Origin of the sequence: Tabrizicola sp. (assembly GCF_030694085.1) — a bacterium.
Classification (GTDB): Bacteria; Pseudomonadota; Alphaproteobacteria; order Rhodobacterales; family Rhodobacteraceae; genus Tabrizicola.
In genome coordinates this window covers 329989-440291 of the sequence record NZ_JAUXZE010000035.1, presented here as the reverse complement: position 1 = coordinate 440291, position 110303 = coordinate 329989, and the positions used below count along the sequence as shown (strand labels likewise).

General features: G+C 66.0%; 108 protein-coding genes and 2 tRNA genes (1 of these 110 running past the window's edge). 51 read left to right on the top strand and 59 right to left on the bottom strand.

What is annotated here, in order from left to right:
* Positions 1-311: the start of a helix-turn-helix domain-containing protein gene (locus Q8M85_RS07125; protein WP_305543002.1), read on the bottom strand. Its footprint begins 547 nt before the window's first position; 311 of the gene's 858 nt are visible here — the first part of the coding sequence; the start codon lies at positions 309-311; the stop codon falls past the left edge of the window.
* Positions 312-421: 110 nt separating this feature from the next.
* Between Q8M85_RS07125 and Q8M85_RS07120 the strand changes: the two genes are divergently transcribed.
* The gene (locus Q8M85_RS07120; protein ID WP_371135210.1) at positions 422-1426 is read left to right on the top strand and encodes a fatty acid desaturase; all 1005 of its coding nucleotides are present in this window, start codon (positions 422-424) and stop codon (positions 1424-1426) included.
* Here the strand turns inward: Q8M85_RS07120 and Q8M85_RS07115 are convergent.
* The gene (locus Q8M85_RS07115) at positions 1346-1957 is read right to left on the bottom strand and encodes an NUDIX hydrolase (RefSeq protein WP_305542155.1); all 612 of its coding nucleotides are present in this window, start codon (positions 1955-1957) and stop codon (positions 1346-1348) included. The two genes, Q8M85_RS07120 and Q8M85_RS07115, sit on opposite strands and share 81 nt — an antisense overlap.
* Complete coding sequence (locus tag Q8M85_RS07110; protein ID WP_305542152.1) at positions 1950-2357, bottom strand: DUF983 domain-containing protein; 408 nt, start codon at positions 2355-2357, stop codon at positions 1950-1952. Before Q8M85_RS07110 ends, Q8M85_RS07115 begins: the two co-directional genes overlap by 8 nt.
* A 194-nt stretch (positions 2358-2551) precedes the next feature.
* On the opposite strand from Q8M85_RS07110, the gene Q8M85_RS07105 reads away from it, so the two are divergent.
* Genes Q8M85_RS07105 through Q8M85_RS07090 form a run of 4 tightly spaced genes read left to right on the top strand, consistent with a single transcriptional unit; the run spans position 2552 to position 4537 of the window.
* Complete coding sequence (locus tag Q8M85_RS07105) at positions 2552-3055, top strand: EF-hand domain-containing protein (RefSeq protein WP_305542149.1); 504 nt, start codon at positions 2552-2554, stop codon at positions 3053-3055.
* 39 nt (positions 3056-3094) lie between these two features.
* Positions 3095-3703: an RNA polymerase sigma factor gene (locus Q8M85_RS07100; protein WP_305542146.1), complete on the top strand. Its 609-nt coding sequence runs from the start codon at positions 3095-3097 to the stop codon at positions 3701-3703.
* Complete coding sequence (locus tag Q8M85_RS07095) at positions 3684-4019, top strand: dihydroorotate dehydrogenase (RefSeq protein WP_305542143.1); 336 nt, start codon at positions 3684-3686, stop codon at positions 4017-4019. Before Q8M85_RS07100 ends, Q8M85_RS07095 begins: the two co-directional genes overlap by 20 nt.
* Positions 4020-4024: 5 nt before the next feature.
* Positions 4025-4537 (top strand): periplasmic heavy metal sensor, encoded by a 513-nt coding sequence (locus Q8M85_RS07090; protein WP_305542140.1) that lies wholly within the window; start codon positions 4025-4027, stop codon positions 4535-4537.
* On the opposite strand, the gene Q8M85_RS07085 is transcribed toward Q8M85_RS07090, so the two are convergent.
* Positions 4534-5907, bottom strand: coding sequence for a diguanylate cyclase (locus Q8M85_RS07085; RefSeq protein ID WP_305542137.1), 1374 nt, complete (start codon positions 5905-5907; stop codon positions 4534-4536). The two genes, Q8M85_RS07090 and Q8M85_RS07085, sit on opposite strands and share 4 nt — an antisense overlap.
* A 132-nt stretch (positions 5908-6039) precedes the next feature.
* On the opposite strand from Q8M85_RS07085, the gene Q8M85_RS07080 reads away from it, so the two are divergent.
* The 3 genes from Q8M85_RS07080 to Q8M85_RS07070 all read left to right on the top strand — a co-directional run bounded on the left by Q8M85_RS07080 (position 6040) and on the right by Q8M85_RS07070 (position 8703).
* Positions 6040-6342: a DUF3572 domain-containing protein gene (locus tag Q8M85_RS07080; RefSeq protein ID WP_305542134.1), complete on the top strand. Its 303-nt coding sequence runs from the start codon at positions 6040-6042 to the stop codon at positions 6340-6342.
* Between the two features lie 8 nt (positions 6343-6350).
* The gene (locus tag Q8M85_RS07075; RefSeq protein WP_305542131.1) at positions 6351-7043 is read left to right on the top strand and encodes an HAD family hydrolase; all 693 of its coding nucleotides are present in this window, start codon (positions 6351-6353) and stop codon (positions 7041-7043) included.
* A 103-nt stretch (positions 7044-7146) separates the two neighbouring features.
* Positions 7147-8703: a trimethylamine methyltransferase family protein gene (locus tag Q8M85_RS07070; RefSeq protein WP_305542129.1), complete on the top strand. Its 1557-nt coding sequence runs from the start codon at positions 7147-7149 to the stop codon at positions 8701-8703.
* A 307-nt stretch (positions 8704-9010) separates the two neighbouring features.
* Here Q8M85_RS07070 and Q8M85_RS07065 read toward each other — a convergent pair whose 3' ends face one another.
* The 4 genes from Q8M85_RS07065 to Q8M85_RS07050 form a co-directional block, all read right to left on the bottom strand.
* The gene (locus tag Q8M85_RS07065) at positions 9011-9430 is read right to left on the bottom strand and encodes a DoxX family protein (RefSeq protein WP_305542126.1); all 420 of its coding nucleotides are present in this window, start codon (positions 9428-9430) and stop codon (positions 9011-9013) included.
* A 93-nt stretch (positions 9431-9523) separates the two neighbouring features.
* On the bottom strand, positions 9524-9973 hold the full coding sequence (locus Q8M85_RS07060) for an SRPBCC domain-containing protein (protein ID WP_305542123.1): 450 nt from the start codon (positions 9971-9973) through the stop codon (positions 9524-9526).
* A gap of 51 nt (positions 9974-10024) precedes the next feature.
* A complete protein-coding gene (locus Q8M85_RS07055; protein WP_305542120.1) occupies positions 10025-10504 on the bottom strand; it encodes an SRPBCC domain-containing protein in 480 nt (159 codons plus the stop codon).
* Positions 10504-10848, bottom strand: a complete 345-nt coding sequence (locus Q8M85_RS07050; RefSeq protein ID WP_305542117.1) for a helix-turn-helix transcriptional regulator — start codon at positions 10846-10848, stop codon at positions 10504-10506. Before Q8M85_RS07050 ends, Q8M85_RS07055 begins: the two co-directional genes overlap by 1 nt.
* Positions 10849-11031: 183 nt before the next feature.
* Between Q8M85_RS07050 and Q8M85_RS07045 the strand changes: the two genes are divergently transcribed.
* Genes Q8M85_RS07045 through Q8M85_RS07035 form a run of 3 tightly spaced genes read left to right on the top strand, consistent with a single transcriptional unit; the run spans position 11032 to position 13448 of the window.
* Entirely contained in the window at positions 11032-12318 is a 1287-nt protein-coding gene (locus Q8M85_RS07045) for a lipoprotein-releasing ABC transporter permease subunit (RefSeq protein ID WP_305542114.1), read from the top strand.
* On the top strand, positions 12311-12985 hold the full coding sequence (locus tag Q8M85_RS07040) for an ABC transporter ATP-binding protein (RefSeq protein WP_305542111.1): 675 nt from the start codon (positions 12311-12313) through the stop codon (positions 12983-12985). The genes Q8M85_RS07045 and Q8M85_RS07040 overlap by 8 nt, the downstream gene beginning before the upstream one ends.
* 52 nt (positions 12986-13037) lie before the next feature.
* Entirely contained in the window at positions 13038-13448 is a 411-nt protein-coding gene (locus Q8M85_RS07035; RefSeq protein ID WP_305542108.1) for a c-type cytochrome, read from the top strand.
* Between the two features lie 328 nt (positions 13449-13776).
* Here Q8M85_RS07035 and Q8M85_RS07030 read toward each other — a convergent pair whose 3' ends face one another.
* Positions 13777-14226 (bottom strand): GNAT family N-acetyltransferase, encoded by a 450-nt coding sequence (locus Q8M85_RS07030; protein ID WP_305542105.1) that lies wholly within the window; start codon positions 14224-14226, stop codon positions 13777-13779.
* 128 nt (positions 14227-14354) lie between these two features.
* On the opposite strand from Q8M85_RS07030, the gene Q8M85_RS07025 reads away from it, so the two are divergent.
* The 3 genes from Q8M85_RS07025 to Q8M85_RS07015 are packed head-to-tail and all read left to right on the top strand — an operon-like array spanning position 14355 to position 17719.
* The gene (locus Q8M85_RS07025) at positions 14355-16076 is read left to right on the top strand and encodes a DUF4153 domain-containing protein (RefSeq protein WP_305542102.1); all 1722 of its coding nucleotides are present in this window, start codon (positions 14355-14357) and stop codon (positions 16074-16076) included.
* 20 nt (positions 16077-16096) lie between these two features.
* Positions 16097-16714: a heme NO-binding domain-containing protein gene (locus Q8M85_RS07020; RefSeq protein WP_305542099.1), complete on the top strand. Its 618-nt coding sequence runs from the start codon at positions 16097-16099 to the stop codon at positions 16712-16714.
* 3 nt (positions 16715-16717) lie between these two features.
* Positions 16718-17719, top strand: coding sequence for a diguanylate cyclase (locus tag Q8M85_RS07015; protein ID WP_305542096.1), 1002 nt, complete (start codon positions 16718-16720; stop codon positions 17717-17719).
* Positions 17720-17757: 38 nt separating this feature from the next.
* On the opposite strand, the gene Q8M85_RS07010 is transcribed toward Q8M85_RS07015, so the two are convergent.
* The 5 genes from Q8M85_RS07010 to torT form a co-directional block, all read right to left on the bottom strand.
* Complete coding sequence (locus Q8M85_RS07010; protein WP_305542093.1) at positions 17758-18828, bottom strand: ABC transporter ATP-binding protein; 1071 nt, start codon at positions 18826-18828, stop codon at positions 17758-17760.
* Positions 18825-19628, bottom strand: coding sequence for an ABC transporter permease (locus Q8M85_RS07005; RefSeq protein WP_305542090.1), 804 nt, complete (start codon positions 19626-19628; stop codon positions 18825-18827). The genes Q8M85_RS07010 and Q8M85_RS07005 overlap by 4 nt, the downstream gene beginning before the upstream one ends.
* Complete coding sequence (locus Q8M85_RS07000) at positions 19618-20481, bottom strand: ABC transporter permease (protein WP_305542088.1); 864 nt, start codon at positions 20479-20481, stop codon at positions 19618-19620. The genes Q8M85_RS07005 and Q8M85_RS07000 overlap by 11 nt, the downstream gene beginning before the upstream one ends.
* 198 nt (positions 20482-20679) lie before the next feature.
* Positions 20680-21894, bottom strand: coding sequence for an ABC transporter substrate-binding protein (locus Q8M85_RS06995; RefSeq protein ID WP_305542085.1), 1215 nt, complete (start codon positions 21892-21894; stop codon positions 20680-20682).
* Positions 21895-21986: 92 nt separating this feature from the next.
* Entirely contained in the window at positions 21987-23108 is a 1122-nt protein-coding gene (gene torT / locus Q8M85_RS06990; protein ID WP_305542080.1) for a TMAO reductase system periplasmic protein TorT, read from the bottom strand.
* A gap of 60 nt (positions 23109-23168) precedes the next feature.
* Between torT and Q8M85_RS06985 the strand changes: the two genes are divergently transcribed.
* A complete protein-coding gene (locus Q8M85_RS06985; protein ID WP_305542077.1) occupies positions 23169-26036 on the top strand; it encodes an ATP-binding protein in 2868 nt (955 codons plus the stop codon).
* On the opposite strand, the gene Q8M85_RS06980 is transcribed toward Q8M85_RS06985, so the two are convergent.
* Positions 26017-26718 carry a response regulator gene (locus tag Q8M85_RS06980; RefSeq protein WP_305542075.1) on the bottom strand — a complete coding sequence of 234 codons (702 nt, stop codon included), beginning with the start codon at positions 26716-26718 and terminating at the stop codon, positions 26017-26019. The genes Q8M85_RS06985 and Q8M85_RS06980 overlap by 20 nt on opposite strands.
* Before the next feature lie 185 nt (positions 26719-26903).
* Here Q8M85_RS06980 and Q8M85_RS06975 point away from each other — a divergent pair, with 185 nt between their 5' ends.
* The 3 genes from Q8M85_RS06975 to Q8M85_RS06965 all read left to right on the top strand — a co-directional run bounded on the left by Q8M85_RS06975 (position 26904) and on the right by Q8M85_RS06965 (position 30896).
* Positions 26904-27845 (top strand): ABC transporter substrate-binding protein, encoded by a 942-nt coding sequence (locus tag Q8M85_RS06975; RefSeq protein ID WP_305542072.1) that lies wholly within the window; start codon positions 26904-26906, stop codon positions 27843-27845.
* 82 nt (positions 27846-27927) lie between these two features.
* Positions 27928-28950: a glycine betaine/L-proline ABC transporter ATP-binding protein gene (locus Q8M85_RS06970; protein WP_305542070.1), complete on the top strand. Its 1023-nt coding sequence runs from the start codon at positions 27928-27930 to the stop codon at positions 28948-28950.
* The gene (locus Q8M85_RS06965) at positions 28950-30896 is read left to right on the top strand and encodes a proline/glycine betaine ABC transporter permease (RefSeq protein WP_305542067.1); all 1947 of its coding nucleotides are present in this window, start codon (positions 28950-28952) and stop codon (positions 30894-30896) included. The genes Q8M85_RS06970 and Q8M85_RS06965 overlap by 1 nt, the downstream gene beginning before the upstream one ends.
* 7 nt (positions 30897-30903) lie before the next feature.
* Here Q8M85_RS06965 and Q8M85_RS06960 read toward each other — a convergent pair.
* The 12 genes from Q8M85_RS06960 to Q8M85_RS06905 form a co-directional block, all read right to left on the bottom strand.
* Positions 30904-30978: transfer RNA gene (locus Q8M85_RS06960), tRNA-Glu, on the bottom strand.
* A 43-nt stretch (positions 30979-31021) separates the two neighbouring features.
* Positions 31022-31825, bottom strand: a complete 804-nt coding sequence (locus tag Q8M85_RS06955; protein WP_305542064.1) for a lytic transglycosylase domain-containing protein — start codon at positions 31823-31825, stop codon at positions 31022-31024.
* A gap of 103 nt (positions 31826-31928) precedes the next feature.
* Positions 31929-32003: transfer RNA gene (locus Q8M85_RS06950), tRNA-Glu, on the bottom strand.
* 62 nt (positions 32004-32065) lie between these two features.
* Positions 32066-33805, bottom strand: coding sequence for a single-stranded-DNA-specific exonuclease RecJ (gene recJ, locus Q8M85_RS06945; RefSeq protein ID WP_305542062.1), 1740 nt, complete (start codon positions 33803-33805; stop codon positions 32066-32068).
* 200 nt (positions 33806-34005) lie between these two features.
* Positions 34006-35199, bottom strand: a complete 1194-nt coding sequence (locus tag Q8M85_RS06940) for an MFS transporter (protein WP_305542059.1) — start codon at positions 35197-35199, stop codon at positions 34006-34008.
* 106 nt (positions 35200-35305) lie between these two features.
* On the bottom strand, positions 35306-36271 hold the full coding sequence (gene glpX / locus Q8M85_RS06935; protein ID WP_305542056.1) for a class II fructose-bisphosphatase: 966 nt from the start codon (positions 36269-36271) through the stop codon (positions 35306-35308).
* A gap of 83 nt (positions 36272-36354) precedes the next feature.
* A complete protein-coding gene (locus Q8M85_RS06930) occupies positions 36355-37455 on the bottom strand; it encodes a hypothetical protein (RefSeq protein ID WP_305542053.1) in 1101 nt (366 codons plus the stop codon).
* Positions 37456-37513: 58 nt separating this feature from the next.
* The gene (locus Q8M85_RS06925; RefSeq protein ID WP_305542051.1) at positions 37514-38803 is read right to left on the bottom strand and encodes a homoserine dehydrogenase; all 1290 of its coding nucleotides are present in this window, start codon (positions 38801-38803) and stop codon (positions 37514-37516) included.
* Positions 38804-38868: 65 nt separating this feature from the next.
* Positions 38869-39105 (bottom strand): hypothetical protein, encoded by a 237-nt coding sequence (locus Q8M85_RS06920; RefSeq protein ID WP_305542049.1) that lies wholly within the window; start codon positions 39103-39105, stop codon positions 38869-38871.
* An 80-nt stretch (positions 39106-39185) separates the two neighbouring features.
* Positions 39186-39815 (bottom strand): TadE/TadG family type IV pilus assembly protein, encoded by a 630-nt coding sequence (locus Q8M85_RS06915; protein ID WP_305542047.1) that lies wholly within the window; start codon positions 39813-39815, stop codon positions 39186-39188.
* 5 nt (positions 39816-39820) lie between these two features.
* Complete coding sequence (locus Q8M85_RS06910; protein ID WP_305542045.1) at positions 39821-40363, bottom strand: TadE/TadG family type IV pilus assembly protein; 543 nt, start codon at positions 40361-40363, stop codon at positions 39821-39823.
* A complete protein-coding gene (locus Q8M85_RS06905) occupies positions 40360-42324 on the bottom strand; it encodes a Tad domain-containing protein (RefSeq protein ID WP_305542043.1) in 1965 nt (654 codons plus the stop codon). Before Q8M85_RS06905 ends, Q8M85_RS06910 begins: the two co-directional genes overlap by 4 nt.
* A gap of 363 nt (positions 42325-42687) precedes the next feature.
* Here Q8M85_RS06905 and Q8M85_RS06900 point away from each other — a divergent pair, with 363 nt between their 5' ends.
* The 8 genes from Q8M85_RS06900 (at position 42688) to Q8M85_RS06865 (ending at position 52745) form a co-directional block, all read left to right on the top strand.
* Positions 42688-44121, top strand: coding sequence for a Glu/Leu/Phe/Val dehydrogenase (locus Q8M85_RS06900; protein WP_305542041.1), 1434 nt, complete (start codon positions 42688-42690; stop codon positions 44119-44121).
* Between the two features lie 335 nt (positions 44122-44456).
* Positions 44457-44885 carry a TadE/TadG family type IV pilus assembly protein gene (locus tag Q8M85_RS06895; protein ID WP_305542038.1) on the top strand — a complete coding sequence of 143 codons (429 nt, stop codon included), beginning with the start codon at positions 44457-44459 and terminating at the stop codon, positions 44883-44885.
* Between the two features lies 1 nt (position 44886).
* Entirely contained in the window at positions 44887-46299 is a 1413-nt protein-coding gene (locus tag Q8M85_RS06890) for a TadE/TadG family type IV pilus assembly protein (protein ID WP_305542035.1), read from the top strand.
* A gap of 111 nt (positions 46300-46410) precedes the next feature.
* Positions 46411-47661 carry a sarcosine oxidase subunit beta family protein gene (locus Q8M85_RS06885; protein WP_305542032.1) on the top strand — a complete coding sequence of 417 codons (1251 nt, stop codon included), beginning with the start codon at positions 46411-46413 and terminating at the stop codon, positions 47659-47661.
* A gap of 94 nt (positions 47662-47755) precedes the next feature.
* Entirely contained in the window at positions 47756-48019 is a 264-nt protein-coding gene (locus Q8M85_RS06880) for a sarcosine oxidase subunit delta (protein WP_305542029.1), read from the top strand.
* Entirely contained in the window at positions 48016-50925 is a 2910-nt protein-coding gene (locus tag Q8M85_RS06875) for a sarcosine oxidase subunit alpha family protein (protein WP_305542026.1), read from the top strand. Before Q8M85_RS06880 ends, Q8M85_RS06875 begins: the two co-directional genes overlap by 4 nt.
* The gene (locus Q8M85_RS06870; protein WP_305542023.1) at positions 50918-51463 is read left to right on the top strand and encodes a sarcosine oxidase subunit gamma; all 546 of its coding nucleotides are present in this window, start codon (positions 50918-50920) and stop codon (positions 51461-51463) included. The genes Q8M85_RS06875 and Q8M85_RS06870 overlap by 8 nt, the downstream gene beginning before the upstream one ends.
* A gap of 94 nt (positions 51464-51557) precedes the next feature.
* The gene (locus Q8M85_RS06865; RefSeq protein ID WP_305542021.1) at positions 51558-52745 is read left to right on the top strand and encodes a DegT/DnrJ/EryC1/StrS aminotransferase family protein; all 1188 of its coding nucleotides are present in this window, start codon (positions 51558-51560) and stop codon (positions 52743-52745) included.
* 235 nt (positions 52746-52980) lie between these two features.
* Here the strand turns inward: Q8M85_RS06865 and Q8M85_RS06860 are convergent, their stop codons facing one another.
* The 5 genes from Q8M85_RS06860 to Q8M85_RS06840 all read right to left on the bottom strand — a co-directional run bounded on the left by Q8M85_RS06860 (position 52981) and on the right by Q8M85_RS06840 (position 57738).
* Positions 52981-53931, bottom strand: coding sequence for a LysR family transcriptional regulator (locus Q8M85_RS06860; protein WP_305542019.1), 951 nt, complete (start codon positions 53929-53931; stop codon positions 52981-52983).
* Between the two features lie 3 nt (positions 53932-53934).
* The gene (gene phaR / locus Q8M85_RS06855; protein WP_305542016.1) at positions 53935-54489 is read right to left on the bottom strand and encodes a polyhydroxyalkanoate synthesis repressor PhaR; all 555 of its coding nucleotides are present in this window, start codon (positions 54487-54489) and stop codon (positions 53935-53937) included.
* An 82-nt stretch (positions 54490-54571) separates the two neighbouring features.
* Positions 54572-55219 carry a glutathione S-transferase family protein gene (locus tag Q8M85_RS06850; protein ID WP_305542014.1) on the bottom strand — a complete coding sequence of 216 codons (648 nt, stop codon included), beginning with the start codon at positions 55217-55219 and terminating at the stop codon, positions 54572-54574.
* 115 nt (positions 55220-55334) lie between these two features.
* Positions 55335-55784, bottom strand: coding sequence for a Phasin (locus Q8M85_RS06845; RefSeq protein WP_305542012.1), 450 nt, complete (start codon positions 55782-55784; stop codon positions 55335-55337).
* A gap of 154 nt (positions 55785-55938) precedes the next feature.
* Positions 55939-57738, bottom strand: a complete 1800-nt coding sequence (locus tag Q8M85_RS06840; protein WP_305542009.1) for an alpha/beta hydrolase — start codon at positions 57736-57738, stop codon at positions 55939-55941.
* 96 nt (positions 57739-57834) lie between these two features.
* Here Q8M85_RS06840 and phaZ point away from each other — a divergent pair, with 96 nt between their 5' ends.
* Complete coding sequence (gene phaZ, locus Q8M85_RS06835) at positions 57835-59103, top strand: polyhydroxyalkanoate depolymerase (protein WP_305542006.1); 1269 nt, start codon at positions 57835-57837, stop codon at positions 59101-59103.
* Between the two features lie 62 nt (positions 59104-59165).
* Here the strand turns inward: phaZ and Q8M85_RS06830 are convergent, their stop codons facing one another.
* Both Q8M85_RS06830 and Q8M85_RS06825 read right to left on the bottom strand, forming a co-directional pair.
* Positions 59166-59915, bottom strand: a complete 750-nt coding sequence (locus Q8M85_RS06830; protein WP_305542004.1) for an alpha/beta fold hydrolase — start codon at positions 59913-59915, stop codon at positions 59166-59168.
* A 125-nt stretch (positions 59916-60040) separates the two neighbouring features.
* Positions 60041-60838, bottom strand: a complete 798-nt coding sequence (locus Q8M85_RS06825; protein WP_305542001.1) for a carboxylesterase — start codon at positions 60836-60838, stop codon at positions 60041-60043.
* Between the two features lie 164 nt (positions 60839-61002).
* Between Q8M85_RS06825 and thrS the strand changes: the two genes are divergently transcribed.
* From thrS to Q8M85_RS06795, 6 genes are all read left to right on the top strand, one after another.
* Positions 61003-62949 carry a threonine--tRNA ligase gene (thrS, locus tag Q8M85_RS06820; protein ID WP_305541998.1) on the top strand — a complete coding sequence of 649 codons (1947 nt, stop codon included), beginning with the start codon at positions 61003-61005 and terminating at the stop codon, positions 62947-62949.
* Between the two features lie 214 nt (positions 62950-63163).
* Positions 63164-63469, top strand: coding sequence for a DUF2282 domain-containing protein (locus tag Q8M85_RS06815; RefSeq protein ID WP_305541995.1), 306 nt, complete (start codon positions 63164-63166; stop codon positions 63467-63469).
* A gap of 57 nt (positions 63470-63526) precedes the next feature.
* On the top strand, positions 63527-64375 hold the full coding sequence (locus Q8M85_RS06810) for a DUF692 domain-containing protein (protein WP_305541992.1): 849 nt from the start codon (positions 63527-63529) through the stop codon (positions 64373-64375).
* Complete coding sequence (locus Q8M85_RS06805) at positions 64372-65103, top strand: DUF2063 domain-containing protein (protein WP_305541989.1); 732 nt, start codon at positions 64372-64374, stop codon at positions 65101-65103. The genes Q8M85_RS06810 and Q8M85_RS06805 overlap by 4 nt, the downstream gene beginning before the upstream one ends.
* Positions 65100-65627, top strand: a complete 528-nt coding sequence (locus tag Q8M85_RS06800; protein WP_305541986.1) for a DoxX family protein — start codon at positions 65100-65102, stop codon at positions 65625-65627. The genes Q8M85_RS06805 and Q8M85_RS06800 overlap by 4 nt, the downstream gene beginning before the upstream one ends.
* Before the next feature lie 135 nt (positions 65628-65762).
* Positions 65763-65969, top strand: coding sequence for a cold-shock protein (locus Q8M85_RS06795; protein WP_128514143.1), 207 nt, complete (start codon positions 65763-65765; stop codon positions 65967-65969).
* Here Q8M85_RS06795 and Q8M85_RS06790 read toward each other — a convergent pair.
* Complete coding sequence (locus tag Q8M85_RS06790) at positions 65966-66292, bottom strand: arsenate reductase family protein (protein WP_305541983.1); 327 nt, start codon at positions 66290-66292, stop codon at positions 65966-65968. The genes Q8M85_RS06795 and Q8M85_RS06790 overlap by 4 nt on opposite strands.
* A 111-nt stretch (positions 66293-66403) precedes the next feature.
* On the bottom strand, positions 66404-66796 hold the full coding sequence (locus tag Q8M85_RS06785; protein ID WP_305541980.1) for a DUF2177 family protein: 393 nt from the start codon (positions 66794-66796) through the stop codon (positions 66404-66406).
* A gap of 133 nt (positions 66797-66929) precedes the next feature.
* Here Q8M85_RS06785 and Q8M85_RS06780 point away from each other — a divergent pair, with 133 nt between their 5' ends.
* Complete coding sequence (locus tag Q8M85_RS06780) at positions 66930-67928, top strand: peptidoglycan-binding protein (RefSeq protein WP_305541977.1); 999 nt, start codon at positions 66930-66932, stop codon at positions 67926-67928.
* Between the two features lie 152 nt (positions 67929-68080).
* Complete coding sequence (locus Q8M85_RS06775; protein ID WP_305541974.1) at positions 68081-68635, top strand: transposase; 555 nt, start codon at positions 68081-68083, stop codon at positions 68633-68635.
* 257 nt (positions 68636-68892) lie between these two features.
* On the opposite strand, the gene Q8M85_RS06770 is transcribed toward Q8M85_RS06775, so the two are convergent.
* Both Q8M85_RS06770 and thyX read right to left on the bottom strand, forming a co-directional pair.
* The gene (locus Q8M85_RS06770; RefSeq protein WP_305541971.1) at positions 68893-69780 is read right to left on the bottom strand and encodes a type II toxin-antitoxin system death-on-curing family toxin; all 888 of its coding nucleotides are present in this window, start codon (positions 69778-69780) and stop codon (positions 68893-68895) included.
* 45 nt (positions 69781-69825) lie between these two features.
* Positions 69826-70731 carry an FAD-dependent thymidylate synthase gene (gene thyX, locus Q8M85_RS06765; protein ID WP_305541968.1) on the bottom strand — a complete coding sequence of 302 codons (906 nt, stop codon included), beginning with the start codon at positions 70729-70731 and terminating at the stop codon, positions 69826-69828.
* Positions 70732-70820: 89 nt separating this feature from the next.
* Here thyX and Q8M85_RS06760 point away from each other — a divergent pair, with 89 nt between their 5' ends.
* On the top strand, positions 70821-71249 hold the full coding sequence (locus tag Q8M85_RS06760) for a VOC family protein (RefSeq protein ID WP_305542998.1): 429 nt from the start codon (positions 70821-70823) through the stop codon (positions 71247-71249).
* Between the two features lie 44 nt (positions 71250-71293).
* Here the strand turns inward: Q8M85_RS06760 and Q8M85_RS06755 are convergent, their stop codons facing one another.
* The 15 genes from Q8M85_RS06755 to bchF all read right to left on the bottom strand — a co-directional run bounded on the left by Q8M85_RS06755 (position 71294) and on the right by bchF (position 87292).
* Complete coding sequence (locus tag Q8M85_RS06755; protein WP_305541965.1) at positions 71294-71779, bottom strand: cytochrome c family protein; 486 nt, start codon at positions 71777-71779, stop codon at positions 71294-71296.
* Between the two features lie 91 nt (positions 71780-71870).
* The gene (hemA, locus tag Q8M85_RS06750) at positions 71871-73085 is read right to left on the bottom strand and encodes a 5-aminolevulinate synthase (protein WP_305541962.1); all 1215 of its coding nucleotides are present in this window, start codon (positions 73083-73085) and stop codon (positions 71871-71873) included.
* 14 nt (positions 73086-73099) lie between these two features.
* Positions 73100-73897, bottom strand: coding sequence for a putative photosynthetic complex assembly protein PuhE (puhE, locus tag Q8M85_RS06745; RefSeq protein ID WP_305541959.1), 798 nt, complete (start codon positions 73895-73897; stop codon positions 73100-73102).
* Between the two features lie 94 nt (positions 73898-73991).
* Positions 73992-75104, bottom strand: coding sequence for a magnesium-protoporphyrin IX monomethyl ester (oxidative) cyclase (acsF, locus tag Q8M85_RS06740; protein WP_305541956.1), 1113 nt, complete (start codon positions 75102-75104; stop codon positions 73992-73994).
* Positions 75101-75397 (bottom strand): hypothetical protein, encoded by a 297-nt coding sequence (locus Q8M85_RS06735; protein WP_305541953.1) that lies wholly within the window; start codon positions 75395-75397, stop codon positions 75101-75103. Before Q8M85_RS06735 ends, acsF begins: the two co-directional genes overlap by 4 nt.
* A 12-nt stretch (positions 75398-75409) precedes the next feature.
* Positions 75410-75874, bottom strand: coding sequence for a photosynthetic complex assembly protein PuhC (gene puhC / locus Q8M85_RS06730; protein WP_305541950.1), 465 nt, complete (start codon positions 75872-75874; stop codon positions 75410-75412).
* A 9-nt stretch (positions 75875-75883) separates the two neighbouring features.
* Positions 75884-76513: a photosynthetic complex putative assembly protein PuhB gene (gene puhB, locus Q8M85_RS06725; RefSeq protein WP_305541947.1), complete on the bottom strand. Its 630-nt coding sequence runs from the start codon at positions 76511-76513 to the stop codon at positions 75884-75886.
* Between the two features lie 63 nt (positions 76514-76576).
* A complete protein-coding gene (gene puhA / locus Q8M85_RS06720) occupies positions 76577-77344 on the bottom strand; it encodes a photosynthetic reaction center subunit H (RefSeq protein WP_305541944.1) in 768 nt (255 codons plus the stop codon).
* Positions 77345-77361: 17 nt separating this feature from the next.
* On the bottom strand, positions 77362-78795 hold the full coding sequence (locus tag Q8M85_RS06715; protein ID WP_305541941.1) for a PucC family protein: 1434 nt from the start codon (positions 78793-78795) through the stop codon (positions 77362-77364).
* The gene (bchM, locus tag Q8M85_RS06710) at positions 78792-79460 is read right to left on the bottom strand and encodes a magnesium protoporphyrin IX methyltransferase (RefSeq protein WP_305541938.1); all 669 of its coding nucleotides are present in this window, start codon (positions 79458-79460) and stop codon (positions 78792-78794) included. Before bchM ends, Q8M85_RS06715 begins: the two co-directional genes overlap by 4 nt.
* Positions 79460-80362, bottom strand: a complete 903-nt coding sequence (bchL, locus tag Q8M85_RS06705) for a ferredoxin:protochlorophyllide reductase (ATP-dependent) iron-sulfur ATP-binding protein (RefSeq protein ID WP_305541935.1) — start codon at positions 80360-80362, stop codon at positions 79460-79462. The genes bchM and bchL overlap by 1 nt, the downstream gene beginning before the upstream one ends.
* 25 nt (positions 80363-80387) lie before the next feature.
* A complete protein-coding gene (locus Q8M85_RS06700) occupies positions 80388-83972 on the bottom strand; it encodes a magnesium chelatase subunit H (protein WP_305541932.1) in 3585 nt (1194 codons plus the stop codon).
* Positions 83962-85518 carry a ferredoxin:protochlorophyllide reductase (ATP-dependent) subunit B gene (bchB, locus tag Q8M85_RS06695; RefSeq protein WP_305541929.1) on the bottom strand — a complete coding sequence of 519 codons (1557 nt, stop codon included), beginning with the start codon at positions 85516-85518 and terminating at the stop codon, positions 83962-83964. Before bchB ends, Q8M85_RS06700 begins: the two co-directional genes overlap by 11 nt.
* The gene (locus tag Q8M85_RS06690; protein WP_305541926.1) at positions 85515-86786 is read right to left on the bottom strand and encodes a ferredoxin:protochlorophyllide reductase (ATP-dependent) subunit N; all 1272 of its coding nucleotides are present in this window, start codon (positions 86784-86786) and stop codon (positions 85515-85517) included. Before Q8M85_RS06690 ends, bchB begins: the two co-directional genes overlap by 4 nt.
* Positions 86783-87292, bottom strand: a complete 510-nt coding sequence (gene bchF / locus Q8M85_RS06685; protein WP_305541923.1) for a 2-vinyl bacteriochlorophyllide hydratase — start codon at positions 87290-87292, stop codon at positions 86783-86785. Before bchF ends, Q8M85_RS06690 begins: the two co-directional genes overlap by 4 nt.
* A gap of 327 nt (positions 87293-87619) precedes the next feature.
* Between bchF and Q8M85_RS06680 the strand changes: the two genes are divergently transcribed.
* From Q8M85_RS06680 to idi, 8 genes are all read left to right on the top strand, one after another.
* Positions 87620-88456, top strand: a complete 837-nt coding sequence (locus Q8M85_RS06680) for a B12-binding domain-containing protein (protein WP_305541920.1) — start codon at positions 87620-87622, stop codon at positions 88454-88456.
* A gap of 17 nt (positions 88457-88473) precedes the next feature.
* The gene (gene ppsR, locus Q8M85_RS06675) at positions 88474-89865 is read left to right on the top strand and encodes a transcriptional regulator PpsR (RefSeq protein WP_305541917.1); all 1392 of its coding nucleotides are present in this window, start codon (positions 88474-88476) and stop codon (positions 89863-89865) included.
* Positions 89866-89953: 88 nt separating this feature from the next.
* Entirely contained in the window at positions 89954-91609 is a 1656-nt protein-coding gene (gene bchE, locus Q8M85_RS06670) for a magnesium-protoporphyrin IX monomethyl ester anaerobic oxidative cyclase (RefSeq protein ID WP_305541914.1), read from the top strand.
* A 16-nt stretch (positions 91610-91625) separates the two neighbouring features.
* Positions 91626-92198 (top strand): bacteriochlorophyll 4-vinyl reductase, encoded by a 573-nt coding sequence (gene bchJ / locus Q8M85_RS06665; protein WP_305541911.1) that lies wholly within the window; start codon positions 91626-91628, stop codon positions 92196-92198.
* A 56-nt stretch (positions 92199-92254) separates the two neighbouring features.
* Positions 92255-93154 (top strand): chlorophyll synthase ChlG, encoded by a 900-nt coding sequence (chlG, locus tag Q8M85_RS06660; RefSeq protein WP_305541909.1) that lies wholly within the window; start codon positions 92255-92257, stop codon positions 93152-93154.
* Complete coding sequence (locus tag Q8M85_RS06655) at positions 93151-94434, top strand: BCD family MFS transporter (RefSeq protein ID WP_305541905.1); 1284 nt, start codon at positions 93151-93153, stop codon at positions 94432-94434. The genes chlG and Q8M85_RS06655 overlap by 4 nt, the downstream gene beginning before the upstream one ends.
* A gap of 2 nt (positions 94435-94436) precedes the next feature.
* Positions 94437-95615 (top strand): geranylgeranyl diphosphate reductase, encoded by a 1179-nt coding sequence (locus Q8M85_RS06650; protein ID WP_305541902.1) that lies wholly within the window; start codon positions 94437-94439, stop codon positions 95613-95615.
* Entirely contained in the window at positions 95615-96187 is a 573-nt protein-coding gene (idi, locus tag Q8M85_RS06645; RefSeq protein ID WP_371135209.1) for an isopentenyl-diphosphate delta-isomerase, read from the top strand. Before Q8M85_RS06650 ends, idi begins: the two co-directional genes overlap by 1 nt.
* Here the strand turns inward: idi and bchO are convergent.
* Genes bchO through crtA form a run of 4 tightly spaced genes read right to left on the bottom strand, consistent with a single transcriptional unit; the run spans position 96152 to position 100440 of the window.
* Positions 96152-97012, bottom strand: coding sequence for an alpha/beta fold hydrolase BchO (gene bchO, locus Q8M85_RS06640; RefSeq protein WP_305541899.1), 861 nt, complete (start codon positions 97010-97012; stop codon positions 96152-96154). The genes idi and bchO overlap by 36 nt on opposite strands.
* 1 nt (position 97013) lies before the next feature.
* Positions 97014-98666: a magnesium chelatase subunit D gene (locus Q8M85_RS06635; RefSeq protein ID WP_305541896.1), complete on the bottom strand. Its 1653-nt coding sequence runs from the start codon at positions 98664-98666 to the stop codon at positions 97014-97016.
* Complete coding sequence (gene bchI, locus Q8M85_RS06630; protein ID WP_305541893.1) at positions 98666-99721, bottom strand: magnesium chelatase ATPase subunit I; 1056 nt, start codon at positions 99719-99721, stop codon at positions 98666-98668. Before bchI ends, Q8M85_RS06635 begins: the two co-directional genes overlap by 1 nt.
* Positions 99718-100440 carry a spheroidene monooxygenase gene (gene crtA, locus Q8M85_RS06625; protein WP_371135219.1) on the bottom strand — a complete coding sequence of 241 codons (723 nt, stop codon included), beginning with the start codon at positions 100438-100440 and terminating at the stop codon, positions 99718-99720. The genes bchI and crtA overlap by 4 nt, the downstream gene beginning before the upstream one ends.
* A 175-nt stretch (positions 100441-100615) precedes the next feature.
* On the opposite strand from crtA, the gene Q8M85_RS06620 reads away from it, so the two are divergent.
* The 3 genes from Q8M85_RS06620 to Q8M85_RS06610 are packed head-to-tail and all read left to right on the top strand — an operon-like array spanning position 100616 to position 103721.
* Positions 100616-102163 carry a phytoene desaturase gene (locus Q8M85_RS06620; protein WP_305541887.1) on the top strand — a complete coding sequence of 516 codons (1548 nt, stop codon included), beginning with the start codon at positions 100616-100618 and terminating at the stop codon, positions 102161-102163.
* A complete protein-coding gene (gene crtB, locus Q8M85_RS06615) occupies positions 102160-103170 on the top strand; it encodes a 15-cis-phytoene synthase (protein WP_305541884.1) in 1011 nt (336 codons plus the stop codon). The genes Q8M85_RS06620 and crtB overlap by 4 nt, the downstream gene beginning before the upstream one ends.
* A gap of 56 nt (positions 103171-103226) precedes the next feature.
* Positions 103227-103721: a TspO/MBR family protein gene (locus Q8M85_RS06610; RefSeq protein WP_305541882.1), complete on the top strand. Its 495-nt coding sequence runs from the start codon at positions 103227-103229 to the stop codon at positions 103719-103721.
* Here the strand turns inward: Q8M85_RS06610 and crtC are convergent.
* Together crtC and crtD are read right to left on the bottom strand one after the other, a co-directional pair.
* The gene (gene crtC / locus Q8M85_RS06605) at positions 103718-104551 is read right to left on the bottom strand and encodes a carotenoid 1,2-hydratase (protein ID WP_371135218.1); all 834 of its coding nucleotides are present in this window, start codon (positions 104549-104551) and stop codon (positions 103718-103720) included. The two genes, Q8M85_RS06610 and crtC, sit on opposite strands and share 4 nt — an antisense overlap.
* Positions 104548-106125 carry a 1-hydroxycarotenoid 3,4-desaturase CrtD gene (gene crtD, locus Q8M85_RS06600; protein WP_305541879.1) on the bottom strand — a complete coding sequence of 526 codons (1578 nt, stop codon included), beginning with the start codon at positions 106123-106125 and terminating at the stop codon, positions 104548-104550. The genes crtC and crtD overlap by 4 nt, the downstream gene beginning before the upstream one ends.
* 126 nt (positions 106126-106251) lie before the next feature.
* On the opposite strand from crtD, the gene Q8M85_RS06595 reads away from it, so the two are divergent.
* The 4 genes from Q8M85_RS06595 to Q8M85_RS06580 all read left to right on the top strand — a co-directional run bounded on the left by Q8M85_RS06595 (position 106252) and on the right by Q8M85_RS06580 (position 110292).
* A complete protein-coding gene (locus Q8M85_RS06595) occupies positions 106252-107118 on the top strand; it encodes a polyprenyl synthetase family protein (protein WP_305541877.1) in 867 nt (288 codons plus the stop codon).
* Complete coding sequence (locus tag Q8M85_RS06590) at positions 107115-108227, top strand: methyltransferase (RefSeq protein WP_305541876.1); 1113 nt, start codon at positions 107115-107117, stop codon at positions 108225-108227. The genes Q8M85_RS06595 and Q8M85_RS06590 overlap by 4 nt, the downstream gene beginning before the upstream one ends.
* A gap of 128 nt (positions 108228-108355) precedes the next feature.
* Positions 108356-109294 (top strand): chlorophyll synthesis pathway protein BchC, encoded by a 939-nt coding sequence (gene bchC, locus Q8M85_RS06585; RefSeq protein WP_305541874.1) that lies wholly within the window; start codon positions 108356-108358, stop codon positions 109292-109294.
* Positions 109291-110292 (top strand): chlorophyllide a reductase iron protein subunit X, encoded by a 1002-nt coding sequence (locus Q8M85_RS06580; protein ID WP_305541872.1) that lies wholly within the window; start codon positions 109291-109293, stop codon positions 110290-110292. Before bchC ends, Q8M85_RS06580 begins: the two co-directional genes overlap by 4 nt.
* Positions 110293-110303 lie beyond the last annotated feature (11 nt).

Here is a 110303-nt window from a genome sequence, read left to right as displayed (position 1 = left end):
CGTTCGTCGATCAGCGCACGGGGAGCCTCGGTCAGGGACAGCGAGGCGGCCAGGAGATCCGCGATGGGTTCGGGGCGGCCCGACAGGCCCAGAAGCCAGTCGGCGCTGATCCCCAAAGCCCGTGCGCAGTCGGCGGCAAGCTGGGCGTTCGGCATCCGGGTTCCGTCCTGCAACAGCGCCGAGATGGTCGAGCGATCAACGCCGGTCTGCCGGGCAAGTTCGGCCTGGGTCATCTTCCGCGCCGCCATCGCCTCGGCCAGGCGAGCGCGGAACTGGGGAGCGCGGTCGCGTTTGTCGATTTTATCCATCAGGTGCAGTTTATCCGAAACAGGTGATGGGTAAAGTTTACAATATCCCGAATTCCGGTCCCCCTGCGGATTTGCTAGCGTCACGGGAAAGTTACAAACCGCCGGGAACAATCTTGCAGATCGAGACACGGGCCGTCGAATGGCCCACCCTGATTGTCTTTGCAGCAACTTACAGCCTCTGGGCCCTGGCAACCACATATCTCTGGGGGTTTTCCCCCACCCTCGCCATTCTGACCGCCGCGCTGGCCATCGGACAGTATTCCTCGCTGACGCATGAGGTGCTGCACGGCCATCCGTTCCGGTCACAAACCCTGTCCGAGGCGCTGGTGTTCCCCGGTCTGACGGTTTTCGTCCCCTACCTGCGCTTCAAGGACCTGCATCTGCAGCACCATTTCGATCCGGCCCTGACCGACCCCTATGACGACCCGGAGTCGAACTACCTTGATCCCGCCGTCTGGGCGGGGCTATCGGGTGCGAAGCGGGCGCTGCTGCGGTTCAACAACACGCTTTTCGGGCGGATGTTGATCGGGCCTGCGATATCGGCCTGGGCACTGGTGAAGGGCGACTGGGCAGCGATCCGGCGGGGCGAGCATCGGGTGGCGCTGGCCTGGGGGCTCCATATCGCGGGGCTGGTGTTGGTCTTTGTCTGGCTGAAATGGATCGGCGCGATGCCAGGCTGGGCCTATGTGCTGGCCGCCTATCTGGGCTGGAGCCTGCTGAAGATCCGCACCTACCTGGAACACCGCGCGCATGAGGCGGCGCGGGCAAGGACGGTGGTCATCGAAAGCCGGGGGCCGTTGAGCCTGCTGTTTCTGAACAACAATTTCCACGTGGTGCACCACATGCATCCGGGCGTGGCCTGGTACAAGCTGCCCGCGCTCTACTTCGGCAACCGCGTGCATTACCTGCGGCGGAACGAAAGCTACCGCTATGCGAGCTACGTCGAGATCTTCCGGCAGTTCCTGTTCCGCGCCAAGGACCCGGTGCCGCATCCGGTCTTCCCGGTCGACAGGGGCGGGGCTGCGGGGGGCGGCGTCCTAGACCAGCCGGCGGAACTGCGGGGTGGCGCCGGAGTTGTCGAAGAACGGCACGCCGGGCTGATCGTGGCCCGTCACTAGGGCCGCGACCTCGGCCAAGACGACCTCGGTGATGAACGGCAGGTCCAGCGCGCGCGCGTCCGGCAGAGGCAGCCAGCGCAAGTGCGAAAGCTCGCCCGAGGCCAGGGTGAAATCCTCGCGGTTGTCGTCCAGGCTGTCGGCGTGGGCCAGAAGAAAGCGCGCATCGAAGCGACGCGTCCGACCCGGAGGCGTGATCGCGCGGAAGATGAATCGGAGCGTCGGATGCTCCATCGTCGCAAGGTTCAGGCCGGTTTCCTCGGTCAACTCGCGCAGGGCGGTGGCGACCAGAGTGCCGGGCGCCGGCGCGTCATGCGGGACCTTCAGCGAAAGACGCCGGGCGCAGTCGGGTGTCAGAAAGCCGGGGCGGGCGGCAGCTTCGTCCTCGGGGTCCACGCGGCCGCCGGGGAAGACGAACTTTGATGGCATGAACACCGCCCCCTCGCCGCGTTGGCCCATCAGGACCTGCGGGCCGTCCGGGCTTTCGCGCCAGAGGACGACCGTGGCGGCAGAGCGAATCGGCTCGTCAGTCATTCGGGCGGGTGCCGAAACCGTGCATCCGGTTGGCCCATTGCAGCGCGACCATCGCGCCTTTCAGCCGGGGCAGCAGATACAGCGACAGGGCTACAGTGCCGATGGTGAAGCCCACGGCCATCACCAAGGGCTCGGGCCGGAACTTGGTGAAGGTGAACAGAAGGATCGGCGCCAGAAGGTGGCCGACGATCAGGATCGTCAGGTAGGCCGGTCCATCGTCGGCGCGGTGGTGATGCAGTTCCTCGCCGCAGACCGGGCAGGTGTCGCGCACCTTGAGATAGCCGCGCAGCATTGGTCCCGCGCCACAGTTCGGGCAGCGCCGCCGCCAGCCGCGCAAAAGGGCGGGCTTCAGCGGGCGATCCTCGGCGGCGAGGGGCTGGGCTGTGTCAAGGGTGGTCATGGGCAAGGTCCGGTGTCCGGCCCCAGAGTTGGGGGCGTTGCAGGAGGCGCAACATAGTCACTTCGCGGCACGCTTCACAGAGGGAAGTCCCGCCCTGTGCCCAGATGTCGCAAGATTCTGCGACGGAAAACCAGAGCGAGGTCGTGTGAAGGGCATGAGGGTCGAAACACCGGCCCCGGATACAGGAGAAGAAGATGTCTGCTTCGAAGAAAACGGTCTTTGTCACGCTGGCTCTGACTGGGGCACTGATTGGCTCGGTCGCGCTGGCGCAGAACAAGGGAATGGGTGGCGGCATGGGTGTCGAAGGCCGCGGTGCCATGCTGACCGAGATGTTCGACGCGATTGATGCGGACAGCGATGGCAAGGTCACTCTGGCCGAGCTTGAGGCGCATCGGAAGGCCGAATTCGCCGCCGCCGACACCAACGGCGATGGCGCGCTTAGCCCCGAGGAACTGTCGGCGCACCAGATGGCGCGAATCCAGGCGCGGATGGCCGAGCGGACACAGGCGATGATCGACAACATGGACAACGACGGCAATGGCTCGCTGTCCGAGGACGAGATGGGCCAGGGTCCGGGCGAGCGTCACTTTGCGCGGCTCGACACCGACAATGACGGCGCGATCTCGAAAGCCGAAGCGGAAGAGGCCAGGCAGCATCGTGGCAAGCGCGGTCACGGCGGCGGCATGGGCAACAACTAGGGCTTTGCGGCCCTGCCGCCCAGCCGTTAAGCAGTCGGGATGATGATGGCGTTCGACGCGCATGGGGACACCTCGGATGAGGCGCTGATGGTGCTCTATGCCAATGGAGACCGTCCTGCGGCGCTGGCGCTGACCCAGCGCGTCACCCCGCGCGTGCTGGCTTATGCTGCGCGATTGCTGGGCGGCGACCGGGCCGAAGCCGAGGATGTGGCGCAGGAGACGATGCTGCGGCTGTGGCGTGTCGCGCCCCTGTGGCGGCAGGGCGAAACCAAGGTGACGACCTGGGCCTACCGGGTCGCCACAAACCTGTGCATCGACCGGCAGCGGTCGCGCGGGCGCAGGCGGCAGTTGGCCCTGGACGACGCGCCGGAGCTGGCCGATGGCGCTGTCGGGGCGGAAGGGCAGCTGCAGGAGGCTGGCCGGATGGCGGCACTGGAGGCCGCGCTGGCAGAACTGCCCGACCGGCAGCGGCAGGCAGTGGTGCTGCGCCACCTGGAAGGAATGACGAACCCCGAAATTGCAGCGATCATGGAGATCGGGGTGGAAGCGGTGGAAAGCCTGACCGCGCGGGGCAAACGCGCGCTGGCGGCGATACTTGCAGGCCGCAAGGATGAGCTGGGATATGAGGGTGACCGAGATGCAGGATGATCTGGACGACCTGCTGGCAACAGCGGCGCGGCGGCCTGTCGTGCCCACTGAGGCGCTGATGAACCGGGTGCTGGCCGATGGGCTGGCGCTGCAGCCTGCGGCCGCGGCCCTGAAATCTGCGCCCCGTCCCGGCCTGTTTGCGCGCCTCTCGGGTCTTTTCGGCGGGCCGCCGGTCCTGGCGGGCCTGGGAACGGCGGCGGTCTTCGGGCTGGCGCTGGGCTACCTTAGCCCGACGACGCTGAATTACCTGACGGGGGCCTCGACCGACATGGCCGAATTCTTCCCCGAAGCCGATTTTCTGACCACGGAAGGCTGACTGCCATGAGCGACCCCCAGACCACTGCGCCGCCGCTGGTCGTCTCTACCCCGCCGGGCACCCCGTCGCGCGGGGTGAAGATCGCGTTGGCGGTTTCGGTCGCGCTGAACCTTGCGGTTGCGGGGCTGGCGGTCGGGGCCTGGCTGGGCGGCGGGCATCGCGACATGCCGCGCGACATGTCCTTCGGCCCGTTCAGTGAGGCGCTGGATGACGGCGACCGCCGCGAGATCCGCCGGGCGCTGCTGGACCGGATGGGAGAGTTCCGCGCCGCGCGGACCGAGGCCCGGGCCGAGTTCGAGACGCTCTTGGGTACGCTGCGCGCCGACCCCTTTGACGCCGAGGCGATGAAGGCCGCCCTGGCCGCCATCGAGACCCGCAATGCCGAGCGGCTGCAGCTGGGGCGAAGACTGATCGAAACGCGGCTGATCGAGATGTCGACCGAGGACCGCCAGAGGTTCGCCGACCGGCTGGAGAAGGGGCTGCGCCGTGGTGGGCGCGACGACAAAGGGCGCGATTAGGCAGCCGAAAGTCGGTAGGTGACCTGGTTCCGTCCGGCACCCTTCGATTCCAGGAGCGCAAGGTCGGCCTGTTCCACCAGACCTTCGATGGCATAGCTGTTCTCACCCGAAGCACCCGCGACCGCGACGCCGATCGAGACGGTAACCCGCAACTCTTCGCCCGAATGGAGGCAGATCGGCTGGTCGTCCATCGCCTGACACAGGCGTTCGGCCACCCGCCGGGCGACGGTCATGCAGCTTTGTGGCAGGATCGCCAGGAACTCCTCGCCGCCGATGCGGGCCAGGATGTCGGTGTCGCGCAGGTTGGCGGTCAGGCGGCGGGCGACTTCGACCAGGACCTGATCCCCGGCGGCGTGACCGTGGGCGTCGTTCACCTGCTTGAAGCGGTCAAGGTCCATCACCATGACGGCAAACTGCGACCCCTCCTCTCGCGCGCGGGCGGCGATGGCGGCAAGCTGGGGGGCGGCGCAGCGGCGGTTGTAAAGCCCCGTCAAGGGATCGAGCATGGCCAGGCGCAGCCCGTCCTGCATCCGAGCGCGCCGCCTGTCGGACTGGCGCTTGCGACGCAGCAGGCCCCGGGTGCGCAAGGCCAGCTCCTCGGCCGTGATGCCGGCGCCAACGGCGTCATCCGCACCCAGGTCGAAAGCCATCGCGGCCTCATCCCCTTCCCCTGCGGGACCGACGACGCAGACGGCAGCATGGCGGGTGGCCTGGTGGCTTTTGAGTTCGGACAGAAGGCGTAGGGTTCCCGAGGGGTTCCGGCCATCGTCGTGCAGAATGAAGACCTCGGGCTGGGCCTGGCCGGCCCAGATATCGGCCAGCGCCTCGCGCCGCGAGACCATGACCAGACGGTCGCGCACCTGGCCGGCAAGCTGCGCCCAAAGCGGGTTTCCGGGGTCCGAGCCGACGACAGCGATGGTCCCCTGCGGATCGAAGGCCAGCGGTGCTTCGGCCAGACCGGCAATCGCCAGCCCCTCACTTGCGGGAAATTCGCCCTCGGCCTTCAGCCGCAAGAGGTTGCGAAGACGGGACAGCAGGACACGTTCATTTGCCGGGCGGTCCATGACGTCATCCGCCCCGGCGGCGAAAGCGGCCAGTCGTTCGTCAGCTGTCCCGAAGGCTGTCAGGGCAATGACTGGAATGTCGCGGCTGGCCGGGTCGCGCCGCAGCCGCTGCATCACCTCAAGCCCCGAGATGTCAGGCAGACCGATGTCCAGCAGCACCAGGTCGGGCCGCTCTTCCCGCGCTGCGGCGAGGCAGCTCGCGCCGTCAGCGGCAATGATCGGATCGTAGAAGGCTGCCGAAAGCCGGGCCTGCTGGACGATCCGGTTCGCCGCCACGTCGTCAACGATGAGAATCCGTGCGCTCATCTGCGATGCCGTCTTTTCATTCCACCTGTCGTGGACAACTCTGCCGTCGGGAAGGTTAAGGAATCCTTTCTTTAGGCAGGCAGGCGATCGAATTTCATCTGTCGACACCACAAGGCTACGAAAGCGAGAACAATGCAACCAGAAGTTGCCAAGGAGCCTAGCAGAGAAGCCGCCGTGGTGCTGGCCATTCAGGCGCTGGGATGGATCGCGGCGGATGACGAGGTCTTCCCGCTTTTCATGACGGCCACCGGGTCCTCGATGTCTGACCTGCGCGCCAGGGCAGCCGATCCCGAGTTCCTGGCGGCCGTGCTGGACTTTCTTCTGCAGGATGATCGCTGGGTGGTTGCATTCTGTGATGCCGATGGTCATCCCTACACGGCACCCCAGGCGGCCCGCGCGGCCTTGCCGGGCGGCGCGGTGATGAACTGGACCTGAGGGGCATGATGATCGACGGGCTGATCTTCGACAAGGACGGGACCCTGTTCGACTTCCGCGTCAGCTGGGGCCGCTGGGCCGCGACCTTCCTGCGCCGGATCGCCGCAGACGACGGCCATGCCGTGCGACTGGGACAGGCCATCGGTTATGATCTTGCCACCGCGACCTTCGCGCCCGACAGCCCGGTGATCGCCGCCACCGCCGCCGATATCGCGGCGGCGCTCTTGCCCGAATTGCCGGGCATGACGCTGGCCGAGCTGACCGACCGGATCGACGCCAGCGCCGGGATGGCACCGATGTCCGAGGCAGTGCCGCTGCGTCCGCTTCTGGACGCGTTGCGCGGAAAGGGGTTGCGGCTGGGGCTGGCAACGAACGACTCCGAAGCGCCCGCGCGTCAGCACCTGGAGAGCCACGGGATCACCGATTGCTTCGATTTCATCGCCGGGTATGACTCGGGCCACGGGGCAAAGCCCGGGCCGGGGATGTGCCTGGCCTTCGTGAGGCAAACGGGGCTTCAGCCCGCGCGTGTTGCGATGGTCGGCGACAGCCGGCATGACCTTGAAGCCGGACGTGCGGCCGGGATGCGGACGGTCGCAGTTCTGACTGGGATCGCCAAGCGCGAGGAGCTTGCGCCCCACGCCGATGTCGTACTGGCCGATATCGGAGCAATTCCGGGATGGCTTTCCGGTCTGAAAGCCTGAATCTGCGGGCATCGCGCGAAAAACGACGCTTTTTCGTCGCAAATGCGGTGACCAGATCGGCCCTGCTTCCGTCATCTTCGCCGCAAGCGAATGGAGAGTGACGATGGCGGATGAACCAGCTCGGAGAAAGCGCGCCGGTGGGCGGGCGGGGATGAAGGTCCGTGCGGGCACAGCGGTAATCGACCAGATGCCGTGGCGGATCCCGGTGAACCCCGATGCCCCGACCGAGCCGTTGGACGCCGACGCCGTCCAGCGAGTCCACAAGACCGCGATGCGCATCCTGCGTGACATCGGGATCGAGTTCCTGAACCCAGAAGCGGTGGAGCATCTGCGCCGCGCTGGCTGCATCGTGAACGGGACCAACGTCCGCATGGACGAGGACTTCGTGATGGAGATGGTCGCCCGCGCGCCCGAGACCTTCACCATCACTCCGCGCAACCCCGAGCGGGAACTCATCATGGGCGGCAAGCATATGCTGTTCGTGAACGTCTCGTCTCCGCCGAACGCCTGGGACATGGAGCGGGGCAAGCGGTCGGGCGATTTCGAGACCTTCCGCGAGTTCATGAAGCTGACGCAGTACTTCAACTGCATCCACGTTGCGGGTGGCTATCCGGTCGAGCCGGTGGATATTCATGCCAGCGTGCGGCACCTGGACTGCCTGTATGAGAAGCTGACGCTGACCGACAAGGTCGTCCACGCCTACAGCCTGGGGGCGGAGCGAGTCGAGGATGTGATGGAGATGGTCCGTCTGGCCGCGGGCCTTACGGAAGAGGAGTTCCAGGCCAAGCCGCGGATGTATACCAACATCAACTCGGTTTCCCCTCTGAAGCACGACTATCCGATGCTGGACGGGGCGATGCGGATGGCCAAGCGGGGGCAGCCGGTGGTGGTGACGCCGTTCACGCTGGCGGGGGCGATGGCGCCGGTGACGATGTCGGGCGCGGTGGCCTTGTCGATTGCCGAGGCTTTGGCGGCGGTCGCACTCCTGCAGTACATCGCGCCGGGGTGTCCGGTGGCGATCGGGACCTTCACCTCGAACGTCGACATGAAATCCGGTGCGCCGGCCTTCGGGACCCCCGAATACATGCGGGCGACGCAGATGACGGGGCAGTTGGTGCGCTTTTATGGCGTGCCGATGCGGGCCAGCGGCGTCTGTGCGGCGAACGTGCCGGACGGGCAGGCGATGTGGGAGACGTCGAACAGCCTTTGGTCCGCCGTTCAGAGCCGGACCAACATGGTCTACCACGCGGCGGGCTGGCTGGAGGGGGGGCTGATCGCGAGCCCCGAGAAGTTCATCATGGACTGCGAGGTCCTGCAGATGATCCAGCGCTACTTCGAGGAGGCGACCTTTGCCACCCGCGACGAGGACCTGGCCTTCGACGCGATCAAGGAGGTCGGCGCTGGCGGGCATTACTTCGGGGTCCAGCACACCCAGGACCGCTATCAGGACGCCTTCTATGCGCCGATCGTGTCGGACTGGCGGAACTATGAGGCCTGGCAGGCGGACGGGTCGGTCTGGACGGTCGAGCGGGCGCACCGGATCTACAAGCAGATCCTGGCCGAGTTCGAGGCACCGGAAATGAACGGGGACCATCTGGAGGAGCTGCAACGCTTCGTCGCGAAGCGGAAGCAGGAGGGCGGGGCGCCCACCGACTTCTGATCCTGTCCACGGTGGACAATCCGGGATGGAGATTTGAAAACAATGACTTGGTCGCGGACGTTAGGAGTTTATTAACTTTTGCCAAAGGTGGGTCAACCTGCGCCTGCGGGCGCAGAACGACCCACCCTACATCGGCCCCAGGTCCGGTCCCAGGTCCGGGATCGTCCGGGTGGGGTGGCAGCGACGGCAGTCAAGATGAGCGGCTGCGCCGCGCGTCTTTGTCTCGGCCCCGCGCGTGAAGAACGCGCAGAGCCTCGGGCTGCCTCCGGCGGGGATATTTCTGCAAATGTGAAAGGCGAAGTGTGCGTCAGGGCGAGGCCCGGCCAGCTTTTCCTGGCAAGCAGGACCCGGTGGGCACATTGGGGGAGAGCGGTCTGCGGGCGGCGTTCCGGGTGAAGAACGAGGTCGGCATCAGCGCGAAAGCCAGGACCGCAGGAAGGGAGCCGCCGTTGCCTGCATTGAGGTGGGCCGAAAGCGCCAGCAGGAGATGGTAGAACATGCGGGCATAGGCGAGGTCGCTGAGCCGGACGGAGAGGCGGCTGGGGATCGCGATGGGTGCGGCGATCTTGGCGACGATCAGGACGGGGATCAGGTGGGCCGGGACGCCGGAGGCGACGAAGCCCTGGGCAACCATTTCGCGCTGGGAGAGGTAGACCCCGGCAGCCGCGAGATACATGAGGCACCGGGGAACGGTCGTGACGCAGGAGAGTAGCCGGGCCTTGGTCATGGCATGAATCCTTTCCGGTGGACCGGGCGCGGTGCCGGTTCGGGTTGGCGTTGCGGGTTGGCGGTGCGGTCGGGCGGCCAGTCGGGCGGCCAGTCAGGCGGGGAAGGACAGATCCTCGATCCGGCCGTAGACCTGATCGATGCCGTCGGTGAAGCCTTGCTGGATGGCCGTGGCGCGGGCCTGCGCGTCGCTGTAGCGCATGACGACCGTCATCCGCGTTCCCGGGCCTGCGGGCCAAAGCGTGGTGGTCACGGTCGGCCCTGTTTTGGTGTCGCCGTTGAAGTGTTCGACATGGACCATGCGCTCTGGCGGCCGGGCCTCGAGGATCGGGCCGGAGAAGAAGAGCGCGGGCCAGGCATAGCGGAAGCTGCCGCCGGGGCGGGGGTCGATCTGACACTCGATCAGGTCGGGCGAAAGCCACCGGCGCAGGAGGGCGGGGTCGGTCAGGGCGCGCCAGACCTGCGGCGGCTTGTGCGAGAAGCTGCGGCGGATGACGACGTCGGTGTCACCGTCAAGGGCGAGCCGGGTCTGATCGAAAGTCATGGTCCGGGTCCTTTCCGACTGTCCCGACACGCCTGCCTGCCGCGCAGGGGATCAGGCAGGGATCTGCATGGCGTCGAGCCTGGCGTAGACCTCGTCCATGCCGTCGGTCATGCCGGTGGCGATGGCGGCGGCGCGGGCCTCGGCGTCGTGATAGCGCATGACCATCGTCATGCGGGTGCCGCTGCCCTGGGGCGCGAGGTCGGTGGTGATCCGGGCGGACATGGCGGGGTCGCCGTTGAAATACTCGATATGGCTGATGTGGTGCGGCGGGTTCACCGCGATGACCGGGCCGGAGAAGAAGAAGGAATTGCCGTCCGGCCCTTGCCATTCGAAGTGGAAGGTCCCGCCGGGGCGCGGGTCGAAATCGCACCGCGTCATCGGGTGGTCCTTGACCGCCATCCATTCGCGGATGAGCGCGGGCTGGGTCAGGGCGCGCCAGACCTTTGCGGGCGGGTGCTGGAAGTCGCGGCGCAGGAGGATGTCGGTGTCGCCGTCGAGGACGGTCTGCAAGCGGGTGAGGTCGAGGGACATCAGGGCTTTCCTTCCGTGGAGGGTGGGTCGTCGGGCAGGGTGTCGAGCACCGCGTCGAGCCGCTGGAACTGTGTCTCCCACAGCGCGCGGTACTGGCCGAGCCAGTCCCAGAGCTGTGCCATCGTGTCTGGTTTCAGCCTGCGGGGGCGGGCGGTGCCCTGGATGCGGGTTTCGATCAGGCCGGCATCTTCCAGCACCTTGAGATGGCGGCTGATCGCGGGCTGGGAGATGGCGAAGGGCCGGGCGAGGTCCTGCACCGTGGCCTCGCCTTGCGACAGCCGGGACAGGATGGCGCGCCGGGTCGGATCGGCAAGGGCGGCGAAGGATTGGTCGAGGTCGGGCATGATGCAATCCATTATGTAACGAATCATTTATATAACAAAGTGGCGAATTTGAGAAGGAGATCTGGGCCGGCCAGCCGGGCGGGTGCGGAAATCCGCTGTCGGGGGGCGATGCCTTGACGTTTCACGCCCTGTCCCGCAGGTTGCCGGGCACTTAAACAACGGCCCGAACGGGCGAAAAGGCAGATGGCAAAGAGCACGGCACCCTTCTCGGGCTTTGAATTCATGATCGCCTGGCGCTATCTGCGCGCGAGGCGGGCCGAGGGCGGGGTCAGTGTGATGACCTGGATCAGCCTGATCGGCATCACTCTGGCGGTGTTCGCGCTGATCCTGACCCTGGCGGTCAGGGCGGGGTTCCGGGCGGAGTTCGTGGATACGATCCTGGGGGCCAACGCGCATGTGACGGTCCATTCCTCGGGCGTGGTGGGCGAGGATGGCCAGTTGATCCGGGGGTTCACCGAGCCTGCCGCGATGGCGGCGGCGATCGCCGAGGTGCCAGGGGTGACGCGGGCGGCGCCCCTGATAAAGGGCAAGCTCATGGTCTCGGACGGTGAGGACACCACCGGGGCCGAGGTCTTCGGGATGTCACCGGAGGAGTTTGCGTCGATCCCGCGGATCGGAGCGGGGTCGGATGCGATCGGCGATCTGGCGCGGTTCCCCGAGGGGATCGCGCTGGGGTCGGGCATTGCACGGGAGCTTGGGGTCAGTGTCGGCGACCGGGTGCGGCTGATCGCGCCAGGGGGCGTGCGGACGGCGATGGGGACGACGCCACGGGTCAACGCTTATGAAGTGGTCTATATCTTCAGCGCGGGCCGCTACGACATCGACACCACGCGGATCTACATGCCCTTCACCGAGGCGCAGAGCTTCTTCAACAAGGAGGGGCGGGCGGACGAGATCGAGGTGATGGTCGAGACGCCGGATGCCATCGAGAGCTATGGCAACGCAATTCTGCAGGCGGCGGGGCCGGCGGCGATGCTGTGGACCTGGAAGGACAGTTCGGGCGCCTTCCTGCGGGCCTTGGACATCGAGGACAACGTGATGTTCGTCATCCTGTCGGTGCTGGTGCTGATCGCGGCGATGAACATCGTGTCGGGTCTGATCATGCTGGTGAAGAACAAGGGCCGCGACATCGGCATCCTGCGCACGATGGGGCTGACCGAGGGGTCGGTGTTGCGGGTGTTCTTCATCTGCGGGGCGTTCACCGGGGTTCTGGGGACCGTTGCGGGAGTGATCCTGGGGTGCCTCACGGCGCTGAACATCGACCAGATCATGAGTGCGATCAACTGGGTGAACGGGTCCGAGGTCTGGGACCCCTCGATCCGGGGGATTTATTCGCTGCCGGCCAAGTTGCAGCTGGGCGATGTGATGTCGGCGGTGGCGCTGTCCCTGGGGCTGTCGTTCATCGTCACCATCTTCCCGGCCCGGCGCGCGGCGCGGATGAACCCGGTGGAGGCGCTGCGTTATGAGTGAGATGCTGCGTCTGGAGGGGGTCGGGAAGGGCTACAACCGGGGCAAGCCGTCCGAGGTGATCGTGCTGCGCGGGGCGACGCTGTCGGTCGCGCGGGGCGAGGTTGTGGCGCTGGTCGCGCCGTCGGGCGCGGGCAAGTCGACGCTTCTGCACATCGCGGGGCTGCTGGACGTGCCGGACAGTGGGACAGTCCGGTTGGATGGGCGCGAGATGGGCGGGCTGAGCGACCGGGCGCGGACCGAGGCGCGGCGTGCCGAGGTGGGGTTCATCTATCAGTTCCACCATCTCTTGCCGGAGTTCACGGCGCTGGAGAACGTGGTGATTCCGCAGCTGGCGAACGGCGTCGGCAAGGCGGCGGCCGAAGCGCGGGCAATGGACTTGCTGGACAAGGTCGGCGTCGGCGCGCGGGCGGGGCATCGTCCAGCGGCACTGTCGGGGGGCGAGCAGCAGCGGGTGGCCTTCTGCCGCGCGCTTGCCAATGGGCCGAAGCTGCTGTTGGCGGATGAGCCAACGGGAAACCTGGACCCCGGCACCTCGGACCAGGTGTTCGGAGTGCTGATGGAACTGGTCCGTTCGACGGGGCTTTCGGCGCTGATCGCAACGCATAACCTGGACCTGGCGGCCCGGATGGACCGGGTGGTGCGGCTCACGGCGGGTCAGGTGACCTAGATCAAGGCGTGATCGATCCGGGTCAGGTCCAGTGAGGCTAGAGGAGAGAAAGATGCGTCACCCCATGATGATCCTGTCGCTGTCCCTTGTCCTTGGGGCTTGTGTCGAGCGGAAGACGCTGCCAAGCGGGTCCGAGGATTTCGCCGATTTCTGTGCGGCCTGCCACGGCATGTCGGGCAAGGGCGACGGTGAAGGTGCCGCGGCGCTGGACCGCAAGCCTGCGGATCTGACGCGCCTGTCCGCCAAGAACGGCGGAGCCTTTCCCGGCACACGGGTGATGGCCAAGATCTGGGGCTATACCGGGGTCGCCCCCGGCCGACAGGACGCCGCTTCGCCGATGCCGGAGTTCGGGCCGCTTCTGCAGGGCGACCTGGTGCCCTATGACGGCGGTGACGGGATCGCAACGCCGACTCCGGTGCGGTTGGTGCAGATCGCGGAATATCTGAAGGCGTTGCAAAAGTAAGGCGTGGACCGAGACGGGCTTTTCGCGTGACTGCGTCTTCCCGTCTTGGCGGGAAGATCGGGACGCGCCGAAAACGGCCGCGAAGTGCCGAGGACGCACAGAGGCGATGACAGCAGTTGCTGCGCGCTGGGCAACGCGGCGGCGCCCTTCAGACCGGGAAGGCGACTTCAAACCGTCTACGGCGATGATCCGACCGGTGGGTGACGGGCGGCAGGGCCGACGATCAGCGGTGCGGTCCACAGCCTAGGCTGAGGAGAGCGGCGCCCCGGATTGTAGCGGCCCTTCCGTTCAGAGGGTAGGGCAGTGCCCCGCCCCGCGCATTGACCTGCTATTTCGGCGGGCGGTTGTAGCGGATGAAGGGAGAGACCTTCGCCACCCGGTCGTAAAGCTGGCGCGCCTCGTGGTTGAAGTCCTGGGTCAGCCAGTAGACGGCGGGGGCCCCGGCGGCGTCGGCGGCGGCATAGACCGCCGTGATCAGGGCGCGGCCAAGGCCGGTGCCACGGGCCTGCGGTGCGACGTAGAGGTCCTGCAAGTAACAGACGTCCTCGATCCTCCAGCAGTGCCGGTGGAAAAGGTAATGCGCGAGCCCAAGGAGCTGGCCGTCCTGGTCTGCGACCAGCGCCGAGAAGTCCCGCGGGTCCGGCCCAAGGAGGCGGGCGAAGGTCGAGGCGTAGACCTCATCCGGGACCGAGGTCTGGTAGAACTGCAGGTAGCCTGTCCAGAGTTGGCGCCACTGGCCGCTGTCTTCGGGCAGGAGAGGGCGGATCGTGGCGGGCATGGGGTTCCTGCGGCATCGGACAGTTTCAGCCTGCCGCATGTGTTAACGCTTGGCAACCAGCTGGAAATCCTGACTATGCGCGGCACTGCCCAGACGCATAAGGGCAGACGGAACCGGGAGATTGTGGAATGACGGGCCAGATTGCGGCACGGATCAGGCTTGCCCTGGCGGGTGCGCTGGGCGGGGCTGCGCTTTGGGCGGCCATGGATATCGCCGACCGCGGTTGGCTGGACGATTTCCCGGCGCTGGCGCTGTTCGTGCTGCTGACCACGGCGTTCACTGCGCTGATGGCGCTTGCCGGGCCGATCGGCCTGGGCCGCGCGGTGCCCAGGTCCCTGGGTCTGGGAGTGGTGGTGGCCGCTCTGACCTGGCAGATGGCGCTGCGCTTCGACGAGGTGGACCAGTTTCTGTTCAGTGGGGTCCCTTTGCTGGCGATCCTCACGCTGTCGACGCTGCCGTTGCCGTTTCTGGCAGCACGGGTCCGCAGCCGCTGGAATGACTATCCGGTCCTTTTCCTTGAGGCCTGGTCGATTGTCCTGCGTTTTGCGGCGGCGGGAGCCTTTACAGCACTTGTCTGGCTGGTGATCTACCTGTCGGACGCTCTGCTGCAAATCGTGGGCATCCGCGTGATCGGCACTTTGCTGGAGCATGAGCTTGTGGCGCTGGCCCTGGGCGGGGCGATCTTCGGGCTTGGCATGGCGGTGATTCATGACCTGGCGGACCTCTTGTCGCCCTATGTCGTCCTGCGGGTGTTCCGGCTGTTCCTGCCGGTGGTACTGGCGGTGATGGCGGTCTTTCTTGTCGCGTTGCCGTTTCGGGGGCTGGACGGGCTGGTCAGCGGGCTGTCGCCTGCGACGCTTCTGTTGACGATGGTCGGTGGCGGGACTGCGCTGGTCTCGATCGCCATCGACCAGGCGGATGCGGATGCGACGCAAAGCCCGCTTCTGGTGCGATGCACGCAGGGCCTGGCGCTGATCCTGCCTTTGGTGGCGGCGCTGGCGCTGTGGGCGGTCTGGCTGCGGGTGAGCGACCGGGGCTGGTCGCCCGAGCGGTTGTTCGTGGTTCTGGTGGCAGGCCTGGGGCTGGTCTACGGGCTGGTCTATGCCGTGTCGGTCCTGCGGGGCGGGGCGTGGATGGAGCGGATCCGGCAGGGCAACATCCGAATTGCGCTGGGAATCCTGCTGCTGGCCGCGCTGTGGCTGTCGCCGGTGCTGAACGCCGAGCGGATCTCGGCTGCAAGCCAGCTGTCGCGATTCGAGGCGGAGGGGGTCGAGGCGCTTGACCCGTCTGCTCTGCGGTCCTGGGGCAAGCCGGGGGCGGCGGTGCTGGCGGCCCTGGAGGCGAAGTCCACAGAGCCGGGGCAGGAGGCGCTGGCTGCTGTCCTGGCCGGAGAGGCGACGGGGCAGGCGGACAAGGGCCCGGCGCTGGTCGCCGAACTGGCGGCGCTGCTTGCGGTGCAGCCGACCTCGGCCACCGGGATGCGGGACGTGATTCTGGGTGCCGCCGAGGATTACCAGCTGCAGGACTGGCTGCAGGTCTGCAAGGTGCGGCTGAAGACTGGAGAGCCGGGCTGCCTTCTGGTTGTGGCGGACCTTCTGCCGCTGCGGCCGGGCGAGGAGGCGATGCTCTTCCTGCAGCGCGGGACGGATTACATCGAGGTCAGCGGCCTTTACCTGGATGACAGCGGGATGCTGGTCTGGCGCACGGCGACGCAGCCGGACGGCAACTACCTGTCGCCCGAGGCGGCGGCCCGGCTCTTGCGGGAGTACCATGCCGCTCCGCCGCCGCTGACGGGGGCAGAGCTGAACCAGCTGGGCATCGGCGAGGACGGGCTCTTGTTCCTGCCATGACGAGGAAAGGTTGTTAACCGATGCGCGATAACCTTGCTGCCGAAACTGTCCTGGGGTCGGATATGGATGCGCTGCTGCTGCGGTCCCTGCAAGGCTATGTGATCGACACGTTCGGGGCTGCGCGCTGGCAGATGGTCTGCCGACGGGCCGAGCTGTCCATCCTGAGTTTCGAGCCGATGCTGCGCTATGATCCTGGCAGTGCCGACCGGATCGGGCGGATCGCGGCCGAAGTTCTGGGCCGCCCGGTCGAGGCCATCTGGGAAGACGTGGGCACCCACCTGGTGACGAACCCCGACCGTGAGGGCATCCGGCGGCTTCTGCGCTTTGGCGGGGTCACCTTCGCGGATTTCCTTTATTCGCTGGAAGATCTGCCGGGTCGGGCGCGTCTGGCGATGCCGGATCTGGAGCTGCCGGATGTGACCGTGGACGAGGTGGGTGAAGACCGGTTCGAGCTGCGCTGCCAGTCGCACCTTGGCGCCACGCAGCGGGTGCTTGTGGGCCTTTTGACGGCGATGGCCGACGACTATGGCGCGCTGTGCCTGATCGAGGCGGAGTCTGCCGACTGCACCTCGATCCTGGTTCTGGACCGTCGCCACGCCAAGGCGCGGCGGTTCGACCTGGCGCCGCCGGAGAGATAGCGGATGCAGACACTTCATTTCGAGGACCGGATCGAGCTGGACAGTGCCGCCTCAGCACAGTTCATGCCGATGCACCTGCTGCTGGACGCGGAGGGGCGCGCGATCAGCTATGGACCGACCCTTGCACGGGTGCTGCAAGCCGACGCGGTGCCGGGAGCGCGGTTCGAGGATCTGTTCGAGGTGCGCTCTCCCGGGGGGGCGGTCACGATCGGACAGGTGCTGGCCCGGGGGGGAAATCGCTTTCGGCTGCTGCCGCGCAACGGCCTGCGCGTCGGACTGCGTGGCCTGGGCCAAAGCCTGTCGGGATCGGGCCGCATCCTGCTGAATCTGTCCTTCGGGATCGACCTGATCGCGGCTGTGCGCGACCTGGCGCTGACGGACGCCGATTTCGCCGCGACCGACCTTGCGATGGAACTGCTTTACATGGCCGAGGCCAATGCTGCGGTCACGCGGGAGCTGCGGGGATTGAACCTGCGGCTGGAAGGCGCGCGGATGGCGGCCGAGGAAGAGGCGATGACCGACCCGCTGACCGGCCTGCGCAACCGTCGCGCCGCCGATCTGGTGCTGGAACGGCTTTGCGCCGCCCGGGCAGCGTTCGGGCTACTGCACATGGATCTGGATTTCTTCAAGGCGGTCAACGACACGCTGGGCCACGCCGCAGGCGACTTTGTCCTGAGCAACGTCGGCCGCATCCTGCGCGAACAGCTTCGCGCCGAGGATTGCGCGGCGCGGATCGGCGGCGACGAGTTCGTGGTGATCCTGGCGGGCCGGACCGAACCGAAGATGCTGCAAATGATTGCCGAACGGATCATCGCCCGCATCAGTCAGCCGATGGAGTTCGAAGGCCAGATCTGCAAGGTTTCGGCAAGCATCGGCATTGTCCGGTCGCTGGACCTTGCGGTGCCGGACCCCGTTCAGCTTCTTGCCGCAGCCGACCGTGCGCTTTATGCGGCCAAGCATGCAGGCCGAAGCCGGGCGGTTCTGCTGGTCACGCGCGGAGAGTAGTCGGGGGAGAGCCCCTTGCCTGTCCGTCGACCGGCGCGTCAGCGGATTGGCTGGCCTGGATCAGACAGTGTTGCTTCAGGTGGAAGCAGCCACAGCGCCTCGGGCGGTAGCGAGACCGTCACCTCGCCACCCGGAACCAGCGCACTGGCCAGGTCCGGCGTGGTCAGGGCCTGAAGCGCGGTCCCGTCGACAGCCAGACCGACGCGCGTCTGCGTGCCAAGAAAGGTAACGGATGTGATCCGTGCGGTGCGCGGATTGGGTCCGGGGCCAAGGCGCAGCGCCTCGGGGCGAAGGGTCAGGACATGGTCCCCTTCGGGCGCACCGGGAGGCAGGGTGAGCGGCCCCACGGCAGAGTGGAACAGCCCGCCCTGGGACCGGCCGGGCAGGAAGTTCACCCCGCCGAAGAAGCGCGCCACGGCCAGCGCGGCCGGCCGGCGGTAAAGCGCGTCCGGTGGTCCCTGCTGGGCGAGGCGCCCCTCCAGTATCAGGACAATCTGGTCGGCAAGGGCCACAGCCTCGGCCTGGTCGTGGGTCACGACGATGGTGGTAATCCCGGTTTCCTGCTGCAGGCTGCGGATCAGCTGGCGCATCTCGTCGCGCAACCCCGGGTCGAGGTTGGACAGTGGCTCGTCCAGGAGAAGGACCCTGGGTTGCAGGACCAGGGCACGGGCCAGAGCGGCGCGTTGCTGCTGGCCGCCGGACAGGGCGGCGGGGCGGCGGTCGCCCAGCCCGTCCAGGCGGACCCGGGACAGCATCGCGGCAACGCTTTCCGCGATCCGGGCCGGGGGCAGGCCGCGCATCCGAAGGCCGAAGCCGATGTTCTGCGCGATGGTCTGGTGGGGAAAGAGAAGCGGGTCCTGAAACACCATCGTCACCCCGCGGCGTTCGGGCGGCAGGGCGGTGATGGGCGAGGCGTCCAGCCTCACCTCGCCCGCGTCGGGAGCGATGAGGCCGGCGATCAGCTTCATCGTGGTGGTCTTGCCGCAGCCGGAGGGCCCAAGAAGCGCGGTCAGGCTGCCGCTTTCGACGGTGAGGTCGATGCCGTGGACCGCGGCCTGCCCGGTGCCGGGGTAGGTCTTGCGCAGGCCGTGAAGGGAGAGCCGCGTCACGGGTGCAGCCTTTCGGTCAGGGCCGCTCCACGACCGGTGATCCGGCGGGCGATGACGGCCAGGATCAGAAGACCCGGAAGGATGTACAGAAGTGCGATGGCGGCGGTGATGTCGTTGCGCCCGGCGCTGGCGAAGCTGAAGAGAAGCAGGGGCAGGGTCTGCACCCTGCCTCCGCCGATGGAAAGGGTCAGAAGATACTGCGACCACGAGACGAGGAAGGCGAACAGCGCCGCGATCATCAGGCCGGGCAGGATGGCGGGAAGGGTCACGGTGCGGAAGGTTTGCCAGGGGGTCGCGCCAAGCGAGCGGGCCTGATCCTCGAAGGCAGGGTCGAAGCGGGCGAAGACGGCGGCCATGACCAGGGTCATGTAGGGCAGGACCGGGACAAGATGGGCAAGGATCACACCGGGGATGGTGCCGGCGAGGCCCAGGCGCAGCATCATGCCGTGCAGGCCGAAGACGACGGCGATGCCGGGCAGAAGCGCGGGGGCAAGGAGAAGAAGGAGCACAAGGCTGCGCCCGCGGAAGCGGTACATCCCCAGGGCGCGGCCAGCGGGCAGGCCGATCAGGATGGCGAGCAGGGTCGTCGTGGCGGCGATCAGGGTGGTGGTGGCGAAGCTGGCGAGCACTCCCGATTGCGGCGAGAGGGCGAAGGTCCAGGCCTGGGCAGAAATGCGGTCGGGCAAAAGGTCAGGAAAGCGCCAGCCCTGGGCGACCGACCAGCCGACCAGCGGTATCAGTGGCAGGACCAGAAAGCCCGCCAGCGCCAGTCCCGCAAGCGTGCGGAGGTCAGCGCGCACCGCTGCCGCCTTTCGCAAGCGCCCGCGCATAAAGCGCCAGAAGTGCGACGCCGATCAGCGCAATGACCACGGCCATCGCCATCGCCTCGGGCCGGGTGGCAAGGTCGGTGTCGGTCGAGGCCTGCCAGGCCAGGACCGGCAGCGCCTTCGGGGCGTGGGCGCCAAGGATGAGCGGGACCTCGTAAGCTCCGAAGGCGAAGGCGAAGACCAGGGTCGAGGCGGCAAGGAGGCCGGGCATCAGCATGGGCAGAAGGACATGGCGGAACGCCTGCCAGCGGGACGCGCCCAGGCTTCGGGCGACGGATTCGTGATCGTCGCCAAGGGCTTGCATGTTGGCCAGCAGGATGAGGGTGATGAAGGGCAGTTCCTTCCAGACGTAGAGGAGGATGATGCCGATGCCGGTAGGGTCCTGGGTCAGGATGGGAAACTGGGCCGGAGTGGCGATCAGGCCTGCGGCATGGGCAAGGCGCGCGAAGCTGCCGGATTGCGAGAAGAGGTAGAGGATGCCGATGGCTCCGACGATGTGCGGGATCGTGAGGTTCAGCTGGACAAGAAAGCTGATGATCGCGCGACCGGGGAAGGTCTGGCGGAGGAGGAGGGCCGTGGCGAGGGCCAACGTGGCGGCGATCAGGGTCGAGGTGGTGGCAATCCAGAGCGAGAGGGTGAGCGAGGTCAGAAAGCCCGGTGCCGTCAGGATTGCGACGTAGGCGGACAGGTCGGGGTCGGTCAGGCCGAGCGCGGGCATGTAGCGGAAAGACCGCAGCAGCGTAAGGCCGAGCCCGGTCAGGAAAAGCCCGCCCAGCACCAGAAGTGCGGGGGCAAGAAGAAGGGCAAGGCGGGTGCGGTCGGTCACGCGAGGGCCTTTCGCAGCGGGTCGGGGGCAGCTTGCGTCAATGCGGGGCGGCGGGCAAGCCGGGGGAGGCTCGTCGATGACTGCGCCTCGCGTCGTCGCGTGTTGGGCCGCGGGATGGCGCTCGTCGTCGACTTCGTCGCTCCTCGCCGGTTGCGCACGCGGCTCAGCGAGGAGGAGCCGAAGGCGAACGAGGAGCTGTCAGTTGCCGACGGTCGCGGCCCAGCCCTTTTCGATGGCGGTCAGCCAGTCGGCCTGCAATTCGGGCAGCGCGGCCTTGGCCAGTTCCGCAGCGGGGACGACGGAGGGGTGGGTCTTGATGGTGGCGAAACCCTCCTGCACCGCGGGCGGCGTGCGCGAGACCTCGATCGCCGGGGCCGCGCCCCAGACTTCGGGCTTGGCTTTTTCCAGCTGGGCCTCGCCGGACAGCAGCAGGTTCTGCACCACCATAGCGGCGGCCTTGTTGGGTGAGTTGAACGGGATCAGCGTGTAGTTGGTGTTGCCGATCGTGCCATCCGTCAGCCCGAAGGACCGCGTCGTGTCGGGCCAGGTCCCGGCCTGCACGGCAAGGCCGAACTGGGCGGGATCATAGTTGAAGCTGAAGTCGATCTCGCCATTGGCGAAAAGCTCGTTCAGCTGGGTGACGGTCGTGGGATACGTGGCCCCCTCGCGCCAGAGGAAGGGCTCGATCTCGTTCAGGATCGCCCAGGTCCTGGTGGCGGTCTCGTCGAATGTCGCCTGGTCGAAGGGGCCGATCAGGCCGTCAGGGCCGCCCGCCGCATGGATGAAGACGTGGCGCAGGAAGGCAGAGCCGGTGAAATCGGGCGGCGCGGGATAGGTGAACCGACCGGGGTTGGACTTGATCCAGGCCAGCAGCGAGGCCATGTCGCGCGGCGGGTCGCTGACCACGGCGCTGTCATGGGCGAAGGCGAACTGGACGGTGTTCCAGGGGACTTCGCAGCCGTCCACCGGGACGCCGAAGTCATTGGCAATGGCCGGGTTGTCCCAGTTGATCAGCGTGTCATTGGGCAAGAGCCCGGTGTAGCCGCAGAAGACGAGATCGGCCTGCTTCATCGAGCGGAAATTCTCGCCATTGATCCAGATGAGGTCGACGGATCCGGCGTCGGTCACCCCGGCCTCTTTCTCGGACAGGACCTGGTTCACGATGTCGGCGGCGTCGGTGATGGGCACGCGGTTCAGGGTGATGTCGTAGTCGGCGCGTAGCCGGTCGGCCACGTAACCCGAGACATAGGCGTTGATCGTGTCGGACCCGCCCCACATGAACCAGTTCACCGTGCCGCCGCGCGCCTGTTCAACCACCTGGTCCCAGGTCATGGCCTTCAGCGCCTCGCCATCGGGGGTATCGGCCAGCGCGGCGGTGGACAGAAGCAGGACGACGGCTAGGGATCGCAACATGATGTCTCCGGGCAGTTGATTGCCCCCATGAAGCCGATGCAGGTCCCAGATGCCAGTCACATGGCCGTTGGCGATCTGTAACAGAGGGCCGATCAGGGGCTGGGCTGAGAGACAGGTGGGGGCAGCGAGAAGACCGGGACGAAGCTTGCCGGCGCCAGCGAGCCTTGGGTCACCGCCTCGCCTGCCGTCGAGGGGGTCACGATCCAGACGGGCGGGCCTGCGTGCCGGGTGGACAGCCGGTCTTCCAGCGCGCGGACCGCCATTTCGATCGACAGCCGCCCTTGCAGGACTGGCGAGTCGGTGGGGGCGGCCAGGATGCGGCCACGCACGACGCCGCGATAGACCGCGTGGCTGAGATAGGTCGAGACGACATCGATCTGCCCCTCCAGCCCGCGGGCGCGCAGGATCGGGACTGCGGCCTCGGCCATCGGCCCGCTGCCGACGAGGTAGTCGATGTCGGGCAGGGCTTCGAGCACCTCCTCGACGAGCAGGACCTGTTCCTCGGTGCCGGTGTCGCCAAACCGCGTCATCACGATCTGCGCCGAACTGTCGGCCAGTCCAGCGCGGAAACCGGCCTCGACGAAGGTGACCCAGCCCGCACCCTGCGGCCCCGGAAACCACGCGATGCGGACCGGCGGGCTGCCCTTCGGATGGCGTTCGGCGATGAAGCGACCGGCGGCGGCGCCCATCTCGGTCCAGGGGACGCTGGCCTTGGCGGTGATGCCGCTGTCGTCGATGTCGTTGACGGCGGCGATCACGGGCTTCAGGCGGGCGATCCGTTCGACCTCGGCCGTCAGCCCGGCATAGGAGACGGTGCCCAGGATCACCGCGTCGAATTCGTCGCTGGCGCAGCCCTTCAGCTGGTCATTCTGGCGTGAGAGGTTGGGGTAGCCCCCGGCTTCGAACACGTCGAAGGCGACGCCCAGGCGGCGGGCCTCTTCGACCATGCCGTAGTTGACCGACAGCCAGTAGGCATCCTTCAGGTGCGGATAGAGGACGCAGAAGCGCCAGGGCCGGGTGGCGCGGGCCAGCGGGGTATAGCTAAGTGGCACGGCTGCGCTGGCGTCGTCGAAGGGCACGGCGCGGGCTTCAAGCTGCCAGACCTCGGCCGGGGCAGGGACCGCAAGGCCTGCCACCAGGATCGCCGCCAGACTCGCCACCCGGATCGCCACCAGACCCGCCACCCGGATCGCCGCCGTGACGGCTTTGCGCATCGCATCTCCCCTTTTGCGGATAAGGTGATAGTTTGGGCCCGCAAACCCTGGGGGCGAGCCTTGCGGAACTTCGGCTACAAGTCGAGTCTTGGCGGACGGCTGCTGCTGGCGATCGGGCTGATCGTGGGCTTTCCGGCTGCGACGGGTGTGCTGGGTTGGTTCGAATTGAAGGATGTGGCCGCAAACCAGTCACGGGTGGTGACCGAGGCGATCCCCGCAATTTCCGAAGTGCGGGGCGTGGCCGAGGAAACCAGCCGGGTGGTCGCGGTCGCGCCAGAGCTGGCAGCCGTCACGGATGAGGCGCAGCGGGCCGAGAGGGCGGCGTTTCTCTTCGACCAGGCCAATGCGCTGCGGGCGCGGCTTTTACAGCAGGAAGGGCTGCCGGATGACGCCCTCGCCAATGCGCTGGCGGCCGAAGCGGGCTTGCGGCAGGCGCTGACCACCATCGACCGGCTGGTGCGGCAACGGATCAGCCTGATTGCCCGCCGCGATGCGCAACTGGGAGCGGGCCTGGCGGCGGCGGTGGAGCTGACCGAAATCGCCGACACCCTGGTCGCAAATGCCGAAATGGGGGCCTCGGCGGTGATCTCCAGCCTGTATGGCATGGACGGGACGGACACGGCGAACCCCGAGATCCGGCTGGATACGCTGGACAAGCTGATCGAGGTGGATCTTTTCCAGATGGGGCTGATGTTCGAACTGCGCTCGCATGCGTCGGAGGTGGGGCTGCTGTTGAACCGGGTCGCCGGGGTGCAGTCGCAGGCCGAGTTGCAGGGGCTGCGGGACGAGCTGGCGGCGCGGGTCCGGGTGATCTCGCGGCGGCTGGAGTCGGTGCAGGACCCCCGGCGTGCAGACCGGGTCCGGGTGCTTTTGCGGGTGATCGGAGCTGTGCCGACCGCACCGCCCGAGACGGCGGCGATCTTCGAGAACGCAAGTCAGGTGCTGGCCGTGACCGAGCGGATCTCCCGGACCGAAACCGAGCTGCGTCGGGCGGCGCTGGAACTGGAGACGGCGGCCTCGGCGCTGGCTGACCGGATCGAGGCCAATGCGGTGACGGCGGGTCAGTCGGCCGAACAGGCGATCCTAGCGACCCAGCGGCTGTATGCCTTCTCGGCGATGCTGGCGCTGGTGCTGTCGCTGGGCGTCCTGTGGTTCTATGTCCGGGGCAACCTGATCCGGCGGCTGGATGCGCTGTCGGTGCGGATGACGGGGCTGGCCGAGGGGGACCTGGGCGACGAGATCCCCCGGTCCGGCACCGATGAGATCGCGCAGATGGAGGGCGCCGTGGAGGTCTTCCGCAAGCAGGCCATCGCCAACCGCGAACTTGCGGCGGAACGCGAGCGGCATCTGGAGGAGCTGCGCCGCCACCGCAGCGAACTGCAGGAACTGGTGGACGAGCAGACCGAGACGCTGCGCGGCGAGGTGGCGGCGCATGACGCGGCGCGCGACCGGGCCGAGGCGGCGGACCGGGCGAAGTCGGAATTCCTGGCGATGATGAGCCACGAGATCAGGACTCCGATGAACGGGGTTCTGGGCATGCTGCGCAATCTGCCTCGTGACGGGTTGACGCGGGTGCAGGTGGCGCGGCTGGAGGCGGCACTGGCGTCGGGCAAGGGGTTGATGGGGCTTCTCAACAGCATCCTCGACTATTCCAAGCTGGAGCAGGGCCAGACCGCGGCCGAGACGGTGGACTTCGACCTGGCCGAGGCCTTGGGGGACATCGTGCTTCTGATGGCACCGATGGCCGAGGAGAAAGGGCTACGGCTGGAGACAGAGTTGCCGCAGACCGTCCTGCCGCCGCTTCGGGGAGACATGGGCAAACTGCGGCAGATCCTGTTCAACCTGGTGTCGAACGCGGTGAAGTTCACCGACGCGGGGGAAGTGCGCATCGCGGTGGCGCTGGCCGGTCCGTCCGACACCGACCCTTTGCGCCTGCGCTTCACGGTCAGCGATACGGGGCGGGGGATCGCGCCGGACGCGCTGGAGCGGATCTTTGACGCCTTCCAGCAGGAAGACCCGCAGACCGTTCGGACCTATGGCGGCACCGGGCTTGGGCTGACGATCTCGCGCCGGTTGGCCGCGCTGATGGGCGGTGTCCTGACCGTCGCCAGCCAGCGCGGGCAGGGCGCGACCTTCACTCTGCACGTGCCCTTTGCGCGGGGTGCAACCCGGTCGGCACTGCGGATGGCCCTGGCACCATCCCTGCCGCCGCTCCGCGTGCTGGTGGTCGAGGATCACCCGGTCAACCAGGAGGTCGCGCTGGGTTTTCTGCAGGCGCTGGGTCACCGTCCAGAAATCGCCGCGACCGGCGAAGCCGCGCTGGAGATGCTGGCGGAGGGTGGCTTTGATGCGGTGCTGATGGACGTGAACCTGCCGGGCATTTCCGGCATCGAGGCGACGCGGCGGCTGCGCGGCCTGGCAGGACTGGACCGGCTGCCGGTGATCGGGGTCTCGGCACATGCCCAGCCGCGCGACATGGAGGATTGCCGGGCCGCCGGGATGGACGAGGTCGTGGCCAAGCCCCTGACACCCGAGGCGCTGTCCGCCGCGCTGGAGCGGCTGTGCGGCGCAGGCGTCGCCCCGGCGGCGCAGGAGACGCTGGCCGATCTGGGACCGATCGCCACGCGCGATCTTCTGCGGCTGATGCTGGACCGGCTGCGGCCCGAGGTGGAGGCGCTGGCCGAGGCGCTGCGCCAAGGGGCCGTCGCCGACATCGAGCGGCGAGCGCATCAGCTGAAGGGCGCCGTGGGAAATTTTGCGCTGCCGGAACTGGGCGCGGTGCTGGCCGAAATGTCGCGCCGCGATGCCGCGCCGGGACTCGAGGCCGTGGGGCCGCTGCTGGCGGCGGCAACGGCTGCAGAACGCCAGCTTGCCCGGTCACTTCAGGCGCTGGACGATCTGGCAGGTGTCAGGACAGCGGCGCAGTGAAGACATAGCCCTCGCCATGCGAGGTGCCGAAGATGCGCGGCTGCTTCGGATCGTCGCCGAACTTGGCCCGCAGCCGCTTGACCATCACATCCACCGTCCGCGATCCGGTGTCGCCGTGCCGGTGGGTGATGCTGGCCAACAGCCGGTCGCGCGACAGCACGATGCCGGGATTGAGGACGAAGGTGCGCAGCAGTTCAAACTCGGCCCGGGTCAGCTGGACGCCTGCCCCGTCCTCGCCACTGACATGGCGGGCAGCGGTATCGAATGTGAACCCCGCGAAATGCACAACCCGGCGCGTCAGCTGCCGCATCGCCGCCGTCCGGCGAAGGAGATTCTTGACCCGAGCCAAGAGCTCGCGCCGGTTGAACGGCTTGCAGACATAGTCGTCGGCGCCAAGTTCCAGCCCGACGATCCGGTCCACGTCGTCGGTGCGGCCCGACAGAAGGATGATGCCGATTTCCGACCGTGCCCGCTGTTCGCGGGTAATCTCAAGCCCGTCCTTGCCGGAGAGGTTGATGTCGACGATCAGAAGGTCGGGGTTTTCCTGGGCAAGCACCTTCTCGGCCGCCTCGGCCCCGGCGCAAGCGGTAATCCGGTAGCCAAAGGTTTCCAGATACCCCCCAAGCGCGGTGCGGGTCACCGGGTCATCCTCGATCACGACGATATGGGCAGCAGCGTTCATTCGGACGGAGTCCTGAGGCACGGCCAGAGCTTGTTAACATTTTGTAACAACATTCTCCAGCCTGTTCATCGCTAGGGTCTGACGTGTTCACATACGGTGCATAACCTTGCCTCTCAGGAAAGCGTGCGACTTTCCGGGAAATGTCGGCGCCGGTTGGGGCGCGACCTGAACAGGGATCGAAAAACATGCAGAGATTGACCAGACTGCTTCTTGGCGCGGCGACCCTTGCCCTGGCCTCGCCGGTCCTGGCCGAGGATTCGTCAGACCCGATCGTCATTCCGATCCACAACTGGTCGAGCCAGATCGTGATGTCGAATGTCGTGGGCCAGATCTTCGAAGGGATGGGGAATTCCGTCGAGTATGTCTCGACCGACAGCCAGGCGGTGTACGAGGCGGTGCGCTTGGGCGATGCCACCCTGGAGCTTGAAGTCTGGGAAGGGGCCTTCGGCGCCTCGTTCCGGGCTGCGGTCGAAAAGGGCGGGATCCACGACGTCACCACCCACAACGCGGTGACGCGCGAGGACTGGTGGTATCCGATGTGGACCAAGGAGGCCTGCCCCGGCCTGCCCGACTGGCAGGCGCTGAATGAATGTGCGGCGCTGTTCGCAACGCCGGAAACCGGAGAGAAGGGTCGCTTCCTGGGCGGGCCGGTCGACTGGTTGAAGCATGACCAGGAAAAGGTCGATGCGTTGGGGATGAACTTCGTCGTGGTCAATGCAGGGTCGGCAGCGGCGCTGTGGGCCGAGATCGCGGCAGCCGAAAAGGACAAGACCCCGATCGTCCTGTTCAACTGGACCCCCAACTTCGCCGAAGCGGTCTGGCCGGGCGAGTTCGTCAACTTCCCGGAATGGGTCGAGGGCTGCGACAAGGACCCGGCCGTCGGCCCGATCCCCGACAAGGTCTACGACTGTGGCAACCCGGCCAATGGCTATCTGAAGATCGCCGCCTGGGATGGAATGAAGGACAAGTGGCCGGGTGCCTACGCCGCTCTGCAGAAAGTGAACTTCACCAACGCCCAGATTGCCGAGATGGCCAAGCTGGTCGACATCGACGGGATGGAGCCCGAGGACGCTGCGACCGCCTGGCTGGAAGCGAACGAGGCGGTCTGGACGTCCTGGACCGAATGATCTCCGGCGTCACCTTCGGGTGACCCACCTTGCCACCCGGGACCATTCCCCCCGGGTGGCGCTTTTCTCTTGGGGCAAGCCTATGACCGCAAGCGACGTGGTAATTTCCTGCAAGAACGTCTGGAAGGTCTTCGGCGACCGACCGGAACGGTTGGTCCTGACGCCCTCGACGACGCTGGACGAGTTGCGCGCGACCAACCATATCGCCGCCGTGCGCGACGTATCGCTGGAGATCCGGCGCGGCGAGATGCTGGTGGTGATGGGGCTGTCGGGGTCGGGCAAGTCGACGCTGGTGCGCTGTCTTGCGCGGCTTCTGGACGTCACCTCAGGCTCGGTAGAGGTCGAGGGGCGGGATATCGGCAAGCTGACCGAGACCGAGCTGATCGAGCTGCGCCGCAAGAAGATGGGCATGGTGTTCCAGAGCTTCGGCCTGCTGCCGCACCGCACCGCGCTGGAGAACGTGGCCTTTCCGCTGGAGATGCGGGGGCAGGACCGGGCCTCACGGATCGCTCGGGCGCGGGACATGCTGACGCTGGTGGGCCTGAAGGGCCGCGAAGGTTACTTCCCGCGTGAGCTGTCGGGCGGCCAGCAGCAGCGGGTCGGCATCGCGCGGTCGCTGGCGGTCGAGCCGGACATCTGGTTTCTGGATGAGCCCTTCAGTGCCCTGGATCCGCTGATCCGGCGCGAGATGCAGGACGAATTCCTGCGGCTGAAGGGGATGCTGGCCAAGACGATTGTCTTCATCACCCATGACTTTGACGAGGCCCTCCGCCTTGCTGACCGCATCGCGATCATGAAGGACGGCGCCGTCGAGCAGATCGACACGCCGGAAAACATCGTCATGGCCCCTGCGACGCCCTATGTCGCCAAGTTCACCGAGGCCATCGACCGCACCCGCGTTGTCCATGCGGGCGCGCTGGCCCAGCCGGTCGAGGGTCGCGCCATCGAGGGCGAGCCGCTGCCCGCCGACGAGACCCTGCATGCGCTTGCCCGCCGCATTGTCAGCGACAGCCGGGCGCTGATCCCGCTGTCGCACAAAGGCCGGATCGCCGGACTTCTGGACCGGAAGGCTGCGCTGGACCTTCTTCTGGGGCCGGCGGCATGATGGCGACGACCCTTCCGCAACCGCCCTTCCGTCTGGACCAGAAGCGCATCGCGCAGGCGATCCTGCTGGCCGCTCTGGTGCTGGTCGTCTTCCGGGGGGTCCTGCCGGCGGGCCTGGTCCGCCTGCCCGGCGCGCTGGTCCTGCCCTTCGCCGACTGGATCAACGCCGGCTTCGACTTTGCCCGCGATGACCTTGGCCTGATGACCTTCACTCGCGCCTTCTCGGACGTGGTGGAGTTCTGCCTGGATGTGACTGCGAACCTGCTTTACGGCAAGTCGCGCTGGCCCCATGTCGGCCCTATCCCCTGGGTGGTGATCGCCGCCACCGCCGGGATGGCGGGTTATGCCCTGGGCGGCCTGCGCCTTGGTGTCCTGGCGGGGGGGACCTTCGTCTGGATCGCCGTCATGGGCCAATGGAAATGGGCGATGGAGACGCTGTCGGTGATCGTTGTCGCCGTGCCGTTCTCGGTCATCTTCGGCCTCTTGATGGGAGTCCTCGCCTGGCGCTATCGCATGGCCGAGCGGATCCTGAACCCGATCCTGAACATCGCGCAGTCTTTGCCGCATTTCGCCTACATGATCCCCGTCGTGGTCTTCATTGGCGTCGGCCCCAAGGCAGGCGCCATTGTCACGATCATCTTTTCGGTCCCGCCGATGATCCGCATGTCGCTGCTAGGTCTGCGCGCCGTGTCGCCCGAGATCATCGAAAGCGGCAAGATGAGCGGGACGACGCGCCTGCAACTCATGACCCGCGTCCGCCTGCCCGCGGCGCGAACCGAGATCCTGATCGGCGTCAACCAGGTCATCATGCAAAGCCTGGCGATGGTTGTTCTGGCCAGCTTCATCGGGATGCCGGGACTGGGGCAGAAGCTGCTGCAGCTGCTGCAAGGGCTGAAGATCGGCCTGTCGGTCGAGATCGGCGTTACCATCGTCCTTCTGGCCATCGTGCTGGACCGGCTGTCAAAAGCCTGGGCGCTGAAACAGCCCGAGCATGTCGAGGGGTCCTGGTTGCGCCGTCACCGGGTGCTGGCGGTCTGGCTTGGCCTGGTGGCCCTGGGCTTCGTCGCGGCCTGGTCACACCCCTATTTCGCGGAGGTGGAGCGCAAGCAGGCGCTGAGCATGGCGGGTCCGGTCGATGCCGTCGTCGGCGGGTTCATCGACCTGATCGACCCGGTGACGGACTGGCTGCGCTGGTTCCTGATCACCTGGGTCCTGATCCCCTTGCGCAACGCCTTCCTGTGGCTGCCGACCACGGCCGTCCTGCTGGCGCTGGTGGGGGTCGGCTGGCGGATCGGCGGCTGGCGCTCGGCCCTGGTCTGCCTGGCCTTCGCACTGCCCATCGCGCTGTCGGGCTGGTGGGACCGGGCGATGATCACGGCCTACACCGTCTTCGTCGCGGTCGCGCTGGCGCTGATGATCGGCGTGCCGCTGGGACTGCTTGGCGCCGCGAACGAGACGCGCGCGCGGCGGTTCCTGCTGGTCTGCGACACCGCCCAGACCTTCCCCAGCTTCATCTACCTGATCCCGGTGATCATGTTGTTCGGCGTGAACGACGTGGCTGTGATCGCTGCCGTCATGGTCTTTGCCACCGTGCCTATCGTTCGCTACACGATCGAGGGGCTGCGCAGCATCCCGCCCGAGATCGTGGAATCGGCGCAGATGTCGGGGGCAAGCGCCGGACAGCTTCTGCGCCACGTGAAGTTGCCGCTGGCCGTGCCGACGCTTGTCGTCGGAGCGAACCAGTCGATCATGTTCGCGCTGTTCATGGTGATCATCGCGGCCTTCATCGGCACGCAGGACCTGGGCCAGGAGATGCAGCGTGCGCTGTCCTCGACCGATGTCGGAAAGGGGCTGGTCCTGGGCCTGGCTGTCGCCTTCATGGGCCTGATGGCGGACCATCTGCTTCTCAAATGGGCCAGGAACCACGAAGCTGCGATGGGTCGATGACGGGAAGTGGCAGCCCGTAGGGGAGTCGAACCCCTCTTACCTGGTTGAAAACCAGGTGTCCTAACCGATAGACGAACGGGCCACTGTGGCGCGTCCTACAAGGGCGCGCGGCACGGTGCAAGGGGTCAGCCGTCGATCTTGGCGCCCATGATCGCAATGGCCTGCTGATAGACCTTGGCGGCGTTCCATTGCTTGATCACCGCGAAGTTCGGCTCGCCTTCCTGGTAGCCCTTGCCCGGTTTCCAGCCCTTGCGGTTCAGGAAATTGGCGGTGGTCGCCAGCGCGTCGGCCTGGTTGTAAAGGTCGACAATGCCGTCACCGTTACCATCCACGCCGTAAGTATAGGCGTTGCCGGGCAGGAACTGGGTGTGGCCCAGCTCGCCATGCTTGGCTCCGACGGTGTTGGGCGAGATCATGCCCTTGTCGACCATCTTCAAGGCCCCGATCAGGTGCGGGCGGAAGAAGTCCGACCGGCGACAGTCATAGGTCAGCGTGGCAATGGCCGCGACGACGTTGGTGTCGCCCATGAAGCCACCGAAGCCGGTCTCCATCCCGTGAATGGCGATCAGGACGCCGGCGGGCACGCCATAGGCGGCTTCCAGGCTGGCGTAGAAGCCCGGGTTCTTCGCCTTGCGGCTGCGGCCCTGCTTGACGATGGTGTCGGCGCCCCGGACATTCAGGAACTTCTCAAGGCTGTACTTGAAGCTTTTCTGGTTGCGGTCGGCACCGATGGTCGCCTTGGAGTAAGACGTCGCCATCAGGGCATCGATGCCGCGCTTGCCGACGCCTTCGGCCTTGGCTTCGGCGGCCATTTCAGACTTCCAGGCCTCATACTGCCCACCCGTGTCGCTGCAACTTGCCGCATGCGAGGCGAAGGGTAGGGCAATCAGCAAGGCAGTGGCAGAGAAACGGGACAGAAAGCTTAACATCAGGCACCTGTTCTTGGAATTTTGGCCAATCTATTGAGTGTGCGGCAACAATCAAGCACGCCTTCAAAGGGACGGCGGTGCATCGTCTGACATATTGGTGAAGTGGCAGCCCGTAGGGGAGTCGAACCCCTCTTACCTGGTTGAAAACCAGGTGTCCTAACCGATAGACGAACGGGCCACACTGTCGGTGGGGCGGTGTGTAGAATCTGCGCGGGGGTTCCGCAAGAGGAAAAATGCGCCCTAGGCCGGGGCGGCGTCGTCGAGACGAAGCTGCACCCGGGTACGGCCGTTCCAGTGGTTCAGCTCCAGTTTTCCCGCCAGATGGAAGCGCTTGTGCCCCGCGCCCTCCAGAGTGGCTCCGAGAGGGCCGTCGAAGGCACCGAAAGCGATGGCATCCAGCGCCGGGCCGGACCCGTCGGTAACCGAGAGCTTCAGGTGGCTCTCGCCGATCCGACGGCAGGTGACGGCCGCGTTCGCAAAGGCGAAGCGGGGCGCGGGTGCGGCCTGGCCAAAGGGACCGGCGTTTTCGATCTCTTCGAGAAGCGGCACTGTCGCGGCCGAGGTGGCCAGAAGGCTGTCGATCCGCAGGTCGCGCGGCCCCGTTGTGCCAGCACCCTGGCGGGCAAGGAGATCGCCCAGGCGAACCATTGCGGGTTCCAGTTGCGCCCGGCTGAGCGACAGTCCTGCGGCCATCTTGTGCCCGCCGCCCTTCTGGATCAGCCCTTCCGCCGCGATGCGCTGGATCGCGGCGCCAAGGTCGACTCCTGGGATCGACCGGGCCGAGCCTTTGCCCGCGTCACCGTCGAAGCCGATCACGACTGCGGGCCGGTTCGCGGCCTCTTTCAGGCGGGCCGCGACGATACCGACGACGCCGGGATGCCAGCCTTCGGCCGCGGCCCAGACCAGCGGCCCGTCAAGCCCGCGGGATTCGGCCTGGGCGAGGGCTTCCTCGCGCACCCGTTCGGTGATCTCGCGGCGTTCGGTGTTGAGCTGATCAAGGCGGGCCGCGATGCGGGAGGCTTCCATCTCGTCATCGGTGGCCAGCAACCGTGCACCAAGGTCGGCCTGGCCGATGCGGCCACCCGCATTGACCCGGGGGCCAAGAAGGAAGCCGAGGGCGTAGGGGGTGGGGGCCTGATCCATGCGGGCGACATCGGCCAGGGCCCGCAGACCGGGGCGGTCGCGGCGGGCCATGATCTTCAGGCCCTGGCGGACGAAGGCCCGGTTGAGGCCGGTCAGCGGGGCGACATCGGCGACGGTGGCAAGGGCCACGAGGTCGAGAAGCGCCATCAGGTCGGGGGCCTGCGCGCCTTGGGATTTCAGGCGGCGGTTGGCTTCGACGAGGAGAAGGAAGACCACTCCGGCGGCGCAGAGATGGGCGAGGGCGCCGTCCTCGTCCTGCCGGTTCGGGTTCACGATCGCCAGCGCCTGCGGCAGGGTCTCGAGCGCGAGGTGGTGGTCGAGGATCACCACGTCGGCCCCTTTGGCGGCGGCGATGGGGTCGTGGGACAGGGTGCCGCAGTCGACGCAGAGGATCAGGTCGTGGGCCTCGGCAAGCTGGGTCATCGCGGGGATGTTGGGGCCGTAGCCTTCGTCGATCCGGTCGGGGATGTAGAGGGTCGCCTGCAGCCCGAAGTGGCGGAGCCAGACGAGGAGCAGCGCCGCAGAGGACCCGCCGTCGACATCGTAGTCGGCGAAGATGGCGATCCGTTCCCGCCCGCGCACGGCGTGGAGGAGGCGGTCGGCGGCGGGGGCCATGTCCTTCAGGGTGAGGGGGTCGGGCATCAGGTCGCGCAGCGAGGGGGCGAGGAAGGCGGGGGCGTCCTCGGGGGTGACCCCGCGCGCGGCGAGGATACGGCAGAGGGCGAGGGGGAGGCGGGTCTGTTGGGCCATGCCCTCGGCCAGCCGGTCCTGGGCGGGGTCGGGGCCGACCCAACGGCGGCCGGTGAGGGAGGAGGCGACGTTGAGGAAGGCGGTCATGCGGACAGGGGTGCCGGAAAGGCGGCGGCGTGGCAAGGGGGCTGTGGGGTGTCCACGGTGGACAGGTTTTCGAGGCGTTTGGAATCAAGGGGTTGGGTGCGGGCGTTAACTTTCTGGCAAGATGTTTGGCCGGGTGACCCCCTAGTCGTCCCTTTCCCTTTGAGGGGGAGGGGACGCGAATGGTGGATGTGGCGACTTGGTCAACTCGGCTCGTCCCGGCGGCGGCTTCGCCCGGCCAGCAGCATCAGTCCGGCCCCGCCAAGGCTGAGGAGTGCCGCCACCGCCATGAACGGTGTGTAGGTCGCCCCGGAGTTCAAGGAAAACACCGCCGCCGCGACCCAGACCGAGACCACCCGCGACAGATCGACCAGCGAGGTCGACAGGCCGACGCGGGAGGGGATCGCCTCTTGCAGGTAGCTGATGTTGATGCTGAGAAGCGCCGCGATGGCGATGGCCGCAAAGGCTTGCAGCAGGACGACCTGCAGGAAGCTGGCGACAAAGAGCATCAACCCGAAGTAGACCGCGAAAATGACGCTTGCGGCGGCAAGGATCAGGTCCTTGCGCACCCGCATCGCAAGGTAGCCCCAGCCGATCATCGCCGGGACCTCGATGGCTGCCGCGATCGAGGCGTTGATGCCGACTTGCGCCAAGGTGCCGTTCAGATCGCGCAGGATGACAAGCGGCAGAAGCACCATGTTCAGCTGCACGGCGGCCATGGCGCAGGTGACGCCCACGATCCCGAACCTGTAAGGGGCCGCGATGCGGATGCGGGGTGGCGGAGCCGCTGGCGTGTCCGGGTCGGTGGTCGCAACCCCGATCTTCGCATTCGGTTGCAGCCAGAGAAGGCCGATCACCAGGGTACATCCGACATGGGCCAGGGCCGAGAAGGCAAAGACCGAATAGGCCGACCAGCGCGCGGCGATCAGCCCGGCCAGGGGCGGCACGACGATCCAGGCCAGCGTGAACATGCTGCGCAGGATTGACAGGATGAACTCGGCCCTCTCGGGGTGGGTGCGGTTGTAGAAGGCCCGCGAGTAGGAAAAGCTTTGTGAAAAGAGCGCGTTACCGAAGGGGACCAGCAGGCAGAACGCCAGGACGAAGACGAAGGGCGTCTGGATCGCCCAGATCAGGCCGAAGGCGACGACCCCCATCGCCGCGCAGAGAAAGATCAGGATGCGGCGGTCGGCGACCTTGTCGGAAAGCCAGCCAAGTGCCACCGAAGCACAGGCGCTGCCGACTGCGGTCAGCGCCATGACGGTGCCGAAGGCCGCGTTCGACAGGCCAAGCGAATCGACGCCCACGATGGCGCGATAGGGTGTCATGGCGGCGAAAGCAGCGCCCGACAGGAAGATGTTGGTGGCCAGAAGACCGGTCACGCCGCGGGTCTGCATCATGCTGCGGGTCCTGCTGCAAGGTCCCGCAACGTTACCGAGGGAAGCCTGACGCGGCAACCTGGGTTGTGCTGCAGGCGCGGTCAGGTGAGTCGGGCTGAAGCCCGACCTACTTTACCGGGGTCTTGTAGGTCATGCGGCGGATCGAGCCGGATTTGGAGCGCATCAGGATCGTCTCCAGCGTGACCCAGCCCGGATCGCGCTTGATTCCGGCGAGGAGGGAGCCAGAGGTGACGCCGGTGGCCGCAAAGATCACGTCGGCGCGCACGAGGTCGTCGCGGGTGTAGACGCGGTCGAAGTTGGTGATGCCGGCCTTGCGGGCGCGGGCGCGTTCGTCGTCGTTGCGGAACAGAAGCTTGCCGTAGAACTGGCCGCCCATGCATTTCAGCGCGGCGGCGGCCAGCACGCCTTCGGGTGCGCCGCCGGAGCCCATGTACATGTCGATGCCGGTGATTTCCGGCTCGGCGCAGTGCATGACGCCGGCCACGTCGCCGTCGGTGATCAGCCGGATCGCGGCGCCGGTGGAGCGGACCTCGGCGATCAGGTCTTCATGCCTTGGGCGGTCGAGGATGCAGACGGTGATGTCTTCGGTCGAGCAGCCCTTGGCGGCGGCCAGCGCCGAGACGCGTTCGGAGGGGGTCATCGACAAGGTGACGGTGCCGGGCTTGTGGCCGGGGCCGATGGCCAGCTTGTCCATGTAGACGTCGGGGGCGTGCAAAAGCGTGCCGCGCGGGGCCATCGCGATGACGGTCAGGGCGTTCGGCATGTCCTTGGCGGTAAGGGTCGTCCCTTCCAGCGGGTCGAGGGCGATGTCGACCTCGGGTCCGTTGCCGGTGCCGACTTCCTCGCCGATATACAGCATCGGGGCCTCGTCGCGTTCGCCCTCGCCGATGACGACGACGCCCTTGATGTCCAGAAGGTTGAGTTGGTCGCGCATGGCGTTGACGGCGGCCTGGTCGGCGGCCTTTTCATCCCCGCGGCCGATCAGGCGGGCCGAGGCGAGGGCGGCAGCCTCGGAAACGCGGCCAAGGCCAAGGGACAGGAGCCGGTCCTGGAATTGCGATTTTTCTGACATGGGTCCCCCGGGGCATCGCGCGATTTTTCCCCGTGTAGCGGGGGGTTGGCGGCGCGGCAAGCGTGGTGGCGCTAACGGCGGGGTCAGGGGCCGAAGCCAAGCGTGTCGCGGCGGGCGAGAACGGCCGCGTAGCAGGCGTCGAGGGAGTCCGCGGTGGCGCGGTCGGCGGCGGCGGCAGGGTCGCGGCGAAGGGGGATCAGCGCGGCCAGCCCGCGTGCCGAGGCATAGAAGTCGTCGGCTGGCAGGACAGAACGAAAGGGCTGGGTCGATTCGAAATGGCCGAAGATAAGGCCGGGGTAGGTAAGGACGGCGGTTTCGCAGGTGGCGCTGCTGTCGGGGCAATGGACGCGGCATAGCCCCTCGACCGGGGCGAACTCGCCACGTCCGGCCAGAGCCGTGCGGGCCAACAGGGCTTCTTCTGCGGTGACGGGCAGTTCGCGCCAGGACGAGGGCGAGACCGCGATCATGGCTTGCGCCTCTTTCAGGCGGGTCGCGGCGGTTTCGGGCGAGATTCCCGCCTTGCCGAGGGGATCGCCAAGGCTTGCAGGATCACGATGCAGCCGTTCGACCAGGTGGTTGAGGGCCATCCAGGCGGCGGGAGACTCCTTGGCCAGAAGCGCGGCGAGCAGGTCGTGGTCGGCAGTGGACGGCTCGGACAGGCCGAGACGGAAGGTCAGCGCCAGCGCGCCAAGCCAGGCCGGGGTGTCGGGCGAGAAAAGGGCTTCGGGCAGGGCTCCCACCGCGCCGGTCTGGTTGACCCAGGAGGCGAGGAGCAGCGCGGCCTTCTCTGGCTCGCCCAGGGCGGACAGCCCGGCGGCGCGGCGCAAGAGGTCGTCGGGCGCGTCGGTGTTCTGTCCATTGGCCCAGAGGGCCGTTGCCGCATGCGCCTCTGCGGCGGCGTCCTGCACCCAGATCCCGCCAAGCTTGCGTTGGGCGTTCTTTTCCGCGAGCGAGCCGGAGGGCGGAATCCATTGCAGCGCAAAGGGCAGGGCGACCAGCGCGGCAGGGTTCCCGGTTTCGGCGAGTGCCTTGAGGCGGGCCACAGCCTCGGGCTCGCCGGTATTCAGCGCAAGATCGAGGGCCGCGCGAAAGTCAGGGTCGTCGGCCCCGGCCAGCATCTCGGCGCGCGCCGCAAACGCGGCAAGGGTGCAGGTGAGTGCGGCTAGAGTGGCGAGCTTGCGCATCCTGGCCTCCGACAATGGCTGTGGAAGGGTTGACGCGACGGGTCAGCCTGTCAAGCGATCAGACTTCCTCGATACGGATCGCCACGGGGTTGCCGACAAGAACGCCAGTCGCGGCGAAGCGGGTCATGGCGTGGGCGACGTCGTCGGGGGCGGCCTTGTGGGTGACGATGAGGACCGGGGCGTTGGCGCCCTGGTGGCCGTATTGGCGCATCTGGTCGATGGAAACACCGGAATCGCCCAGGCAGGTGGCGATCTTGGCAAGCGCACCGGGTTTGTCGAGAAGCGTCATGCGCAGGTAGTAGGGCGCCGGCGTCGCCGACTTGGCGGGTTGGGCCGCGGCGAGCTGGCTCGCGGGCTGGCCAAAGGTCGGCAGGCGGAAGCCGCGGGCGATGTCGATCACGTCGGCCATGACGGCGGAGGCGGTGGGACCCATGCCCGCGCCGGGGCCACGCAGGACGATCTGGCCGACCGAGTCCCCTTCAAGGACGACCATGTTGGTGCCGCCCTGCAACTGGCCAAGCGGGCTGTCGGCGGGGACAAGGCAAGGGGTCATGCGCTGTTCAAGCCCGCGCCCGGTCATCTGGGCGACACCAAGAAGCTTGATGCGGTAACCCATATCCTCGGCCAGGCGGATGTCGTCGATGGACACGTTGCCGATGCCTTCCAGTTCCACGGCGTCGAAGGCGACGCGGGTGCCGAAGGCGATGGAGGCAAGGAGCGACAGCTTGTGGCCCGCGTCGATGCCGCCCACGTCAAGGTTCGGGTCGGCTTCCAGATAGCCAAGCTGGCGGGCTTCCTCGAACACGGTCTCGTAGGGCAGGTTTTCGGCCTGCATCCGGGTGAGGATGTAGTTGCAGGACCCGTTCATGACGCCCATGACCCGCTTGATGCGGTTTCCGGCAAGTCCCTCGGTCAGGGCCTTGATGACGGGGATGCCACCTGCGACGGCGGCCTCGAAACGGAGGGCAAGGTTCGCGGCCTCGGCGGCCTCGGCAAGGGCCTGGCCGTGGTGGGCGAGAAGCGCCTTGTTGGCGGTGACGACGTGTTTTCCGGCGGCGATGGCGGCTTCTGTGGCGTCCTTCGCCGGGCCTTCGTGGCCGCCCATCACCTCGACGAAGACATCGATATCCTGCCGCGAGGCCAGTGCGACTGGGTCGGTTTCCCAGGCATAGCCGGAAAGATCGGCGTCGCGGTTCTTCTGCGGGTCACGGGCCGAGACGGCGGTGATGGTCACCGGGCGACCGGCGCGGGCGGCAATCAGATCGGCATGGGCCTGCACGATCTTGACGACACCGATGCCGACGGTTCCGAGACCGGCAAGACCAAGACGCAGGGGGGCGGCGGACATCGGAGAACCTTTGGCAGTTTGCGGCTGACGTCTGTTAGCTGGAAGCCGGGAGAGGTGCAACGCCGTCAAGGTGCGGTTGGGGCAGCCGTAATGGCCGAGGCCCGCGCCCGAAGCCCGGCCGCGCGGGCCAGGACGGCGGGACCGGGATCTTCGGTCTGCGGCCCGGCCTGAGCAAGGAGGTCGTCGATCGGCAGCAACTGCGGCGGCGGGCCGGTGTCCGGGCCCATCGCGTCGATCTCGGGGAAGGGTGCGCAGCCCGGTATGCTGGTCGACAGGAGGAGGAGGAGGAGGATAAGACGCATGGAAACCCCGGCATGACGGGCACAGGCTACCCCCTGAATCGTCCGGGGGGAAGCCGTGGCTGGACAGCGTCCATTAAGCGTCAGGTGCAGGTGTTCGTGCCTTGCAGGCAAAGACGGCGGTGGCGCGGGCGGGTCACCACGAACTCGCCATAGGTGCCGTCGTCGACGCCGACGAGGAAGCCCGCCAGGACGGTCTTCATCTGGGTCTTGAACTCGACCGAAGTCTCGACGACGAAGACGCTTTCGCCATTGTTCAGGACCGGAACCCGGGTGGTCTTCCAGGCCTGGATATTGGCCTCGGTCAGCGGTTGGACCTGGGCGCCGGGCGAGAAGGAGAAGAGAAGCCGGTAGGAGCCACGGGTGCCGTCGCAGGGCTGCGTCACACCGGGCTGCGCGGGCAGCATCGGCGAGATACATTCGAAGCTGGTGATCCGCAATTTGACCGGGTGGCCGCCGGGGGTCAGGAAGTTCGCCACATTCTGCAGCCCGTTGGCGAAGGTCGTGGGCACGGTATCGCGCTGCCGCGACAGAAGGTCGGCAATCGAGTAGGCGGCCTTCTGGGTGACGTTGATCGTGCGGAACACGTCCCAGTAGATGAACATCGCCACCAGCGCCCAGATGATGAGCGGCATCATGACCAGGCCTTCGGCGAGGATCAGGCCATCTTCGTTGCGCAGGAAGTCGTTGAAACGGCGAGTGTACTTGCGCATGGCGGTCATCCCGGCTCGTTCACGAATGTCGAGGTCACGATCAGCGCATAGGTGCCGTCCGGCTCGCTTGCCATGTTCAGAGAGATGGCAGTGGTCGGGAACATCGGCTGTTCCTTCAGGCAGATGCGCAGAAGCATGATGTCGTTGTCGGTCCCGTAGGCGAATTCGTTCGCCGGCGGGTTGTTCAGGTTGATCGGCTGGCTGCGGTCGACGCAGTTCCGGGGTGGCGCGGTCATGGCGAAGGTCCCGGTGTTGACCGGCTGCATCCAGATCTTCATGTCTTGCATGCAGGTCGCGATCGAATTGACCATCATCCCTTCCGAACAGATCCTCTGCTTCAGGTCCTGGTGCGAGAAGTTCCGATAGTTGCCCAGGCGGATCTGGCGCACAACTTCGTCCACGGCGCGGTCGAACATGACGTAGCGCGCCATGAACATGCTGCTTTCGAACGAGGCGGTGAAGACCAGGAAGATGATCGGGAAGACGAAGACGAACTCGATCGGCCCCGTCCCGGTTTCGTCCTGAAGGAAGTTGCGGATCCGGGTCATTGGGTCAACTTCAGCGGTGAGACAAGGACAGCGATCTGCTCGAAGGCGGCGTTCAGCGCGTCGCCGCTGGTCACCTTGTAGTAGTAGCCAGTCCCCGGCGAGGCGCAGTTTTGCACCGGAGCTTCGACGACCGCGTCGCCCAGGATGATGCCGAACACTTCGAACCCGGCGGTCTTTGCGGCGGTGCAGTTCTGGTTAAGCAGATTGTCCATATAGGCGTCGTCGGTCAGGTAGGGGGCGACGAAGGTGTTGCGGACCGTGGTGTAGCTGCTGGTGCCGCTGACGCCCGAGCGCATGTAGAGCTGCTGGACCACCCAGTCGACGCGGACAAAGCGCCAGACTTCCGACCAGTCAAGCTGTCGCACGGTGCCGCTTCCGGTCCAGGCCGGGGTCGCCTGCCAGGCCAGCGGATCGCAGGCGCCCGTGATGGACTGGCCGGTGCCCGCACCCTCGGCCTGGGTGCCGACGCGTTGCGCGACCGCATTGGCCTTGCGATGGGGGATGAAGTATTCGCGGTTGGTCGCGATCGGCCAGCCAGAGCAAGTGTTGGTCGCCGTCGGCATGTAGGGCCGGGTACCGCCGGTCAGTGCAGGTCCGCCGGCCGTGAAGCGGATCGCGAAGTTACCGTCGGCTCCGCGCCAGATCGGCGATAGGCCGGTCTTGTAGGCATCGCGGATGTGGTCGCTGGCGACGTGGTCACCGTCCGTCATCAGCACGATGATCTTGCGGGTCTCTGCGTCATTGTTGGCGACCGGGCGCCCCTCCATGCCGGGGACGCCGCTGCGCAGCGCGTCGTAGATCGGGCGGGCGGTTTCGTCCATGAGCAGCGTGCCCCAGCGCATGCCGACCGCGATCGAGGTCCGGCCGCGCGGCTGCAGAAGCGCGATCTGGCTGGTGACCGTGCTGGGAACCGTCGTGGGCAGCAACACCATGTTGCCGGTGGTTTCGTTTGCGGCCGTGCTGGGATTGTCGCCGTGGTTGCAGATCACGTCGTTGCCGGCCATGTTCGGGACTGATCCGGTTGTCCCCGTGCCAGTGGCGGTGGGGCTGCGGAAGCTGAGCACGACCCGTCCGCCCGTCGTGGACGTCTGCACCGTCGGGTTGGGTATCGTTCCCGGGCGGTATGTGTCGGCAACTGCGGCCAACGGGTAGGCCGTCGTGCGCGACATTGCGGTCTGCGTCCAGGAACTGACCGGGAATTCGAAGCAGTTGATGTTCGGAACGCCCGGAGGCTGCTGCCACCAGTTGGCGATGTTGGAGTAGGTGAACTGGTCACGCAGCGTGGCGGGCATGTTCACGTTCGACGAATAGGGCACCATCCCGATCGAGATCAGGTTGTTCGGATCCTTCGGGATCGTGTAGTTGCCCCCGGCGTCGCGGCTGAACTTCAGGATGTTGACGAAGTTCGTCGCAGCCGTGCGCAGCGCCGCGATCTTGGTGGTCGTGCCCGAGGATTCGCCCATCGAACCCGTGATGTCGAGCACCAGGATGACTTCGATCTTGGACACGCCCTGCTGGGCGCCCGAGGCGACCGGCCCCTCGAAATAGGGGTAGTCCATCAGGTGCATGAAGTGGTTGTAGGACCGCACCCTGGCGGTCCCGACGACCCGGCGCGAGCTGCTGGTGGCTTCGCCGGTGATCGTGGGAGCGGAGTAGTCGACGGTCAGCTCGTCGCCAAGACCCGCGACATCGAACCAGCTTTGTGCCACGCTCTGGGGCGTCTGGTTCGGCGGGATCACAAGGTTCGCCGCCGCAAGCATCGCACGGTCCATCGTTTCCTGCAGGGTGACACGGCGCCATTCGTAGCGCATCACGTCCACGGCAATGCCACCGAACAGGATCATCATAACGAACAGCATGACGACGAATATGGTGACACCGCCTTCTTCCTCGGATCGGAAATCCGAGAACTTGCGGACGACGAGCGGGGAAACCGGTCGCTTGGCAGGTTTTGTCAACATGTCACTATCCATTGCAGCAGCGCCCCAGCCGAAATTGCCGGGCATCGATCAAAGATTTAGGCATAGGATCAGGCAGAAGTGTGGCATTTCCTGATGATGCCCGCGTGTGCTGCCACAATCTGGAAACAATCCGGGGGAATCCGGCGGGTTTTTCTGCAAACGCGAAAATTTTCCAGCGCGTTCAATCTTCGTCAAGGAAAGTGGCCGGAAAATGATTCGCGGCCCCGCGGTCCCCGCCGTCGTTGTCCGGGCCCGTCCCACAGGCCCACTCGCCGCGCTTTCGGGGTTCCCAAGTGCCGGGTCGGATCGTACGGTCCGCCTCGGCGCCAGGCCCACGGTGCCGCCTGTTCAGGGAGGGACAGTATGGCCGTTTCCGGAGAGCCGAGCTTTCGCGAATCCGTTGATTTGATGTTCAACCGCGCCGCGAAACTGATGGACCTGAGCCCAGGTCTGGAACAGAAGATCCGCGTCTGCAATTCGACCTACACGGTCCGCTTCGGTGTCCGCCTGCGCGGCAAGATCGAGACTTTCACCGGCTATCGGTCGGTTCATTCCGAACACATGGAACCCGTGAAGGGCGGTATCCGCTTTGCGCTGTCGGTCAACCAGGACGAAGTCGAGGCGCTGGCGGCGCTGATGACCTACAAATGCGCTTTGGTGGAAACGCCGTTCGGCGGATCGAAGGGCGGATTGTGCATCGATCCGCGGCAATGGGACGAGCATGAGCTGGAACAGATCACCCGCCGCTTCGCCTATGAACTGATCAAGCGCGACCTGATCCATCCGGCCCAGAACGTCCCCGCCCCGGACATGGGAACGGGCGAGCGCGAGATGGCGTGGATCGCCGACCAATATGCGCGGATGAACACCACGGACATCAATGCCAAGGCCTGCGTGACCGGCAAACCTCCGCATGCGGGGGGCATCCAGGGCCGGGTCGAGGCGACGGGGCGCGGCGTGCAATACGCGCTACGCGAGTTCTTCCGGCACCCGGAGGACATCGGCAAGGCAGGCTTGACGGGCGGTCTCGACGGCAAGCGGGTGATCGTCCAGGGCCTTGGCAACGTCGGCTACCACGCCGCCAAGTTTCTGAGCGAGGAGGACGGCTGCAAGGTCATCGCGGTGATCGAACGGGACGGGGCATTGCTGGACGCGAACGGCCTGGACATCGAGGATGTCCGGCAGTGGATGAACCGGCACGGCGGGCTGCTGGCGGGCTATCCGAACGCGACCCACGTGGCGGATGGCTCGGCCGTGCTGGAAGAGCCGTGCGACCTGCTGATCCCTGCGGCGATGGAGGGGGTGATCAACCTGTCCAATGCCGACCGGATCAAGGCGCCGCTAATCATCGAGGCCGCCAATGGCCCCATCACCTTCGGCGCCGACGAGATCCTGCGCCGCAAGGGCTGCGTGATCATCCCCGACATGTATGCCAATGCGGGCGGGGTGACCGTTTCCTATTTCGAATGGGTCAAGAACCTGTCCCACATCCGCTTTGGCCGGATGCAGCGCCGGGCCGAAGAGGCGCGGTCCCGGCTTCTGGTCGAGGAGCTGGAGCGGCTGAGTTCGGACGAAGGCCTGGGCTGGTCGCTTGCCCAGGACTTCAAGGAACGCTTCCTGACCGGCTCGGACGAACTGGCGCTGGTGCGGTCGGGCCTGGATGACACGATGCGCACGGCCTACCAGGCAATGCGCGCGGTCTGGCACAGCCGTCAGGACGTCGAGGACCTGCGGGTGGCGGCCTACATCGTGTCCATCGACCGGGTGGCGAAAACCTATCGGTCGAAGGGGTTGTAAATCGTCCACGAGCACGGCGCGGGACGGATTGGGAGGTAACGATCTCCCGCCCGGTCGCGTGCGCGCGGGTGGCCCGATTCGGAGGGAGACAGGCTGTGTCGCGACGTCTAGAGGGCCTCGGCGATCGGGATGTCGCACATAAATCCGCCACATCACTGGCCTCGCGCAATCAGGGATTGCAGCCAGTCCAACTCACTCGCGGCGTGCCATAGATTTGCCGCAAAGTAGTCCCGATCTTAGCGCCCGTTTAACTTCGGTTAATGTTGCGTCAGATATTCACAGCCTTGGTTGTGTTGGATTTTCCAGCGACGTGATCATTGATCGGGGTGGGCGCCATGACAGTTCCGACGAATGGCATTGCAAGGAAACTTAAGGCATTTTTGCGGCAAGAGGGCGGAAGTTCGACGATCGAGTTCGTGCTCTGGCTGCCCATTGTCCTGGCGATTCTGCTGCTGATCGTCGACTCGAGCATGCTGTTCATGAGCCGCACCCATGCGATCCGCGTCCTGCAGGATACCAACCGGCTCTATTCGGTGGGGCAGTTTACCGGCACTCCGGCCGAGCGGATCACCAAGGCGCAGGCCTATGCGCTGACCCGGCTGCAGGGGCTGTCGCCAAGTGCGACCATCACCACGACCGAAACGAACCGCGTGGTGCGGACCCGCGCCACGATGGAAACCGCCGAGATCGCCCAGATCGGGTTCCTCGGGCTGATGATCGATATGACGATGGTGGTCGCCGCCGAACATAGAGTGGAGTTCTGACATGTCGCGTTTTCGTGCAGCCAGATCGTTTGCCGCCTCGGAAGACGGGGGAATGACGGGCGGTGGCCTGATCTTCATGATCGTCTTCCTGGCGGTTGGCGGCCTGGCGGTTGATGTGTCGAACGCGATCAGTCAACGCACCCACTTGCAGCTGACGGCTGATGCCACGGCCCATTCAGCGCTGTACGTGCGCAATTACACGCTGAACGCCACCCCGGAGGACGCCAAGACCGCCGCCCTGGCCCTGGGCCGGACCAACATGCCGCCGGGTGTCTTTGGCGAGGTGCTGTCGACCCAGGACATCGAGTTCGGCGTCTGGAACCGGGCCAACCGCACCTTCACGCCGGACGAGACGTCCCGCACGGCGGTCCGGGTCTGGACCCACCGGGACGCGGCCGGCGAGAACGAGGTGACGACCTACCTGCTGAAGTTCGCCGGATTCGACTCGTTCGACGTCCGCACCGCGTCGGTGTTTGAAACCTATGTGCCGGACTGCCTGCGCGAAGGCTTCGTTGCCGAAGAGATGGTCGATATCCAAAGCAACAACAGTTATGTCGATGGCTTCTGCATCCACTCGAACGACATCGTGTCGATCAACAACAACAACTATTTCGAAGAAGGCACGGTGGTCTCCATGCCGGATTCGACGCGGCTGGATATGCCGCCCTCGGGTGTCCGGTCCAATGAGGGCCTGACCCAGGCCCTGCGCTATGGTGCCATGCAGATCCGCCTGATCAACGCCCTGCGCGAGGTTCCGTCGTCACCGTATTCCAGCGGTATCGCAGCCATGTGGAACTACATCCAGCTGGCGACGCGCGATGGGCAACTGGGCTATCTGACCGCCCCGCCGCGGAATATCACCATCGTCAATGGACAGCCGTCGCCGTCGGCCGCCAGTTCCGACTCGGTCCAGGCCGGGCGGAACCTGCTTGATCGCAACGATGCCCTGGCGCTGCGGCCCAATGCGGTCAATTACGTCTTCTGCTCAAGCACCAGCACGCAGCTGCAGATCCGCCAGGCGCTGACCAATGTGGTGATGATCACCAACTGCCAGATCAGCTTTGGATCGGGCGGCGCGTTGGAGAACGGGCTGATTGCGACGCTGCACAGGGGTGCAAGCTCGATCTCCGGGTCCTCGGACACGCGGATCGGCGCGATCGACAACTGCGCCGCCGGCGGGGGGGCACAGCTGATCAGTCTGGGCGGCATGAACTTCGCATCTGGTGTCTCGATCCACGGCGGGCAACTGATCGCGCTGCGGGAAATCTCGTTCGCGGCCAATGGCGATGGAGTGCGGGGCACCTCGATCATCTCGGGCGACACGGTGTCGGGCACGTCGAACATGGAGATGGGCCTTTGCGGATCGGGCATGGAGGGCAACCTGTCGCTCGACTACTTCCGCATGGTCCAGTAGCGCAGCATCCGTTTGCGACGCAGTTTGTCGCGGCGGGCGCAGGAATTCCTTGTGCGGTCTTGAATATGCGGCCCTGACCCGGTCTTATGGCCCGGTCTGGGGAGTTTGCCGATGCGTTATTCCGGCCTGAAGGTCATCGCCGAAGGTTTGTTCGGGAACAAGGGCTGGACGCCCGCCTGGCGCAATCCCTCGCCGAAGTCAGAGTACGACGTCATCATCATCGGCGGCGGCGGGCACGGGCTGGCGACGGCGTATTATCTGGCGAAGAACCACGGGATCACCAATGTCGCGGTGCTGGAAAAGGGCTATCTGGGGTCCGGCAACATCGGGCGGAACACCACCATCGTGCGGGCCAACTATTTCCTGCCGGGGAACTCGGAATTCTACAGCCACAGCCTGAAGCTGTGGGAGGGGCTGGAGTCCGACCTGAACTACAACGTGATGCATTCGCAGCGCGGGCTGATCAACCTGTTCCATTCGGACGGGCAGCGCGATGCTTTCGTGCGGCGCGGTAATGCGATGATCAATCAGGGCGACGACGCGATCCTTCTGGACCGCGACGGGGTGCGGGAGCATCTGCCTTACTTGGATTTCGACAACACGCGGTTCCCGATCTATGGCGGGCTGTTGCATCCGCGCGGGGGGAGTGCGCGGCACGACGCGGTGGCCTGGGGCTATGCGCGGGGGGCGGACCGGCGCGGGGTGGACCTGATCCAGAACTGCGAGGTCACCGGGATCGACATCGAGGGCGGTGTGGTCCGGGGCGTGCAGACCACGCGCGGGGCGATCCGGGCGAAGAAGGTCGGGATCGTGGTGGCGGGACGGTCATCTCAGGTCGCGGCGATGGCGGGGATGCGGTTGCCGATTGAATCGCATGTTTTGCAGGCGTTTGTCACCGAGGGGCTGAAGCCGGTGATCAACCATGTGATCAGCTTCGGCATGGGGCACTTCTATATCAGCCAGTCCGACAAGGGCGGGTTGGTGTTCGGGGGGGATCTGGATTTCTACGCCTCCTATGCCTCCCGCGGGAACCTGCCGATGGTAGAGCATGTTATGGAAGCGGGGATGACCCTGATGCCGATGATCGGCCGCGCAAAGGTGCTGAGAAGCTGGGGCGGGATCATGGACATGTCGCCGGATGGGTCTCCGGTGATCGACAAGACGCATGTCGAGGGATTGTTCATCGACTGCGGCTGGAACTATGGGGGGTTCAAGGCGGTGCCTGCCTCAGGCTGGTGCATGGCACATCTGATGGCGACCGGCGAGCCGCACGAGGTCGCCGCCAAGTTCCGGCTGGACCGCTTTGCGACGGGGCATCTTCTGGACGAAGAAGGCACCGGGTCGCAGCATAACCTGCACTGAGGGAGCGCGTGATGACCTTGCACCTGCGCCTTGCGGATAATGCGGATGCCTCCGGCGGGGATATTTTCGGACAGATGAAATCGGGGGTCTTTCCATGCGCCTGACATGCCCCCTTTGCGGTGACCGGGACCGGCGGGAGTTCTACTACTACGGGGCGGAGGATTATCTGCATCGGCCCCCGGAGGGTGCGCCCTTGGCCGACTGGGACAACTACCTGCATCTGCGGGACAATCCGGCGGGGGTGACAAAGGACCTTTGGTATCACGAGGCGGGCTGTGCCCAGTGGCTGGTCGTCACGCGGAACACAGTGACGCATGAGATTTCCGGCGTCGAACTGGTAGCGGAGCGCAAGGCATGAGGATCGACGGCAAGGGTCTGGTCGACCGGACGAAGCCGGTGCGCTTCCGTTTCGACGGGAAGGATTATGCCGGCTACAAAGGCGACACCTTGGCCTCGGCCCTCTTGGCCAATGACGTGCGGCTGGTCGGGCGGTCGTTCAAGTATCACCGACCCAGGGGGGTGCTGACCGCGGGGTCGGAGGAGCCGAACGCGCTGGTGGAGGTGGTGGGGCCGTCGAACCAGACGCCGAACGTGCGGGCGACGATGCAGGAGGTGTTCGAGGGGCTGGACTGCCGGAGCCAGAACCGCCTTGGCTCGCTGCGCTTCGACCTTCTGGCGGTGAACGATTACCTGTCGCCGTTCCTGTCGGCGGGGTTCTACTACAAGACCTTCATGTGGCCGCGCGCCTTCTGGGAGGGGCTTTACGAGCCGATCATCCGCCGTGCCGCGGGCTTGGGGAGCTTGTCCGGCAAGCATGACGAGGGCACTTACGAGAAGGCCTTTGCCTTCTGCGACGTGCTGGTGATCGGGTCCGGCCCTGCGGGTCTGATGGCCGCGTTGACGGCGGGGCGGTCGGGCGCGGACGTGATCCTGTGCGAGGAGAGTCATGCGCTGGGCGGACGGTTGCTCTCGGACGGCGGAACCATTGGTGGCGTGCCTGCGGGCGACTGGGTGGCACAGGTGCTGGCCGAGTTGCAGGCGCTGCCGAACGTGCGGATCATGGCGCGGACCACGGTGACCGGGGCCTACGACAGCGGCACCTATGGCGCGCTGGAGCGGGTGGGGCTGCACAAGCCCGCCCGACCGAACCTGCCGCGTGAGTGTTTCTGGCGGATCGTGGCGAAGCATGCCGTGCTGGCAAGCGGTGCCTTGGAGCGGCCGGTGGCCTTCGAGAACAACGACCGGCCGGGGATCATGATGGCCTCGGCGGTGCGGACATACCTCAACCGCTATGGCGTGGTGCCGGGCAAGCGCGTGACGCTTTTCGCCAATACCGATCAGGCGCGGGGCGTTGCGCGGGACCTGATGGCCTCAGGCATCCAGGTGGCGGCGATCATCGATCCGCGGCCCGATGCCAGCGCGGTCGAGGATTGCCCGGTGCATGTGGGGGCCGAGGTTGTTGGCAGCCGGGGTCGCCTGGGGCTTGCGGGCATCCAGGTGCGGAAAGGCAGCGAGACCATCGAGATCGAGACCGACTGTCTGGCGATGTCGGGGGGCTGGAACCCGACGATCCACCTGACCTGCCACATGAACGGGCGTCCACGCTGGAGCGAGGAACTGGCGGCCTTTGTCCCGATGGAGGGGGCGGTGCCGGGGCTGGTGGCCGTGGGCGCGGCGAATGGGTCGATGTCGACGCATGGGGCGCTGGCGACGGGTCATGCGGCGGCTTTGCGCGCCGTGGAAGCTTTGGGCCGGAAGGTGTCGGTCCTGCTGCCCGAGGCCGAGGACATGCCTTATACGCTGAAGGCGCTGTGGGCGGTCGAGGGGAAGGGCCGGGCCTGGCTGGACTTTGCCAATGACGTGACCACCAAGGACGTGAAGTTGGCCGCGCAGGAGGGTTTCCGGTCGGTCGAGCATATGAAGCGTTACACGACGCAAGGGATGGCGCCCGATCAGGGCAAGAGCTCGAACGTTGCGGCGCTGGCGGTGCTGGCGGAAGCGACGGGGCGGGGGATTGCGGAGACCGGGGTGACCACGTTCCGACCGCCCTATGTCCCGGTGTCGATTGCCGCGATGGGGGCGGGGGGCAGGGCCGAGGGGTTCGCGCCGCAGCGGTTCCTGACCAGCGACCAGGCCAGCCGCGACCGGGGCGCGCCGATGATCGAGGCGGGGCTGTGGTATCGGCCAAGCTATTTCCCGAAGCCGGGTGAGGCGACCTGGCGCGAGGCTTGCGACCGGGAAGTGACCATGGTGCGCGAGACGGTCGGCGTGGCCGATGTCTCGACCCTGGGCAAGATCGACATTCAGGGCAAGGACGCGGGGCGGTTCCTGGACTTTGTCTATACCAACACGTTCAGCACATTGCCGGTGGGCCGGGTCCGCTATGGGTTGATGCTGCGCGAGGATGGGCTGGTGCTGGATGATGGCACCTCGGCCCGGTTGGGCGAGGGGCATTACCTGATGACCACCACCACCGCAGCGGCGGGTCTGGTGATGCGGCATCTGGACTTTGTGCATCAGGCGTTCTGCGCGGATTGGCAGGTGCGGTTCATCAGCGTGACCGAAAGCTGGGCGCAGTTTGCCGTCGCGGGGCCAAAGGCGCGGGCATTGGTGAATTCGTTCTTGGAAGTGCCGGTGGACCTGCCTTTCATGGGGGTGGCACCGGTGCGGATCGGCGGGGTCGATGGTCGGCTGTTCCGTATCAGTTTCTCGGGCGAGGAAGGCTATGAGCTTGCCGTGCCCACCCGCTATGGAGAGGCCTTGTTCCGCGATCTGGTTGCGCGAGCCGAGACGATGGGCGGCGGGCCCTACGGGATGGAGGCGCTGAACGTGTTGCGGATCGAGAAGGGCTTCATCACCCATGCCGAGATTCATGGGCGCGTCACGGCGCATGACATCGGGATGGAGAAGATGGTCAGCGCGAAGAAGGACTGCATCGGCAAGGCGGCGGCGACGCGGCCGGGGATGTGGGGCCCAGAACGCGAGCAACTGGTCGGCCTGAAGGCCAGCGCGCCGATCAGTGCCGGGGCGCATCTGTTCGTGCCGGGGACCGAAGTGCACCGCGAGACCGATCAGGGCTATGTGACAAGCATCTGTTGGTCGCCGACGGTGGGGGCCTGGCTGGGACTGGGCTTTCTGAAGGATGGCCGCGCGCGGCATGGCGAGAAGATCCGGCTGGTCGATCATCTGCGCGGGCTGGACGTCCTCTGCGAGGTCTGCGACCCCGTGTTCCACGACCCGGACGGGGAGAAGCTGCGTGCCTGAACTTATCGCGAAATCGGCCCTTGAGGGGCGAAGCCTTGCTCTTGGGGGCGTGACGCTTGCTGAGGTCGAGGCTGGACCGATTACCTCGATCGCAGTCCTGCCCGGCGCGGCGAAGACGGTGGCGAAGGGGTTGAAAACCATAGGCCTTGCGATGCCGGAGCCGAACCGCTTTGCCGAAAAGAAGGGTGCGCGGATCGTCTGGACCGGGCGTGAGCAGGCCTTTCTGATTGGCGTGGACGCCCCGGAGTTGGAGGGTGCGGCAGTTACGGACCAGTCGGACGGCTGGGCCGTGCTGGAAGTGTCGGGTCCGGCTGCAGTCGATGTCCTGGCACGGCTGGTGCCAATGGACCTGCGGCTGACCGCCTGCCCGGTCGGCTCTGCACTGCGGACGCAGGTGAACCACATGAATACGGTGATCCTGCGGACGGGTGACTACGCCTTCGAGATCATGGTCTTCCGGTCGATGGCCCGCACCGCCTGGCACGAGCTGGAAACCGCTACACATATGGTTGCGGCCCGCGCCAGTGTGAAAATCTAGGCGGAAAGGCGCGAAGCGCAGATTTTGTCACTGGCGTGTGATCATTCAGCAGTTTACACCTTTTCTTAACGCAAGATTTAGAAAAGGTGCACGAATGGCCCCCGACGGTCAGACCCTTGCCCCCAATGTCTACGACTCTGAGCCGATCCCCGATGCGGCCCGGGCTGAGATCGACAGGCTGCTGCAGTCGGGTGATCTCTTTCGCTACACCGCCCCGTCCGACGCTCCGGTCGCCTTGCTGGAAGCCGAGTTCGCAGAACTGCTTGGTGCGCGGTATGCATTGGCGGTGTCGTCCTGTTCGGCGGCGCTGTTCCTGTCCCTGAAGGCGCTTGACCTGCCAAAGGGTGCCAAGGTGCTGATCCCGGCCTTTACCTTCGCCGCAGTGCCGTCTTCGGTGGTGCATGCCGACTGCGAGCCGATGCTGGTCGAAGTGGGCGAGAACTACCGGGTCGACATGGCGGACTTCGCGGCAAAGCTGCCGGGGGCGGATGCGGTGATGATCAGTCACATGCGGGGGCATACCTCTGACATGGATGCGATCATGGCGCTGTGTGACGCGGCGGGCGTGCCGGTGATCGAGGATGCGGCGCACAGCCTGGGCACGGTGTGGGGCGGGCGGAACATCGGGACGATCGGGCGTGTCGGCTGTTTCAGTTTTCAGTCCTACAAGCTGGTGAACGCGGGCGAAGGCGGGATCATGATCACCGACGACCCCGAGATCGCCGCGCGGGCGATCATCATGTCGGGGGCCTACGAGACCAACTGGAAGAAGCATCCGGGCCTGACGAATTCCTGCGCGCACTGGCAGAACAAGCTGCCGCTCTACAACCTGAGGATGCAAAACCTGTCAGCGGCGGTGATCCGGCCGCAGTTGCCTTTGGTTGCCGAGCGGGTTGCGAAGGGCCGGGCGGGGCATGACCGGGTGGCGGGGTCGCTGAACCTGTCGGCGCATCTGGCGGTGCCGGAGGCTTTGGGGCCTGAGGAGCGGGCCCCGGATTCGATCCAGTTCAACCTCGTGGGGGGCTGGACAGATCGGCAGGCGACGGAGTTCCAGGCGGCCGCGAAAGCCCGGGGCGTGTCGGTCCAGGTCTTCGGATTGAGCGAGGGCAATGCGCGGGCCTTCTGGAACTGGCAGTTCCTGGGCGAGGTGCCGGACCTGCCGCAGACCCGGGCGATGCTGATGCGGGCCTGCGATGTGCGGCTGCCGGTGCGGCTGACGGAAGCGGAGCTGGACTATATCGCGGCGGCCATCGTCGATGCTGCGCAAGAGGTTCGCGGCTGATCTGTCCACCGTGGACAAGACGGCGGACCTTCATGAAATCAAGGCATTGGCGTTTTCCGTTAAGGATCGTCAAGGTTTGGCCGGGGTTCCCCCTCACCCGGGCCCTCTCCCCCTAGGGGGAGAGGGGACGTCTGGCCTTGCGGTGGCGCGGGACGTCTGGTGAGGCCCCTGGGCGCGGCGGTGGATGCCTCCGGCGGGGATATTTGGGCAAAGATGAAAAGCGCAGGCTGGCGGGTCAGAGGACGCGCAGATCGGGGGCGAGCCAGGGGGTCGACTTCAGGGCGGGGGCGATGACGACTTCCGCGATCAGCGGCTTCAGGCGCGCGGCGATCTGGGTCGGGACGTCCTGCAGGATGCCGGCGCGGGCCGAGAGCGAGAGGGTCCGCGAGAGTGCCGCGAAGGGCAGGGGGCGGACCTCGACCGAGGCGCGGAAGGCGCGGGCCTGGTGCAGCGCGAGGGGTGTGAGGATGGTCCAGCCTTCGCCGCCCGCGACCATCGCGAGGATCGCGGCGTAGCTGTCGAGTTCGAAGCGATGCGCGGGTTTCAACCCGTGGCGCGCGAGATGCGCGGCGATCTGACGGCCCATCAGGTGCCGGGCGGTGTAAAGGATGAGGGGCAGCTCCTCGATCCGGGCGCCGGGCGGGGCGACGGCCACGAAGGGTTCGGAGAGGATCGGGTGAACCTCGCGCCAATCTTCGGTCACGGCTTCGATGCTGCTGCTGTCGGCGGCGATGACGATGTCCAGGGCGCGGGCCTCAAGCTGGTCCATCAGGCGGTGGCTGGCGCCGGTTTCCAAGAGGAAGCGGCAGCCTTTCAGGTCCTTCGCGAGCGCAGAGAGCAGCCGCGGGGTCACGTCGCTGTCGAAATCCTCGATCACACCCAGGCGAAGGGTGGTCAGGCCGGAGAGGTCGGCCATCGCCAGTTCGGCGCGGGCTTCGGAGGCGGCGTTGAGGATGGTCTGGGCGTGGCGGCGGAACATGGCACCGGCGGGCGTCACCTGCACCGGGCGGCTGGCGCGGTCGAGCAGGATGGTGCCGAGGGCGGTTTCAAGCGCGGAGAGCTGCTGGCTGACGGCAGAAGGACTGACGCCAAGCCGACGGGCGGCCGCCGAAAGCGAGCCTTCTTCGGCGGCGGCGACGAAGACCTCGATCCCCCAGAGCGTGACGCGGCCTTCGGCTTCGGCCATCGGTCAGAGCTTGGAGAGTTTCTTCTGCAACTCGGCCAGTTGCTTCTTGATCTCGGCGATGTCGTCGGAGGAGGCAGGCGCTTCCTCGTCCTTGGCCGGGCCGGAGCCGGACCAGCCGGGCATCCCGACCATCATCGTCTTCAGGAAGGCTTCCTGCTGTTTGCGCAGCGCCTCGAATCCCGGCACGGCGGCAAGGGGGTTCGGAATGGCGGTCAGATTTTCCACCATCTTGGCCTGGCTGTCGCGCAGCATCTCGAACGAGGAGGCGAGGAACTGCGGCATGACCGCCTGCATCCCGGTCGCGTAGCTGCGGACGAGGTCGGTCAGGACGCCGACGGGCAGAACGCTTTCACCTTTGGATTCATGTTCGGCGACGATCTGGAGGAGATACTGGCGCGTGAGGTCATCGCCGGTCTTGAGATCGACGATCTGCACCTCGCGGCCCGCGCGAATGAAGCCGGCGATGTCCTCGAGGGTGACGTAATCCGACGTCTCGGTGTTGTAGAGACGGCGGCTTGCATAACGCTTGATCAGAAGCGGCTTGTCGGTGTCGGCCATGTGCTTCCCCTCCCCCAGGGACTTTCGCGCTTGCAGAGAAGCTTAGGGGAGCGTGCGGCAAAAAGAAAGCTTTCGCTGCGGGTCAGTTTGCGCGCGCGGCATCGGCGGCGGCGAAGTGGTCCAGCTGATCCTGCCGGGCCTTCAGGAAGGCGGGGCGGGTGAGGATGCGGTCGGTGTAGGCGGTGAGGGCCGGGTAGGGGCCAAGGGCGGCGCGCAGCGAAGGGACGCGCAGGATGTCGGCCATAAGGAGGTCGGCCACGGTGAAGCGGTCGGCAGCGAGGTAGTCGCGCCGCGCGAGGACGGCTTCAAGGCGCGAGAGGCGGGACTGGAGCCAGCCTTCCAGCGGGTTGTCGGCGGGCCTGGACAGGCCGATGAACCACCACGGGACCGTGACCATTTCCATCGAGTTCAACCCGGCGATCATCCATTCCAGCGTTTCGGCGCGGGCCTTCGGGGCCTTTGGCATGAGGGTTTCGGATTTTTCGGCAAGATGCAGAAGGCAGGCGCCGCTTTCGAACAGCGTGACTTCACCGTCGTGCAGCGCGGGGACCTGGGCGAAGGGCTGGCGGGAGAGGTGATCGGGTTCGCCTCGATCCTCGAACCTGACGGCGCGGATCTGGTAGGGAAGGCCCGCTTCTTCGCAGGCCCAGCGGAGGCGGATGTCGCGGACGTGGCCGCGCGGGGGTGGCGGGACCCAGTCGTAGGTCCAGATTGTCAGGGGGTTGGTCATGGCGCTTTCCCGTCCTGCCGAGCGTCAGGATAGGGGCAGGGAGCGACAAATAACAAGGCCCGGGGTTTCCCCCGGGCCTTAACAGCGTCCCTGTGGACGCCGAACTCGTTACGAATTACTTCGCAGCTGCAGCGGCTTTCTTGGCGACGTTGGTCACTTCGTTGGTGGCCTTCTTGACGGCGGCGGTCGCGTCTTCCGACATGTCCTTGCCAGCAGCCAGCATCAGCTCGACCGTTTCCATCTGCACTTTCTTGGCGACTTCGGCGAAGGCGGCCAGGTTCTCGGCAGCCATTTCGGCAGCGGCCGAAGCGAAATCGGTCATCGACTTGGTGTAGTCGGTCGGCTCGGCTTTGGCCTTGGCGATGTCGCCAACCTTGGCCAGCGCGTCCTTGGTCCACTTGGCCGAGATCTCGGTCGACTTTTCAGCGGCTTCGATCGCGACTTTCGAGAACTTCTCGGCGAAGGCGGCCTGGGTCTTGAACGCGTTCTGGAACGCCGAAGCGTCAACCGGGAACGAAGCCATCATGTCCTGCATGGTCTTGGCGAAATCGGGGGTCTTGGTCATTTCAATCTCCATGGGGCCAGCGAGGGGGGTAAGGATCGGCCCGTTTCCTGATGACAGACATATACGTGCTGCGGTGCAGCATTTCAAGTCTTTTTCTGCAATGCAGCAAAACCCCGGGTTGCGCCGGTTAACCCTGCGGAAAGCCGGTGAAATGTCAGAGCTGCGGCTGCGCCACGACGTAGGTGCCGGGTGCAGGGGCCAGCGAATCGGCGGGCAAGCGGGCGGGAATCATCGGGCCGGAGTGGCTTGCGAGCCAGGCACCCCAGCGCGGCCACCAGCTGCCCTTGTTGAAGGTCGCGGACTTGAGCCAGGCCTCGGGGTCGCCCGCGACGGGGGCGTCGTTGGTGTAGTGGCCGTACTTGTCCTTGGCGGGCGGATTGATGATCCCGGCGATGTGGCCGGATTGGGAGAGAAGGAAGGTCTTGTCCTTCGATCCCATCTGCTTGATGCCGTTGAAGCTGCCGCGCCAGTGCGCGATGTGATCGGTCTCACAGGCGACGGCGCAGACTGGAAGCTTGAGGTCGGAAAGGTGGACGGGTTTGCCGAACACCTGGAACTGACCCTTGGCGAAACCGTCGCCCTGACAGAGGCCGCGCAAGTATTCGACGGCCATCCTGGCGGGAAGGTTGGTGCCGTCGCCGTTCCAGTAAAGCAGGTCGAAAGCGGGCGGTGCCTCGCCCAGCATGTAGGACTTGATGGCGGGGGTGTAGATCAGGTCGTTCGAGCGCAGGAAACTGAAGGTCTTGCTCATGAAGAGCTTCGACAGGATGCCGTCGCGTTCGGTCTGGCGTTCGATACCGTCGACGAAATCGTCGTTGAGGAAGACGCCGACCTCACCGGGATCGGAGAAGTCAGTGAGGGTGGTGAAGAAGGTGGCGGTCTTCACCGTCTCGTCGCCCGCTTTCTGCAGGTGCGCAAGGGTCAGCCCCAGGGTGGTGCCCGCGATGCAGTAACCGACGGCGTTGATCTGCTTCTCGCCGGTGATGCGGCGCACCTCGGCCATCGCCCTCAGGTAGCCATCGCGGATGTAGTCGTCCATCGCGGTCCCGGCGTATGAGGCGTCGGGGTTGACCCAGGAGACGACGAAAAGGGTGAAACCCTGGTCCACGATCCACTTGATCAGCGAATTCGCGGGCTTGAGGTCCATGACGTAGAACTTGTTGATCCACGGCGGGAAGATCAGAAGCGGGGTCTTGTGGACCTTTTCCGTGGTGGGCGTGTACTGGATCAGCTCAAGCATCCGGTTGCGGTAGACGACCTCTCCGGGGGTGGTGGCGATGTTCTGGCCGACGTGGAACGCCTCCTTGTCGGCCAGCGTCACCAAGAGATCGCCCTGGTTCGACTCGATGTCGCGGACCAGATTTTCCAGGCCCTGGACGAGGGATTCGCCGTCAGTTTCAACGGCCTTTTCCAGCGCCTCGGGGTTGGTGCCCAGGAAATTGGTCGGTGAGAACATGTCGACAATCTGTTTGGTGAAATACTCGACCCGGCGTCGATCCTCGGGGGTCAGCGTCTCCATGTCGCCGACGGCGTTGCTGATCGCCTCGGAGTTCATCTGGTACTGCTGCTTGAGGTAATTGAAGAAGGGATGCGTCTCCCACAACGGGTTCTGGAAGCGGCGGTCCCTGGGGTTCGGATCGGGGGGGGCCTTGAACTCGCCCTTCGCAAGAGTCTGTTGTGCCTCGACATAATGCTTCAGCGTCTTGCCCCAGTAGTTCACCTGATGCTCGACCACCTTGGCGGGATTCGAGACCATCTCGGCGAAGTAGGCGGCGGCAGCCTTCATGTAGACGTCGGGCGCGGGTCCGTGCAGCGAGGGGTCGACCTGACGGCGATGGGTCATGGCCGCGGTCAGGCGCTTTGACAGTTCCTCAACCTTTGCAAGGTTAGCGTTGAGACGTTCGGTCCGCGCGAGTGCTGCTTTGGTCTCGGGGGTGCTGTCTTCTGTTGTCATGCTAACCATTCCCCCTTATCGTCGCCGCTGTGCAGCATAACGGTGCGAACCCTGCCCCGCCATGCGACATCCGCCCGCCCGGGGCAAGGAGATGTAATGAAGTATATGTTCACCTATGACCTGATGGAAAGCGCCCGCAACACGAATGAGTGGTTGGGCGCCTCGGCCAGGGCATTTGCCAGCTACCCGGCGTTTGCGATGTCGATGAACCCGATGCTGCCGATGATGGCGGCCTGGGGCGAGGTCACGGAACGGACCTTCAGCCGCATGATCGCCAAGCCCGACTGGGGCATCCGGTCGATCGTGGGGCCGGACGGACAGGACCACCTGGTCGATGTGACGAATATTGTCGAAAAGCCCTTCGGCAACCTGGTGCAGTTCTATGTGCGCCGCCGGTCGCCGATGGCGCGGAAGGTGCTGCTGGTCGCGCCGATGTCGGGTCACTATGCGACGCTCCTGCGGTCCACGGTTGCATCCTTGCTGCCCGATGCCGACGTTTTCGTGACGGATTGGCACAATGCGCGCGACATTCCGGTCAGCGCGGGCAAGTTCGATGTCGAGGACTATACGCTGTACCTGGCCGAATTCATGAAGGTGATGGGGCCAGACACCAATGTGATCGCAGTGTGCCAGCCGGTGCCGCTGACGCTTGCCGCAACCGCCTATCTGGCCGCCGAGGACCCGGACGCGCAGCCGAAATCGCTGATCCTGATCGGCGGGCCGGTCGACCCGGACGCCGCTGCGACCGAGGTGACGGATTTCGGCCGCAGGGTGACGATGGGGCAACTGGAGCACCTGGCGATCCAGAGGGTCGGTTTCAAATACAAAGGTGCGGGGCGGCTGGTCTATCCGGGGCTTCTGCAACTGCAAAGCTTCATCACCATGAACGCTGAACGTCACGGCAAGGCATTTTCCGAACAGATCATGCGAGCGGCCCGCGGTGAGTCGTCGGATCATGACGCGCACAACCGATTCTACGACGAATACCTGGCCGTGATGGACATGACGGCCGAATTCTACCTGTCGACGGTCGAGCGCATCTTCAAGAACCGCGAGATTGCCTTGAACGAGTTCGTGGTGGCGGGCCGCAAGGTGGACATGGGTGCGATCACCAAGGTCTCGGTGATGACGGTCGAGGGGGCCAATGACGACATTTCCGCGCCGGGCCAATGCGTTGCGGCGTTGAACCTGCTGACCGGACTGTCGGACGACAAGAAGGGCCACCACCTTGAACCCGGCGCGGGCCACTACGGCATCTTCGCGGGCAAGAGCTGGCGCTTGAACATCCGCCCGCTGGTGCTGAGCTTTATCGACCGTGCGGCGGGCAAGCCCAAGGCGAAGATCGCGCTCGCCTCGGCGCAGTAGCCCGTCAGGGCCGCTCGTCGTCGACGTCGTCGCTCCTCGCTCGGGAGGCTGCGCGCGGGTGGCTACCGGAGCATCAGCGTCGGCAACCGCCCCGCAAGGAAGGTATGCAGCAGTCTCGTGACCGCCTCGGGCTGTTCGAGTTGGGGCAGGTGGCCCGCTTCTGCAATGATCTCAAGGCAGCCCTGCGGCATCATCGCGGCCAGGAATTCGGCCCGGCGGCGGGGGACGAGGGTGTCGCTTTCTCCGGCAATGATCATCGTCGGCACATGCACCTTGCGCAGGGTCTTCTGCTGGTCGGGGCGCCGTTGCAGCACGCGCAGGTGACGCTGGAACTGGATCGGACCCAGGGTTTCCGCCATGTCCATGACCAGCGCCATCACCTCATCCCGCCAGGGGGCGTCATGCAGGGCGGTCGGCGGCAGCATCTGGGCCATGCATGCGGCAAGGTGACCGGTCTTTGCCGCGACGATCAGAGCTTCTTGCGCCGCAGCGCGCTGTGGGGTTTCGGGGATCGGGTCGGTGGCGATAAGGGCGATGCGGGTCACCGCCTCGGGCCGTTTGCGCATCAGCTCGATGGCGATGTTTCCACCCAGACCATGCGCGACGAGGGCGAACCGCGCCGGCAAGTGCGGAGAGATGTCGGCGGCGATCTTCTCGACGCTGTCGCCAAGGCCAGGGTTCAGAAGGATGACCGGCCGGTCAGCGCCCAGCCGTGCGAGCTGCGGCATGAAGCTGCGCGCGTCCGCCATGAATCCAGTGATCAGGACAACCGGCTCGACCGGGGTCGGGTTGCGAAGGACGAGTAGGTTCACATCACGAGCCTTCTGCGCAGGGTTTCTGCAAGCAGTGATCTTTGTCTTGTCCGAGGATATTCCACAAGCCTATGGATTCAAACCTGGATTTCGTTAGCCTGAAGATGAGCGGCGGAAAGGCCACATCAGCGGATGTTCGAAATCTTCAAGCCGGGACTTTCCTCCAGCGGCAGCGCCTCACGGGCGCGCAGCACGTCCTCGACCGCTTCGGTGACCATCGCCAGACAGGGCGGAGTCGAGAAACGGTGGTCGGCGTCCTTCACCAGCGTCAGCCGCAGGTCGGGACTGGAGATCTGGTGGAAAAGCGAGATGGCAACGGTCGGGGGCACGTCGATATCGGCGCTGCCCTGCAGCAGACGCACGGGCATGGGCAGGTGCAGGGGGCCGTTCATAACCAGGTTCTGCCGCCCGTCCTCGATCAGTCGCAGCGTGATCGGATAGGGTTCGTCGGAGTAGTCCGAAGGGCGCAGGAAAAGACCCTCTTCCAGCAGGGTCGTGCGTTCGGCGAGGGTGAACTCGGCCTCCCACATCCGCTCGGTGAAGTCGGGCGCAGCGGCGATGCCGACGAAGCCACCGACGCGGTCCGGCATGTCGCGGGCGAGCAGAAGCGAAATCCAGCCGCCCATCGAGGACCCGACCAGGATCTGCGGGCCTTCGGTCAGGACATCGATGACGGCGGCGGCATCCTCACGCCAGTCAGTGATCGCGCCGTCGACGAAGGCGCCGTGCGACTGGCCGTGGCCGGAGTAGTCGAAGCGCAGGAAAGCGCGGCCCGTCGCCTCGGCCCAGGCTTGCAGGGCCTGGGCCTTGGAGCCGGTCATGTCAGATCGGAAACCGCCGAGGAAGACCACTCCCGGCCCTTTGCCGGGGGTCTGGTGGTAGGCGATGTGGCGGCCTTGCGGGGTGGTCAGAAAGGTTGTCATGGCAGGAAGATAGCAATCGTCCGGGCGTTTCGTCAGGGCGGCCGCAACCGACGGGCGAAGAACCGCGCATGGCTTGACTTGGCGCGCGTGCGGGGGCATCTAGCGCGCCGACATAACCCGCAACCGGGCGTTTCGTAGGCGCCAAACTGACGAGGAGCAGGCCCATGAGCCAGATTTCCCTGACATTTCCCGACGGAAACAAGCGCGTGTATGACGCGGGTGTGACGCCTGCCGAAGTGGCGGCCAGCATTGCCCCGTCCCTGGCCAAGGCGTCGATCTCGGCGCAGGTGGACGGCAAGCACTGGGATATGCAGTGGCCGATCCACGCGGACGCGACCATCGCGCTGAACACGATGAAGGACGATGCCGCGGCGCTGGAGCTTATCCGGCACGATCTGGCGCACATCATGGCGCGGGCGGTTCAGGAAATCTGGCCGGAGGTGAAGGTTACCATCGGGCCGGTGCGGGATTACGGCTGGTTTTACGATTTTGACCGGGAAGAGCCGTTCACGCCCGAGGACCTGGGCCAGATCGAAGCGCGGATGAAGCAGATCATCAACGCGCGCGATCCGGTGAAGACCGAAGTCTGGCCACGTGAAAAGGCGGTGGAGTATTACCGGGGCCGCCACGAACCCTTCAAGCTGGAGCTGATCGACCGCATCCCCGAGGGTGAGGATTTGCGGATGTACTGGCACGGGGACTGGCAGGACCTGTGCCGGGGGCCGCATCTGCAGCACACGGGGCAGGTTCCTGCGGACGCGTTCAAGCTGACGCATGTGGCGGGGGCCTACTGGCTGGGCGATGCCTCGCGCCCGATGCTGCAGCGCATCTACGGCGTGGCTTTCAAGAACCGCGACGACCTGAAAGCGCACCTGACGATGCTGGAGGAGGCCGCCAAGCGCGACCACCGCAAGCTTGGCCGCGAGATGGAGTTGTTCCATCTGCAGGAAGAAGCCCCGGGCATGGTCTTCTGGCACCCGAACGGCTGGACGATCTATCGTCAGCTTGAGGATTACATGCGTGGGCGGCTGCGGCAGGCCGGGTATAAGGAAATCAAGACGCCGCAGGTCGTGGACCGCGTGTTGTGGGAGAAGTCCGGCCACTGGGAGGCCTACCGCGAGAACATGTTCATCGTCGAGGTGGACGAAGATGGCGCCAAGGAAAAGCGGATCAACGCGCTGAAGCCGATGAACTGCCCCTGCCATGTGCAGGTCTTCAACCAGGGCCTGAAGTCCTACCGCGACCTGCCCTTGCGGCTTGCGGAATTCGGATCGTGCCACCGATATGAATCGTCGGGGTCCATGCATGGTCTGATGCGGGTCCGCGGCTTCACGCAGGACGATGCACATATTTTCTGCACGGAAGACCAGATCGAGGCGGAATGTGCGGGATTCATCGCGCTGCTCTCCAGCGTCTACAAGGACCTGGGCTTCGAAAAGTTCGACATCAAGCTGTCCACCCGCCCGGACGTTCGCGTGGGCAGCGACGAAATCTGGGACAAGGCCGAATCCGCGCTGGAAGGCGCGATCAAGGGCCTGGACCTGCCTTACGAGATCAATCCTGGCGACGGGGCCTTCTACGGGCCGAAGCTGGATTTCAAGCTGACCGATGCCATCGGCCGCGAATGGCAGTGCGGGACGTTCCAGGCCGACTTCAACCTGCCGGTGCGGCTGGACGCGGAATATGTCGGCGAGGACGGGATGAAGCATCGTCCGGTCATGCTGCACCGCGCGGTGCTGGGGTCGTTCGAGCGCTTTATCGGCATCCTGCTGGAAAACTACGCCGGGAGACTTCCGTTCTGGCTGGCCCCGCGTCAGGTCGTCGTGGCCTCTATTGTGTCGGACGCCGACCCCTTCGTGCATGAGGTCGTGGCCGCCCTCCGCAAGGCGGGCGTCCGCGTCGAGGCCGACGTGCGCAACGAAAAGATCAACTACAAGGTCCGCGAACATTCCGTCGGCAAGGTTCCGGTGATCCTGGCCATCGGGATGCAGGAAGTGGAAGGCAGAACTGTTTCAGTTCGGCGTCTGGGAGAGACGCGGACTGAAACGATTTCGCTTGATCAAGCGGTCGCTGTCTTCGGATTCGAGGCGCTGCCCCCGGCGGGTAACTGAGCTAACCCATTGGTCCTGAATTGATCAGCCCCGGCCCTGGCCGGGGCTTTTCCGTTTGTGCGTTGGCGGAGGGTCTTCACGAAAGCGTGGGGACCCACCCCTTGGCTGTAACCTCTGGCGCACGGTTCCGAACTGTATCCTGCATCGCCCTGAAAGCGGCCGAAGCACGCACGTCGGACCTTGTCCAAGATCAACCAACCGAAGGGAAACTTCCATGACCAACCAATCCAAATCGCTTGTCATCGCCGGCGCTCTTGCCACTGCCCTGTCGGGCATCGCCGGGATGGCCCATGCCCAGGAAAACGAAAAGTGCTTCGGCGTGGCGCTGGCGGGTCAGAACGACTGCGCGGCCGGCGAAGGCACCACCTGCGCCGGGACCTCGAAGGTCGACTATCAGGGTAACGCCTGGACGCTGGTCCCGGCTGGCACCTGCGAGACGATGGAACTGCCCGCCGGGATGGAAGGGATGGAGCGCAAAGGCTCGTTGACCGCGCTGGACCGCGACCTTCCGAAGGCCTGACACCGCTTGCCCCCTGGTCCTTCGGGGTCGGGGGGCACCTTTCCCTGGGGGGACAAGATGCTTGACCAGACCCTGAACGGGCTGCCCGCAAAGCCGGGCGTGGGCTACAAGCCGCAGCACTTTGCCGCGATCCTGGCCGATCCTGGCCCGGTCGGCTGGCTGGAAGTTCATGCCGAGAATTATCTGGGCGCAGGGGGCCGCCCCCTCGCGCAGCTGCGACATCTGGCCGAACGCTTCCCGATCTCGGTGCATGGCGTGGGCCTGTCGATCGGCGGCGAGGGCGCGCTGGACCGCGACCATCTGGACCGGCTGAAACAGCTGTGCGGCTGGCTGAACCCCGCCAGCTTCTCGGAACACCTGGCCTGGTCAACCCACGACGGGGCCTTTCTGAACGACCTTCTGCCCTTGCCCTACACGCCCGCGACGCTGGCCCGGGTCTGCGACCACATCGACCAGGTGCAAGAGGTGCTGGGCCGCCGGATGCTGCTTGAGAACCCCTCGACCTACATCGCCTTTGCCGAAACGGCGATGGACGAGGTGGACTTCCTGGGCGAAATCGCGCGCCGCACCGGATGCGGTCTGCTGCTGGATGTGAACAACGTCTATGTCTCTGGCACCAATCAGAATTATGACCCGCAGTCCTATCTGGATGCCTTCCCGCTGCATCTGGTGGGCGAGATCCATCTGGGCGGCCATGATGAGGACCTGGACGATCAGGGGCGGCGGCTACTGATCGACAGCCACGGGGCCGAGGTGGTGGACCCGGTCTGGGCGCTTTACGCACGGGTGATCCGCAAGGCCGGGCCGCGGCCGACGCTGATCGAATGGGACAACGATGTGCCCGACTGGCCGGTCCTGGCCGCCGAGGCCGCCTGCGCCGCCCGCCTGCTGGAGCCGGTGGCATGAGCCAGACGCTGTTTGCCCAGGCGCTGCTGAACCCCGATGCAGCTCTGCCGCCGGGGCTGGTCGACCCCGAGGGACTGCCCGCGCCGAAGCGGTTTTCGGTCTACCGCAATAACGTCGCGTCCTCGCTGACCCGGGCGCTGGAGGCCGGGTTTCCGACTGTCCGTGCCCTGGTCGGCGACCCGTTCTTCGCGGCGATGGCGCTGATCTTCCTGCGCGCGCATCCGCCCCGGTCGCGGATGCTGATGCTGTACGGCGATGAGTTCCCGGCTTTTCTTGCCGGTTTCCCGCCGGTTGCACATCTGGGCTACCTGCCCGACGTGGCACGGCTGGAGCTTGCGATGCGCGAAAGCTACCACGCCGCCGACAGCACCCCGCTGCCCGAAGCGGAGTTCCAGCGTCTGCTGGGCGCTGAAATTGCCGGGCTGCGGCTGCGGCTGGCTCCGGCGGTGCGGCTTCTGCGGTCGAACTGGCCGGTGGTGTCGATCTGGGCGACGCACCACGAGGATGGGCCAAAGCCCCGACCTGTGGCCGAAGACGCGCTGATCCTGCGCCCTGATTTCGACCCGCACCCGCATCGCTTGCCGACAGGCGGCGCGGACCTTGTCGACGGCCTGCTGTCCGGTCGGACGCTTGGCGAAAGCCTGGACAAGGCCGGGCCGGGGATGGACCTGGCCGCAATCCTTGGCCTTTTGATTTCGGGCCGCGCCATCATCGGAGTTTCGGAATGACCCTCTACGCCCGCGCCGCCGCTGTCCTGGACCGTCAGACCGACTGGGTGCTGCCCTCGCTTGCCCGCCTGATCTTTGCCGCCGTCCTTCTGGGTTATTTCTGGACTTCGGCACTGACCAAGTTCGATGGACCTATCGCGCCGTCCGTGGGGGCCTATGCCCAGATCTTCCCCAAGGCCTTCGAGGCCGTGGGCTACGATCCCTCGGGCCTGTCAATCTGGCACGCGCTGGTCGTTCTGGCGGGGGGCTATGCCGAGTTTCTGCTTCCCGCCCTGATCGTCCTTGGCCTTGTGACCCGGCTGGCGGCGCTTGGCATGATGGGCTTCGTCGTGGTGCAAAGCCTGACCGACATCATGGGCCACGGGGCTTCGGCCGGAGCCTGGTTCGATCGCGCCTCGGATGCGCTGATCCTGGACCAGCGAGCGCTGTGGCTGCTGCTGCTTGCTGTTTTGTTGTGCAAGGGGGCAGGGCCGCTTTCGGCAGATCGCTACCTTGGGGTTGAGCCTGCTCGCCTTGCAGCTTGATTTTCGGCGAATCCTTGGCATCATCGCGGCAGTGACGACAGATTTCCTGCCCGGCTCTCGGAACGAAGCCTTGGAAGACCTGGTGGCACGGCCCGCGGCAATGGCGCCGCGGGGGGTTCTGAGAGGAGAAGCGGAATGCCGACAGGCACCGTGAAGTGGTTCAATTCGACCAAGGGCTATGGCTTCATCGCGCCGGATGATGGCGGCAAGGATGTGTTCGTCCACATCTCGGCCGTGGAACGTGCTGGGCTGAAGGGTCTCAGCGACAACCAGAAGATCGGCTACGAACTGCAGTCGGGCCGCGACGGCAAGCAGTCTGCCGGCGATCTGCGTCTGCTCTAACTGGTCAGCGCGGCTTCGGTCGCGCTGTCCCAGCCCAGGAACCAGCGATCCCCGTCCTGGATGACCGGCCGCTTCATGACGGTCGGCTGCGCCATGATCTGCGCTTCGGGGTCGGAGGCTTTCAGGAAATCATTGAAGCTGCGGTAGGTGGTGGACTGCTTGTTCACCGCCTGATCGCCGAACTCGTGGACGATGCGGTCGACCTCGGCCTGCGTCAGGGGGTTGGCCCGGATGTCCCGGAAGGCGACTTCCTTCCCGGCCCGTTCCAGGGTCTTGAGGGCCTTCTTGCAGGCGTCACAGGTCGAGATGCCGTAAAGGATCATGGGGACTCCTTGGCCAGACGGGGCAGGTTGGCCGTTGCAAATGAATTCAACGGCTTGGCTGCTGCCATTTGTCCCTTGCTACCACAAGCCAACGGCGGGCGCAAAGCCAACTCAGCCGTGGATCATGCGGGTGATCGTCACCCCCGCCCAGGCGGAGAAGGCCGTCAGGACCCCGCCCCAGGTGACATCGGTCACCACCATCGTCCAGTGCCAGTCCTTCATTACGCTCCATGAGGTGAACTCATAGGTGCCATAGGCCATCAGACCGATGATGAGAGCCGGAAGGATGACAGGAGAGCCGGTTTTCAACGCCGGGAGGGAGACCAGGTAGACCAGCCCCGCAACATAGGCGAGGTAGAAAAGGGCTGCAGGCGCGATACGGATCGGTTCGGCCAGAAGCGGGCCGATGTGGCGGGTGAAGAGCGGTTTCATCACCAGCGTCAACATGATCGCATCGAGGATCAGGAAGACGGCGGCGGTTGCGGCGTAGAGGGTGAGGGTCATCTTTGGCTCCTTCGGCGGAAAAGGTAGCATGGCCGCAGGGTCTGACCAGCGGCGGCTTGCAACCATCTTCGAAACTGCGCGTTATCCCGGCAGAAGCGGCCCCTGCGCCGCGCTTCTAGGAAAGGATCCCGCGATGCGGACGTTCACTTTGCCCCTCGCCCTGGCTGCCGGTCTTGGGCTGACTGCCCCGGCCCCAGCGCAGAACCTGGAGGACGTGATCGGGGGAATCGCCCAGACTCTGATCCAGCAGGAACTGGACAAGAACGCCTATCTTGCGGCGCAGGAGGCGAATACGGCCGCCGCCTACCGTGATTATCTGGCGAAGTTCCCGAAGGGTGCCTACCGGGTGAACGCCGAGCGGGCGCTGGAGCGGCTGGGCGCCTCGACCGAGGCGTCGTCGGCAGCACAGGCCGAGGCGCGGCTGGGGATCACGTTTGCCCAGAAGGTCGGGGTGCAGCGGGAGCTGACGCGGCTGGGCTACCGGACCTATGGGACGGACGGCGTCTGGGGGAAAAACACCCGGACGGCCATCGCGACCTGGCAGCGCGACCGGGGTGACAAGGTGACCGGCTACGTGACCGAGGCTCAGTTGCGGCTGCTGCTGCGGGGCGCGGTGGTGACGACGCCGCCTGCGGATGACGGCGGCACGGTGGGGACGAGCCCGGTTGCGGTCGAGGCGGCGCTGAAGCTGACGCGGACGCAGAGGGTGGAAATCCAGCGGCAGCTGTCGGCACTGGGGTTTGACACCGGGGTTGCGGATGGGCTGTGGGGGGCGAAGACCCGGACAGCGATCAAGGCGTGGCAGCGGGCGAACCGGCAAACCCAGACCGGGTACGTGACGGCGGCGCAGGTCAAGCTGATCCGGCAGCAGGCGGGGTCTTCGACGCCCACCCCGGGGACAGACAACGAGGCGGCGCTGGAGGAGAGCCTGTTGGGGCTGACCCGGACGGAACGGGTTGACCTGCAGCGGCGGCTGACCCGGCTGGGATATGAGACGCTGCGGACCGACGGGACCTTCGGGCCGGGCACGCGCCGGGCCATCGCGGAGTGGCAAGCGGACGAGGGGGAGCCGGCGACGGGGTACCTGACCGCGGATCAGGTTCGTTTGATCCGGGTGGAAACCGGGGGGTGATGGGGGCCGCAAGGGACTCCCTGTTCACGGTGGACATTTTTGGATTATGTTTTGGGTTCAATGGGTTGGGCGTGGGCGTTAGGGATTTGGCAAGGGGGTGGTTAATGAGGGAGTTAACCACCTCGTAACCCCAAGTGGGCATGGTGTTGGCCATGTCCGCGTATGTCCGTCCAAGGCTTCCCGGAGCTTGCGTCTTCTTCACGGTCAACCTCGTGGACCGGGGGGCGGATACGTTGGTGCGGCATGTCGATGTGCTGCGGCAGGCGGTGGCGGTGACGCGGGCGAAACGGCCGTTTGGGATCGATGCGTGGGTGGTGTTGCCGGACCACATGCATTGCGTGTGGACCTTGCCGGAGGGGGATGCGGATTATTCGGTGCGCATGGCGTCGATCAAGGCGCAGTTTACGCGCGACGTCCGTAGGTCGGGGTTCACCCCGACTCCCCTCCCACGGAACGGATCCGGCGCAAACGGCGGGCGTGTGCGTCGGGGTGGGGCGTATGAGGAAAGAGTCGGGGTGAACCCCGACCTACGGGGTGAGGCTCCCATCTGGCAGAAGCGGTTTTGGGAGCATCACATCCGGGACGGTCGGGATTTCGCGGAGCATGTGCGGTATTGCTGGATCAACCCGGTGAAACACGGGCTGGTCGGGCATCCCCGGGAGTGGCCGTTTTCATCGTGGCACCGCGATGCGGGCGGAGGATTGTAGGGCGGGGTTCACCCCGCCGATGTGTCGGCGAGAGTCGGGGTGAACCCCGACCTACGGTTGCATCGGGACGGTCGGGATTTCGCGGAGCATGTGCGGTATTGCTGGATCAACCCGGTGAAGCACGGGTTGTTCGGGCATCCGCGGGAGGGACCGTTTTCGTCATGGCACCGCGATGCGGACGGGGCGGTGTGGTAGGGCGGGTCGTATACCGCCATCGGGAGTCGGGCAGGCCCCGACTTATGGGGTGCAATTGAGCGCTACCGGAAAGCAAGTTTCCTAAGTGCCCCTTCATAAGAGCTAATCAGGTTCGTTAGTGGATCAGCATCTTGATAGAATGCATCGGAGTCGACTCCAAACTCCGGAAGCAGGCAAAGCTCTTTCCGTATTCGCTTAACGTCACCAAGAGCAACTTGTTTGCTTAACCCTGGGAATCCAATATTGCAAATTCGATCACCTGGCGTCAATCCGTTCCAAAAGTCACTCTCAAAAGATCCCTTTCCAACATAGACAACGTCAATTGTATTGCCTTTGGGATCGGATAAATCGAAGCCGTACCTCCTCAACGTCACGCCAAGTTCTCTGAAGGTAACAGAATGCTTTACCTTCGATAGTATGCGGGAGTTTTTCCTGAGATATCTCGCCAGGAATACAATTTCTGGATCATCGACGGCTTCCTTTACTAATGCACGATAAGTTGGATACTTGATAAGACTGTGTGACGCCACATCTTCCGTAAAGTTTACTAGTTCGTCCTCATTCAGCGTCAGCGCAATATTGCTACGCAGCAAGAGGTTGGCGCAGCTTACGAGGCCGGTTCTTTTATTTGCATCGTGAAATGGGTGATTGCACACTATCCCAAATAGGAGCGTCGCGGAGATTTCATATGGAGTGCTCCATTTGAACTGATCCGCCGCGCCAACGGTTTGTCTATCTACGGTACTCAGCAGCAGATTGTCATCTCTTGGGCCAACGCCGCCAATTCCCTCTCCACTCTTGTAGAAGAAGTCAGCTATCAAAAAGTGTGCGCTGAGAACATCTTGTACTGACAAGATTGGAAATGGGATGTATGCTGTGCTTCTGGGGTTTATCCTCTCAAGTGCCCTGTCAAACTGAAACTGGAGTTCGGGTTCAATATGAAGCGACATTGAATAGCTGCTCCCTTGCTAGGTCACGTGGCGCGATTGAAATACTCACCCCCAAACCTCCACAAACTCCCGCCACTCACCCTTGCTCATCCCGGAGTCCTCCTGACCAACCGCCTCCCCGGCCAGCCGCCGTTTCAGCACCGCAATCGCCTTCCCGGACAAAGTCACTCCGCCCATCCGGTAGTCCTCGAACGCCCCATACGCCAAGGGCACCCAATCCCGGACACAGGCCGCAATCGCCTCCGCATACACGCGGATTTCGTATTGGGCGTGGGGGTCGGCGCGCAGGCGGAGGAAGTGGAAGAGGTTGTGCAGGTCGACCTTCCAGTACCACTGGGTGTAGATGTTGGCGGGGAGGTTCATCCGGGCGAGTTCCCTCGCGAGGCCTTGTTGGCCGTCCTGGGAGAGCATCGCCTCGTAATGGTCATAGGCGCGGTTGGCGTCGGACTTCAGGAGGTCGAGGACGCGGGCGGCTTCTTCGCCTTGCAGCACCTCGCCCCGGCCCTGGTTGTTGACGGTGGACTGGGCGGCGAGCTGGTCGGGGGCGGGGATGTAGAACTCCCGATCCAGGATCGAGTAGCGGGCGGAGTATTCGTTAACGTTGGCGGTGCGGTGGCGGATCCACTGGCGGGCGACGAAGACGGGGAGTTTCACATGGAGCTTGATCTCGCACATCTCGAACGGGGTGGAGTGCCAGTGGCGCATCAGGTAGCGGATCAGGCCCTCGTCGTTCTGGACGTGCTTGGTGCCCGCCCCATATGAGACGCGGGCGGCCTGGACGATGGCGCTGTCGTCGCCCATGTAGTCGATGACGCGGATGAAGCCGTGGTCAAGGACGCCGGTAGCGCGGTAGAGGTGTGCCTCCATCCCCTCGCTGACGGCGCGGAGGGTGGGGCGGGGCGTGGCCCGTGCGGCCTCGATCTCGGCGGCTTGTTCGGGGGTGAGGGGCATGGCGGGCCTCATAAGGGTTTCGAGTCGGGTCTGACTATAGCTTGCGGTTGCGCGGCGTGATACCGCTAGATGAATGAATGGAGGATGAGATGGGCATCAAGTATCTGCACACGATGGTCCGGGTGAAGGATCTGGAGAAGTCGATGGCGTTCTACAGGCTTCTGGGCCTGAAGGAGACGCGGCGGCACGAAAGCGAGCAGGGGCGGTTCACGCTGGTGTTCATGGCACCCCCCGGGCAGGAGGATTGCCCGGTGGAGTTGACCTACAACTGGGATGGCGACACCGGGTTGCCGTCGGACAGCCGCCACTTCGGGCACCTGGCCTATGAGGTGGACGACATCTATGCGACCTGCGCGCATCTGCAGAAGCATGGGGTGCTGATCAACCGGCCGCCGCGCGATGGGCGGATGGCCTTTGTGCGCAGCCCGGACAACGTGTCGATCGAGTTGTTGCAGAAGGGGGCGGCGAAGGCCCCGGCAGAGCCTTGGGCCAGCATGGCCTCGACCGGGATCTGGTGAGGCGGACAGCCCGCCGCCCTGTGACGGGGCGGCGGGCCGGGGACTTATTCGGTGGCCGGGGCAGCTTCGCCCTCGGCGGGTGCGTCAGCGGCGGCCGGAGCGGGCGAGAGCGAGGCAATGAAGGCGTAGACGTTCTTGGCGTCTTCTTCCTTCGGCAGCTTGAAGCTCATCTTCGACTTGGCGGCCTTGTCGCCGGTCTTTTCCTTCAGGAACTTGGCCGGGTCGGCGACGTAAGCGACGAAGTCGGCCTCGTTCCAGGTGAAGCCCGAAGCGCCAAGGGCGACGATGGATTCACCGTATTTGAATTCCGGGTAGGTGCCGGCGGCGCGGCCAGGCAGGCCGTAGAGGTTCGGGCCGGTCTTCGAGTTCTTCCCGGCCAGGGTTTCGCCCGCCTCATTGGCGATGACGTGGCAGGTCTGGCACTTGGCGAAGACCTTTTCGCCGGCAGCGACGTCACCCGTGGGCGCGTCCTGCGCGAAGGCGGGGGCGGCGACCAGGGCAAGGACGGCGGCGGTAAGCTTGAGTTTCATGGGTTCCTCCGGGGTATTGGCGAGGGCATCAGATGCGCTGCGCTGCGCAAAAGGCAAGGGGATTCGAGACACTTCGGCGCGATCTGGCGCTTCAGGCGACGGCGTGGGCGATGGCACAGCGGCTCCACAGCGAGGAGAGCGCGGTGATGAGGTGGGCGATGTCCTGGGCCGAGTGCAGGGGGCCGGGGGTGATGCGCAGCCGTTCGGTGCCCTTGGGCACGGTGGGGTAGTTGATCGGCTGCACGTAGATGCCCCAGTCGGCCATCAGCATGTCCGAGATCATCCGGCATTTCACCGGATCGCCGATCATCACCGGGATGATGTGGCTTTCGTTGGCCATGTGGGGGATGCCCTTGGCGTCCAGCTGGGCGCGGACGAGGGCCACGTTGGCCTTCTGGCGGGCGCGTTCTGCGGTCGATTGCTTGAGGTGCTTGACCGAGGTTTGGGCAGCGGCCGCACAGGCCGGGGGCAGGGCGGTGGTGAAGATGAAGCCGCTTGCGAAGCTGCGGACGAAATCGATGAGTTCCGCCTTGGCGGTGATGTAGCCGCCGACGACGCCGAAAGCCTTGCCGAGGGTGCCTTCGATGATGTCGATGCGGTGGGCAAGGCCGCGTTCTTCGCTGACGCCACCGCCACGGGGGCCGTACATGCCGACGGCGTGGACTTCGTCGATGTAGCTGAGCGCGCCGTGGGCCTCGCAAACCTCGACGATTTCGCGGATGGGTGCGATGTCGCCGTCCATCGAGTAGACGGATTCGAAGGCCACGATCTTCGGGCGGTCGCCGACGGCGTGAAGCTTGCGGTCAAGGTCGCGCCAGTCGTTGTGCTTCCACAAGACCTTGTCGGCGCGGGAATGGCGGATGCCTTCGATCATGCTGGCGTGGTTCTTTTCGTCCGACAGGATCACCGCGTTGGGGATCTGTGACCCGAGGGTCGACAGCGCCGCCCAGTTCGAGACGTAACCCGAGGTGAAGAGAAGCGCGCCTTCCTTGCCGTGGAGGTCGGCGAGTTCGCGTTCCAGCATGACGTGGTGGTGGTTGGTGCCCGAGATGTTGCGGGTGCCTCCGGCGCCGGTGCCGCAGGTCTGGACGGCGTCGACCATCGCGGCCACCACGTCCGGGTGCTGGCCCATGCCGAGGTAGTCGTTGGAACACCAGATTGTCACCTCTTCCCTGGTCCCGTCCGGGCGGTGGCGTTCGGCCTTGGGGAAGCTGCCGCAGCGCTTTTCCAGATCGGCGAAGACGCGGTAGTTGCCTTCGGTTTTCAGGGCCTGGAGACGGTCTTGGAAATAGGTGGCGAAGTCCATGGAACTGCTTCCTGTCAGGTGTCTTGTTTCGTTGGTTGGACGGTGGCTGCTTCAGGAAGCATCCAGCGCCAGAGTTTCTGGTCGGGGATCGGCAGCACCATGAAGAGATGCTCGATCAAGGCAAGGGCGGTGAGAACGGCCAAGAGAAGATAGCCGATGAAGGGGGCGTCTTCGGTCGCGTGGGCGGCCTGTGCGGCCCACCATCCGGTCGCCAGTGCGAGGGCAGCGACCGAGAGCGGCAGGAGCGCCGTCATCGGTGCCTTGCGGAAGTGGCTGGCGATGTGGGCCAGCGGGCGGGGCAGGAATTCCACGTTGATGCGGGGCGCGCCAAGGAACAGGTTCAGCTTGGCCGAGACGCGGGCGAAGAACAGCGTGGCGAAGGTCAGCGCCGCAAAGGGGTTCGGGGCGTTCATCGTGAGGTGCGTCAGCGCCAGAAGGCCCGCGATCAGGGCAAATTCATGCCAGAGGATCGAGCCGACCGCGCGCCAGATCCGTTCGGGCAGTTTCGCGCCGGGCGGGCAGGGTTCGCGGTGCGGGCCGGTGACGATGCCCGAGAGAAACGCCAGTTCGATCCAGCCCCAGAAGGCGAGGGCGGAAAGGAAGCCACCGTAGACAGAGCCGACGCTCAGGCTGCTGACCGAGGCATGGGCGCCGACCGCCCCACCGACCAGAAGCGGCAGGCCGAGGAGGACTGACCAGAGATGGTCATCCGGTCCGCCCAGATCGGCCTTGCGCACGCGCCAGAGGATCAGCCCGGTCGAGGCCCACCAGAGGAAGATGGCCGAGCACGCGATGATCCAGGGATTAGTCATGTGCGGCACCCCCGAAGGGATGCCGCACAGGATGCCGGGACGCGCCCATCCCGCATCCTACCTTCCGCTTGCGCGGCGGTATGATGGTGTGAGGTCAATACGTCGGCTCCATCCGCACATTGGCGGGCGGGGTCGAGGGAATGACCGGTATGAGGTAAAGCCGGGCGAAGGCGAGCATCGCGCGGGCGGAAGCGGTCGCATGGGCAATGCGGCCAGTGATGCCGCCCTTGCGCTTGCCCTTTTCCATGTCGATCATCGCGGCGTTCATCCGGTTCAGGTTCGGAATCCAGGCCTTGTGGTCGATGTCGATCTCCATCGGGAAGACCTGACGGGCGATGGCCGAGGTCTTGCGGTAGACCTCCTGGTCATACCAGTCGATATCGACGCCGAGGGCGTTGTGGAAGTCTTTCCGGGCGTGGTCGCGGACCCACATCGTCGAGTAGACGGCGACGAGGAAGAACTTGATCCAGAGCTTGTTGGTGAAGCTGGTCGTCAGTTTCGGGTCGGTCCGCATCAGCAGGGCGAAGGCCTCGCCGTGGGAGAACTCGTCGTTGCACCATTCGCGGAACCACTTGAAGATCGGGTGGAACCGCTGTTCGGGATGCGCCTCCAGGTGCCGGTAGATGGTGATGTAGCGGGCGTAGCCGATCTTTTCCGACAGGTAGGTGGCGTAGTAGATGAACTTCGGGCGGAAGTAGGTGTACTTCTTGGCCTTGGTCAGGAAGCCGAGGTTCACGGCAACCCCCGCCTCACGCAGGGCGTCGTTGATGAAGCCGGCGTGGCGGGCCTCATCCCTTGCCATGTAGTTGAACAGCTCGCAGATGTCGGCGTTGGTGCCGCGGCGTTTCATTTCCTTGTAGAGCACGCAGCCGGAGAATTCGGCGGTGCAGGAGCTGACGAGGAAGTCGATGAACTCGGTCCGCAGGGCAGGGTCCATCCCCTCCCAGTCGACCTTGTCCCAGGCTTCGGTCTTCTTGAAGTGGCCCTTGTTCGGGTCGGACTTCATCTGGGCCAAGAGCGCATCCCATTCCTTGCGGACGGGGGTCACGTCGACGCGGTCCATCTCGTCGAAGTCGGTGGTGTAGAAGCGGGGGTTCAGAAGCGTGGTTTCGGTGGCCATCGCCGTGGTGTCGAACTTGCCCGCCAGTTCGGAGTGAAGCTCGCCGTGCGTGGTGTCGTGAGTATTTTCCTGGGTGAGGTCTTTCATGACAGCAACTCCTCGGAGAACGAGAATTCACACAGTTCCATGAAGCCGAAATCGCCCGTGGCGCGGGTCCACCAGCGTTCGATGGGGGTGGCGCGGGTGATCGTGGCGGTGCGGTCCTCGACGATGACCTCGCCATAGGCGGCCAGGACCGGCGCGCCGTGAACGAGGACTTCGTCCCCCGGATAGACCACGGCGCCGTTGTTGAAGCGGACGTGGGCATGCAGGCTTTCGAAGCGGTGGCTGACTTCGACCGTGCAGGGCACGATCTCTTTCGCTTTGGTGAAGATACCCATGATTTCGTTCCCTTATTGTTGATCGAGAAGCCGCTCTACGGCAGCTTTGTTGTCACCACCGAAGGCGTAAAGTTCGATCGACGCCCCCGTGGCCGGGTCTTCGGCCACGAGGCGGCCGTTGTCATACTTGACGATCCTGATCGGCGGGTTGCCCTCTACGCGGGCCACGGTGCGGGCGCGCTGGATGGCGTTCTGGATCACGGTGATGAAGCCGCCGTGGTCCATGTCGGCAAGAAGGGTGCCGTCGGCCGAGTAGACAGTGACGGCCTGGGCCGAGCGGCCCTCCAGGATCAGTTCGCGTTCAAGGACCACGGTCCCGGCTGGCGGTGTGCCGGTGGCCGGGCGGTCGGTCAGGACCGCGAAGGTGGTGATGGCCAGTGCCGAGACGGCCAGCGCCAGCATCCCCCAAAGAAGCGTCCGCGGGATCATCTCGCGTTCGGGGCTGGGGCGGTCGGCGAGGGTTTTCATGTAGGACATCGGACCCTCCTATTCCGCAGCGATCGGGCTGGACGTGGTGAAACTGACCACGGGTTCATTGACCCGCGTCTGGGCCGCATCAGAAAGGATCCGGGCCACCCGGGCGGCATCGGGGATGCAGCGGAAGGCGGGCTGGACCTTCTTCGCAAAGCCAGGGCGCAGGTGCGGCCAGAGCGCGAGGTAGGAGATGTGCTGTCCGTCCACCAGTTCCAGCGCGACGGTGCCGGTCCCGGTGGGCCGGGTGGCAAGCGAGGCGGAGGCGACCTTGGTGAAGGGGACAGTCCAGGTCACCTGCAAGGCGGCCCCGATGCGCAGGATCACCCGGTGAGAGGTGATCGAGTAGATCGCCGCTTTCGCCGAAGCGCGGGCGAGAAGGCGGACGATGCCGAAACCCGCAAGCGCGAGGACGAGGTAGGGCAGGAAGACCGCGACGGACAGGGTGAACCCGCCATCGGCAAAGGCGACGCTCGCACGCCAGACGGCGATGACGAGGAGGTAGCCCAGAACCCAGTTCGCCTTGAAGGCTTCGCGGGCCAGGGTGGCGCTGTCGGGGCTGCCCTGCCACAGCAGGGTCTCCCCCTCGGGTAGCGGTTTGGGCAAGCCGGGCTGGCTTTCGAAGTCGAAGTCATGGTCTGACATGGCAGACCCTTTCGTCACTTGGGTAAGACGAAGCGGCGCGGGCGCGCGCCGCTTCCCTTGGGTTCAGAAGCCGCGCTTGCGGCCTGTGGCATACATCCAGCCCGAAGCGACGTAGGCCGAGATCTTGTCTTCCTCGAGCTTGGTCACGCTGGTCTGGCTTTTCGTCGCGGGGATCGCGTCGAAGAGGTCGGAGGTGATGGCGTTGATCCGCACCCGGTCGGCCCAGATCTTGCACATCGTCATCGGCACAAGGCGGGTGCCGCCAGAGTTCAGGTCCAGTTCCAGGTAGCGGACCAGTTGTTCCGGCACGTCGACCCAGAGGTCCTTGACCCGACCGACGACTTCAAGGTCGCCCGCCTGAACCGGCAGCCCGCGCGGATCGCGGCCGGCGCTGACGGCCATGCCATCGACCTTGGACAGCGGCTGCAGCTTGGCGTGGCCGTGGGCGTCAACCTCGGGCTCGTCCTTGCGGGGAACCCAGGAGGCCGGGCCGACGCCGTCGAGCATCGGATTGCCGGTCGGGGCGTGCGGGAAGCCCTCGGACACGGCGGTCCGGGCCAGGGCCAGATCGCTGCGCCGGTGGGCGGCCTCGTTCTCGGCCGACGGCACGGTCACGGTGCCCTTGCCAAGGCCCAAGAGGAAGGTCTTGGGCTTGGGGACCGGGAAGGGGCCCTGGTTTGCGGCTTTGGTCCCGTCCTCGTTCTCAAGCGGGTAGCCTTCGCGCATGTTCTCGGTCTGCAGATAGTAGATCAGAACCGCGAAGAAGCCCCAGAAGAGCCAGATCGACAGGCTCGCCAGATCGAAGTTTCCAAAGAAATTGACACCAACCATTCAGGGGTCCTCCGTTGTCAGGTTGGGAATTCGGTCAGCCGCAGGTGCGACTGGCCTTGGTCCGGTGTGGATGGGGTTGTGCCGAGGCGGACAAGCGGGCCCAGAACGGCGAGAGTGAGAAACAGCAGGGCGATCTCGACATGGTAGACCACAGTGTAGCCAAGGCTGACATCGTGGATCGGGCCGAGAAGGCCGGAGTCGACAAGTTTGTTGACGGCGTCACGCAGGATGCCGCCGGTCAGGATGGCAAGGCCCGCCGCCGTGGCCTGGGCCGAGCCCCAGGCGCCGAGGATGAGGCCCGCGCCAAGCCCGCCCTGGGTGCGGGCCATTGCCGCGTTCAGGGTGGAAAGGCCGAAGACGCCGTTGCCCAGGCCGATGGCGAAGGCCCCGGCGTAAAAGACGGCCCAGCTGTCCAGCGGGCTGGCGAAGATCACGGCGGAGAATGCGGCAACGCCGATCAGAAGGCCCTTGGCGGACTGGCGGTAGGGATCGGCCCCTTGGCTTAGGCGGCGGGTGGCCCAGAGGAAGCCGGTCAGCGCCCCCACTGCCCAGAGCGCGGTCAGGACGGTGGTGGCACCGACGGAAAGGCCGAGGACCTGGCCGCCATAGGGTTCCAGGAGCACGTCCTGCATGTTGAAGGCCAAGGTGCCAAGGAAGACCACGACCAGCAGGCGGCGGGCGCCGTCCTGCTGCATGAGCTCCTTCCAGGCGGCACCGAAAGCGGGACGCGGCGCTGCACGTTCGGCCTTGGACATCGGCTTGACGCGTTCCTGTTTCCAGAAGGCGACGACGTTCAGGATCAGGGTGGCGGCACCGCAGCCCTGGACGACCTGCACCAGCCAGATCGGGTCGTAGTTGCGCAAAAGGAAGCCGACGATCAGGGCCGAGATGCCCATGCCGACTAGGTAGAGGATATACAGCATCGCCACGACGCGGGGGCGGGTGTCCTCGGTCGCGCGGTCGGCGGCAAGGGCGAGGCCCGCGGTCTGGACCATGTGCATCCCAAGGCCGGCCATCAGGAAGGCGACGGCGGCAAGCGCCTCACCGGCCCAGGCGGGGCCTTTGTACTGGTCACCGGACAGGACGATCAGCGCGAAGGGCATGACGGCCAGGCCGCCCATCTGCCAGAGCGAGCCGAACCAGAGGTAGGGGATGCGCTTCCAGCCAAGCGCGCTGCGGTAGGTGTCGGAGCGGTGGCCAAGAAGCGCGCGGAACGGAGCGACGAGGACCGGGATCGAGATCATCAGCGCCACGACCATCGCGGGGACCGACAGTTCGACGATCATCACCCGGTTCAGGGTGCCCAGAAGCAGGACCTGCGCCATGCCGACGGAAACCTGAAAAAGCGCAAGGCGCCAGAGCTGCCCGATGGGCAGGTCGGCCGAGGCCGCGTCGGCGAAGGGCATCCAGCTGGCCCCAAGTTTCGCGACATCCTTGCGACGGAGGATCATGGGCGATGCTCCAATGCTTCCGAGATGTAGAAGCCCGAGGTGATGCGACCGATCTTGGTCAGGCTGCCGGGGCAATGCTTGGCCAGCCGGGCGGCATCATGCGGGATCATGGTGGGCGAGCGGTCGGAGCGGGGGAAAAGCTTGCCCAGTGTGAAGAAGGCCATCAGGAACGGCGTGCGCGGGGCGACGGTGAAGACGATGGCCTGGTTTGTGCGGGCGGCGAGGTTGTCGATCACGCGGCCGATGTCGGCGTCGCGGTAGTAGATCAGGCTGTCCATCGCCAGGGTGAAGTCGAAGGTCCCGAGGGCGGGGTTCGACATGTCGCCGGACTGGAAGTCGACCTGGTCTGCCAGCGCGGGATGCAGGCGGCGCTTGGCGATGTCGATCAGTTGCGGCGAGATGTCGACGGCGGTCACTTGGGCGCCGCGAAGGGCGAGTTCCGAGGCCATCGCCCCGGTGCCGCAGCCTGCGTCCAGCACCCGCGCGCCGCGCAGGTCTTGCGGCAGGCGCGACAGCATGAGGGCGCGCATCTGGTCGCGGCCCTTGCGAACGGTTTCGCGGATGCGGGAGACCTTCTCATGGCTGGTCAGCCGCTCCCACGTCTGGGTCGCGGTGCGGTCGAAGTAGGTCTCGACGCGGTCGCGGGTGAGGCTGTAATCGGGCATCAATCAAATCCCAGGAGTTCGAAGATTTCGCGGTCGGGCAGCGGTTGCGGGGTCGATCCCTCGCCGTTCACCGACCGCCAGAGGGCGTCAGCCAGCCGGATGTATTCGGCGCGGGCGGTGACGATGTCCTGTTCGTCGTCCATCTCGAAGAGGGTCTTCTTTTTCAGACGGCTGCGGCGGATGGCGTCGATGTCGGGCATGTGCGCGAGGCGGTTGAAGCCGACCTTCGCGCAGTAGCGGTCGACCTCGTCCGTCTCGCGGCTGCGGTTGGCGACGCAGCCTGCAAGGCGGACCTTGTAGTTGCCGGACTTGGCCTGGACGGCGGCGATGATGCGGTTCATCGCGTAGATGCTGTCGAAGTCGTTGGCGGTGACGATCACCGCGCGGTCGGCGTGCTGGAGGGGGGCCGCGAAGCCGCCGCAGACCACGTCGCCGAGGACGTCGAAGATCACGACGTCGGTGTCTTCCAGAAGGTGGTGTTGTTTCAAAAGCTTGACGGTCTGGCCGACGACATAGCCGCCGCAGCCGGTGCCTGCTGGCGGCCCGCCAGCCTCGACGCATTTCACGCCGTTGAAGCCGGTGGCGACGTAATCCTCGGGGCGGAGTTCCTCGGAGTGGAAGTCGACCTCTTTCAGGATGTCGATGACCGTGGGCTGCAGACGGCCGGTCAGGGTGAAGGTCGAGTCATGCTTCGGGTCGCAGCCGATCTGCAGGACACGCTTGCCCATCATGGAAAACGCGGCGGAGAGGTTCGACGAGGTGGTGGACTTGCCGATGCCGCCCTTGCCGTAGACCGAGAACACTTTCGCGCCTTCGATCTTGACGGCGGGGTCCAGTGCGACCTGGACGGAGCCTTCGCCGTCAAGGCCGCGTAGGTTCGGAATTTCGTCGCGCGGGCTCATGTCGTGGCCCCTTTCATATAAGGTGTCATTCTGCGGCGATCCCTTCCAGGCGATCCTCAAGTTCGTCGGCGGCGTTTTGCAGCGCGGCGAGGGTGGCGGGATCGGGTGTCCAATAGGCGCGGTCGGAAGCCTCAAGCAGGCGCTGGGCCATGCGGGAGGAGGCTTCGGGGTTCAGGGCGGCAAGGCGGCGGCGCATCGCCTCATCCGTGACGAAGGTCTCAGTGAGGCGCTGGTAGACCCAAGGTTCCACTTTGCCGGTGGTGGCGGACCAGCCGAAGGTGTTGGAGACGTGGGATTCGATCAGGCGCACGCCCTCGGCCCCGTGGCGGAGGAGGCCTTCGTAGAACTTGGGATTCAGGGTGCGGGAGCGGCTTTCCAGCGCGATCTGGTCCGAAAGCGTGCGGACGGTGCCGCCGCCGCGCGTCTGGTCGCCGATGTAGACCGGGGTGTCCTGGCCGCCGCGCGCGCGTTTCACGGCGCGGGCGATGCCGCCGAGGGTGTCGAAGTAGTGGTCGACCGAGGTGACGCCCAGCTCGACGGATTCGAGGTTCTGGTAGGCGAGGTCGACGTCTTTCAGCGCCTTTTGCAGGAGCGCCGGGTTGCCGGTGGCCTTGCCGGTGACGCCGTAGGCGAAGCTTTTGCGGTTTTCATAGGCGTCGGCGAGTTCGTCTTCGTCGCCGAAGGCAGAGCTGTCGACGAGGATGTTTACGTTGGACCCGTAAGCGCCTTCGGCGTTGGAGAACACGCGGAGGGCGGCGGTTTCCATGTCGGTGTTCATCTCAGCCGCGTAGCGCAGGGCGTGGGCGCGGATGAAGTTGAGGGCTTCGGGTTCGTCGGCGGTGGCGGCCTTGAGGGCGGCTTCGGCGAGCATCCGGGTTTGCAGGGGCAGGAGGTCGCGGAAGATGCCGGAGAGGGTCATCACCACGTCGATCCTTGGGCGGCCAAGCTCGGCCAGCGGGATCAGATCGGCACCGCCGAGGCGGCCATAGCTGTCAAAGCGGGGCTTGGCACCCATCAGCGACAGGGCCTGCGCGATGGGGCCGCCGTCGGACTTGATGTTGTCGCTGCCCCAGAGGACCAGCGCCACAGTGCGGGGCATCGTCGGGTGGGTCGCCAGCAGACGGTCGGCCTGCGCCTTGCCGTCGGCCAGCGCGAAGGCGGTGGGCATGCGGAACGGGTCGAAGGCGTGGATGTTGCGGCCCGTGGGCAGGATTTGCGGCGAGCGGATCAGGTCTCCACCGGGGACGGGGGAGATGAAGCGGCCACCGAGCGCACGGAGGAGGGCGGGGATTTCTGCGTCCCGCTGGAGGTGTTCGGCGGCGATGGCGCGGGCCTCGGCGTCGTCGGGCATGAGCGCGAGGTATTCGGCGCGCTGGGCGTCGGTCATCTGGCGGCCAAGGACGTGGAGGCCGTCGGTGATGAGGGCGCCTTCCGTCTCCAACAGTTTCAGCCAGAGCGCGTCGGGGTTGGACGGGTCCATGTCCACGGCGCGGGCCTGTTCGGAGATCAGGAGGGCGAGGTCCTCGCGGTCCGGCGCGGCGGGGGCAAGGGCGCGGAAGCGGGTGAGGCTGTCTTTCAGGTCTACGAGGCCCTTGTAGAGGCCGGATTGCGCGAGGGGCGGGGTCAGGTGGGTGACGGTGACAGCGTTCGACCGGCGCTTGGCGAGGGTCGCCTCGGACGGGTTGTTCGCGGCGTAAAGGTAGACGTTCGGCAGGTTGGCGATCAGGCGGTCGGGCCAGCATTTGCCGGAAAGGCCGGCCTGTTTGCCGGGCATGAATTCAAGCGCACCGTGCATGCCGAAATGCAGAAGCACGTCGGCGCCGAAATCGCGTTTCATCCAGTCGTAGAAGGCGGTGAAGGCGTGGGTGGGCGCAAAGCCCTTTTCGAAGAGGAGCCGCATCGGGTCGCCTTCGTAACCGAAGACGGGTTGGATGCCGACGAAGATGTTGCCGAACTGGTGGCCAAGGACGAAGACGTCGGCCCCGTTGGATTGGGCGCGGCCAGGGGCGGGGCCCCAGACTTTCTCGGTCTCGGCCAGCCAGCGGCTGCGGCGGACAAGTTCCGAAGCGGGGATGCGGGCGGCGACGTTGGCGGGCTGGCCGAAGGCGGCGGCATTGCCTTGCAGGACGGCGGCGCGCAGGGCCTCGACGGTGGCAGGCGGGGTGACGTCGTAGCCGTCGGCCTTCATCGCGTGGAGCGTGTTCAGGAGGCTTTCGAAGACGCCAAGGTAGGCGGCGGTACCGACGGCCCCGGCGTTCGGCGGGAAGCCGTAAAGGACGATGGCGACCTTGCGTTTCGCGGTGTCGGACCGGCGGAGGGTCGAGAGGCGAAAAACTTTTTCAGCCAGTGCCTCGATCCGTTCCGGGCAGGGGGCCATCACGCGGGAGGCGTGGTCGGCGGGGGCTTGGCAGTTGTGCGCGCAGCCGGTGCAGCCGCTGGCGTCGTGGCGGCCGGCGAAGACGGTGGGGTTGGTCGCGCCGTCGATCTCCGGCAGGGCGATCAGCATGGTGGTTTCAACGGGCCCGAGGCCGCCTTCGGTGGTGGCCCATTGGCCGAGGGTCTGGAATTCCAGGGGATGCGCGGCGACGTAAGGCACGTCCAGCGCGGACAGGGCGGCGATGGCGGCGGGGCTGTCGTTGTAGGCGGGGCCTCCCACCAGCGAGAAGCCGGTGAGGGAAACGAGGGTGTCGATCCGGTTATCGGACATGAAGGCGTCGATGGCGGGGCGGCCGTCGAGGCCAGCGGCAAAGGCGGGGACGCAGGCGATGCCGCGGGCCTCAAACGCGCGGATGACGGCGTCGTAATGCGCGGTGTCCGAGGCGAGGATGTAGGAGCGCAGCATCAGAAGGCCGACGGTGGCGGTGGTGCCATCGGGTTTCGGCAGAAGCGAGGCGTCGGTGAAGACGCGGGCGGCGACATCGGGGTGGTAGAGGCCGACATCAGGGTAGTCGACGGGGAGGGCCGCCTTGACCTTGTTCCAGTCGCGGTTCGGGGCATAGCGGCTGACGAGGAAGCGGACCATGCTTTCGATGTTGTCGTCGGAGCCGCCGAGCCAGTACTGCATCGACAGGAACCAGGCGCGCATGTCCTGGGCCTTGCCGGGGATGAAGCGCAGGATCTTCGGCAGGCGGCGGAGCATCGCCATCTGCTTTTCGCCCGAGGAGCCGGAGGCGGATTTGTTGCCCCTTAGCTTCTTGAGGAAGGCCATCGCGCCCGAGGCGGGAAGCGACATGTCGAGGTCGCCCATCTTGGTCAGCTTGACGATCTGCGGGTCCGAGATGATGCCAACGCAGGCGTCGAGGCTGTCGCGGCGGGCCTGCATGTCGGGCAGGATCTGGGTCAGGTGCTCTTCCAGGAAGATCAGGTTCGCGACGATGATGTTGGCCTTGGCGACATCGGCCTTGGCGCGGGCGAGGGCGGCTGGGTTCTCGGCCCATTCGGCGGCGGCGTGGACGGAAATCGCGATGCCGGGGAAGTCTTTCGCCAGACGGCCCGCGACGCGCTGGGCGGGGCCTGCGGCGTGGGCGTCGAGGGTGACGATGACAAAGTGGTAGAGGTCCGCCGGGGCGGTTTTCCGAAGGTCCGGCGATGTGTAGCGGTCATCGCGCATAATGGGCCTTTGCCTCGTAGAGGGTCTCGATGCTGATCTGGGTGACGCCTTTTTCTGCGGCGTATTTCTCGGTGTTGCGGCGGGCCTTGGCGCGGACGAAGAAGGGGATCTTCTTGAGTTCCCGCTCGGCATCCGGCAGCCAGTGGAGGGCGTCGGCGAGGGCCTGGGCGGCCTCGATCATCTGGGTGGCAGCGTTGGCGGTGGGTTCGAGGATTTGCTGCACGGGGGCCGGGGTGGCCTTGCCGCCGTGGTGGCTGGGACCGGCGGCGTCGTGGAATTCGAAATCCTCGCGGAACATGGTGAGGAGGTGTTCTTCGAGGCCCATGACGAGGGGGTGAATCCAGGTGTCGAAAAGGACGTTGGCACCTTCAAAGCCCATCTGCGGCGAGTAGCGGGCGGGGAAGTCCTGGACGTGGACGGGGGCCGAGATCACGGCGCAGGCGATGCCGAGGCGCTTGGCGATGTGACGCTCCATCTGCGTGCCGAGGATCAGTTCCGGGGCGGCGGCGATGATGGCGGCTTCGACGTCGAGGTAGTCGTCGGAGATCAGGGCCTCGAGCCCGTATTCCTTGGCGCAGGCGCGCATCGGGCGGGCGAATTCGCGGTTGTAGCAGCCGAGGCCGACGACTTCGAAGCCGATCTCGTCGCGGGCGACGCGGGCGGCGGCCATGGCGTGGGTGGCGTCGCCGAAGATGAAGACGCGCTTGTTGGTGAGGTAGGTCGAGTCGACCGAGGCCGACCACCAGGGCTGGCGGAGGTTGGTTTCGTCGACCTGCGGGCTGACACCGGCCAGGGCGGCGACTTCGGCGATGAACTCACGGGTGGCTTGTGCGCCGATGGGGGTGGTTTTCGTCCAGGGCTGGGCGTGGGTCTTTTCCAGCCAACGCGCGGCACCTTCGCCGGTTTCCGGGTAGAGCAGGACGTTGAAATGCGCGGCGGGGAGGCGTTTCAGGTCCTCGGGGCTGGCGTCCAGCGGGGCGGCCACGTTAATCGCGATGCCCATGCTGCGCAGGAGGGTGGCGATCTCGGTCACGTCATCGCGGTGGCGGAAGCCGAGGGCGGTCGCGCCGAGGATGTTGCAGGAGACTTCCCTGGTGCGCTCACACGGTTGGGCGAGGGCGCGGACGAGTGCGTGGAAGGTTTCATCCGCGCCGAAGTTTTCCTTGCGGGAGTAGCTGGGCAGGTCCAGCGGCACGACGGGGCACGGCAGGCCAAGGGTCGAGGCGAGGCCGCCGGGGTCGTCCTGGATCAGCTCGGCGGTGCAGGAGGCGCCGACGATCATCGCTTGCGGCTTGAAGCGGTCATAGGCGCCTTGCGCGGCACGCTTGAAAAGGTTCGCGGTGTCGCCGCCAAGGTCGGAGGCCTGGAAGGTGGTGAAGGTGACCGGCGGGCGGTGATTGCGGCGCTCGATCATCGTGAAGAGGAGGTCGGCGTATGTGTCGCCCTGGGGCGCGTGCAGGACGTAGTGCACGTCCTTCATGCCGGTCGCGACGCGCATCGCGCCGACATGCGGGGGGCCTTCGTAGGTCCAGAGGGTGAGTTTCATGCCTGACCTCCTGCCAGCATCGCGCGGCGGCGGAGGGGGCGGGAGAAGAGGCCGGCGAGGTCGCCTGCCTGTTCGTAGAAATGGACCGGCGTGAAGACGAGTTCGATCGCCCACTTGGTCGCGTAACCGGCGGCTTCCAAGGGGTTCGCAAGGCCAAGGCCGCAGACGGTGAGGTCGGGCTTCAGCGCGGCGTGGCGGTCAAGCTGCAGGTCGACGTCCTGGCCTTCGGAAAGGACGGTCTGCGGCAGGAGGGCAAGCTCGGGTTCCATCAGGCCGCGGTGGAGATAGGGGGTTCCGACCTCGACCGGGAGCATGCCACATTCGCGGGCAAGGAAGCGCGCAAGGGGGATTTCAAGCTGGCTGTCGGGGAACATGAACAGGGTCTTGTCGCGCAGGGTTTCCGCGTGGGCGGCGACGGCCTTGCGGGCGCGGGCGCGGGGGGCGGCGGTGACGGCCTCAAACGTTTCCAGCATCACGCCCTGGGCCTTGGCAACGGCGCGGAGCCAGTCGGTGGTGCCTTCCTCGCCGAAGGGGAAGGGGGCCACGATACGCTCGCCGCCGCGACGCTCTACCGCGTGGGCGGTGTCGGCCAGGAAGGGCTGGGTCAGGATGAAGCGGGTGTTCGGGCCGACCTTGGGTGCCGTTGCGGCGCGGCGCGAGGGCAGGAAGCTGACGTTCTTGATGCCCATCTGGGTCAGAAGCGACAGACACTGGTCTTCGACCACATCGGGCAGCGCGCCGACGACGAGAAGGTTCGCCTCGGCGGTTTCCTCAAGCGAGGGGACCATCGCGGCCAGGCAGGCGTCTTCGCCCTGGGTGAAGGTCGTCTCGATCCCCGAGCCGGAGTAGTTGTAGACCCGGACCGCGCCGCCGTGGCGTGCGTTCAGGCGTTCGGCAGTGCGCGAGAGGTCAAGCTTGATCACTTCGGACGGGCAAGAGCCGACGAGGAACAGCTGGCGGATGTCGGGGCGGCGGGAGAGGAGGCGTTCGACCTCACGCTCAAGCTCGGTATGCGCGTCGGCAAGACCGGCGAGGTCCTTCTCTTCGAGAATCGCGGTGCCGAATCGCGGCTCGGCGAAGATCATCACCCCGGCGGCGGATTGCAGCAGGTGGGCGCAGGTGCGGGAGCCGACCACCAGGAAGAACGCGTCCTGCATCTTGCGGTGGAGCCAGATGATCCCGGTCAGGCCGCAGAACACCTCACGCTGGCCGCGTTCGCGGAGGACCGGGGTGTGCAGGCAGCCGGTCGTGGGGGTGTCGAGGCTCATGCCGGGTGCCCTTCTGCGGGAGCTGCGGCGGGGCCACTGTCAAGGCGGGCGCGGCGGAGTTTCAAAAGGAACTGGGTGGCGTTGATGAAGTAGGCCGCATAGGCCGCAAGCGTGATCCCCATCAGCTGAAGCGGCGTCAGGGATTCTGTAAGCAAGCCATAGAGATACAGGGTGTGCAGCGCGATGACGCCGAAGCTGACGACGTCTTCCCAGAAGAAGGCGGGGGCGAAAAGATACCGGCCGAAGACGACCTTTTCCCAGATCGCGCCGGTGACCATGATGGTATAAAGCAGGGCAGTCTTCAGCAGGATCGAAACCGTCGCGGCCGCATATCCGTCGCCGGTGATCAGGTAGCGCAGCACGAGGACCAGCGAGATGGCGAAGACCAGGAACTGAAGGGGGGCGAGAACGCCCTGGACCGTGGTCCAGACGGTTGCATCCCGACGGGCGCGCTGGCTGGGCGTGTAGAGCGGTGTGGAAGATTTCAGTGAGGCCGGACCGGACATTCCCTACGCCTCTGCATAAGCCGCGTTGACACTCAAAGTAGTCAGGCAGCACTGTCTGTCAATGTAGATTTACACATTCCGCTGATATTTCGGTCGCCAACGCTCCCCGAGATCACACCGTCAGTGTGCAGGCAGAGCGACTTTTTATCATTCAAAGTCATATGATTAACCGGTTTCGCCCGCACGTATTGAAGTAAAGTGTCAATTTAAGTGGACATGTCGTGCGCTTTGGGGTGTCATGGGGACAGCGAGTCGACGGCTTTTAAATGCACACACACAGTGCTATCGTGCCCCGGCATCTGCGGTAGGACCCAAGGAGGGTCGCCGATGCGTGACAATGGGATACCGGAAGCCCAAGGCGGCCAGATTGGCCTTGATTGGTTTGCTGGGCTTGCGAAGGAGGCGTTGGGTCGGTTGGTTTCGGTTCGCGACCAGGAAGGCGCCGTGGTAGCGCAGGACCATCTTGACCACTTCTTGCGGATATTGCGAGAGGCCCGCTCGATCGATCCTGCCGTCCTGCTGGCCGAGATGATGGCCCGCCAGATCGATCCGGCTGCGGTCGCCTGCCTTTACGTGCCGGCAGCGGCGCGGTCTCTGGGGGCCGGGTGGGCCTCCGACGAAGTCAGTTTCATCGACGTGACGCTGTGCACCGAGAAGCTGCAGGCCGTGGTGCGCCGGGTCGATGAGCTTTTGACAGAGGTGCGGCCGGTGACCGGCCCGTCGGCGCTGGTGCTGGTGGCCGAAGCCGAGCAGCACACGCTGGGCGCAATGGTGCTGGCGCTGGAACTGCGTCTTTCGGGGTTCACCGCGATGGTCCGGGTGGCGCCGCTGTCCCGGGAACTGACGCATCTGATGTCGGGGAACCGCTTTGACCTGGCGTTGGTTTCCCTTGGCTGCACCGCGGCACTGGAGTCTGCGGTTGGGCTGGTGCGGACTTTGCGCCTGCTCTCGCGGAATGACGAAATGTGCATCTTTGTTGGCGGGGCCATTCCTGTGGAAGATTCGCTTCTTCTAAGTGAAACCGGCGCGGACCGAGTCTTGCGCCATGTTTCCGCTCTTATCTCAGAGTATGAAGCGTGTCGCGGAGGACGCCAGCTTGATCGGGACCGGAAAAGAAGCCAAAGCAGCATCGTCCGGTCTTTGTTGAAAGGGGACGGGAGTTGACCAATGACGGGCACTCTATGGCGGTTCTGCCAACCGATCCGGCCGCACGAAATGTGGTCCTGGATCTGGTAAGCGCCGGATCGGACCTGACTTTGGTGGTGACGCCGGAACGTTTGGTCGAACGGGTGCTGGCCGCCCCGCAGTCCGGCCTGGCCGCAATGGTCGCAGGCTGGGAAGGTCGGGACTTGCAGTCCTTGTTCGCCGAGGAAAGCTGGGCCAAGCTCTCTGCCCGCCTTGCCGGACCAGATACCGGATCGGCGCTGGAGCTGAACCATGCCGGGCCTGTGCAATACGAGTTTCCGGTCCGATATATCCTGCGCCGACTGCCAGGGACCGAGACGCTTTTGATGCTGGGCCGCGATCTGCGCCCGCTGGCCGAGGTGCAGCAGCAGCTGGTCCAGGCGCATCGCGCCATCGGCCGAGACCATGAGGCGCAGCGCGAGCTGGAGACCCGGTATCGCGTGCTGATGGAAGAAAACTCGTTCCCGCTGCTGATCGTCTCGGAGACGACGGGCCGGATCGTCGACCTGAACAGCTCGGCCGCGCGGCTGCTGGGGGCACAGCGCAACGACCTGTTGAATTCGCCGATCGCACAGGAATTCGATGGCCGCCGTCGCGGCGAGCTGATCGAGACACTTGCCCGCAATGCGACGAATGATGACGGAGAAGTTGTCGACCTGAACGTCCGCCGCACCTCGCAGCGGGTGAAGGTCAGCGCGAAGATGTTCCGCGCCTCACGCGATCGGCTGCTGCTGTGCCGGATCGGGCTGTCGGAAAGCGCCCAGTCCCGCGAAAGCGACCGCAGCCTGATGATGCAGAACCTGTTCGAGAAGGGGACGGATGCCGTCGTCTTCCTGGATGGGAATGGTGTGATCAAGGCCGCGAACGAATCCTTTCTGCACATCACGGACAGCCACAGCACCTCGGTCGTGATCGATCGGGCGTTTTCCGATTTCCTGTCGCGGGGCGCGGTGGACTTGAAGGTGCTACTGGACAACGTCAAGCGCGTGGGCCACCTGCGGCACTACCGGACCCGGCTGAACACGGATTACATGGGCGAGGTCTCGGTCGAATTGTCGGCGACTTTGTTCCAGGACAACGGCAAGCAGATCATCGGCATTGTCGCGCGGGATTCGGTGGTGACCGACCGCATAGTCTGGCCCGCCACTGGGACCGAGAACGAGGGCCTGCGCAATGTGATGCGACTGGTCGGTTATTCGACTTTGAAAGAGATCGTCGACGAGACGACCGAGATCATCGAAAAGATGTGCATCGAGGCGGCTCTGGAGATGTCAGGCAACAACCGCGCGGCTGCGGCCGAGCTTCTGAGCCTGTCGCGCCAGTCGCTGTATGTGAAGCTGCGCAAGTTCGGTATCCTGAACAAGGAAACCGACACTCCGCAGGCTTGATCCAGGTCAAGTCGGCCCCCCTTCCAATCTGTCAATCTAGGTTGACACCGTCGCTGGTGACGGGTGCCTTGGCACGGAAGGGGTTCTCATGCGTATCGTCTTCATTCACCCCAATTATCATTCTGGCGGGGCCGAGATCGCGGGCAACTGGCCTCCGGCCTGGGTGGCCTACCTCGCGGGCAGCCTGAAGCGGGCGGGGTTCGACGACATCCATTTCCTGGACGCGATGACCTATCACCTGGGGCCAGAGGTGCTTCGGACGAAGCTGGCCGAGTTGCAGCCGGACATCGTGGGGGTGACGGCGATCACCCCGTCGATCTACGAGGCCGAGGAGGTTCTGCGGATCGCGCAGGAGGTGGTGCCGAACGCGCTGCGGGTCTTGGGGGGCGTGCATGCGACCTTCATGTACCGGCAGGTGCTGTCGGAAGCTCCTTGGGTGGACGTGATCGTCCGCGGCGAGGGCGAAGAGATCATGGTGGCGCTGGCCGAGGCGGTGCGCGACGGTCGCTGGCCTGCGGACAAGCGCAAGATCAAGGGCTTGGCCTTCACCGACGGCGAGGAGATCGTGGCGACGCAGGCGGCCAGCACGGTCAAGGACCTGGACGGCATTGACCCGGATTGGTCGATCCTGGACTGGGACAGCTATATCTACGTGCCGCTGGGCGTGAAGGTCGCGATCCCGAACATGGCGCGTGGATGTCCGTTCACCTGTTCGTTCTGTTCGCAATGGAAGTTCTGGCGGGATTATCGCGTGCGGGACCCGAAGAAGGTGGCGGACGAGATCGAGCGGCTGGTCGATCAGCATGGGGTGGGGTTCTTCATCCTGGCCGACGAGGAACCCACGATCAACAAGAAGAAGTTCGTCGAATTCTGCCAGGAGCTGATCGACCGGGGTCTGAACAAGCGGGTCAAATGGGGGATCAACACGCGGGTCACCGACATCTGGCGCGACCGCGACCTGTTGAAGTTCTACCGCGAGGCGGGGCTGGTCCACATCAGTCTGGGCACCGAGGCGGCGGCGCAGATGAAGCTGGACATGTTCAACAAGGAAACCACTGTCGCGCAGAACAAGGAGGCGATCCGCCTGCTGCGCGAGGCCGACATTTTCACCGAGGCGCAGTTCATCGTGGGGTTGGACAACGAGACGATGGAAACGCTGGAGGAAACCTTCCAGATGGCCTGGGACTGGCAGCCCGACCTTGCCAACTGGGCGATGTACACGCCCTGGCCCTTCACGCCGCTGTTCCAGGAGATAAAGGATCAGGTCGAGATCTTCGACTTCTCGAAATACAATTTCGTCACGCCGATCATGAAGCCCGCTGCCCTGACCCGGGGCGAGCTTCTGGACGGCGTGATGAAGAACTATCGCCGCTTCTACATGCGCAAGGCGCTGTTCCACTATCCGTGGCGTGGCACGGGGTTCCGGCGGAAGTACCTGCTTGGGTGCCTGAAGGCCTTTCTCAAGGCCGGGGTGCAGCGCACCTTCTATGACCTTGGAAAGGCTGGATATTGGGGGCCGCAGACCAAGGGAAAGGTCGATTTCCATTTCGACGAGACCCGGACGATTGCCGAGGCGCAGATGGCCGACTGGGACGCCACCGCCGAGCGCAGCCGCAAGCACAAGGAACGGCAGGAGGCTGTCCGGGCGCAGATGCAGGAGCGCGCCAAGGACCGTGCCGCTCCCGATCTGGGTCCGATGGCTTGTGGCGGCGGGCGCGAGCAGATGCAGGAGCCGGCGGAGTAATGGAGGCTGCGGAATAATGCAGGCGGGCCGGATCGGGCCGAACGCGATCCTGCAACTGGTCGATGTGCTGGAGCGGCGCGGGGAGGGGGACCTTTGCCGCGCCGTTCTGGCGGAGGCCGGGGTTGCAAGGCCATCGCGTGAGTCGGGGATGCTGCCGGAAGCTGACTGCGCGGCGGTGCATCAGGCTTTGCGACGGCTGACACCCGAAGCCGAAGGCGTGTTGGCCGAGGCCGGTTTGGCGACCGGGGATTACATTCTGGAGCACCGGATTCCCAGGGCCGCGCAGGCGGTGCTGCGGCTTTTGCCGGGGGCCTTGGCAGCGCCGGTCCTGACGAGGGCGATTGCAAAACACTCCTGGACCTTCGTCGGAACCGGGACGTTCGGGATGGAGGCGTCGCGTCCCTTGATGCTGTCGGTGGCACGCAATCCGCTGGTGGTGGGGTGGCGGGCCGACACGCCCCAGTGCATCTGGCACGTCTCGGTGTTCCGGCGCCTGTATGGGCAGTTGGTCTGGCCGGGCGTGGAGGTGCGCGAGGTGGCTTGCTGCGCCTGTGGCGACCCGGCCTGCCGGTTCGAGGTGTCAGGCTGAGGCCTGCGGCAATGTAAAGCTTGCCAGACTCGGAAGTGTCAGGTTTAATTGACACCATGAGCGACGCACTCATCCAACCCCCGCAAAGCTGGCCGGAACCCCGTGCCATGCTGACGCTGATCAAGCCGATCACCTGGTTCCCGCCGGTCTGGGCCTATCTGTGTGGCGCGGTGTCCTCGGGCGTGCCCTTGGGCGCGAACTGGACGACGGTGCTGCTGGGCATGGTGCTGGCCGGTCCCATCGTCTGTGGGATGAGCCAGGCGGCAAACGACTGGTGCGACCGGCATGTCGATGCGGTGAACGAGCCGCATCGGCCCATTCCGTCAGGGCGGATACCCGGACGCTGGGGGTTGTGGATCGCGCTGGCGATGACGGTGCTGTCGCTGGCGGTGGGTTGGCTGCTGGGGCCTTGGGGCTTTGGTGCGACGGTGGTGGGCGTGATTGCGGCCTGGGCCTATAGCGCGGAGCCGGTGCGGCTGAAGCGGTCGGGCTGGTGGGGGCCGGGGCTGGTCGGCCTGTCCTATGAGGGCCTGCCCTGGTTCACCGGGGCGGCGGTGCTGCTGGGCACGGCGCCGCGGTTCGAGAACGTGATGATCGCCGGGCTTTACGCCTTTGGCGCGCACGGGATCATGACGCTGAACGATTTCAAGGCGCTGGAGGGTGACCGGCAGCATGGCGTGCGGTCCTTGCCGGTGGTGCTGGGGCCTGAGGTCGCGGCCAAGATCGCCTGCACGGTCATGGGCATGGCGCAGGTGCTGGTGGTGGTGCTGCTGCTGATCTGGGGCAAGCCCTGGCATGCGCTGGCGGTGTTTGCCGTGCTGGCCGCGCAGGTCGCGGCGATGCGGGTGCTGTTCCGTGATCCGAAGGGCAAGGCACCCTGGTACAACGGGACCGGCGTAGTGCTGTATGTCACGGGCATGATGATTTCCGCTTTTGCAATCAGGGGGATGGCATGAGGCTCTCGTGGCTTCAGATCGTCCGGCTGGGGCTGGTGCAGTTGTGCTTGGGCGCGGTGGTGGTGCTGACGACCTCGACCCTGAACCGGCTGATGGTGGTGGAGCTGGCTTTGCCCGCGATGCTGTCGGGGGCGCTGGTGGCGCTACATTCCTTCGTGCAGATCACGAGGCCAAGCTGGGGGTTCCTGTCGGACGCGCAGGGCAACCGGACGCGGTTCATCATCGGGGGGATGGCGGTGCTGTCCGCCGGGGCGGCGCTAGCGTCGTGGATGGTGGCGCTGGGGATCGCGGGGCATGGGGTCGGGCTTGCGGGGTCGGTCGCGGCCTATGTGCTGATCGGGATGGGCGCGGGGGCCTCGGGGACCTCACTTCTGGCGCTGCTGGCAAGCGGTTGCGCGCCCGAACGGCGGGCGGCGGCGGCGACGATCACCTGGCTGATGATGATCTTCGGGATTGCGGTGACCTCTGGCGTGATCGGGGCGATGCTGGACCCGTATTCTCCGGCCCGGCTGATGGCGATTGTCGGCGTCGTGACCGTCGGTGCCGTGCTGCTGACGGCGGCGGCGATCTGGGGGATCGAGCGGCGGGTGATCCCGGCGCGGTTGCCGGATGAGACGCCGCTGATGCAAGGGCTGGCCGAGGTCTGGGCGGAGAAGCGGACGCGGGTGTTTACCCTGTTCATCTTCCTGTCGATGACCGCGTTTTTCCTGCAGGAGCTGATCCTGGAGCCCTATGCGGGGCTGGTCTTCGCTTATTCTCCGGGCGCGTCCACCAGCCTGTCGGGCGCGCAGCATGGCGGGATGTTCGTGGGCATGCTGGCTGTGGGCATCGCGGTTTCGGGCCTGAAGATCGGGTCCTTGCGAGCCTGGGTTACCGGCGGATGCCTGGGGTCGGCCTTCATGCTGGCGGTGATTGCCGCGCTGGGGCAGATGCAGATCGGGCTACTGACGCCTGCGGTGGCGCTGCTGGGTGTGTTCTCGGGCATGTTCGCCATCGCGTCCATCGGGGCGATGATGCAGTTGGCCGGGCAGGGCCGTGCGGGACGCGAGGGGACGCGGATGGGCGTCTGGGGCGCGTCTCAGGCGATAGCTCAGGGGTTGGGCGGATTCGCCGGGGCGGCGCTGGTCGATGCGCTGCGACTGTCGGGGTCCACGGCAAATGCCTTCGGGATCGCCTTCGCGCTGGAGGCGCTCTTGTTCGTAGCTGCCGGGCTGATGGCCTGGCGGATCATTGACGGGGGCCGTCTTCGCGCCTCGACGCGGCTGGTTCCGGGAGAATGACCATGTATGACGCATTCGTTGTGGGCGGTGGGCCTTCGGGCGCGACGGCAGCGGAGGATCTGGCGCGGGCGGGCTACAAGGTGGCCCTTCTGGACCGCGATGGCCGGATCAAGCCCTGCGGGGGCGCGATCCCGCCACGGCTGATCCAGGATTTCGACATTCCCGACCATCTGGTCGTGGCCAAGATCAAGACGGCGCGGATGATCTCGCCCACGGGGCGGGCGGTGGATATCCATATCGAGGGCGGCTATGTCGGCATGGTCCAGCGGCTGGATTTCGACGAGTTCCTTCGCGACCGTGCGCGGATGGTCGGGGCGGAACGGCTGACCGGGACCTTCCTGCGGGTGGAGCGGGATGCGAAGGGCACCCATGTCGTCTGGCGCGAGAAGGCGTCGGGGCAGGAGCAGCGGTCGCGGACCCGCGTCGTGATCGGCGCGGATGGGGCGAAGTCTGGGGTCGCGCGGGCGGAAGTGCCGGGCGGCGACAAGATTCCTTACGTCATTGCGTATCACGAGATCATCAAGGCCCCGGCGGCGAACAGCGGGTATGACCCGGTGCGCTGCGATGTGATCTATGACGGTCAGATCAGCCCGGACTTCTACGGCTGGGTCTTCCCGCATGGCGACACGGCGTCGGTGGGCATGGGGACCGAAGACGGCGCGGTGGACCTGAAGAAGGCCACGGCGGACCTGCGGGCGATGTCGGGGCTGACCGATTGCGAGACGATCCGGCGCGAGGGGGCTCCGATCCCGTTGAAGCCGCTGGACCGTTGGGACAATGGGCGGGATGTGGTGCTGGCTGGCGATGCGGCGGGGGTGGTTGCTCCGTCCTCGGGCGAGGGGATATTCTACGCGATGGCGGGCGGGCGGGCGGCTGCGACGGCGGCTCAGGCGTTCCTGCGGTCGGGGAAGGCCAGTGAGTTGAAGCTGGCGCGGAAGCTGTTCCTGAAAGAGCATGGCACGGTCTTCAAGGTCTTGCGGTCGATGCAGAACGCGTATTATCGCAGCGATGATCGGCGCGAGCGGTTCGTGAGTCTGTGCCACGACATCGACGTGCAGCGCCTGACCTTCGAGGCCTACATGAACAAGAAGCTTGTCGCGGCGCGTCCCCTTGCCCATCTGAAGATCGGGGTGAAGAATGTGATGCACCTGATGGGAGTCGTCAGTCCAAAATGGTCGTGATGGAGCCGATAGACCTGCCGATCCCGGCCTTTGGGCCTGACGGGGAGCTGCGCCCGGTGGGCAAGCTAGCCGTTCACCGGCAGGGGCTGCGGCATCCGGCGGTGTCGGTGTTTGTGCTGCGCGGGCAGGAGATTTTGATCCAGCAGCGGGCGGCGGGGAAGTATCACACTCCCGGGCTTTGGGCGAACACCTGTTGCACGCATCCGAACTGGGGAGAGAGTGCTGCCGACTGCGCTGTGCGGCGGTTGGGGCAGGAGTTGGGGATCGACGGTCTGGCGCTGCGGCATGTCGGGCAGGTGGAATACCGCGCCGAGGTGCCGGGGGTGCGCGAGCCGCTGATCGAGCACGAGGTGGTCGAGGTTTTTGTGGGCGAGGCTGGCTGGCCCTTGGACCTGGACCTGGACCCCGACGAGGTGCAGGCGGTGCGCTGGGTGTCGCTGGACGCCTTGCGGGCCGAGATTGCGGCGAAGCCGGAGGCGTTCACGCCCTGGCTGCGGATCTATCTGGAAAAGCACGCGGCGATGATCTTTGCGGCCTCAAGCCTGGCCGAGGCTGTCCAGGATCAGGGCTGAGAGCCCGTCCTCCGTTTCTTCATGCGCAAGATGGCCGAGTTTCGGCAGAAGGTGCAGTTTTGCACCCGGGATGCGTTTGGCGGCGTCGATCGAGACTTGCGGCGGGACGGCGCGGTCCCCTTCTGAGGCGATCAGGGTGACTTTTGTTTGCGTCTGCGGCAGGCGGTTCAAGAGGCCTTGCAGCTTCCAGTCGGCCATCATTCCAAGCGCCCCGGTGATGTGATCCGGGTCGCGGACGAGCTTCAGGTATTGCGCGCGGCCTTGCGGGTCGAGCGGAGAGCCGGTGCCGGTCAGGATACGCTCTACCGTGCCGGGGCGGCCGAAGAATGTCGTGATGGCCGAGGAGGCGAAGGGCAGGGTCGCAAGGCCTTTGGCGATGATGGGAAAGAGGAAGGCGGCGGCGCCGTCGAATTCTCCCAATGCGGCGTTGAGGCCGATGACCTGTGGGATGGGGCGAAGCTCGGCCATGCGCAGGCCGATGGCGGCCCCGGCGGAGTGGCCGATGATCGCTTGGGGCTGGATGTTCAGCGTGTCGCAGAGCGTCCAGAGGTCTTTGGCCATCGCGTCGAGGCCGAGGCGGCCGGCGAAGCCTTTGGCAGAGCAGCCGTGGCCGGGGAGGTCGGGGGTGATGACCCGGTAGTGTTGCGACAGGCCGGGGATGGTGCGGCGGAAGCTGTGGGTGGAGGCTCCGGTCCCGTGGAGGAGGAGGAGGGTTGGCGCGTCTTTCGGGCCAGTGTCTGTCACCCAGAACCGCTGGCGGCCCGTGGCGATCAGGCTGGATTGGGCCTTGAAGGGCCAGTCGGCGGGCAGGGCGGCGGGGGTCATGTCAGGCCAGCGTTGCGGCAATCGCCCGGGCGTCGGCGCGGGGGAGGGGGACGTAGCGGCTGTTCATCAGGGCGGAAAGCTGGGCGAGGGCCGGTTGCGGGCGGTTGGCGACATCCAGCGTGACGGCGGCGATGCCGGCGGCGCGGATGGCTGTCGCGATCTGCTCGGCATCGGCTTGCGCCTGGGCGCGGTCGGGCTGGCCCGAAAGCGCGATGTTGGCGCGGCCGTCGGTGAGGAGGGCGAGGCTGGGGGTCATGCCTTGGCGCCTTGCGCGAAGGGCGGTGTCGAGGGCCGTGGCGAGGCCCGAGGCGAGGGGGGTGCCGCCGCCGCCGGGCAGGCCACGCAGGCGGGCCTTGGTCGTGGTCAGGCTGCGGGTGGGGGGGAGGATCAGTTCCGCTACGGTGCCGCGCATGACGATGAGCGCGACGTGGTCGCGGCGGCTGTAGGCCTGGGCAAGCATGAGTTCGACAGCGCCTTTGGCTTCACCGAGGCGGGCCATGGCCGAGGAGCCGGAGGCGTCGACGATGAAGATCAGGACGCGGTCGGAGACCTCTTTGAAGCGCTTCAGGCGGAAGTCGGAGCGGTGGACGATCAGCGCGCGGTTCTGGGTGTCGCTGCGTTTGCGCAGGACCTGCCAGGGGGCGGCTTGTCGGAGGGTGGCGACGAGGTCGATGCGCGAGCGGCCATCGGGGCGGCCGGGGCGCGAGGGAAGGGGGCGACCCCTCCGGTTGCCTGCTTTCGATGACCCGGTGCCTGACGCACCCCGCGCGGCGCGGTTGGCGCGGTCGGACTGGAGTTTCGCCAGGATGTCGGGGGGGAGGGCGGCCTGCGCGGCCTCGATCAACAGGTCGGCGAGGGACTGGAGGTCCTGTTCCTCGGGTTGCCCGTCCGGGGTGTCGGGTTGGTCTGGCGGAGGCGGCTCGGGCGGCTGGTCGGGCTGGGCTTCCGTTTCAGGCAGGGCGCGGTGAGCAAGGCCGAGGGAGGCGGCTGCGATCAGGTCGTCTTCGGTCACGGTGAGGCGGGCGTCCAGCGCGGCGATGGCGCGGGCGGCGCGGCGGGTGGTGAGGAGGGCTCGGGTGGAGGCAATGCCAAGGCGGGCGGCGAGGGTGGCGAGGGCCTGGGTCAAATCGTCGGGCAGGGTGACGAGGGGGTAGAGGGCGCGGGCCTTGGCGAGGGTGCGGCGGCCGATGGGCTTGGGGAGGATGCGGGGGCTGCGTTCGCCTTCGAGGCTGAGAAAGAGGCCGAGGCGGTCGGTGAGGGCGGAGGGGAGGCCCTCGCCATCCTCGGCGGCTTCGTCGAGGGCGATGAGGGCGTGGTGGCCGCGGTCCAGCGCCTGCGCGAGGCGGGCGGTGAGGGATGCGGGGGCGGTTTCCGCCATCGGCAGGATGAGAAGCGCTGGGTCGGACAGGAGGCCCGGGCGCTGGACAGGGCGGCCTACGGCGAGGGTGGCGACGGGGTCGGGGCCTCCCAAGAGGGCGAGGTCGTCTATGCTGACGGAAAGGCGGCGCTGGGGACGATCGAAGGGGGTTTGCGACAGGGCCGTGGTGGCGATGTCACGCACCGGACCGGCGCGGGAGCGCAGCCAGAGGCCGCCGAGGCCGACCGGATCGACGGCAAGGATGCGCAAGCTCAGGGACAGGCGCGCCCAGGTCATCAGGCGAGCGTCTCAGAGACGGCGCGGGCGACGCGGTCAGAGGCTCCGGCTTCGTCCAAGGGGTCGCGGCGGAGGCGGTGGCCGAGGGACATGGCGGCAATGCGGCGCAGGTGGTCGCGGGTGACTTGCGCTGCGGCTTCGCTGGCGGCAAGGGCGCGGGCGGCGCGGAGGAGGGTCAGTTCGCCCCGGACGCCGTCGGAGCCAAGCGCGATGCAAAGGGCGGCGCAGTCTTCGAGGACCGGGCGGGGGGTCTGGACCTTGGGCAGGGCGGCGCGGGCGGCAAGGATCGTGGCGCGGAGGTCGGCCTCGGCGGGGCCGTAGCTCGCGGCAAAGGCGAAGGGGTCGGATTCGTAAGCCTCACGCCGCAGCACCACTTCAACGCGGGTGGCGATGTCGCGGGGGGAGCGGACCTCGACGGACAGGCCGAAGCGGTCGAGGAGTTGGGGGCGAAGGTCGCCTTCCTCGGGGTTGCCGGAGCCGACGAGGACGAAGCGGGCGGCGTGGCGGATCGACAGGCCGTCGCGTTCGACGACATTCTCGCCCGACTGGGCCACGTCGAGGAGGAGGTCGACGATGTGGTCCTCCAAGAGGTTGACCTCGTCGATGTAGAGGTAGCCCCGGTTGGCGCGGGCGAGGAGGCCGGGCTCGAACGCCTTGACGCCCTGGGCGATGGCACGTTCGACATCCAGGGCGCCGGTCACGCGGTCCTCTGACACGCCCAGCGGCAGGTCGACGACGGGGGTGGGTTTTTCGACCACGGCGGGGTCGGTGATGCCGGCCCAGTCTGGGCAATGCGCAGGATCGGCGCTGTTGACCGGACAGGCCCGGACGGCCCGGATGGGCGGCAGGAGCGCGGCAAGGCCCCGGACGGCCGTCGATTTGCCAGTGCCCCGGTCGCCGAACACGAGGACTCCGCCGATCAGCGGGTCGATGGCGGTCAGGGTCATCGCAAGGCGCATATCGTCCTGGCCGACGATGGCGGTGAAGGGGAAGGGCGGCTTTGCCCCGGAGGCCGGTTGCGGCCGCGTGGTCTGGTTGCGGTGAAGCGCGGTCATGCGGCGTGCCTTTCTGTATCCCAGGCCCCGGCGAGGGGGTCGGCCCCGTTCCATTTCCCTTGTGTGCCAAGGACGTGGAAGCGGGCGTAAAGTTCTTCGGCGAACCAGCCGTTGTCGCGGGCGGCCTGCATGGCGGCGGCGTGGGGGCCCATGTGGCGGGCGAATTCGGCCATGCGGGCGGCGTCGGGCCAGATCGAGAAGGTGATCTGGTGAAGAAGCGGGACCTCGCCGATGCCGATCTTGAAGAGGACGTTCGGATCGGCACCGATGCGGGCCGAAATGTCGGGGACGCGCTTCCAGAAGGCCGGGGCGTGATGCGGTTTCACGGTGGCGCGGGTCAGGGCGGCGATCGGGCCGACGTGCGCATTCGGGTCGGTGGTGCCAGTCAGCGGGTTGACGCCGGCCCAGCTGCCTCGAGCAGAGAAGGGGGCAAGGAAGACGGTCCAGCTTTCGGCGGCATGGTCGCGCCAGCGGGTGATGATCGGGTGCGTTGCGATATGGTCTCGCGCGCTTGCCTCATCCGGCCAGACGGCGAAGATCGCCCAGACCGACCAGTTGGGCTTGGGCGTGAAACCCTCACCCGTGCCGGACCCGCACAGCTTGACAAAGCGCGCGCCGGACCAAAGCCGCCGCGGCCGCGCAAGGGCCATCTGCGCGATCACCCAAAGTCGGCTGGCCGGCGTCGCAAAGCGGAAGAGGCTAAGCGTGGCAACGGAAATGGTGTGATCCTCCGGCCCGTGACTCAGGGCATGTGTCAGGACAGGATTACACTTAATGCAGCCGCAGGGAAGTCAAATCGGCCTGTTTTGCGGCCTCAAAAAGCAAAGTTGTAAATCCAGGTGGACACTATACACTGGTCGAATGACACAAACTCCTCGGTCCGGGCAGGTCGACATGCTGCCCTCTGCACTGGATGGCCACGGGCGGGCCGTCGTGATTGGCGCGGGTCTGGGTGGCCTCGCCTCGGCCATGCGGTTGGGGGCGAAGGGCTGGCAGGTGACGGTGGTGGACCGGCTGGACCGGCCCGGCGGGCGGGGGTCGTCGATCACGCAAGGCGGGCACCGGTTCGATCTGGGGCCGACCATCGTGACGGTGCCGCAGGGCCTGCGCGACTTGTGGGGCGCTTGCGGGCGGGACTTTGACCGGGATGTGACGCTGGTGCCGATGGACCCGTTCTACAAGATCCTGTGGGAAGACGGATCGAGCTTCACCGCGCGTTCGGGCGATGCGGCGATGGAGGCCGAAGTGGCCCGCCTGTCACCGGGGGACCTTTCGGGGTTCCGCAAGTTCCTGAAGGACGCCGAGGCGCGCTACTGGTTCGGGTTCGAGGATCTGGGACGCCGGTCGATGCACAAGCTGGTGGACCTGGTGAAGGTGCTGCCGAAGTTCGCGATGATGCGGGCGGATCGGTCGGTCCATGCCCATGCGGCGCGGCGGGTGCGCGATCCCCGGCTGCGGTTCGCCCTGTCGTTCCATCCCCTGTTCATCGGCGGCGATCCGTTCCACGTGACCTCGATGTATGCGCTGGTCAGCCATCTGGAGCGGGCATTCGGCGTCCACTATGCGATGGGCGGGGTGCAGGCGATTGCCGAGGCGATGTCCCGCGTCGTGACGGACCAGGGCGGCCGGGTGGTGCAGGACGCCGAGGTCGACGAGATCCTGGTCGCCAGGGGCCGCGCCTCGGGTGTGCGATTGGCGGATGGGCGGGTGCTGGCGGCGGATGTCGTGGTGTCGAACGCCGATCCGGGGACGACCTATACGCGGCTGATGCGCAACCAGCCGGTGAAGCGGTGGACGGCGCCGAAGCTGCTGCGATCACGCTGGTCGATGAGCCTGTTCGTCTGGTACTTCGGGACCAAGGGGACCAAGGGGATGTGGCCCGAGGTCGGGCATCATTCCATCGTCGTCGGCCCGCGCTACCGCGAGCATATCCGCGAGATATTCCAGACCGGGAAGCTGTCCGAGGACATGAGCCTTTACGTCCACCGGCCATCGGTGACCGACCCGTCGGTCGCGCCCGAGGGGGACGACACCTTCTATGTCCTGTCGCCGGTGCCGCATCTGGGCCACAAGGACCCCGTGGACTGGAAGGCGATGGAGGAGACCTATCGCCTGAAGATGCTGAAAGTGCTGGAGGAACGCCTTTTGCCGGGGCTGACGGGCCGGGTGACGGAAAGCCTGGTCTTCACGCCGGACACGTTCCGCGACCGCTATCTGTCGCCGCATGGCGCGGGCTTTTCGCTGGAGCCGCGCATCCTGCAATCGGCCTGGTTCCGGCCGCACAACGTGTCCGAGGAACTGCCGGGCCTGTATCTGGCGGGCGCTGGGACGCATCCGGGCGCAGGCGTGCCGGGGGTGATCGGGACGGCCGAGGTGCTGGCGACGTTGGTGCCGGATGCGCCGGTCCGGGCGGCGGCCCCCTTGCGGATGGCGGCGGAATGATCGGCGCCGAGGATATGGCCGCCTGCCGGGCGATGATCCGCACCGGAAGCCTGTCGTTCCATGCTGCCTCGCGCCTGCTGCCCGCACGGGTGCGCGATCCGGCGCTGGCCTTGTATGCTTTCTGCCGGGTGGCCGACGATGACGTGGACGAGGTGCAGGACAAGGCCCGCGCGGTCTTGCGGCTGCGCGAACGACTGGACCTGATCTATGCGGGCAGGCCCGAGGCACGGCCATCGGACCGGGCCTTTGCGGCGGTGGTCGAGGACTTCGACATGCCCCGCGCGCTGCCGGATGCGCTGCTGGAAGGGCTGGCCTGGGACGCGGTGGGGCGGCGCTATGCAAGTCTTGCGGACCTGAACGCCTATAGTGCCAGGGTGGCGTCCAGCGTCGGCGTGATGATGTGCGTGCTGATGCGGGTGCGCGATCCCGATGCGCTGTCGCGGGCGGCGGACCTGGGCCTTGCGATGCAGCTGACCAACATTGCCCGAGACGTGGGCGAAGATGCCCGCGCCGGGCGGTTGTTCCTTCCCCTGGACTGGCTGGACGAGGCGGGGATCGACGTGGAGCGGTTCCTTGCGGACCCCCGACCCTCGGTCGCGCTGGCCCGGGTGGTGCGGCGGCTTCTTTCGGTGGCGGATGAGCTTTACCGGCGGGCGGGGGCGGGGATATCCTCGTTGCCGGCGGATTGTCGGCTGGGGATCGCGGCGGCGCGGCATATCTACAGCGCCATCGGGACCGAGGTGGCGCGGGCCGGGCATGACAGTGTGACGACGCGCGCGCGGACCAGCCGGGGGCAGAAGCTGGTGCTGATGGGCCGGGCGATGGGATCGGCGGCGCTGACCCAGGTGATGCCGCGCCCAGCACTGCTGCATGCCCGTGCGGAACCCGAGGTGGCCTTTCTGGTCGACGCCGCGGGCCAACGTTCGCCCAGGTCGCAACGGTCGGAGACATTGCTTGATATCCTGGCCCAACTGGAAGCACGCGACAGGCGCGGCGCGGCAGGCTAAGGAACCACGGCGCGAGTGCTGGCGTTTCCCGGCACAACCTTCAACGGATCGGCGTCATGGATATCTGGGTGTTTCTTGTCTTCCTTCTGGCCTGCGGCCCTTCGGCCGCCACGGGCGCGATGTTTTCGCCCGGCGCGTGGTACGAAAGCCTGGCGAAGCCCTCCTGGACGCCGCCGAACTGGCTGTTCCCGGTGGCCTGGACAACGCTTTACATCTGCATCGCTCTGGCAGGCGAGCGGGTGGCGCGGCAGGCGGGGGTGAACCCATCAGTGGGAATGGCGCTGGCGCTCTTTGCCCTGCAGATGGGGTTGAACGTCCTGTGGACTCCGGTCTTCTTCGGGCTGCGGCGGCTGCGGGGCGGGATGGTCGTGCTGGCGCTGCTGTGGCTGGGTGTGGCCGCGACGCTGGTCGCGTTCTGGCGGGTGGACTGGGTCGCGGGTCTGCTGTTCGTGCCGTATCTGACCTGGGTCACGATTGCCGGTGCGCTGAACTGGTCGGTGATGACCCTGAACCCGGATGTCGCGAAGAACCCCGACGCGGCGCGCGCCTAGGGCCAGCGGGCGCGGCGCGGGACCCGGACGGCAAGCATCGGTTTGATCAGTTGCGAGCGGAAGCGGGTGAGGTCCAGAGCCTCATGCATGCCGATGGTCGTCTCGCCGTCGATCTGGGTTTTGACCAGCGCGCGCGAGTAGAACGGCGCCTCTAGTAGCGACAGGTGCGGGCGTGGTCTCGTCCCCGGGTCGGCGCGGGTTTCGCGGCGGACGGCCCAGGGGTTTCGGGCAAAGCGGGTTCGGGGCGGGGCAGTGGTCTTGCGGACCTGGCCGTCGGGGGTGATCTCGACGGCAAGGTCGAAGTGCCTCCCGTCGCGCAGTTCCGCGTCATAGAAGCACATGGCTCGGTCTTTCAGCGGGTAGCGGCCCCAAGTCCAGAAGCTGAAATCCGTTTCCAGCGCGCGGGTGCCGAAGTTCGCGTCGAAATAGCCGTGGCCGCGCCAGCTGTGGCCTTGGGTCAGCTGAACCTCGATGTCGGCGATGGGCGCGAAGGGGCGCCAGAGATGGGCGCCGTCAGGGGTCAGGAGGACCTCGGTCTGCGTGACCGCGCGAGGGGTCAGGATGACGCGGCCCCGGACGGGAGTGACCATCGGCAGCGCGCCCCATTCATTGATGTCGATCACCAGTTCCTGCCCGGTCCAGGTGACCGAGGAGGGGCCGATGTCCAGCCGGTCGGGCGATTGCCTCAGCGCCTGCTGGCCCCGGTCGGTCATGGTGAAGCGACCGTTCAGGCCCGAGGTGACGACGTTCAGGCAGCAGTGGTTCTGCGGCTGACGCCTGCCGGACCATTTGTACCAGGGCGAGAAGACGGACCCGATGAAGGCGATCAGCGAGACGGCTTTCGTTCCGTCCTCAGAGATCCCGTCGACATACCACCAGGCATAGCCGTCCGGCCCGACGTCGAGGCTGAAGTCAGGTCGCTCAGCGCCTGTAAGGCGGCCTGCTTGCCGGAGATAAGCGCCATCGGCACCCCGGCCCCCGGATGAACTCCGCCCCCCGCCAGATAAAGACCCGGCAGGGTGGTCCGCGCCACCGGACGCTGAAACGCCGCCAGCGCCCCCTCGGGTGAGGCGCCGTAAATCCCACCCAGCGAGGCCGGGAACCGCGATGCGAGGTCCCGTGGCCGGGTCAGAGCCTCGGATCCCGGCGGGGGCGAGAAGGTCAGGCCCATCTGTTCCAGGGGCGGGAAGGTGCGGTCGTGACATGATCTGTCCTCGTCGGGATGGTCCGGGCGGTTGGCTGAGGTATTTGCCGGGCCGTTCATGATGATCTGGAATCGTTCAAGCGCGGGGATGGTTCCCAGTTCGCGGTTCTGGGCATTGAGATAGAGAGTGGGGCTTTCAGGCATCTGCCCTTCGCCGATGGGGCCGAATTCGGCGCCGGGATCGGCGGTGAAGAAGAGGTTGTGGTGGATCAGGTCCGCCGCGCGCGGGCCCTGGGGCGTGGCAGCGAAGGACCAGACCCAGGCGGAAAGGCTGGGCTTGCCGGGGGGCTTCAGGGCGGTCTGCGCGGCTTCGCCCAGGTGGCCGTCGGTCAGGGCGCGGGGGTCGCCGTTGAAGACGACGATGTCGGCGGGATGGTGGCCCCGGTCGGTCTCCACCTGGGCGATGCGACCGGACTGGCGGGTGATGCGCTGGGCGTTTGTGGCATAGTGGAAGCGCACGCCCAGAGTCTCGGCGGCACGGGCGAGGGCCTGGGCGAGGGCCTGGATGCCGTCCGCCACAGCCCAGACGCCCTGTGCCTCGGCCTGCCAGACGAGGGACAGAACGGCAGGGGTATGGGTGGGGCGGCCTCCGACGTAGGTGGCGTAGCGGCCGAACAGCTGGCGCAGGCGTGGGTCGCGGAAGAACTGGGTCAGCCAGCGATCCAGGGTCATGCCGGGAAGAAGCGCGGGCCAGAGGCCGGGTTGGCGAAGCGTGGTCTTCAGGATGGCGGGCAGGTCTGGCTTCGCGGCCTGCATCACCGGAGTTTCGAAGGCCAGGTAAAGCGCGCGGGTTCGGCTGTCGAACCGGGCGAAACCGTCTGCCTCGCGGTCCCCGGCGAAGGTGCGGATCGCCTCGATGGTCGCGTCGCGGTCCGCGAACAGGTCCAGCGGGCCAGAGCCGGGCCACCAGTGGCGCGCCAGGCGGGGAAGGCGCGTCAGGGAGGTTTCGGCCTCGGTCTTGGTGCCGGCCAGGGCGAAAAGCGCGTCGACTTCGGCTTTCAGGGTCAAGACGGTGGGACCCATTGCGGAGGGTCCGGCGTCCGTCGCGCGGGCGCGGGCCTTGCCGCCGGGGGCGTCCGCAGCCTCGACCACAGTGACCTGGCAGCCCCCGGCCGCCAACCGGATCGCGGCCGCAAGCCCGCCCATCCCCGCGCCGATCACGACCGCGCGGGGTCGGCCTGTGCTGTCGGAGGAGGGCATCGGCTTGGGCCTCGTGTCAGATGGGAATGACAGCATAGTGTAAATTCAAGTTTACACATGCCGGTTGCAATGCCAAACTGAATCGACGGGCCAATGCAGTTGGTCCCTGGGCAAAGGAGTCCCCCCGTGCCGTTTGCCGAACGTATCGAAAAGGCGCTTCACGACAGTCTTGCCGTCCTGAACCGCAAGGATGCACCGCCGAAGCTTTCCGCAGCGATCCCCTATGCCGTATTCCCCGGCGGCGCGAGAATCCGTCCGACGATCCTGCTTGCAGTGGCTGCGGCCTGTGGCGACGACCGGCCAGAGCTGTCGACGGCCGCCGCCGTGGCGCTGGAAATGATGCATTGCGCAAGCCTGGTGCATGACGACCTGCCCGCGTTCGACGACGCCGACCTGCGGCGCGGCAAGCCCACTCTGCACCGCGCGTTCAGCGAGCCGCTGGCGGTCCTGTCCGGCGACAGCCTGATCATCCTGGCCTTCGAGGTTCTGGCCAAGGCCGGTGCTGCGGCCCCCGACCGGGCGCTTGCGCTGACCTCCACCCTGGCACGCCACGCGGGCGCGCCCTTCGGGATCTGCGCGGGGCAGGCCTGGGAAAGCGAGTCGAAGGTTGATCTTCTGGCCTATCACCGCGCCAAGACGGCGGCGCTGTTCGTGGCGGCGACCCAGATGGGGGCCGTGGCGGCGGGACAGGAGGCCGAGCCCTGGGCCGACCTTGGCGACCGGATCGGCGCGGCCTTCCAGGTGGCGGATGATCTGAAGGATGCGCTGCTGACCTCGGACCAGACGGGCAAGCCTGCGGGGCAGGATGCCGCGCATCTGCGGCCCAATGCCGTGCAGTCGATGGGTGTCGAGGGGGCGATGGCCCATATGAAGGACATCCTGGGCGGCGCGATTGCGTCGATCCCGTCCTGTCCGGGCGAGGCGATGCTAGCAAATCTGGTGACGGCCTATGCCCGCAAGATGACCGTTCTGCCCGAGGCTGCAACGAGATGAACGCCGAACCGCGCCCGCCGTCCCCGCGGCCCGAGGCGCTGGGGTTACTGACCCGACTGGCGCTGTCACCGCGCTTTCACAAGCTGGCGGCGAAGGTTCCCGGCCTGCGCTGGAAGGCCCGTCGCGAGGGGGAGGCGCTGTTCGGCATCCTGTCTGGCTTCGTGCAAAGTCAGGCTCTGGTGGCGCTGGTCGAAGGGCGCGTGCTGCATTTTCTGGCTGCGGGTCCGATGACGACCGAGGACCTTTCCAGACGCTGCGCCATGCCGCCTGCGCCTTTGGCCGTCCTCTTGAAGGCGGGGGCCGCATTGAAGCTTATGTCCCAGGACCGCCAGGGGCGATGGCACCTTGCCCCGCGCGGCGCGGCCTTCCTGGCCGTGCCGGGGCTCGAGCCGATGGTGCGGCACCACCATGTGCTTTACGGCGACCTTGCCGATCCGCTTGCCTTCTTCCGCGGGCAGACCGAGACGCAGCTGGCGGGCTTCTGGCCTTATGTCTTCGGACCCCTGGCGCAAGAGGACGCAGGGCTTGCCGCGCGCTACAGTCGGCTGATGGCGGAAAGCCAGGTGCTGGTCGCCGAGGATACGATGCGTCTCGTCAACCTGACACATCGACAACATCTGCTGGACGTGGGCGGCGGCACCGGGACATTCCTGGCCGAAGTCGGCAAGGTGCATCCAGGGCTGACCCTGTCCCTATTCGACATGCCTGCCGTTCTGGCCGCTGTCCCCCCATCGCTCCGCGACCGGCTTCGGCTTTGCCCTGGCGATTTCCGGGCTGATCCCTTCCCGGTCGGAGCCGACACGATCAGCCTGATCCGGGTGCTTTATGACCACTCGGACGCCAGCGTCGTCGCATTGATCGCTAAGGTTTTCAATGCGTTGCCCGCTGGCGGAATGATCCTGATCTCGGAGCCGATGTCGGGTGGCGACCAACCGGACCCGGCCACCGACGTCTACTTCGCGATTTACACTCTTGCGATGCGGACCGGGCGCACACGGTCGGCCGCTGAAATCGCGGCGGTGCTGGCGGCGGCTGGGTTTCAGACCATCCGGGTCCGCCCCGGAGATCGTCCGTTCGTGACATCGGCCGTGACCGCCCTGAAGGCCTGATCGTGGCCGGACAAACCTTCTGCAATCGGCTACACAGAAATGTGTCCAATTAGTTTGACATCCTAAACTGTCAGGCTAGACTGACACTAAGCGCGGATACCGTGCCGAGTCAGGAAAGTCCCAAGCACGTGGATACCCATGCCGTCATCCTCTCTGGTCCCCAATCCCTGAAACTGGGCAGGGTCGGATTAAGGGCGCCCGCGAGCGGGGACGTGGTGGTCAAGGTGCATCATTCCGGGATTTCGACCGGCACCGAAAAGCTGTTCTGGCAGGGCACGATGCCGCCCTTTCCAGGAATGGGTTATCCGCTGATCCCCGGCTATGAAAGCTTTGGCGAAGTTCTGGAGACCTGTGGCGAAACCGGGCTGCGGGTCGGCGACCATGTCTTCGTCCCCGGCGCGAATTGCTTCGAGGATGGCGTGCGGGGCCTGTTCGGCGGGGCCTCGGCCGTGCTGGTAACGCCTGCGGCGCGCGTGGCCCGTTTGGATGCCGCGCATGGCGAAAAGGGTGCGCTGCTAGCTCTGGCAGCGACAGCCTATCATGCGCTGGCCGGTGGTCCGCTGCCCGACCTTATCATCGGACATGGAACGCTTGGTCGGCTTTTGGCCCGGATCACGCTGGCAATGGGTGGCCCGGCCCCAACGGTCTGGGAGATCGGCGCGATTCGTCGGTCCGGTGCCGAGGGGTATGAGGTCATCGCCCCTGAAGACGATTCGCGCCGCGACTATCGGGTGATCCTGGATGCCTCGGGCGCGGCCGGGCTGCTGGACACGCTGGTCCCGCGCCTGGCGAAGGGCGGCGAGGTCGTGCTTTGCGGCTTTTACACCGCCCCCATCAGCTTTGCCTTCCCGCCCGCCTTCATGAAGGAACTGCGGCTGCGGATTGCCTCGGAATGGCAGCCCGCCGACCTGGAGGCGACGCGTCGCCTGATGGACGAAGGCCGCCTGTCGCTGGACGGCCTGATCACGCATCGCGCCGCCGCTGCCGACGCAGGGGCTGCTTACGAACGGGCCTTCACCGACCCTGCCTGCCTGAAAATGATCCTCGATTGGAGTGCTGCTGCATGACCGAAGTTCCCAATCTGAAGGATTTCGACGCCCGACTGCGCGCTGAAGCCAGCGAAGAGCCTTCGCTGGAGGTCCCACATGATCCGCCGTCGAAAAAGACGCAGATCATCGCGATCTACGGCAAGGGAGGGATCGGCAAGTCGTTCACGCTGGCAAACCTGAGCCACATGATGGCCGAGATGGGCAAGCGCGTGCTGCTGATCGGCTGCGACCCGAAGTCGGACACGACCAGCCTGCTGTTCGGCGGCAAGGCCTGCCCGACGATCATCGAGACCTCGACCCGCAAGAAGCTGGCCGGTGAGGAAGTGAAGATCGGCGACGTCTGCTTCAAGCGCGGCGGGGTCTTCGCGATGGAACTGGGTGGCCCGGAGGTCGGTCGCGGTTGCGGCGGGCGCGGGATCATCCACGGGTTTGAGCTTTTGGAGAAGCTGGGGTTCCACGACTGGGACTTCGACTATGTGCTCTTGGACTTCCTGGGCGACGTGGTTTGCGGCGGCTTCGGCCTGCCGATTGCCCGCGACATGGCGCAGAAGGTGATCGTGGTCGGCTCGAACGACCTGCAGTCGCTTTATGTGGCGAACAACGTCTGCTCGGCGGTGGAATACTTCCGCAAGCTGGGTGGCAATGTCGGCGTCGCGGGCCTTGTCATCAACAAGGATGACGGCACAGGCGAGGCTGCGGCCTTTGCCAAGGCGGTCAACATTCCGGTTCTGGCCTCGATCCCAGCCGATGACGACCTGCGCCGGAAATCGGCGAATTATCAGATCGTTGGGACCAATGCGACGCAGTGGGGGGCGCTTTTCGAGGTCCTGGCCTGCGCCGTCGCCGATGCCCCGCCGCTGCGTCCGAAGCCCCTGACACAAGACGGGCTTCTGGGCCTGTTCGATGCCGAAACGACCGGGTCGAACTTCGTCCTTGATCCCGCGACGGACGCCGACATGCGCGGCTCCTTTGCCGCCGTGAAACCCAGCCTGGAAGTGGTCTACGACAATGTTTGACCTCGAAGCCC

What these genes read in the sequence shown, in the direction of transcription:
- Q8M85_RS06825 (WP_305542001.1), bottom strand. Translation starts at nt 60,838, where the DNA reads ATGACAACCTTTCTGACCACCCCGCAAGGCCGCCACATCGCCTACCAC.
- Q8M85_RS06775 (WP_305541974.1), top strand. Translation starts at nt 68,081, where the DNA reads ATGTCCGCGTATGTCCGTCCAAGGCTTCCCGGAGCTTGCGTCTTCTTC.
- acsF (WP_305541956.1), bottom strand. Translation starts at nt 75,104, where the DNA reads ATGAAAGACCTCACCCAGGAAAATACTCACGACACCACGCACGGCGAG.
- puhB (WP_305541947.1), bottom strand. Translation starts at nt 76,513, where the DNA reads ATGTCAGACCATGACTTCGACTTCGAAAGCCAGCCCGGCTTGCCCAAA.
- Q8M85_RS07115 (WP_305542155.1), bottom strand. Translation starts at nt 1,957, where the DNA reads ATGACTGACGAGCCGATTCGCTCTGCCGCCACGGTCGTCCTCTGGCGC.
- Q8M85_RS06805 (WP_305541989.1), top strand. Translation starts at nt 64,372, where the DNA reads ATGAGCCAGACGCTGTTTGCCCAGGCGCTGCTGAACCCCGATGCAGCT.
- Q8M85_RS07045 (WP_305542114.1), top strand. Translation starts at nt 11,032, where the DNA reads ATGGCAAAGAGCACGGCACCCTTCTCGGGCTTTGAATTCATGATCGCC.
- Q8M85_RS06905 (WP_305542043.1), bottom strand. Translation starts at nt 42,324, where the DNA reads ATGTTGACAAAACCTGCCAAGCGACCGGTTTCCCCGCTCGTCGTCCGC.
- Q8M85_RS06910 (WP_305542045.1), bottom strand. Translation starts at nt 40,363, where the DNA reads ATGACCCGGATCCGCAACTTCCTTCAGGACGAAACCGGGACGGGGCCG.
- thyX (WP_305541968.1), bottom strand. Translation starts at nt 70,731, where the DNA reads ATGCCCCTCACCCCCGAACAAGCCGCCGAGATCGAGGCCGCACGGGCC.
- Q8M85_RS06970 (WP_305542070.1), top strand. Translation starts at nt 27,928, where the DNA reads ATGACCGCAAGCGACGTGGTAATTTCCTGCAAGAACGTCTGGAAGGTC.
- Q8M85_RS07015 (WP_305542096.1), top strand. Translation starts at nt 16,718, where the DNA reads ATGCAGACACTTCATTTCGAGGACCGGATCGAGCTGGACAGTGCCGCC.
- bchJ (WP_305541911.1), top strand. Translation starts at nt 91,626, where the DNA reads ATGCAGGCGGGCCGGATCGGGCCGAACGCGATCCTGCAACTGGTCGAT.
- Q8M85_RS07065 (WP_305542126.1), bottom strand. Translation starts at nt 9,430, where the DNA reads ATGACCAAGGCCCGGCTACTCTCCTGCGTCACGACCGTTCCCCGGTGC.
- Q8M85_RS06925 (WP_305542051.1), bottom strand. Translation starts at nt 38,803, where the DNA reads ATGTCCGCCGCCCCCCTGCGTCTTGGTCTTGCCGGTCTCGGAACCGTC.
- chlG (WP_305541909.1), top strand. Translation starts at nt 92,255, where the DNA reads ATGAGCGACGCACTCATCCAACCCCCGCAAAGCTGGCCGGAACCCCGT.
- Q8M85_RS06635 (WP_305541896.1), bottom strand. Translation starts at nt 98,666, where the DNA reads ATGACCTGGGCGCGCCTGTCCCTGAGCTTGCGCATCCTTGCCGTCGAT.
- Q8M85_RS06845 (WP_305542012.1), bottom strand. Translation starts at nt 55,784, where the DNA reads ATGACCAAGACCCCCGATTTCGCCAAGACCATGCAGGACATGATGGCT.
- crtB (WP_305541884.1), top strand. Translation starts at nt 102,160, where the DNA reads ATGATCGGCGCCGAGGATATGGCCGCCTGCCGGGCGATGATCCGCACC.
- Q8M85_RS07085 (WP_305542137.1), bottom strand. Translation starts at nt 5,907, where the DNA reads ATGAGCGCACGGATTCTCATCGTTGACGACGTGGCGGCGAACCGGATC.
- Q8M85_RS06980 (WP_305542075.1), bottom strand. Translation starts at nt 26,718, where the DNA reads ATGAACGCTGCTGCCCATATCGTCGTGATCGAGGATGACCCGGTGACC.
- Q8M85_RS06650 (WP_305541902.1), top strand. Translation starts at nt 94,437, where the DNA reads ATGTATGACGCATTCGTTGTGGGCGGTGGGCCTTCGGGCGCGACGGCA.
- Q8M85_RS06920 (WP_305542049.1), bottom strand. Translation starts at nt 39,105, where the DNA reads ATGCGTCTTATCCTCCTCCTCCTCCTCCTGTCGACCAGCATACCGGGC.
- Q8M85_RS06875 (WP_305542026.1), top strand. Translation starts at nt 48,016, where the DNA reads ATGAGGATCGACGGCAAGGGTCTGGTCGACCGGACGAAGCCGGTGCGC.
- Q8M85_RS07080 (WP_305542134.1), top strand. Translation starts at nt 6,040, where the DNA reads ATGCAACCAGAAGTTGCCAAGGAGCCTAGCAGAGAAGCCGCCGTGGTG.
- Q8M85_RS06840 (WP_305542009.1), bottom strand. Translation starts at nt 57,738, where the DNA reads ATGACAACAGAAGACAGCACCCCCGAGACCAAAGCAGCACTCGCGCGG.
- Q8M85_RS06930 (WP_305542053.1), bottom strand. Translation starts at nt 37,455, where the DNA reads ATGCGCAAGCTCGCCACTCTAGCCGCACTCACCTGCACCCTTGCCGCG.
- Q8M85_RS07030 (WP_305542105.1), bottom strand. Translation starts at nt 14,226, where the DNA reads ATGCCCGCCACGATCCGCCCTCTCCTGCCCGAAGACAGCGGCCAGTGG.
- Q8M85_RS07040 (WP_305542111.1), top strand. Translation starts at nt 12,311, where the DNA reads ATGAGTGAGATGCTGCGTCTGGAGGGGGTCGGGAAGGGCTACAACCGG.
- Q8M85_RS06690 (WP_305541926.1), bottom strand. Translation starts at nt 86,786, where the DNA reads ATGAGCCTCGACACCCCCACGACCGGCTGCCTGCACACCCCGGTCCTC.
- Q8M85_RS06735 (WP_305541953.1), bottom strand. Translation starts at nt 75,397, where the DNA reads ATGGGTATCTTCACCAAAGCGAAAGAGATCGTGCCCTGCACGGTCGAA.
- Q8M85_RS07035 (WP_305542108.1), top strand. Translation starts at nt 13,038, where the DNA reads ATGCGTCACCCCATGATGATCCTGTCGCTGTCCCTTGTCCTTGGGGCT.
- puhC (WP_305541950.1), bottom strand. Translation starts at nt 75,874, where the DNA reads ATGTCCTACATGAAAACCCTCGCCGACCGCCCCAGCCCCGAACGCGAG.
- puhE (WP_305541959.1), bottom strand. Translation starts at nt 73,897, where the DNA reads ATGACTAATCCCTGGATCATCGCGTGCTCGGCCATCTTCCTCTGGTGG.
- Q8M85_RS06755 (WP_305541965.1), bottom strand. Translation starts at nt 71,779, where the DNA reads ATGAAACTCAAGCTTACCGCCGCCGTCCTTGCCCTGGTCGCCGCCCCC.
- Q8M85_RS07110 (WP_305542152.1), bottom strand. Translation starts at nt 2,357, where the DNA reads ATGACCACCCTTGACACAGCCCAGCCCCTCGCCGCCGAGGATCGCCCG.
- Q8M85_RS06810 (WP_305541992.1), top strand. Translation starts at nt 63,527, where the DNA reads ATGCTTGACCAGACCCTGAACGGGCTGCCCGCAAAGCCGGGCGTGGGC.
- thrS (WP_305541998.1), top strand. Translation starts at nt 61,003, where the DNA reads ATGAGCCAGATTTCCCTGACATTTCCCGACGGAAACAAGCGCGTGTAT.
- Q8M85_RS06800 (WP_305541986.1), top strand. Translation starts at nt 65,100, where the DNA reads ATGACCCTCTACGCCCGCGCCGCCGCTGTCCTGGACCGTCAGACCGAC.
- Q8M85_RS07100 (WP_305542146.1), top strand. Translation starts at nt 3,095, where the DNA reads ATGATGATGGCGTTCGACGCGCATGGGGACACCTCGGATGAGGCGCTG.
- Q8M85_RS06995 (WP_305542085.1), bottom strand. Translation starts at nt 21,894, where the DNA reads ATGTTGCGATCCCTAGCCGTCGTCCTGCTTCTGTCCACCGCCGCGCTG.
- Q8M85_RS06880 (WP_305542029.1), top strand. Translation starts at nt 47,756, where the DNA reads ATGCGCCTGACATGCCCCCTTTGCGGTGACCGGGACCGGCGGGAGTTC.
- Q8M85_RS06655 (WP_305541905.1), top strand. Translation starts at nt 93,151, where the DNA reads ATGAGGCTCTCGTGGCTTCAGATCGTCCGGCTGGGGCTGGTGCAGTTG.
- glpX (WP_305542056.1), bottom strand. Translation starts at nt 36,271, where the DNA reads ATGTCAGAAAAATCGCAATTCCAGGACCGGCTCCTGTCCCTTGGCCTT.
- bchL (WP_305541935.1), bottom strand. Translation starts at nt 80,362, where the DNA reads ATGAGCCCGCGCGACGAAATTCCGAACCTACGCGGCCTTGACGGCGAA.
- bchM (WP_305541938.1), bottom strand. Translation starts at nt 79,460, where the DNA reads ATGCCCGATTACAGCCTCACCCGCGACCGCGTCGAGACCTACTTCGAC.
- bchI (WP_305541893.1), bottom strand. Translation starts at nt 99,721, where the DNA reads ATGACCGCGCTTCACCGCAACCAGACCACGCGGCCGCAACCGGCCTCC.
- Q8M85_RS07070 (WP_305542129.1), top strand. Translation starts at nt 7,147, where the DNA reads ATGGCGGATGAACCAGCTCGGAGAAAGCGCGCCGGTGGGCGGGCGGGG.
- bchE (WP_305541914.1), top strand. Translation starts at nt 89,954, where the DNA reads ATGCGTATCGTCTTCATTCACCCCAATTATCATTCTGGCGGGGCCGAG.
- Q8M85_RS07060 (WP_305542123.1), bottom strand. Translation starts at nt 9,973, where the DNA reads ATGACTTTCGATCAGACCCGGCTCGCCCTTGACGGTGACACCGACGTC.
- crtD (WP_305541879.1), bottom strand. Translation starts at nt 106,125, where the DNA reads ATGCCCTCCTCCGACAGCACAGGCCGACCCCGCGCGGTCGTGATCGGC.
- Q8M85_RS06885 (WP_305542032.1), top strand. Translation starts at nt 46,411, where the DNA reads ATGCGTTATTCCGGCCTGAAGGTCATCGCCGAAGGTTTGTTCGGGAAC.
- Q8M85_RS06860 (WP_305542019.1), bottom strand. Translation starts at nt 53,931, where the DNA reads ATGGCCGAAGCCGAAGGCCGCGTCACGCTCTGGGGGATCGAGGTCTTC.
- Q8M85_RS06900 (WP_305542041.1), top strand. Translation starts at nt 42,688, where the DNA reads ATGGCCGTTTCCGGAGAGCCGAGCTTTCGCGAATCCGTTGATTTGATG.
- Q8M85_RS06965 (WP_305542067.1), top strand. Translation starts at nt 28,950, where the DNA reads ATGGCGACGACCCTTCCGCAACCGCCCTTCCGTCTGGACCAGAAGCGC.
- Q8M85_RS06795 (WP_128514143.1), top strand. Translation starts at nt 65,763, where the DNA reads ATGCCGACAGGCACCGTGAAGTGGTTCAATTCGACCAAGGGCTATGGC.
- recJ (WP_305542062.1), bottom strand. Translation starts at nt 33,805, where the DNA reads ATGACCGCCTTCCTCAACGTCGCCTCCTCCCTCACCGGCCGCCGTTGG.
- Q8M85_RS06865 (WP_305542021.1), top strand. Translation starts at nt 51,558, where the DNA reads ATGGCCCCCGACGGTCAGACCCTTGCCCCCAATGTCTACGACTCTGAG.
- Q8M85_RS06955 (WP_305542064.1), bottom strand. Translation starts at nt 31,825, where the DNA reads ATGTTAAGCTTTCTGTCCCGTTTCTCTGCCACTGCCTTGCTGATTGCC.
- puhA (WP_305541944.1), bottom strand. Translation starts at nt 77,344, where the DNA reads ATGGTTGGTGTCAATTTCTTTGGAAACTTCGATCTGGCGAGCCTGTCG.
- Q8M85_RS06785 (WP_305541980.1), bottom strand. Translation starts at nt 66,796, where the DNA reads ATGACCCTCACCCTCTACGCCGCAACCGCCGCCGTCTTCCTGATCCTC.
- bchF (WP_305541923.1), bottom strand. Translation starts at nt 87,292, where the DNA reads ATGTCCGGTCCGGCCTCACTGAAATCTTCCACACCGCTCTACACGCCC.
- Q8M85_RS06760 (WP_305542998.1), top strand. Translation starts at nt 70,821, where the DNA reads ATGGGCATCAAGTATCTGCACACGATGGTCCGGGTGAAGGATCTGGAG.
- Q8M85_RS06770 (WP_305541971.1), bottom strand. Translation starts at nt 69,780, where the DNA reads ATGTCGCTTCATATTGAACCCGAACTCCAGTTTCAGTTTGACAGGGCA.
- Q8M85_RS06715 (WP_305541941.1), bottom strand. Translation starts at nt 78,795, where the DNA reads ATGATCCTCCGTCGCAAGGATGTCGCGAAACTTGGGGCCAGCTGGATG.
- Q8M85_RS06850 (WP_305542014.1), bottom strand. Translation starts at nt 55,219, where the DNA reads ATGACCAACCCCCTGACAATCTGGACCTACGACTGGGTCCCGCCACCC.
- Q8M85_RS07090 (WP_305542140.1), top strand. Translation starts at nt 4,025, where the DNA reads ATGAGCGACCCCCAGACCACTGCGCCGCCGCTGGTCGTCTCTACCCCG.
- Q8M85_RS07025 (WP_305542102.1), top strand. Translation starts at nt 14,355, where the DNA reads ATGACGGGCCAGATTGCGGCACGGATCAGGCTTGCCCTGGCGGGTGCG.
- Q8M85_RS06590 (WP_305541876.1), top strand. Translation starts at nt 107,115, where the DNA reads ATGAACGCCGAACCGCGCCCGCCGTCCCCGCGGCCCGAGGCGCTGGGG.
- Q8M85_RS07055 (WP_305542120.1), bottom strand. Translation starts at nt 10,504, where the DNA reads ATGTCCCTCGACCTCACCCGCTTGCAGACCGTCCTCGACGGCGACACC.
- Q8M85_RS07020 (WP_305542099.1), top strand. Translation starts at nt 16,097, where the DNA reads ATGCGCGATAACCTTGCTGCCGAAACTGTCCTGGGGTCGGATATGGAT.
- hemA (WP_305541962.1), bottom strand. Translation starts at nt 73,085, where the DNA reads ATGGACTTCGCCACCTATTTCCAAGACCGTCTCCAGGCCCTGAAAACC.
- Q8M85_RS06790 (WP_305541983.1), bottom strand. Translation starts at nt 66,292, where the DNA reads ATGATCCTTTACGGCATCTCGACCTGTGACGCCTGCAAGAAGGCCCTC.
- bchO (WP_305541899.1), bottom strand. Translation starts at nt 97,012, where the DNA reads ATGACCCCCGCCGCCCTGCCCGCCGACTGGCCCTTCAAGGCCCAATCC.
- Q8M85_RS06895 (WP_305542038.1), top strand. Translation starts at nt 44,457, where the DNA reads ATGACAGTTCCGACGAATGGCATTGCAAGGAAACTTAAGGCATTTTTG.
- Q8M85_RS06890 (WP_305542035.1), top strand. Translation starts at nt 44,887, where the DNA reads ATGTCGCGTTTTCGTGCAGCCAGATCGTTTGCCGCCTCGGAAGACGGG.
- idi (WP_371135209.1), top strand. Translation starts at nt 95,615, where the DNA reads ATGGAGCCGATAGACCTGCCGATCCCGGCCTTTGGGCCTGACGGGGAG.
- Q8M85_RS06610 (WP_305541882.1), top strand. Translation starts at nt 103,227, where the DNA reads ATGGATATCTGGGTGTTTCTTGTCTTCCTTCTGGCCTGCGGCCCTTCG.
- ppsR (WP_305541917.1), top strand. Translation starts at nt 88,474, where the DNA reads ATGGCGGTTCTGCCAACCGATCCGGCCGCACGAAATGTGGTCCTGGAT.
- Q8M85_RS06680 (WP_305541920.1), top strand. Translation starts at nt 87,620, where the DNA reads ATGCGTGACAATGGGATACCGGAAGCCCAAGGCGGCCAGATTGGCCTT.
- bchB (WP_305541929.1), bottom strand. Translation starts at nt 85,518, where the DNA reads ATGAAACTCACCCTCTGGACCTACGAAGGCCCCCCGCATGTCGGCGCG.
- Q8M85_RS07105 (WP_305542149.1), top strand. Translation starts at nt 2,552, where the DNA reads ATGTCTGCTTCGAAGAAAACGGTCTTTGTCACGCTGGCTCTGACTGGG.
- torT (WP_305542080.1), bottom strand. Translation starts at nt 23,108, where the DNA reads ATGCGCAAAGCCGTCACGGCGGCGATCCGGGTGGCGGGTCTGGTGGCG.
- Q8M85_RS07075 (WP_305542131.1), top strand. Translation starts at nt 6,351, where the DNA reads ATGATCGACGGGCTGATCTTCGACAAGGACGGGACCCTGTTCGACTTC.
- phaZ (WP_305542006.1), top strand. Translation starts at nt 57,835, where the DNA reads ATGAAGTATATGTTCACCTATGACCTGATGGAAAGCGCCCGCAACACG.
- Q8M85_RS06700 (WP_305541932.1), bottom strand. Translation starts at nt 83,972, where the DNA reads ATGCGCGATGACCGCTACACATCGCCGGACCTTCGGAAAACCGCCCCG.
- Q8M85_RS06620 (WP_305541887.1), top strand. Translation starts at nt 100,616, where the DNA reads ATGCTGCCCTCTGCACTGGATGGCCACGGGCGGGCCGTCGTGATTGGC.
- Q8M85_RS07050 (WP_305542117.1), bottom strand. Translation starts at nt 10,848, where the DNA reads ATGCCCGACCTCGACCAATCCTTCGCCGCCCTTGCCGATCCGACCCGG.
- Q8M85_RS06580 (WP_305541872.1), top strand. Translation starts at nt 109,291, where the DNA reads ATGACCGAAGTTCCCAATCTGAAGGATTTCGACGCCCGACTGCGCGCT.
- Q8M85_RS06815 (WP_305541995.1), top strand. Translation starts at nt 63,164, where the DNA reads ATGACCAACCAATCCAAATCGCTTGTCATCGCCGGCGCTCTTGCCACT.
- Q8M85_RS06940 (WP_305542059.1), bottom strand. Translation starts at nt 35,199, where the DNA reads ATGATGCAGACCCGCGGCGTGACCGGTCTTCTGGCCACCAACATCTTC.
- Q8M85_RS06780 (WP_305541977.1), top strand. Translation starts at nt 66,930, where the DNA reads ATGCGGACGTTCACTTTGCCCCTCGCCCTGGCTGCCGGTCTTGGGCTG.
- Q8M85_RS06975 (WP_305542072.1), top strand. Translation starts at nt 26,904, where the DNA reads ATGCAGAGATTGACCAGACTGCTTCTTGGCGCGGCGACCCTTGCCCTG.
- Q8M85_RS06915 (WP_305542047.1), bottom strand. Translation starts at nt 39,815, where the DNA reads ATGCGCAAGTACACTCGCCGTTTCAACGACTTCCTGCGCAACGAAGAT.
- phaR (WP_305542016.1), bottom strand. Translation starts at nt 54,489, where the DNA reads ATGGCCGACACCGACAAGCCGCTTCTGATCAAGCGTTATGCAAGCCGC.